General features: G+C 59.4%; 122 protein-coding genes, 1 other RNA gene, 1 pseudogene and 2 riboswitches (1 of these 126 cut by a window edge). Of the genes and pseudogenes, 25 read left to right on the forward strand and 99 right to left on the reverse strand.

Annotated elements, in window-relative coordinates:
* The first annotated feature begins 348 nt into the window (after positions 1-348).
* The gene (locus OKC43_RS02990; RefSeq protein WP_234920628.1) at positions 349-1,257 is read left to right on the forward strand and encodes a L,D-transpeptidase family protein; all 909 of its coding nucleotides are present in this window, start codon (positions 349-351) and stop codon (positions 1,255-1,257) included.
* A 39-nt stretch (positions 1,258-1,296) separates the two neighbouring features.
* On the forward strand, positions 1,297-2,283 hold the full coding sequence (locus OKC43_RS02995) for a DUF481 domain-containing protein (RefSeq protein WP_201957793.1): 987 nt from the start codon (positions 1,297-1,299) through the stop codon (positions 2,281-2,283).
* A gap of 116 nt (positions 2,284-2,399) precedes the next feature.
* On the opposite strand, the gene OKC43_RS03000 is transcribed toward OKC43_RS02995, so the two are convergent.
* From OKC43_RS03000 to OKC43_RS03015, 4 genes are all read right to left on the reverse strand, one after another.
* The gene (locus OKC43_RS03000) at positions 2,400-3,815 is read right to left on the reverse strand and encodes an SLC13 family permease (protein WP_270803846.1); all 1,416 of its coding nucleotides are present in this window, start codon (positions 3,813-3,815) and stop codon (positions 2,400-2,402) included.
* Positions 3,816-4,060: 245 nt separating this feature from the next.
* Positions 4,061-4,786: a MaoC family dehydratase gene (locus OKC43_RS03005; RefSeq protein ID WP_270803847.1), complete on the reverse strand. Its 726-nt coding sequence runs from the start codon at positions 4,784-4,786 to the stop codon at positions 4,061-4,063.
* 245 nt (positions 4,787-5,031) lie between these two features.
* On the reverse strand, positions 5,032-6,003 hold the full coding sequence (gene rlmF / locus OKC43_RS03010) for a 23S rRNA (adenine(1618)-N(6))-methyltransferase RlmF (RefSeq protein ID WP_270803848.1): 972 nt from the start codon (positions 6,001-6,003) through the stop codon (positions 5,032-5,034).
* Positions 6,004-6,151: 148 nt separating this feature from the next.
* Positions 6,152-6,640, reverse strand: coding sequence for a C40 family peptidase (locus OKC43_RS03015; protein ID WP_005334331.1), 489 nt, complete (start codon positions 6,638-6,640; stop codon positions 6,152-6,154).
* Positions 6,641-6,915: 275 nt separating this feature from the next.
* On the opposite strand from OKC43_RS03015, the gene OKC43_RS03020 reads away from it, so the two are divergent.
* A complete protein-coding gene (locus OKC43_RS03020) occupies positions 6,916-7,638 on the forward strand; it encodes a 4'-phosphopantetheinyl transferase family protein (RefSeq protein WP_058055846.1) in 723 nt (240 codons plus the stop codon).
* Entirely contained in the window at positions 7,635-8,483 is an 849-nt protein-coding gene (locus OKC43_RS03025) for a tetratricopeptide repeat protein (protein ID WP_270803849.1), read from the forward strand. The genes OKC43_RS03020 and OKC43_RS03025 overlap by 4 nt, the downstream gene beginning before the upstream one ends.
* Positions 8,484-8,630: 147 nt before the next feature.
* Here the strand turns inward: OKC43_RS03025 and OKC43_RS03030 are convergent, their stop codons facing one another.
* Positions 8,631-8,873: an Lpp/OprI family alanine-zipper lipoprotein gene (locus OKC43_RS03030; protein ID WP_005334342.1), complete on the reverse strand. Its 243-nt coding sequence runs from the start codon at positions 8,871-8,873 to the stop codon at positions 8,631-8,633.
* 225 nt (positions 8,874-9,098) lie between these two features.
* A complete protein-coding gene (gene ribB / locus OKC43_RS03035; RefSeq protein WP_270803850.1) occupies positions 9,099-9,752 on the reverse strand; it encodes a 3,4-dihydroxy-2-butanone-4-phosphate synthase in 654 nt (217 codons plus the stop codon).
* A gap of 104 nt (positions 9,753-9,856) precedes the next feature.
* Positions 9,857-10,013: riboswitch (FMN riboswitch) on the reverse strand.
* A gap of 259 nt (positions 10,014-10,272) precedes the next feature.
* On the opposite strand from ribB, the gene purU reads away from it, so the two are divergent.
* A complete protein-coding gene (gene purU / locus OKC43_RS03040; RefSeq protein ID WP_005361738.1) occupies positions 10,273-11,109 on the forward strand; it encodes a formyltetrahydrofolate deformylase in 837 nt (278 codons plus the stop codon).
* Positions 11,110-11,188: 79 nt separating this feature from the next.
* Here purU and OKC43_RS03045 read toward each other — a convergent pair whose 3' ends face one another.
* Together OKC43_RS03045 and cls are read right to left on the reverse strand one after the other, a co-directional pair.
* Positions 11,189-12,451, reverse strand: coding sequence for a DUF945 family protein (locus OKC43_RS03045; protein WP_270803851.1), 1,263 nt, complete (start codon positions 12,449-12,451; stop codon positions 11,189-11,191).
* Between the two features lie 107 nt (positions 12,452-12,558).
* Positions 12,559-14,040, reverse strand: a complete 1,482-nt coding sequence (gene cls / locus OKC43_RS03050; protein ID WP_270803852.1) for a cardiolipin synthase — start codon at positions 14,038-14,040, stop codon at positions 12,559-12,561.
* Positions 14,041-14,137: 97 nt separating this feature from the next.
* Between cls and OKC43_RS03055 the strand changes: the two genes are divergently transcribed.
* Positions 14,138-14,680 carry a DUF1439 domain-containing protein gene (locus OKC43_RS03055; RefSeq protein WP_005353308.1) on the forward strand — a complete coding sequence of 181 codons (543 nt, stop codon included), beginning with the start codon at positions 14,138-14,140 and terminating at the stop codon, positions 14,678-14,680.
* A 5-nt stretch (positions 14,681-14,685) separates the two neighbouring features.
* Here the strand turns inward: OKC43_RS03055 and OKC43_RS03060 are convergent, their stop codons facing one another.
* Positions 14,686-15,126: a GNAT family N-acetyltransferase gene (locus tag OKC43_RS03060; RefSeq protein WP_041980377.1), complete on the reverse strand. Its 441-nt coding sequence runs from the start codon at positions 15,124-15,126 to the stop codon at positions 14,686-14,688.
* A 328-nt stretch (positions 15,127-15,454) separates the two neighbouring features.
* Between OKC43_RS03060 and OKC43_RS03065 the strand changes: the two genes are divergently transcribed.
* Entirely contained in the window at positions 15,455-16,204 is a 750-nt protein-coding gene (locus tag OKC43_RS03065) for a lytic transglycosylase domain-containing protein (protein WP_372587234.1), read from the forward strand.
* A 92-nt stretch (positions 16,205-16,296) separates the two neighbouring features.
* On the opposite strand, the gene aqpZ is transcribed toward OKC43_RS03065, so the two are convergent.
* Positions 16,297-16,986: an aquaporin Z gene (gene aqpZ, locus OKC43_RS03070; protein WP_005361747.1), complete on the reverse strand. Its 690-nt coding sequence runs from the start codon at positions 16,984-16,986 to the stop codon at positions 16,297-16,299.
* Positions 16,987-17,256: 270 nt separating this feature from the next.
* Positions 17,257-17,469, reverse strand: a complete 213-nt coding sequence (locus tag OKC43_RS03075) for a DUF1653 domain-containing protein (RefSeq protein WP_005334366.1) — start codon at positions 17,467-17,469, stop codon at positions 17,257-17,259.
* Positions 17,470-17,850: 381 nt separating this feature from the next.
* On the opposite strand from OKC43_RS03075, the gene OKC43_RS03080 reads away from it, so the two are divergent.
* Positions 17,851-19,065 (forward strand): pyridoxal phosphate-dependent aminotransferase, encoded by a 1,215-nt coding sequence (locus tag OKC43_RS03080; protein WP_005334367.1) that lies wholly within the window; start codon positions 17,851-17,853, stop codon positions 19,063-19,065.
* Positions 19,066-19,128: 63 nt separating this feature from the next.
* Here OKC43_RS03080 and OKC43_RS03085 read toward each other — a convergent pair whose 3' ends face one another.
* The 7 genes from OKC43_RS03085 to OKC43_RS03115 all read right to left on the reverse strand — a co-directional run bounded on the left by OKC43_RS03085 (position 19,129) and on the right by OKC43_RS03115 (position 27,351).
* Complete coding sequence (locus tag OKC43_RS03085) at positions 19,129-20,604, reverse strand: YfcC family protein (protein WP_108613152.1); 1,476 nt, start codon at positions 20,602-20,604, stop codon at positions 19,129-19,131.
* Positions 20,605-20,766: 162 nt separating this feature from the next.
* On the reverse strand, positions 20,767-21,960 hold the full coding sequence (fabV, locus tag OKC43_RS03090) for an enoyl-ACP reductase FabV (protein ID WP_005361765.1): 1,194 nt from the start codon (positions 21,958-21,960) through the stop codon (positions 20,767-20,769).
* A gap of 287 nt (positions 21,961-22,247) precedes the next feature.
* The gene (locus OKC43_RS03095) at positions 22,248-23,873 is read right to left on the reverse strand and encodes a methyl-accepting chemotaxis protein (RefSeq protein ID WP_270803853.1); all 1,626 of its coding nucleotides are present in this window, start codon (positions 23,871-23,873) and stop codon (positions 22,248-22,250) included.
* 323 nt (positions 23,874-24,196) lie between these two features.
* On the reverse strand, positions 24,197-24,784 hold the full coding sequence (locus OKC43_RS03100; RefSeq protein ID WP_270803854.1) for a histidine phosphatase family protein: 588 nt from the start codon (positions 24,782-24,784) through the stop codon (positions 24,197-24,199).
* A 153-nt stretch (positions 24,785-24,937) separates the two neighbouring features.
* Complete coding sequence (locus OKC43_RS03105) at positions 24,938-25,591, reverse strand: helix-turn-helix transcriptional regulator (RefSeq protein ID WP_005334376.1); 654 nt, start codon at positions 25,589-25,591, stop codon at positions 24,938-24,940.
* Between the two features lie 64 nt (positions 25,592-25,655).
* Positions 25,656-26,945: an L-cysteine desulfidase family protein gene (locus OKC43_RS03110; protein ID WP_270803855.1), complete on the reverse strand. Its 1,290-nt coding sequence runs from the start codon at positions 26,943-26,945 to the stop codon at positions 25,656-25,658.
* 22 nt (positions 26,946-26,967) lie between these two features.
* The gene (locus tag OKC43_RS03115) at positions 26,968-27,351 is read right to left on the reverse strand and encodes a Rid family detoxifying hydrolase (protein WP_005344164.1); all 384 of its coding nucleotides are present in this window, start codon (positions 27,349-27,351) and stop codon (positions 26,968-26,970) included.
* A 251-nt stretch (positions 27,352-27,602) separates the two neighbouring features.
* On the opposite strand from OKC43_RS03115, the gene OKC43_RS03120 reads away from it, so the two are divergent.
* The 3 genes from OKC43_RS03120 to OKC43_RS03130 all read left to right on the forward strand — a co-directional run bounded on the left by OKC43_RS03120 (position 27,603) and on the right by OKC43_RS03130 (position 31,659).
* Entirely contained in the window at positions 27,603-28,898 is a 1,296-nt protein-coding gene (locus tag OKC43_RS03120) for a hypothetical protein (RefSeq protein ID WP_270803856.1), read from the forward strand.
* Positions 28,899-29,091: 193 nt separating this feature from the next.
* On the forward strand, positions 29,092-31,098 hold the full coding sequence (locus OKC43_RS03125) for a methyl-accepting chemotaxis protein (RefSeq protein ID WP_270803857.1): 2,007 nt from the start codon (positions 29,092-29,094) through the stop codon (positions 31,096-31,098).
* Positions 31,099-31,365: 267 nt separating this feature from the next.
* Entirely contained in the window at positions 31,366-31,659 is a 294-nt protein-coding gene (locus OKC43_RS03130) for a hypothetical protein (protein ID WP_042054618.1), read from the forward strand.
* Positions 31,660-31,733: 74 nt separating this feature from the next.
* Here the strand turns inward: OKC43_RS03130 and OKC43_RS03135 are convergent, their stop codons facing one another.
* Entirely contained in the window at positions 31,734-31,922 is a 189-nt protein-coding gene (locus tag OKC43_RS03135) for a hypothetical protein (RefSeq protein WP_005334402.1), read from the reverse strand.
* 236 nt (positions 31,923-32,158) lie between these two features.
* On the opposite strand from OKC43_RS03135, the gene OKC43_RS03140 reads away from it, so the two are divergent.
* Positions 32,159-34,156, forward strand: a complete 1,998-nt coding sequence (locus OKC43_RS03140; protein ID WP_270803858.1) for an alkyl/aryl-sulfatase — start codon at positions 32,159-32,161, stop codon at positions 34,154-34,156.
* Positions 34,153-34,677, forward strand: coding sequence for a hypothetical protein (locus OKC43_RS03145; RefSeq protein WP_236562065.1), 525 nt, complete (start codon positions 34,153-34,155; stop codon positions 34,675-34,677). The genes OKC43_RS03140 and OKC43_RS03145 overlap by 4 nt, the downstream gene beginning before the upstream one ends.
* A gap of 84 nt (positions 34,678-34,761) precedes the next feature.
* On the opposite strand, the gene speA is transcribed toward OKC43_RS03145, so the two are convergent.
* Positions 34,762-36,663 (reverse strand): biosynthetic arginine decarboxylase, encoded by a 1,902-nt coding sequence (gene speA, locus OKC43_RS03150; protein WP_270803859.1) that lies wholly within the window; start codon positions 36,661-36,663, stop codon positions 34,762-34,764.
* 1,014 nt (positions 36,664-37,677) lie between these two features.
* Between speA and pepT the strand changes: the two genes are divergently transcribed.
* Both pepT and OKC43_RS03160 read left to right on the forward strand, forming a co-directional pair.
* Positions 37,678-38,901 (forward strand): peptidase T, encoded by a 1,224-nt coding sequence (gene pepT, locus OKC43_RS03155; protein WP_270803860.1) that lies wholly within the window; start codon positions 37,678-37,680, stop codon positions 38,899-38,901.
* A 202-nt stretch (positions 38,902-39,103) separates the two neighbouring features.
* Entirely contained in the window at positions 39,104-40,813 is a 1,710-nt protein-coding gene (locus OKC43_RS03160; RefSeq protein WP_270803861.1) for a lysophospholipid acyltransferase family protein, read from the forward strand.
* Positions 40,814-40,927: 114 nt separating this feature from the next.
* Here OKC43_RS03160 and OKC43_RS03165 read toward each other — a convergent pair whose 3' ends face one another.
* The 4 genes from OKC43_RS03165 to OKC43_RS03180 all read right to left on the reverse strand — a co-directional run bounded on the left by OKC43_RS03165 (position 40,928) and on the right by OKC43_RS03180 (position 43,917).
* Positions 40,928-41,236 (reverse strand): SelT/SelW/SelH family protein, encoded by a 309-nt coding sequence (locus OKC43_RS03165; RefSeq protein WP_058055830.1) that lies wholly within the window; start codon positions 41,234-41,236, stop codon positions 40,928-40,930.
* A 76-nt stretch (positions 41,237-41,312) separates the two neighbouring features.
* On the reverse strand, positions 41,313-42,437 hold the full coding sequence (locus tag OKC43_RS03170) for an adenosylhomocysteinase (protein ID WP_005361782.1): 1,125 nt from the start codon (positions 42,435-42,437) through the stop codon (positions 41,313-41,315).
* Between the two features lie 182 nt (positions 42,438-42,619).
* On the reverse strand, positions 42,620-43,357 hold the full coding sequence (locus OKC43_RS03175) for a hypothetical protein (RefSeq protein WP_270803862.1): 738 nt from the start codon (positions 43,355-43,357) through the stop codon (positions 42,620-42,622).
* Positions 43,357-43,917: a YceI family protein gene (locus tag OKC43_RS03180; RefSeq protein WP_263085888.1), complete on the reverse strand. Its 561-nt coding sequence runs from the start codon at positions 43,915-43,917 to the stop codon at positions 43,357-43,359. Before OKC43_RS03180 ends, OKC43_RS03175 begins: the two co-directional genes overlap by 1 nt.
* A 109-nt stretch (positions 43,918-44,026) precedes the next feature.
* Here OKC43_RS03180 and OKC43_RS03185 point away from each other — a divergent pair, with 109 nt between their 5' ends.
* Positions 44,027-44,929, forward strand: coding sequence for a LysR family transcriptional regulator (locus OKC43_RS03185; RefSeq protein ID WP_270803863.1), 903 nt, complete (start codon positions 44,027-44,029; stop codon positions 44,927-44,929).
* 55 nt (positions 44,930-44,984) lie between these two features.
* Here OKC43_RS03185 and OKC43_RS03190 read toward each other — a convergent pair whose 3' ends face one another.
* The gene (locus OKC43_RS03190) at positions 44,985-45,401 is read right to left on the reverse strand and encodes a hypothetical protein (RefSeq protein WP_270803864.1); all 417 of its coding nucleotides are present in this window, start codon (positions 45,399-45,401) and stop codon (positions 44,985-44,987) included.
* A gap of 67 nt (positions 45,402-45,468) precedes the next feature.
* Between OKC43_RS03190 and OKC43_RS03195 the strand changes: the two genes are divergently transcribed.
* The gene (locus tag OKC43_RS03195) at positions 45,469-47,199 is read left to right on the forward strand and encodes a formate--tetrahydrofolate ligase (protein WP_270803865.1); all 1,731 of its coding nucleotides are present in this window, start codon (positions 45,469-45,471) and stop codon (positions 47,197-47,199) included.
* 72 nt (positions 47,200-47,271) lie between these two features.
* Here OKC43_RS03195 and OKC43_RS03200 read toward each other — a convergent pair whose 3' ends face one another.
* Both OKC43_RS03200 and folE read right to left on the reverse strand, forming a co-directional pair.
* Positions 47,272-48,927 carry a methyl-accepting chemotaxis protein gene (locus tag OKC43_RS03200; protein WP_144715194.1) on the reverse strand — a complete coding sequence of 552 codons (1,656 nt, stop codon included), beginning with the start codon at positions 48,925-48,927 and terminating at the stop codon, positions 47,272-47,274.
* A gap of 411 nt (positions 48,928-49,338) precedes the next feature.
* On the reverse strand, positions 49,339-49,995 hold the full coding sequence (gene folE, locus OKC43_RS03205) for a GTP cyclohydrolase I FolE (RefSeq protein ID WP_005334419.1): 657 nt from the start codon (positions 49,993-49,995) through the stop codon (positions 49,339-49,341).
* Between the two features lie 309 nt (positions 49,996-50,304).
* Here folE and moeA point away from each other — a divergent pair, with 309 nt between their 5' ends.
* Positions 50,305-51,531 (forward strand): molybdopterin molybdotransferase MoeA, encoded by a 1,227-nt coding sequence (gene moeA, locus OKC43_RS03210; RefSeq protein ID WP_270803991.1) that lies wholly within the window; start codon positions 50,305-50,307, stop codon positions 51,529-51,531.
* Positions 51,528-52,283 (forward strand): molybdopterin-synthase adenylyltransferase MoeB, encoded by a 756-nt coding sequence (gene moeB / locus OKC43_RS03215; protein ID WP_236340584.1) that lies wholly within the window; start codon positions 51,528-51,530, stop codon positions 52,281-52,283. The genes moeA and moeB overlap by 4 nt, the downstream gene beginning before the upstream one ends.
* A 70-nt stretch (positions 52,284-52,353) precedes the next feature.
* Here the strand turns inward: moeB and OKC43_RS03220 are convergent, their stop codons facing one another.
* The 16 genes from OKC43_RS03220 to moaA form a co-directional block, all read right to left on the reverse strand.
* Complete coding sequence (locus OKC43_RS03220) at positions 52,354-53,130, reverse strand: alpha/beta fold hydrolase (RefSeq protein ID WP_270803866.1); 777 nt, start codon at positions 53,128-53,130, stop codon at positions 52,354-52,356.
* 91 nt (positions 53,131-53,221) lie between these two features.
* Complete coding sequence (gene modC, locus OKC43_RS03225) at positions 53,222-54,322, reverse strand: molybdenum ABC transporter ATP-binding protein (RefSeq protein ID WP_270803867.1); 1,101 nt, start codon at positions 54,320-54,322, stop codon at positions 53,222-53,224.
* Positions 54,319-54,999: a molybdate ABC transporter permease subunit gene (gene modB / locus OKC43_RS03230; protein ID WP_005334429.1), complete on the reverse strand. Its 681-nt coding sequence runs from the start codon at positions 54,997-54,999 to the stop codon at positions 54,319-54,321. The genes modC and modB overlap by 4 nt, the downstream gene beginning before the upstream one ends.
* Before the next feature lie 111 nt (positions 55,000-55,110).
* Positions 55,111-55,839 (reverse strand): molybdate ABC transporter substrate-binding protein, encoded by a 729-nt coding sequence (gene modA / locus OKC43_RS03235; RefSeq protein WP_270803868.1) that lies wholly within the window; start codon positions 55,837-55,839, stop codon positions 55,111-55,113.
* Between the two features lie 87 nt (positions 55,840-55,926).
* On the reverse strand, positions 55,927-56,400 hold the full coding sequence (gene moaE / locus OKC43_RS03240; RefSeq protein ID WP_064340972.1) for a molybdopterin synthase catalytic subunit MoaE: 474 nt from the start codon (positions 56,398-56,400) through the stop codon (positions 55,927-55,929).
* Positions 56,401-56,402: 2 nt separating this feature from the next.
* A complete protein-coding gene (moaD, locus tag OKC43_RS03245; protein ID WP_005353453.1) occupies positions 56,403-56,648 on the reverse strand; it encodes a molybdopterin synthase sulfur carrier subunit in 246 nt (81 codons plus the stop codon).
* Entirely contained in the window at positions 56,645-57,169 is a 525-nt protein-coding gene (gene moaC / locus OKC43_RS03250; RefSeq protein WP_270803869.1) for a cyclic pyranopterin monophosphate synthase MoaC, read from the reverse strand. The genes moaD and moaC overlap by 4 nt, the downstream gene beginning before the upstream one ends.
* Before the next feature lie 9 nt (positions 57,170-57,178).
* Complete coding sequence (gene moaB / locus OKC43_RS03255; RefSeq protein ID WP_005344126.1) at positions 57,179-57,685, reverse strand: molybdenum cofactor biosynthesis protein B; 507 nt, start codon at positions 57,683-57,685, stop codon at positions 57,179-57,181.
* A 242-nt stretch (positions 57,686-57,927) separates the two neighbouring features.
* Entirely contained in the window at positions 57,928-58,518 is a 591-nt protein-coding gene (locus OKC43_RS03260; RefSeq protein ID WP_005353459.1) for a cytochrome c3 family protein, read from the reverse strand.
* An 11-nt stretch (positions 58,519-58,529) separates the two neighbouring features.
* Positions 58,530-58,985, reverse strand: a complete 456-nt coding sequence (locus OKC43_RS03265; protein ID WP_270803870.1) for a nitrate reductase cytochrome c-type subunit — start codon at positions 58,983-58,985, stop codon at positions 58,530-58,532.
* Positions 58,985-59,860 carry a quinol dehydrogenase ferredoxin subunit NapH gene (gene napH, locus OKC43_RS03270; protein WP_270803871.1) on the reverse strand — a complete coding sequence of 292 codons (876 nt, stop codon included), beginning with the start codon at positions 59,858-59,860 and terminating at the stop codon, positions 58,985-58,987. The genes OKC43_RS03265 and napH overlap by 1 nt, the downstream gene beginning before the upstream one ends.
* Positions 59,857-60,594, reverse strand: coding sequence for a ferredoxin-type protein NapG (gene napG, locus OKC43_RS03275; RefSeq protein ID WP_227096169.1), 738 nt, complete (start codon positions 60,592-60,594; stop codon positions 59,857-59,859). The genes napH and napG overlap by 4 nt, the downstream gene beginning before the upstream one ends.
* A gap of 16 nt (positions 60,595-60,610) precedes the next feature.
* Complete coding sequence (napA, locus tag OKC43_RS03280; protein ID WP_159157283.1) at positions 60,611-63,100, reverse strand: nitrate reductase catalytic subunit NapA; 2,490 nt, start codon at positions 63,098-63,100, stop codon at positions 60,611-60,613.
* Positions 63,101-63,201: 101 nt separating this feature from the next.
* Positions 63,202-63,456, reverse strand: a complete 255-nt coding sequence (locus tag OKC43_RS03285) for a chaperone NapD (RefSeq protein ID WP_139463832.1) — start codon at positions 63,454-63,456, stop codon at positions 63,202-63,204.
* A gap of 29 nt (positions 63,457-63,485) precedes the next feature.
* Positions 63,486-64,028: a ferredoxin-type protein NapF gene (gene napF / locus OKC43_RS03290; RefSeq protein ID WP_088869499.1), complete on the reverse strand. Its 543-nt coding sequence runs from the start codon at positions 64,026-64,028 to the stop codon at positions 63,486-63,488.
* 239 nt (positions 64,029-64,267) lie between these two features.
* Entirely contained in the window at positions 64,268-65,263 is a 996-nt protein-coding gene (moaA, locus tag OKC43_RS03295) for a GTP 3',8-cyclase MoaA (RefSeq protein WP_129503609.1), read from the reverse strand.
* Positions 65,251-65,391: riboswitch (molybdenum cofactor riboswitch) on the reverse strand. Its footprint overlaps the gene before it by 13 nt.
* Before the next feature lie 78 nt (positions 65,392-65,469).
* Between moaA and narQ the strand changes: the two genes are divergently transcribed.
* From narQ to OKC43_RS03310, 3 genes are all read left to right on the forward strand, one after another.
* Positions 65,470-67,182 carry a nitrate/nitrite two-component system sensor histidine kinase NarQ gene (narQ, locus tag OKC43_RS03300; RefSeq protein ID WP_139460373.1) on the forward strand — a complete coding sequence of 571 codons (1,713 nt, stop codon included), beginning with the start codon at positions 65,470-65,472 and terminating at the stop codon, positions 67,180-67,182.
* Positions 67,182-67,820 (forward strand): two-component system response regulator NarL, encoded by a 639-nt coding sequence (gene narL / locus OKC43_RS03305; protein ID WP_005334471.1) that lies wholly within the window; start codon positions 67,182-67,184, stop codon positions 67,818-67,820. Before narQ ends, narL begins: the two co-directional genes overlap by 1 nt.
* Before the next feature lie 103 nt (positions 67,821-67,923).
* Positions 67,924-68,499, forward strand: a complete 576-nt coding sequence (locus OKC43_RS03310) for an LON peptidase substrate-binding domain-containing protein (protein ID WP_005334473.1) — start codon at positions 67,924-67,926, stop codon at positions 68,497-68,499.
* Between the two features lie 249 nt (positions 68,500-68,748).
* Here the strand turns inward: OKC43_RS03310 and OKC43_RS03315 are convergent, their stop codons facing one another.
* Both OKC43_RS03315 and OKC43_RS03320 read right to left on the reverse strand, forming a co-directional pair.
* Positions 68,749-70,845, reverse strand: coding sequence for a hybrid sensor histidine kinase/response regulator (locus tag OKC43_RS03315; protein WP_270803872.1), 2,097 nt, complete (start codon positions 70,843-70,845; stop codon positions 68,749-68,751).
* Between the two features lie 31 nt (positions 70,846-70,876).
* Positions 70,877-72,061 carry an FIST signal transduction protein gene (locus OKC43_RS03320; RefSeq protein WP_270803873.1) on the reverse strand — a complete coding sequence of 395 codons (1,185 nt, stop codon included), beginning with the start codon at positions 72,059-72,061 and terminating at the stop codon, positions 70,877-70,879.
* A gap of 113 nt (positions 72,062-72,174) precedes the next feature.
* Between OKC43_RS03320 and OKC43_RS03325 the strand changes: the two genes are divergently transcribed.
* A complete protein-coding gene (locus OKC43_RS03325; protein WP_021229359.1) occupies positions 72,175-73,089 on the forward strand; it encodes a gluconeogenesis factor YvcK family protein in 915 nt (304 codons plus the stop codon).
* 39 nt (positions 73,090-73,128) lie between these two features.
* Here OKC43_RS03325 and OKC43_RS03330 read toward each other — a convergent pair whose 3' ends face one another.
* The 3 genes from OKC43_RS03330 to lpcA form a co-directional block, all read right to left on the reverse strand.
* Positions 73,129-73,464: an Hpt domain-containing protein gene (locus tag OKC43_RS03330; RefSeq protein WP_021229360.1), complete on the reverse strand. Its 336-nt coding sequence runs from the start codon at positions 73,462-73,464 to the stop codon at positions 73,129-73,131.
* A gap of 291 nt (positions 73,465-73,755) precedes the next feature.
* Positions 73,756-74,565 (reverse strand): class II glutamine amidotransferase, encoded by an 810-nt coding sequence (locus tag OKC43_RS03335; RefSeq protein WP_005353514.1) that lies wholly within the window; start codon positions 74,563-74,565, stop codon positions 73,756-73,758.
* A 164-nt stretch (positions 74,566-74,729) separates the two neighbouring features.
* A complete protein-coding gene (gene lpcA / locus OKC43_RS03340; protein WP_005334485.1) occupies positions 74,730-75,308 on the reverse strand; it encodes a D-sedoheptulose 7-phosphate isomerase in 579 nt (192 codons plus the stop codon).
* Positions 75,309-75,563: 255 nt separating this feature from the next.
* Here lpcA and fadE point away from each other — a divergent pair, with 255 nt between their 5' ends.
* On the forward strand, positions 75,564-78,020 hold the full coding sequence (gene fadE, locus OKC43_RS03345) for an acyl-CoA dehydrogenase FadE (RefSeq protein WP_270803874.1): 2,457 nt from the start codon (positions 75,564-75,566) through the stop codon (positions 78,018-78,020).
* A 179-nt stretch (positions 78,021-78,199) separates the two neighbouring features.
* Positions 78,200-78,580: pseudogene (locus tag OKC43_RS03350) on the forward strand (amidohydrolase); the annotation flags it as partial.
* Positions 78,581-78,722: 142 nt separating this feature from the next.
* On the opposite strand, the gene OKC43_RS03355 reads toward OKC43_RS03350, so the two are convergent.
* From OKC43_RS03355 to OKC43_RS03605, 51 genes are all read right to left on the reverse strand, one after another.
* On the reverse strand, positions 78,723-79,331 hold the full coding sequence (locus OKC43_RS03355) for a tail fiber assembly protein (RefSeq protein ID WP_270803875.1): 609 nt from the start codon (positions 79,329-79,331) through the stop codon (positions 78,723-78,725).
* On the reverse strand, positions 79,332-80,042 hold the full coding sequence (locus OKC43_RS03360) for a phage tail protein (protein WP_270803876.1): 711 nt from the start codon (positions 80,040-80,042) through the stop codon (positions 79,332-79,334).
* A 2-nt stretch (positions 80,043-80,044) separates the two neighbouring features.
* On the reverse strand, positions 80,045-80,626 hold the full coding sequence (locus OKC43_RS03365) for a YmfQ family protein (protein ID WP_270803877.1): 582 nt from the start codon (positions 80,624-80,626) through the stop codon (positions 80,045-80,047).
* Positions 80,611-81,678, reverse strand: coding sequence for a baseplate J/gp47 family protein (locus OKC43_RS03370; RefSeq protein ID WP_270803878.1), 1,068 nt, complete (start codon positions 81,676-81,678; stop codon positions 80,611-80,613). Before OKC43_RS03370 ends, OKC43_RS03365 begins: the two co-directional genes overlap by 16 nt.
* The gene (locus tag OKC43_RS03375) at positions 81,668-82,120 is read right to left on the reverse strand and encodes a phage GP46 family protein (protein ID WP_270803879.1); all 453 of its coding nucleotides are present in this window, start codon (positions 82,118-82,120) and stop codon (positions 81,668-81,670) included. The genes OKC43_RS03370 and OKC43_RS03375 overlap by 11 nt, the downstream gene beginning before the upstream one ends.
* A 6-nt stretch (positions 82,121-82,126) precedes the next feature.
* Positions 82,127-82,681 (reverse strand): phage baseplate assembly protein V, encoded by a 555-nt coding sequence (locus OKC43_RS03380; RefSeq protein WP_270803880.1) that lies wholly within the window; start codon positions 82,679-82,681, stop codon positions 82,127-82,129.
* Positions 82,675-83,754, reverse strand: a complete 1,080-nt coding sequence (locus OKC43_RS03385) for a phage baseplate assembly protein (RefSeq protein WP_270803881.1) — start codon at positions 83,752-83,754, stop codon at positions 82,675-82,677. The genes OKC43_RS03380 and OKC43_RS03385 overlap by 7 nt, the downstream gene beginning before the upstream one ends.
* Positions 83,747-85,153, reverse strand: a complete 1,407-nt coding sequence (locus OKC43_RS03390; protein WP_270803882.1) for a DNA circularization protein — start codon at positions 85,151-85,153, stop codon at positions 83,747-83,749. Before OKC43_RS03390 ends, OKC43_RS03385 begins: the two co-directional genes overlap by 8 nt.
* A 10-nt stretch (positions 85,154-85,163) precedes the next feature.
* Positions 85,164-86,909, reverse strand: coding sequence for a hypothetical protein (locus OKC43_RS03395; protein ID WP_270803883.1), 1,746 nt, complete (start codon positions 86,907-86,909; stop codon positions 85,164-85,166).
* A gap of 138 nt (positions 86,910-87,047) precedes the next feature.
* Positions 87,048-87,434 (reverse strand): phage tail assembly protein, encoded by a 387-nt coding sequence (locus OKC43_RS03400; protein WP_270803884.1) that lies wholly within the window; start codon positions 87,432-87,434, stop codon positions 87,048-87,050.
* 1 nt (position 87,435) lies between these two features.
* Positions 87,436-87,792: a phage tail tube protein gene (locus OKC43_RS03405; RefSeq protein ID WP_270803885.1), complete on the reverse strand. Its 357-nt coding sequence runs from the start codon at positions 87,790-87,792 to the stop codon at positions 87,436-87,438.
* 10 nt (positions 87,793-87,802) lie between these two features.
* Positions 87,803-89,296, reverse strand: coding sequence for a phage tail sheath subtilisin-like domain-containing protein (locus OKC43_RS03410; RefSeq protein WP_270803886.1), 1,494 nt, complete (start codon positions 89,294-89,296; stop codon positions 87,803-87,805).
* A gap of 2 nt (positions 89,297-89,298) precedes the next feature.
* Entirely contained in the window at positions 89,299-89,484 is a 186-nt protein-coding gene (locus OKC43_RS03415) for a DUF2635 domain-containing protein (protein WP_270803887.1), read from the reverse strand.
* A gap of 5 nt (positions 89,485-89,489) precedes the next feature.
* Entirely contained in the window at positions 89,490-90,104 is a 615-nt protein-coding gene (locus OKC43_RS03420; protein ID WP_270803888.1) for a hypothetical protein, read from the reverse strand.
* Complete coding sequence (locus OKC43_RS03425; RefSeq protein WP_270803889.1) at positions 90,101-90,658, reverse strand: phage virion morphogenesis protein; 558 nt, start codon at positions 90,656-90,658, stop codon at positions 90,101-90,103. Before OKC43_RS03425 ends, OKC43_RS03420 begins: the two co-directional genes overlap by 4 nt.
* On the reverse strand, positions 90,658-91,092 hold the full coding sequence (locus tag OKC43_RS03430; RefSeq protein WP_043849621.1) for a gp436 family protein: 435 nt from the start codon (positions 91,090-91,092) through the stop codon (positions 90,658-90,660). The genes OKC43_RS03425 and OKC43_RS03430 overlap by 1 nt, the downstream gene beginning before the upstream one ends.
* Positions 91,093-91,095: 3 nt before the next feature.
* Entirely contained in the window at positions 91,096-91,608 is a 513-nt protein-coding gene (locus tag OKC43_RS03435) for a hypothetical protein (protein WP_270803890.1), read from the reverse strand.
* Positions 91,609-91,634: 26 nt separating this feature from the next.
* The gene (locus OKC43_RS03440) at positions 91,635-92,195 is read right to left on the reverse strand and encodes a hypothetical protein (protein WP_270803891.1); all 561 of its coding nucleotides are present in this window, start codon (positions 92,193-92,195) and stop codon (positions 91,635-91,637) included.
* Positions 92,196-92,198: 3 nt separating this feature from the next.
* Positions 92,199-92,447: a hypothetical protein gene (locus OKC43_RS03445; protein WP_270803893.1), complete on the reverse strand. Its 249-nt coding sequence runs from the start codon at positions 92,445-92,447 to the stop codon at positions 92,199-92,201.
* 94 nt (positions 92,448-92,541) lie between these two features.
* A complete protein-coding gene (locus tag OKC43_RS03450) occupies positions 92,542-93,441 on the reverse strand; it encodes a Mu-like prophage major head subunit gpT family protein (RefSeq protein WP_270803894.1) in 900 nt (299 codons plus the stop codon).
* Between the two features lie 6 nt (positions 93,442-93,447).
* Entirely contained in the window at positions 93,448-94,404 is a 957-nt protein-coding gene (locus OKC43_RS03455; protein ID WP_270803895.1) for a phage protease, read from the reverse strand.
* Positions 94,405-94,786: 382 nt separating this feature from the next.
* The gene (locus OKC43_RS03460; RefSeq protein ID WP_270803896.1) at positions 94,787-95,578 is read right to left on the reverse strand and encodes a phage head morphogenesis protein; all 792 of its coding nucleotides are present in this window, start codon (positions 95,576-95,578) and stop codon (positions 94,787-94,789) included.
* The gene (locus tag OKC43_RS03465; RefSeq protein ID WP_270803897.1) at positions 95,571-97,139 is read right to left on the reverse strand and encodes a DUF935 domain-containing protein; all 1,569 of its coding nucleotides are present in this window, start codon (positions 97,137-97,139) and stop codon (positions 95,571-95,573) included. The genes OKC43_RS03460 and OKC43_RS03465 overlap by 8 nt, the downstream gene beginning before the upstream one ends.
* Entirely contained in the window at positions 97,136-98,725 is a 1,590-nt protein-coding gene (locus OKC43_RS03470) for a terminase large subunit domain-containing protein (RefSeq protein WP_270803898.1), read from the reverse strand. The genes OKC43_RS03465 and OKC43_RS03470 overlap by 4 nt, the downstream gene beginning before the upstream one ends.
* Positions 98,722-98,844 carry a hypothetical protein gene (locus OKC43_RS03475; protein ID WP_270803899.1) on the reverse strand — a complete coding sequence of 41 codons (123 nt, stop codon included), beginning with the start codon at positions 98,842-98,844 and terminating at the stop codon, positions 98,722-98,724. Before OKC43_RS03475 ends, OKC43_RS03470 begins: the two co-directional genes overlap by 4 nt.
* On the reverse strand, positions 98,844-99,425 hold the full coding sequence (locus OKC43_RS03480; RefSeq protein ID WP_270803900.1) for a DUF3486 family protein: 582 nt from the start codon (positions 99,423-99,425) through the stop codon (positions 98,844-98,846). Before OKC43_RS03480 ends, OKC43_RS03475 begins: the two co-directional genes overlap by 1 nt.
* A gap of 2 nt (positions 99,426-99,427) precedes the next feature.
* The gene (locus tag OKC43_RS03485; RefSeq protein WP_270803901.1) at positions 99,428-99,559 is read right to left on the reverse strand and encodes a hypothetical protein; all 132 of its coding nucleotides are present in this window, start codon (positions 99,557-99,559) and stop codon (positions 99,428-99,430) included.
* Entirely contained in the window at positions 99,556-99,807 is a 252-nt protein-coding gene (locus tag OKC43_RS03490; protein ID WP_270803902.1) for a hypothetical protein, read from the reverse strand. Before OKC43_RS03490 ends, OKC43_RS03485 begins: the two co-directional genes overlap by 4 nt.
* 5 nt (positions 99,808-99,812) lie before the next feature.
* Complete coding sequence (locus tag OKC43_RS03495) at positions 99,813-100,106, reverse strand: VpaChn25_0724 family phage protein (RefSeq protein WP_270803903.1); 294 nt, start codon at positions 100,104-100,106, stop codon at positions 99,813-99,815.
* Positions 100,107-100,117: 11 nt separating this feature from the next.
* On the reverse strand, positions 100,118-100,441 hold the full coding sequence (locus OKC43_RS03500; protein WP_270803904.1) for a DUF2730 family protein: 324 nt from the start codon (positions 100,439-100,441) through the stop codon (positions 100,118-100,120).
* A complete protein-coding gene (locus OKC43_RS03505) occupies positions 100,431-100,670 on the reverse strand; it encodes a TraR/DksA C4-type zinc finger protein (protein WP_270803905.1) in 240 nt (79 codons plus the stop codon). Before OKC43_RS03505 ends, OKC43_RS03500 begins: the two co-directional genes overlap by 11 nt.
* A complete protein-coding gene (locus OKC43_RS03510; RefSeq protein ID WP_270803906.1) occupies positions 100,667-101,278 on the reverse strand; it encodes a hypothetical protein in 612 nt (203 codons plus the stop codon). Before OKC43_RS03510 ends, OKC43_RS03505 begins: the two co-directional genes overlap by 4 nt.
* Positions 101,263-101,583: a hypothetical protein gene (locus OKC43_RS03515; RefSeq protein ID WP_270803907.1), complete on the reverse strand. Its 321-nt coding sequence runs from the start codon at positions 101,581-101,583 to the stop codon at positions 101,263-101,265. The genes OKC43_RS03510 and OKC43_RS03515 overlap by 16 nt, the downstream gene beginning before the upstream one ends.
* Before the next feature lies 1 nt (position 101,584).
* Entirely contained in the window at positions 101,585-102,055 is a 471-nt protein-coding gene (locus tag OKC43_RS03520) for a glycoside hydrolase family protein (RefSeq protein WP_270803908.1), read from the reverse strand.
* A gap of 136 nt (positions 102,056-102,191) precedes the next feature.
* Entirely contained in the window at positions 102,192-102,665 is a 474-nt protein-coding gene (locus OKC43_RS03525) for a Mor transcription activator family protein (protein WP_270803909.1), read from the reverse strand.
* A gap of 93 nt (positions 102,666-102,758) precedes the next feature.
* Positions 102,759-103,046 (reverse strand): hypothetical protein, encoded by a 288-nt coding sequence (locus OKC43_RS03530; protein WP_270803910.1) that lies wholly within the window; start codon positions 103,044-103,046, stop codon positions 102,759-102,761.
* A 191-nt stretch (positions 103,047-103,237) separates the two neighbouring features.
* Entirely contained in the window at positions 103,238-103,435 is a 198-nt protein-coding gene (locus OKC43_RS03535) for a hypothetical protein (RefSeq protein ID WP_270803911.1), read from the reverse strand.
* A gap of 12 nt (positions 103,436-103,447) precedes the next feature.
* Positions 103,448-104,062: a gp16 family protein gene (locus tag OKC43_RS03540; RefSeq protein WP_270803912.1), complete on the reverse strand. Its 615-nt coding sequence runs from the start codon at positions 104,060-104,062 to the stop codon at positions 103,448-103,450.
* The gene (locus tag OKC43_RS03545) at positions 104,052-104,591 is read right to left on the reverse strand and encodes a hypothetical protein (protein WP_270803913.1); all 540 of its coding nucleotides are present in this window, start codon (positions 104,589-104,591) and stop codon (positions 104,052-104,054) included. Before OKC43_RS03545 ends, OKC43_RS03540 begins: the two co-directional genes overlap by 11 nt.
* A 4-nt stretch (positions 104,592-104,595) precedes the next feature.
* Positions 104,596-104,829: a hypothetical protein gene (locus OKC43_RS03550; protein ID WP_270803914.1), complete on the reverse strand. Its 234-nt coding sequence runs from the start codon at positions 104,827-104,829 to the stop codon at positions 104,596-104,598.
* 219 nt (positions 104,830-105,048) lie between these two features.
* Positions 105,049-105,303, reverse strand: a complete 255-nt coding sequence (locus OKC43_RS03555) for a hypothetical protein (protein ID WP_270803915.1) — start codon at positions 105,301-105,303, stop codon at positions 105,049-105,051.
* A 39-nt stretch (positions 105,304-105,342) separates the two neighbouring features.
* An RNA gene (locus OKC43_RS03560) (hammerhead ribozyme type II) lies at positions 105,343-105,416 on the reverse strand.
* Positions 105,415-105,627 carry a hypothetical protein gene (locus OKC43_RS03565; RefSeq protein ID WP_270803916.1) on the reverse strand — a complete coding sequence of 71 codons (213 nt, stop codon included), beginning with the start codon at positions 105,625-105,627 and terminating at the stop codon, positions 105,415-105,417. Before OKC43_RS03565 ends, OKC43_RS03560 begins: the two co-directional genes overlap by 2 nt.
* A 110-nt stretch (positions 105,628-105,737) precedes the next feature.
* On the reverse strand, positions 105,738-105,968 hold the full coding sequence (locus OKC43_RS03570; RefSeq protein WP_270803917.1) for an ANR family transcriptional regulator: 231 nt from the start codon (positions 105,966-105,968) through the stop codon (positions 105,738-105,740).
* Complete coding sequence (locus OKC43_RS03575; protein ID WP_270803918.1) at positions 105,961-106,254, reverse strand: hypothetical protein; 294 nt, start codon at positions 106,252-106,254, stop codon at positions 105,961-105,963. Before OKC43_RS03575 ends, OKC43_RS03570 begins: the two co-directional genes overlap by 8 nt.
* The gene (locus tag OKC43_RS03580) at positions 106,255-106,875 is read right to left on the reverse strand and encodes a DUF3164 family protein (protein ID WP_270803919.1); all 621 of its coding nucleotides are present in this window, start codon (positions 106,873-106,875) and stop codon (positions 106,255-106,257) included.
* 15 nt (positions 106,876-106,890) lie between these two features.
* A complete protein-coding gene (locus OKC43_RS03585; protein WP_270803920.1) occupies positions 106,891-107,214 on the reverse strand; it encodes a hypothetical protein in 324 nt (107 codons plus the stop codon).
* On the reverse strand, positions 107,211-107,429 hold the full coding sequence (locus tag OKC43_RS03590) for a hypothetical protein (protein WP_270803921.1): 219 nt from the start codon (positions 107,427-107,429) through the stop codon (positions 107,211-107,213). The genes OKC43_RS03585 and OKC43_RS03590 overlap by 4 nt, the downstream gene beginning before the upstream one ends.
* On the reverse strand, positions 107,426-107,683 hold the full coding sequence (locus OKC43_RS03595; RefSeq protein ID WP_270803922.1) for a hypothetical protein: 258 nt from the start codon (positions 107,681-107,683) through the stop codon (positions 107,426-107,428). The genes OKC43_RS03590 and OKC43_RS03595 overlap by 4 nt, the downstream gene beginning before the upstream one ends.
* The gene (locus tag OKC43_RS03600; protein WP_270803923.1) at positions 107,683-108,615 is read right to left on the reverse strand and encodes an AAA family ATPase; all 933 of its coding nucleotides are present in this window, start codon (positions 108,613-108,615) and stop codon (positions 107,683-107,685) included. Before OKC43_RS03600 ends, OKC43_RS03595 begins: the two co-directional genes overlap by 1 nt.
* 57 nt (positions 108,616-108,672) lie before the next feature.
* On the reverse strand, positions 108,673-110,111 hold the 3' portion of the coding sequence (locus tag OKC43_RS03605) for a transposase domain-containing protein (RefSeq protein ID WP_270803924.1). The gene runs 580 nt beyond the window's last position; 1,439 of the gene's 2,019 nt are visible here — the last part of the coding sequence; the start codon falls outside the window, past its right edge; the stop codon is at positions 108,673-108,675.

Consider the following 110,111-nt stretch of genomic DNA (forward strand, 5'->3'; position numbering starts at 1 on the left):
CACAATGCGGCGCGTGCTGTTCGCGTTGCGAGGCCACTCTTGTATGGCCCTGTATCCACCCGCTCGCACACCCGGCCTTTATCCATATCGTGATATTCACCCATTGCCATGAGGCGTCTCTTTTTCCTGCTTGGCGCTCAAATTTATGGGTGATGCCGATTTTCGCAGGTTTCCTATGTATACCCACATCATTGCGAGTGCGCGGCAAGCTGGTAATCATGGGCTGATTGAGGAACAATCGCGCCATTCTGGCGGCTGTGTTGATGATGTTCCGCCCCGATTGAACTGATGGATCTTCTTATGCGATTGCCGAAACTCAAGCCCCTACCCTTAACGCCCGCCCTTTCCATGCTGCTGGCAGCGATCCTGCTCTGCGCGGCGCCGGCAGAGGCCAAACGCTACCCGCTGCCACCAGCCGGGAGTCGCCTCATCGGTGAGCTGGAGGATTACATCATCCAGCAGAATGAGCATCTGGAGCTGGTTGGCAAAAATACACAAATTGGATTTTTGGCGCTGCTTGAGGCAAATCCGGGTGTAGATCCCTATTTACCCAAGCCGGGTACCCGCTTAACGCTGCCCACCCAGATGCTGCTGCCTGATGTGCCTCGCGAAGGGATCGTCATCAATCTGCCCGAACTGCGCCTCTACTACTTCCCCAAAGGGAAGAACGAGGTCATCGTGCTGCCCATCGGGATTGGTGATATCGGCCGCGAGACTCCGGAGATGACCACCACCGTCATCGAGAAGAATCCCAACCCGACCTGGGTACCCGGTCCCATGGTGCGCAAATCCTGGCTGGAGCAAAAAGGGATCACCCTGCCCGCCGTGGTGCCCCCCGGCCCGGAGAATCCCCTTGGCAAGTTCGCCATGCGCCTTGGCTATGGCAAGCGCGACTACCTGATCCACGGCACCAACAAGGATTTTGGCGTTGGCCTGCGGGTAAGTGCAGGCTGCATCCGGCTGCGACCTGACGATATCGAGGCCCTGTTCAAGATTGTGCCGATCGGCACGCCGGTACGGGTCATCAATCAACCAGTCAAGGTAGCCATCGAACCGGATGGTCGCCGCTGGCTGGAGGTACACTCCCCGCTCTCCCGCACCGAAGAGGAGCTTGAAAATGGCGCCCCGCTGATGCTATCACCGGCCGTAGAGAGCTTTATCAGCGCACCTGATGTGATGCAGGATGAGGTGACGGCGGCGCTGGAGAGCAAAAATGGCCTGCCCCGCCCCATCAGCAGCCAACTTGTCAGTGGCTAAGTCACCAGCGCCCGAGTCGCACCGGAGTCACCTTACCTCATGAAATTCCTGCCCCTCCTACTCCTGTTGGCCTCTCACTCCTTGTGGGCCAAGGACATTCTCTGGATGAACAATGGCGATCGTCTGACCGGTACCATCGAAGAGATTGGCGATGAGTCGGTACGCATCTCTTTGCCCTATACCGGTGCCGTTACCGTCAAGCGGGATGCCATCAAGCGCTGGCGACTAGAGCATCAGGATAAACCCAAGGCGACCGCCAAAGGTGGATTCACCCTGTTCAAGGATGAGCAGGATGAACGCAAGGCCTGGCTCTGGACCGGTAGTGGCGATCTCAACATCAAGCTCAAACACAAGGACAAGCACACCAACAACGTCAACTTCAAGGGCAAGACCGAGTTGGCAAATCTGGACTGGCGCTACAGCTTCTCCGGAGAGTACTCCTACGAAACGTCTGACAGCGTCACCGATAACCACGACTACAAACTGAACCCGACCATTGACTACTTTTTCGATCAGCAGTGGTTTGTGCGCAGCTCGCTCAATGCCGAATATGACATGCTGGAAAGCAACTACCTCAGCCTCGACTATGGTACCGGGCCGGGTTACCGCTTCTGGAACGAGAAGCGCCGTCGGCTGGAGTTCGTGGCGCAAGGGGGTCTGCGCAAGGCCTACTTCAGAGAAGAGAGCGGGATTGGGTTGCTCTTCAAAGGCAACCGGATCATCGACTACCCCTTTGCCAGCATGAACTGGGATTATCGCCAACCCATCCCGATATGGCGGGAAAAACTGGAGCTGTTCAGTCAGGGGCGCTATCTGCTCTATCTGGATCAACCCTCACCCTATATCACTCTGAATCGAGATGTGACCGGCAGCGTGGGCCTGCGCTACTACTTCAACGACCACCTGCGCCTCTCCTGGTCGAGCGAGATGGAGTGGGAAGATGGCGAAGTGCATTTCGTCGGTCTCGAGCAAAAGTACAAAGAGACCGAATTCAGGCACCTGCTCAATCTGGGCGCCAGTTTCTGAGTCAACTGCAAACAGAAAGAGGAGCCAAGTTGGCTCCTCTTTCTGTTTTGGTCATCACCTGCCATGGCACTTCTCCGATGATGGAGCAGGCAACAGATGAGAAACCGGCCGTACGCTCAGATCAGTCCCCAAGCGGCAATCTGGTAGATCCATACCATCGCCAACAGGGTACCGACCAACCCCATGATGACGCCGATGCGCACCATCTGGTGACTCTCCACCAGACCGGTGGCGTGGGCAAGCGCATTGGGCGGGGTACTGATGGGCAGAGACATCCCGAGCGAGACCGAGATGGTAACCGCCAGGATCAGGGTATGACTGCCGCCCCACTCGGCCAGCTCCGGCATGCTGACCGCCAGTGCCGCCACCAGTGGCAGCAGCAGATTGGCGGTTGCGGTATTGGACATAAAATTGGCCATCACCACTGCCAGCAGACAGGCGCCGACCAGCACCGCCAGCGTGGAGTATTCGTGGAACGGAATATGGGTGATGAGCCGCTCGGCCAACCCGGAGTCCTCCAGCGCCAGCCCCAGCGCGATACCGCCCGAGACCAGCCAGAGCACGTCGAGGGAGATCTTGTGCAGATCGTCCTTGGTGATGATGCCGGTGGTCAGGAACACCGCCACCGGGATCATGGCGACCACGTAGGAGCTCATGCCGTGCAGATCCCCCAGCAGCCAGAGCACTATGGTGGTGATAAAGGTGAGGTAGACCACCCAGGCGCGAGGGGTCTGCATAAAGCGCCCCTCAATCTTGAGATCCATCCGCTTGAGGGGGCTCGGGAAGAAGCGCCCCAGCAGGAACCAGCCAAGCAGCAACAGCAATACCACAAAGGGCACCGCAAATCCCATCCACTGGCCGAACGAGATGGCATGCTCGCCGGTCAGGTATTTGAGGGCCACTGCGTTGGGCGGAGTGCCGATGGGAGTGCCGATCCCGCCGAGGTTGGCCGCCAGCGGAATGGCCAGCACAAAGCCGATTTTGGCCGGGTCCTTGTCGGGAAACGCCGCCAGCACCGGGGTAAGGATGGCCAGCATCATGGCGGTGGTGGCGGTATTGCTCATAAACATGGAGAAGGTGGCAGTGATCAGCATCAGCCCCAGCATGACGATCCGGGGATCCTGACCAAACGGGCGCAGCAACACCCGCGCCAGATTGACGTCCAGATGGTACTTGGTCGCCGCAATGGCGAGGAAAAAACCACCGAGAAACAGCATGATAACCGGCGAGGCAAAGGTCGCCATCACCTCGGTGGACTTGAGCAGCTCACCAAAGCCCGGTTCAGCCTTGTCGGCAGTCATGAACCAGAGCCCCTTGTCGGAGAGCAGCAGCAGCTCCAGCACGATGATCAGCACCGAGGTAGCAAAGATAGGGATGGGCTCCAGGATCCAGCAGAGGGCGGCCAGCACGAAAATGGCCACGACCCGCTGCTCGATGACGGTGATCCCCTCCAGCGGGATCCAGTGGGTCGGGATCTGCAGGATGGTGAGGCTCAGCAGCAGTGGCAGAATAATCTTGTTATTGATGGGCACTATTGTCTCCAGGATCGGGAGTAAGAAGCCAATAGTGGCATAACATGCTATCGCCTCACGCGGCCAACTCGCCAAAATGAGAGCTGGCTAACTGCACGGCGCACCGTTTTGTGAGTCATATCAAGCTGGGGTCGGCGCGCTATGGCTGACGCCTCAACCCTTGCAACAAACAGGCAAAAAAACGGGCCCGCTGTTCGTTGCACACGACAGCGGGCCCGTTTCACCATTCATGCCGATGAGGGGGCTCAGAAGTAGATGCGGGTCACCGACTCGATGACGCAACCCGGGCGGCGGATCCCTTCGATCTCAACCTTGATCTCTTTGAGCAACTCCAGCCCGCCCTTGATGGGGGTGACCCGGGCCAGCTTGGTGCGGGCACGGATGTTGCTACCAACCTTGATGGGGTACGGGAAACGTACCTGATCCAGCCCGAAGTTCACCACCATGCGGGCGGTCGGGAACTCGGGGGTGGCCTCATCGACCGAGCCGGTCATCTGTGGCAGCAGCGCCAGGGTCAGGAAGCCGTGGGCGATGGTGGTCTTGAAAGGCGACTCGGCGGCCGCACGCTCCGGATCGGTGTGGATCCACTGATGATCCCCGGTCACGGCAGCAAACTGATCGATCATCTGCTGGCTGACGTGCAGCCACTCGCCGACATGGGTCTCTTCACCAATGCGGGCCTGCAGGGCGGCATAGAGCTCGGCCGCCTCGGCCCCCAGCTCAACAGCGGGTTCCTGAGCCACGGCAGGCTGACCGTTGGCTACTTGTGCCACGATTGCTGCATCCTGTTGCTGCTCGCTCTGGGACTCGGCTTGCAAGTCCAGCACACGCCCCAGCAAAGGATGAAGATGTGCCTTTTGCTGAAACTCACGCCAGTAGTCGCGGATCGCCGGAGAGAGCCAATCCTTGAGCTCAAAGGGGTGCTGCGCCAGAATTTCGCGCTTGCGCTTCAGAAAATCGACAACTTTCATCTACCGATCCCTATTTGATTCAATGCCTGTAAAGAGGTCTAACCAGTCCTATTTTATTAAAGTTTCAGCTGTAAGTGCAAAAAAATCTCGGCGTACACCTGTACCAAGGCGGAAGTAACTACTTACACCATGTAAACCAGCACGATCTGCCAATGAGGAAATCGATTGCCAAATATGCCGCCAGCAGGGACAACTCGCGGGATTCATCATGAAAAAAGGCCCTCATCGGGCCTTGTTGTGGGGAGTCAGCGCGCGCTCGACCAGCCGCTACGCAATCCCTCCTCATCCAGAAAGGACCAGGTGAGGATCCGGCTCACCTTGTTGCCCTGCGCCATGTCGATCACCCGTACCTGACGCGCACCCACCCGGCTCAACGCCCTTTTCGCCCCCGGCAGGTTCTCTTTTTTCGACACCAGCGAGCTGAACCAGAGGCACTGAGTGGCAAACTCCTTGCTCTGGGCAATCATATTGGCCAGAAACGCCGCCTCGCCCCCTTCGCACCAGAGCTCGGCCTTCTGGCCGCCGAAGTTGAGCACAGGGGCACCTGTCACCTCCTTGCCCAGATTGCGCAGCTTGCGCTCCGTCCCCTTGCTCGCCTCTTCCAGCGACGCATGGAACGGCGGATTGCACAGCGTCAGAGCGAAGCGCTCCTTTGGCCCTATGATGCCGCGAAACACATGGTTGGGGTTACCCTGCAGACGACACTCAATCTGGTTGCCGAGTCCGTTGCTCCTGGCCAGCAGGGTGGCCGCCTTGACCGAGACCGGATCGATATCCGATCCCACAAAACGCCAGCCATATTCGCGGGCACCCAGCAGCGGATAGATGCAGTTTGCCCCCACCCCGATATCCAGCACCCTCACCCCCTTGCCGGTAGGGAGCTGGCCTGCGCTCTCGGCCAACAGGTCGGCCGCCCAGTGCAGGTAGTCCACCCGTCCCGGGATAGGCGGGCAGAGGTAACCGGCAGGCAAGTCCCAGTGGGCAATCCCGTAGTGATGGGCCAGCAGGGCGCGATTGAGGGTCTTCACTGCATCGGGATTGGCAAAATCGATGGTGCGGGTGCCGTAGTCATTGATAAAGACATGAGCGGCCAATTCGGGAGTTCGCAGGCAAAGCGCCTCAAAGTCGTAACCCGCCTGATGGCGATTACGGGAGTGAAGTCCGGATTTGCGGTCGCCCGACTTGGGGCCACCGGCTGATGGGATGCGGGGTTTCATGCTGAGCCTGCCGAAGAAAACGGGCCCACACTATAGTGATTTGACTCGGGAAAGTCTAAACGAGGGCAATAAAAAACCGGGCTATCGAGCCCGGTTCAAGTGAGGTTGGAAAAACAGTCCGTACAGCGAGCCGTTTGTCCAGCCTGACTCAGATATCGATCCGGCGAGCTTGCCAGAACTTGTTGCGCCAATATTGGCTATCCAACTTGGAGCGCGTCACACCGGCTCGAGTCGAGGCGTGGATGAATTCGCCATTGCCGACATAGATGCCAACGTGGTTGAGACGACGATTGATTTTGAAGAAGACCAGGTCACCCTCGACCAGATCCTGCTTGGAAACGCGCGTCCCTTCATGGACTTGGGAGCGGGTATCGCGGGGTAATTCGATACCGACGGCATTGCGGAACACTTCACGGGCAAAGGCGGAACAGTCGATACCCCGCTGGCTGCTGCCACCCATCCGGTACGGAACACCACGCCACTCTTTATATACAGTCAGGATTTCATTCACATCAGGTGTCTGGGAAGCTTCCGGTTCGATGACAGGTTCAACCATGGAAACTTCGATCTTGCTCGCGACCTCGGGTTGGGGTGCCGAGGCACAACCCACCATTCCGAGCGCGACCAGCAGTAGCATCAGGTGGCGCAATCCTTTATCCCCGCTAAATAGTAAATCTTGTTAAAATACGGCCCCAAAGGGCAATTTATAAGGCAACAGCACCCGACTATATCCAAGAATTCTATCGAGGCAAGTGAAAATCCCTATCAAGCTCACATTTTTGCAAGGAAATGCACGATTTTTCATAATTAATGTGATCATGCCCAAACAATATACAATCGCAAAAAGAGCCTTGGGCCTCATAGATAACTGGCTTTTATCCCTGCTTCAGCACCTTTTTAAAGTGAAAAATCATGATCGAAACCGATCTTTTTTTGTTAAAACCGGCCAGGGTATGCCAGGAACTGCTTGCTCAATTGCCTGAATGGCTGTCAACCGATGAGCAGCATATCTGGCAAGCCATGACCCATCCTGAACGGCGTCAGGAATATCTGGTGAGCCGCTCCCTGCTGCGCCAGCTATTGGCCGAGCGGCTGCAACAACCCGCCGCCAATCTGCAATTTTGCAACGGCCCCCACGGCAAGCCCCGACTGCATGATGATGCTTGGCAGTTCAATCTGAGCCACAGTGGCAGCTGGCTGGTGCTGGCGCTCTGCCCACAGGGACCGCTTGGGGTGGATATCGAACTGGGCAAACGGCGGCATCATCCCCTCCCCCTGGCCCGCCGGTTTTATGCACAGAGTGAATATGAGTGGCTCTGCGCACAGCCTGCTCAAGAGCAGGAGAGCGCCTTCTACCGGCTCTGGTCGCGCAAGGAGGCGGTACTGAAAGCCCACGGTGGCGGCATAGCGGCGGGGCTGGAGAAGGTACGATTTATCCCGGAGGAAGGATGGCGACTCGACAACCTGCTCGATGACACCCCTTATCAGGTACAGGACTGGCCCTTTGCCAGCGGCTGGCTCAGTCTCGCGGCAACGGCAGCCCCCGTGACCTTTTACCGGCTGGATGAGCGCTTGAATTGCCACTCGCTTAACCCCATGTTACTTAACACCCTTTCTGAAGAGTCCAACTCATGATCGTCGACATTACTCCCCAGAATTTTCACGCTGAACTTATCGATGCGTCCATGAAGAAGCCGGTCATCATCTATTTCCATGCTCCGCAGATGCCGGAGTGCCAGGGGATGACACCGCTGATCGAATCACTGGTTGGGCCCGCCAATGAGCAGGTCACCCTGGCCAAGGTGGATATGAACGATCCCCAGTTGCAACCGCTGGCCAGCCAGCTCGGCCTGCGCGCCCTGCCCGCATTGGTGCTGTTCCATCAGGGTCGCCCTGACGAACAGGGGATCATCGAAGGACCGCAGGATGAAGCCACCCTGCGCCAGTATTTCTCCGCCTTCGCCCCCAAAGAAGAGGAAGAGTTGCTGGCCAAGGGACAACAAGCACTGGCTGACGAGCAGCCCAGCATCGCCTATGCCCATCTGACCAAGGCACACCAGCTGGCTCCTGAACGTCACGACATCAGCCTGTGGCTCATTCAAGCTGCGCTCGACCTCAACCTGCTGGATGAAGCGCAGGAGCGCCTCGGCACCATCCCGATGGCGGCGCAGGATGGCCACTTCCATACCCTGAGCTCACGACTGGCGCTGGCCCTGCAAGCGGCAGACAGCCCGGAGCTGCGCGCGCTGGAAGCCCGCCATGCAGAACAGCCTGATGATTTTGCCCTGGCTCAGGAGCTGGCGGTGCAATACAACCAGGCTGGTCGTCAGGAAGAGGCATTGGGACTGCTGCTGGAGATCCTCAAGCGGGATTTGGCATTCGGCGATGCCAGAAAGACCTATCTCGATATTCTGGCGACCATGGGCAGCACACCGGCGGCGCAGAGCTACCGTCGCAAACTCTATAGTCTGCTCTACTGATCGGAATCGAACTGGCTGGTAATGATGGGGGAGTGCCGGGAGACCGGCATGACCTCATGGGTCAAGTACAAAGAAGGGGCTGTGGGGATTCGGTGAATTTCAGGCAAAAAAAAATGGCGCAAAACTGCGCCATTTTTTTCGCATGGATTACTTCTTGTAGGAAGTAGCCATGTTGTCGATGCGCTGGTTAGCACGCATAGCTTCTTGCTTGGCTTCGGCAACATCAGCAGCGATTTTGGACTGATCAGCACGAACTGCGCTAACATCTTGAGCCAGTTGGTCAACTTTGTTAGACAGATTCTGAACGGAAGTTTCCAGTTCGCTGGTGTTTGCACAACCGCCCAGCAGAGCGGACAGACCAACAACACCTACCAACAACAATTTTTTCATTTTTAAAGCTCCCTTGAACTCGCCAGACGTTTAGCAAGCGGCGTGATTATGGCACAAAAAAATCCTACTTTGCATAGTCCCCACCACAGATAAATGCATTAAAACCCTCATTTTTTTTTGAATGAACAGTTTTTGTCCAGATTCGTCTAAAAAATGAGTGCCGTGTGGTGGGGGCACGGACAAAGGTTAACCAAATTTTTGCCTTATTACAATTTCGTATGAGGCTCAGGCTGTACGTTCTGACAACAATTGACGATATTGCACCAGATCCTCGATGGTCAGCACCGGCATCTGGTGCTTGCGACCGAACGCAACCAGGTCTGGCAGACGCGCCATCGAGCCATCTTCTTTGGTCAATTCACACAACACACCAAACGGTTTGAGACCAGCCAGCTGCATCAGATCGACCGTCGCTTCGGTATGACCCCGGCGGGTAAGCACCCCACCGGTTCGCGCCCGCAGCGGGAAAACATGACCCGGGCGATGCAGATCGCCCGGTTTGGCGCCGTCAGCGATGGCTGCGCGGATGGTGGTGATGCGATCAGCCGCCGAGACACCGGTCGTGACCCCCTGCGCCGCTTCGATGGTCACGGTAAAGGCGGTCTGGTAGTGGCTGGAGTTGGCCTCCACCATCATCGGCAGTTCGAGCTGGCGAACCCGCTCGTCGGGCAGGCAGAGGCAGACGATGCCGGAGCACTCGCGGATCATCAGCGCCATCTGTTCATTGGTCATGGATTCGGCGGCGAAAATGAGGTCGCCCTCGTTCTCCCGATCTTCATCGTCGGCCACCAGCACGCCGCCTCCGGCACGCAAGGCAGACAGCGCCGCTTCGACACGGACAACGGGATCACCGAATTCACTGAGTAGAGACTGATTCATGGTAAAACTCCTAAACAAGACAAGGACCAGAATCAGGGCATGGAAAGGCAGACAGAGACGGGCATGCAGCGGCCAGCCCACAAGGGCGAACACGGCAAGGTCTGTCTTATCCTCTTTCATCCGGACTATGACCGTCGGCTCCGGCATCTCACCGGATCTGCTGACCCCGACCCGGCAATCAGCCAAGTCGAGCGCTCGCGGGCTCCCCGAGTCAATCGGGATACCGCCGGTGGGGAATTGCACCCCGCCCTGAGAATAAGCGCAGACAGCCTAAAGAAAAACGGTTGCAGATACCAGCCAAAATACCCCGCAGGCTGAAAAGCGTTTCAACATTGCGCCCGGGATCCCGCTCTGCGGCCCGCTCGCCAGCGCGAAAGACCATGACTGGCGAATTTCTTTATGGCGCGGATCGGTTTATGGCATAGTTCCCGAAACCAAAAAACAGGGCCCGAAAAGAGAGCCTGAACAACGCTGCCGGCGCAGACAGCAGCGCCAACACCACAAACGGAAAATGACAGAGATGGAAAAGAAAATACTGCTCACGGATTGCCCGGATGCCAAAGGGCTCATCGCCAAGATCACCAACATCTGCTATAAGCACCAGCTCAACATCATCAAGAACGATGAGTTTGTGGATCACGAGAATGGTCGCTTCTTTATGCGTACCGAGCTGGAGGGCCGCTTCAACGACGAGACCCTGCTGGCCGACCTCGATGATGCCCTGCCCACCGGCGCCCAGCGCCGTCTGGTCAAGGCGGGCAAGAAGCGCATCGTCATCCTTGTGACCAAAGAGACTCACTGCCTCGGCGATATTCTGATGAAGAACTACGCGGGCGCGCTGGATATGGATATCGTCGCGGTGATCGGCAACTACGACACCTTGGCCGAGCTCACCGGCAAGTTCGATATCCCGTTCCACACCGTCAGTCACGAGGATCTGAGCCGGACCGAACATGAAGAGCAGGTACGCGCCATCATCGACAGCTATGAGCCTGACTATGTGATCCTGGCCAAGTACATGCGGGTGCTGACCCCGAGCTTCGTCGAGGCCTATCCGCGCAAGATCCTCAACATCCACCACTCCTTCCTGCCCGCCTTCATCGGTGCCCGCCCCTACCGACAGGCGTTTGATCGCGGCGTCAAGTTGATCGGTGCCACCGCCCACTTCGTGACCGACGACCTGGATGAAGGCCCCATTGTCGAACAGGACGTGATCCACGTCGGTCACGCCTTCAGTGCGGACGACATGGCCAAGGCGGGTCGGGATGTGGAGAAATCGGTGCTGAGCCGCGCGCTGGAGCTGGTACTGAACGAGCGGGTGTTCGTCTACGGCAACAAGACGGTGGTCTTCAAGTAATCCGCCCACATGGCTCGTATGCAAACGCCAGAAACAACAACGGCTCCTGCGGGAGCCGTTGTTGTTTCTGCGCCGAGTGTCAGAGCGGCAGATCGTTTACCGTCACCGCGCCCTTCTCCAACTTCAGCTCGGAGGTCAGCGCTTGCTTGTCGGCCTTCAGATAACCCATCAGGGTCAGCTGCTCGAGCATGGGGGCCAGTTGCGGCACAGCCTTGCCCAGCTTGTCGCTGAGGTTGGCATGCAGCACGCCGGAGAGGGCCTGCATTCCCGCGTCGCTGTTGAACAGCTGCTCCAGCGAGGTGGAGGCCAGCTTCACGTCCCCCTTCATGGTCACCGCCTCACCATTGAGCTTGGCGCTGAGATCGGCCAGTTCAAGGGTCGCGCCACGTTTGAGCATCTTGTCCAGCGCCTGCTGGATAGCGGCATCTTCAACTCCCTTGCCACCGGCGGCCTGCAGCCCCTGATACCCTTCCAGATCCAGACCGTTGAGGTTGAGCGCCAACTTGCTGTCGGTCACCGCCAGGGTGTCGGTCTCGTTCTCCAGCTCCAGCTTGGCAATTTTCATCTGATAGCTGCTGGAGAGGGTCTGGGCATCATCACCAGTCAGCTGAGTCTCGGTAGTCATCCCCTGCAGGGCGACCTTGACGCTGTCAGGCAGTTGTACCGTGAGGGCCGAGAGGGTCATCTCGCTCTGGGGCGAGAGGAGCACACCGCTGATCTCGGCAATGTCGGCACTCCCTTTCAGGTCGGCCAGCACCAAGTCCATCTTGCTCTGCTCTTCATGGACCGTCATCCCCTGCCAGGTCATGGTGAGGTGACCATTCCCCTCCAGATTGCCGTGGAACTCACCGCTCAGGGGCAGGAAGCTGAACTCGTCCAGCCCCTGTTTGATCTTGAATTCATTGGCCCAGAAACGGCTGCTGTTACCCTGGGTCCAGAGACTGGTGACCGACTCCAGACCGAGTTCCCACTGCTCCATGCCCAGTGCGGTGAAAACCGGCGCCAGAGTGCCATTATGGGTATCGAGCAGGAAGTGGCTCTTGATGTAGAGCGGCAGGATCTGGCTCTTGACCACCAGCTGCAACTCGATGGGCTGACTTCCCTCCAGCTCGCTGTCGATGGCAGCCAGCTCCTCCGGCGTCACCACGACCTTCAGGATCCCGTCACGGGTGAAGAGGTTGCTGCTACCCGGCAGCCACTGCATGTCGAGCCCGCTCTCTTTCTCCACCTTGGCGATCTGCTCCGCCATGATGTTGTCGAAGCTGTTGCCCGTGTACCAGCACGCAGCCAGACCACCACCTACCAGTGCCGCACCCACGGCGAGGGCCACTATCTTTTTCATATATCCATGTGTCTCCAGGGAGTTGTCACTGCACTCTACGGGGCGGACTCGGGGCTAGGCAAGTCCAATCAGATGGCGAGTCCACTTTCTTGCGGCTCGCCACAACATCACAGCAAGGGGCTGAAGAGATAGAAGATGTTCTCCATCGCCTTCTTGTACCAGGGGCGGGCCTGCCATTGGGACAGGGTCATCGGGGTGGCTTCCGCCATATAGCCCTGTACCAGCCGGGTCATCTGGGCCACGAACGAGGGGTTGTCCACCAACAGGGTCACCTCGAAGTTGAGCCAGAGGCTGCGCCGATCCAGATTGACCGTCCCCACCAGAGCGAAGTCATCATCCACCAGCACGCTCTTGGTATGGAGCAGACCGGCATCGTAGCGGTAGATCTCCACCCCGGCCGCCAGCAGCTCCTCCATAAAGGCGTTGCAGGCGTAATTGGCCATGATGGAGTCGTTGCGTGCCGGCAACACCAGCTGCACCTGTACCCCGCGCGCCGCTGCCGAACTGAGTGCGGCCGCCAGCGGATCGTCGGGCACGAAGTAAGGGGTCGTCAGCACCAGATGACTGCGCGCCTGATAGATAGCCAGCAACAGGCTCTGCTGGATGCAGTCGCCGCCGACGAAGGGGCCGGACGGGATCAGCTGGGCGCGGTAGTTGGTCTGGGGCCAGGCCTCCGGCTCATGCTGCAGACTGTCGAGAAGCCGCTCGCCGGTCTCCATCTCCCAGTCCCAGACGAAGATCGACCACATCAGCGGCACCATGGGCCCCTGCACCCGGATCATGATGTCGACCCACTGGCCGACACCGGCATCCTGCTTGAAGAAACGGGGATCCACCATGTTCATGGAGCCGGTGTAACCCACCCTGTCATCGATCACCACCAACTTGCGGTGCATCCGCAGATCCTGACGCTGGAACAGAATGCGCCAGGCGCCGACCGGCAGCACCTCCACCAGCTTGACCCCCGCCTTGCGCAGCTTTTTGGGCCAGTGGGAGCGGAAGAACTGCTTGCTGCCCACCGAATCGAGCAGCAAGCGACAATCCACGCCGCGTTGCGCCACTTCAATCAGCGCCTCGCACACCTCGTCGGCATCGCCGCCTGGATGCCAGATGTAGAACTCCAGATAGCAGGAGAGCGTCGAGCGACGGATATCCTGGGCAATCTCGCGCAAGATCCAGTCCGGCTTGTTGAGCAAGGTCATGCGGTTGCCGGAGAGCATCGGCATGGCGAGCCGTCCCTGGATCAGATCGTGCAGCGGCTGTGCCTTGGCGCCCACTTCGCAGCAGTGCTGCGGGAACAGACGGGCCAGTTGACGGATCCAGATGGAATAAGGGCGATACATGGCCTGGGCGCGCTCGGCACGGCGGCGCCCCAGCTTTATTTCACCAAACAGCACATAGAAGCCCACCCCGGCAAACGGAATGGCATAGATCAGCGCCAGCCAGGCCAGCGACACCCCGATGGGACGGCGTTTCATCACCACCCGAAACGACACACCGGTGACAATCACGGTATGAAAAAGCAGTAGCAGCCAACCCAGAAAACGGGAAAACAGCAGTTGAAGATCGTGTTCCAGACCGTTAAACAACGGGGACTCCTTCTAATCGACAAACAGCGCGGTGGGCAGACCCCAACCGGCCGGGATGGTATGCTGTAAGGCAAATCCATTCTATCAGGTCGCACGCATGATCCTGCAATCTATGCTGCTCAGCCTGGCCATGCTAGGCCAAGGCTCATATGACATCAATGAGCAACAGATAAACCAGTACCTGCAATCTCAGGTGCAAGTCGACAAACAGCTGGAGCTGCCGGGCATCATCAAGGCCCATGTGACGCTTGAGCAGAGCGACGTCCAAATCGGTCGCCAACGCCCCGATACCGCCCGGGTCTATGGCAAGGGCAAGCTCAAAATCGCCCTGCCAGACAATACCGAATATGACGCCCGCCTGCAGATGACCTATGAGGCGAGACCCCGCTATGACAAGAGCCAGAGCGCGCTGTTTCTCGATAACATGAAGCTGGTGGAGTACAAGCTGGAGCCGGAGGCGGCCGAGAAGAAGTTCGGGCTGATGCTCAACATGCTGCTGCAGAGCATGGAGAAGCGGCTCGAGACCAAACCGGTCTACAAACTCAATGACAAGGATCCGGATCAGGCGTGGCTGAAGGAGAATCTGCTGGGGCTGGAGCTGTCACCGGGCAAGATCCACCTGCTGACCAAACCCCGCTAAACCGCTCAATTCAGGAGGGGCTGGGTGGTATCCCGTACCAGCAGCTCCACCTGATAACCCTGCTGCTGCTGCCGCTCGTAGAGGGAGAAAAGCGACCCGCTCAATTGATTGAGGGGCATATCGGCAAACCCGGCCTTGAGATAGAAAGGCTTCTCGAAGGGCAGCGCCTGACAGACCACAGGTTTGTCCAACAGACCGTGACAGGCGTGCTGCAGCAGCCGTGACCCCAATCCCAGCGACTGGTAGTGGGGCAACAGGCGAAAGCCGCACAGATGGTAAAACTCCTCCTCGTCCCGCAACCGTACCGCCCCCACCAGCCAGTGAGCATCACGCACGACAAAGATCCGCTCGGCCAGATCCGGCACATAGTGGGAAAACGTCGTCTCGTAATAGTCCCTGATAAGGGAGAGGTCGGCGTCGCAGTACTCTTCGAAAGTGAGTTCCATCGCCAGCTTGCTTGTCACAGACAAATCCTTTGATAATCAGTTATTAGTGCCAGATACGGTGCGCTAATCCGACCACATGACGCCAGCACGATAGCATGCCTTTCGTCAACAAAAAAGCGGACGTCGTGGGCAGCTTGCTTACCCGGTGGAAGAGGCCATGACCCACCGCACGACTGCCAAAACCGTGCTTTATGATGACAATCCTTTATTGCGGCGGATACTTTGATCCCGGTCACCGAATCGGATCATTTGCCCCCTGTTGGCCGCTTGTTCTGCCCTCGTCATGATGCTTTACTCAACATGGTCATCACAAGAAGGAGTATCAGGGTTGAAAGCATGGATGCTGGCAGGCCATATGTTGTTGATCCCCCTGAGCGGATGGAGCCAGACTCCCCCTCCCGCGGAGGTGATCTTCCTGACCGCCGCTCCCTCCCCCTTGCGTCCGGTCAAAGATTCAACTCCCGTCCCACAACCCGACACAGCTCAAACAGCGGCAGTCGCCACCAACGGCAAGAAGCAGATCCAGGTCTATAAATCGGTGCAACAAAACGGGGTGGTTCGCTACTCCGACATGGCGCCCGAACAGGGCCATTACGAGCTGCTGCTGTTCAATGACTGCTTCGCCTGCGACCCCAAATCCAGCGTCAACTGGCAGACCACAGGGCTGTTTCTCTATGACTATGCCAGCACCATCAAGGCAGCCGCCAAAACCTATCAGGTTGAGCCTGCGCTGATCCGGGCGCTGATCCATGCGGAATCGGCTTTCAATCCGCTGGCGGTCTCCCGCAAGGGGGCGATGGGTCTGACCCAGCTGATGCCCGCCACAGCGCGGGAGTTGGGGGTCGGCAATGCCTTGCTGGCGGAGCAGAATATCTTCGGCGGGGTGAAATACCTGGCGGGACTGCTCAAGCAGTATGATGGCAACGTGGCGCTGGCGACCGCGGCCTACAACGCCGGCGCGGGCGCCGTACAAAAACATGGCGGTATCCCTCCCTATGCGGAAACCCGTGCCTATGTGGAGCGCGTCCAGCTCCTCCACCTGCGCTACAAAGAGATGCTGCAGGCCAAAGGGCTCTGAGGTTAGCCTCGGTTAATGCTCTTTTCTTGCCCCTACAGAAACAAAAAACACGCCCGCAGGCGTGTCGATACCACACTTTGTTTCGCAAATGATTACTTCTGCTCAGTCGCCACCAGGCGATAAGCCAGCGCACCCAGAATGGCACCGACAATCGGGGCAACCCAGAACAGCCACAGCTGGCTGATAGCCCAGTCACCGACAAACAGCGCAACACCGGTACTGCGGGCCGGGTTGACCGAGGTATTGGTCACCGGAATGCTGACGAGGTGGATCAGGGTCAGGCACAGACCGATGGCGATCGGCGCGAAACCGGCAGGCGCACGGCTATCAGTGGCGCCCATGATGACGAACAGGAAGAAACCGGTCATCACCACTTCACACACCAGTGCGGCAGTCAGGCTATAACCACCCGGAGAGTGCTCACCGTAGCCGTTGGAAGCAAAACCGGCAGAGAGATCAAACCCGGCCTGACCGCTGGCAATCACGTAAAGCACGGCAGCGGCGGCAATGCCACCCAACACTTGCGCCACGATATAAGGCAGTACACCGGATGCCGGAAAACGACCACCCGCCCACAAGCCGACAGTCACGGCCGGATTGAGGTGGCAACCGGAGATATGGCCGATGGCAAACGCCATGGTCAGCACGGTCAGACCGAAAGCCAGCGAGACCCCCAGCAGACCAATCCCGACGTGAGGGAAGGCTGCAGCCAGCACGGCACTGCCGCACCCGCCCAATACCAGCCAGAAAGTGCCCATAAACTCAGCAGCAACAGGTTTCACATTATTTCTCCCATTTGAGATAACACCGAACAAGACCCGAGAAGGGCCCATGCTTGAACAAGCGCAGCATTATGGGAGTGTGAGTCCAGATTGCGAACCCGGCAGGCAGAGCTCATTGAATGTGATATTCGTCACAATTTGTTGATTAGATAAGGGATTTATCATTAAGACAGCCGGCTGCACATCTCATACCCAAGGGCGTCATGCGACAACTTGTGACACAGTTTAGCTCGAGTGCTCATCCCTTGAGCGATAAAAACGGAGGCGTGGTCAGTCTCCTGCCGGGGCAAAACGGCTGACAACCTGCCCCTGATGCTCAATCCATTCCATAAACATGGCGACGGGACGGGCATAGACCTGACCATCCTGCTCGGATTGATAAATGACCAGCTGCTCCTGGGTTTCGGTATGCAAAGCCAGGGCAAGCACTTGATAGTAACCCCCCTTGAAGTGGCGATAGCGGCCTGGAACGGGTGCTTGCATGGGAAAACCTCGCAGAAGTGAACACCGATGAGCGAACCACATAAAGATGACACCATGAGTGCCAGTCAACTCATCGAAAAGGGGGACGAAGACGATTTTTTACACAAGCCAATCGTGCCACAGGATCCGGATATTGCAACACAGTCAGGCAGCTTTGTTAATTCGTTCCCCATGTTTCACTAGTTAACCTTGGTTAGCACCAAAGATCGTGCTGAATTTAACGTTCTAGCAACCCTGTTTTAGGGCTAAAAATCAGGGAATTCTTCTAAAAAGAGGATTGTTCTAGCATTCAATTCTGTGAAGAATAGGGGAAAAGAAATTTGATACTAAAAATCGCCTTTTTCGCCAACGCGTCCCTGTGGGGAAGGAATCACACTCACCATGTTCACAATCGACAAGTCGCACAAGCTCGACGATGTCTGCTATGACATCCGCGGCCCGGTGCATAAAGAGGCTCGCCGTCTCGAAGACGAAGGCCACCGCATTCTCAAGCTCAACATCGGCAACCCGGCCCCGTTCGGCTTTGATGCGCCGGAAGAGATCATCAAGGATGTGATCCTCAACATGCCGCTGAGCCAGGGCTACTGCGACTCTAAGGGGCTCTTCTCTGCCCGTAAAGCGGTGATGCAGTACTACCAGCAAAAAGGGATGCGCAAGGTCGATATCGACGACATCTACATCGGCAATGGCGCCAGCGAGCTGATCGTGATGGCGATGCAGGCGCTGCTCAACAATGGCGACGAGATGCTGGTGCCCTCCCCTGACTATCCGCTCTGGACCGCCGCCGTCACTCTCTCCGGTGGCCATGCGGTGCACTACCGCTGCGACGAAGGGGCTGACTGGTATCCGGATCTCGACGATATCCGCGCCCGCATTACCCCGCGCACCCGCGGCCTGGTGCTGATCAACCCCAACAACCCGACCGGCGCCGTCTACGGCAGCGAGTTCCTGCTGGAAGTGATCGAGATTGCCCGCCAGCACAACCTCATCATCTTCGCCGACGAGATCTACGACAAGATCCTCTACGACGATATCTCCCACACCAGCGTCTGCACCCTGTGTGACGATGTGATGGTGGTGACCTTCAACGGCCTCTCCAAGGCCTACCGTGCCTGCGGCTTCCGTCAGGGCTGGATGGTCATCACCGGTCCAAAAGGCCGTGCCCGCGGTTACATTGAAGGGCTGGAGATGCTGGCCTCCATGCGACTGTGCGCCAACGTGCCGATGCAGCACGCCATCCAGACTGCGCTTGGCGGCTACCAGAGCATCAACGAGCTGATCCTGCCGGGCGGCCGCCTGCGCAAGCAGCGGGACAAGGCGTGGGAGCTCTTGAACGAGATCCCCGGGGTCTCCTGCGTCAAACCCAAGGGAGCGCTCTACATGTTCCCGCGCCTCGACCCCAAGGTGTATGACATCCGCGACGATCAGAAGATGGTGTTCGACCTGCTGCAACAGGAGAAGCTGCTGCTGGTACAGGGCACCGGCTTCAACTGGCCGGCGCCGGATCACTTCCGGCTGGTGTTTCTGCCCCGCGAAGAGGAGCTGGAGGATGCCATCGGCCGCCTCGCCCGCTTCCTCAAGGGCTACAAGCAGTAAGCAAGGCTCATGAAAAAGGCTCCCGCGGGAGCCTTTTTGTTATCTGTGGTTTTATTCGTGCCATCAGCCGTGCAGCAGGGCACCGGCTACCAGCACCGCCATGGTGATGAGGGCTACGCCGATGATAAAGGGCAGCACCCAGCGCACAAAGCGATCGTAGGGGATCTTGGCGAGCGCCAGACCGGCCACCAGATGGGCGGCGGTGGGGGCGAACAGGTTGATCCAGCCGGAGGCGGACTGATAGGCGGTGATCACCAGATCCCGCGAAATACCGGAGAAGTCCGCCAGCGGCCCCATCAGCGGCATGGAGACAGTCGCCAGCCCCGAGGTGGAGGGGATAAAGAAGCTCAGGATGATGTGCACCAGATAGGCCATCAGGATGAAGACCGACGAGGAGAGTCCGCTCACCAGCCCTTCAGCCCAATGCAGAATGGTGTCGATGATGACGCCCTGCTCCATCACCACATAGATGCCGCGCGCCACCGCTACCACCAGCGCCACCCCGATGAGATCCCGAGCGCCGCTCAGGAAAGTCGCCACATAGTTGGACTCCGGCATCCGGTTGATCAGCGCGATCAGGATGGAGGCGCTGAAGAACAGGGTGGAGAGCTCGTCAAACCACCAGCCAAAGGTGGGCAGCACATCAATCCCCAAATCCGACCAGGGCACCACCGCATAGATCATCAGCAGGAAGGTGCCGAAGAATACCAGCATGGTGAGCTTCTGCTTGCCGGTGAAGGCGAGGTTGCCGCTCTTCATCTGGGAGAACTCGTCGTCATAGGTGATGTCGGCCAGCACGGAGCGGGATTTGTCCTGTTGCACCTGCTTGGCGTAGCGCATCACGAACCAGGAGGCGAAGATCACCAGCAGCAGCCACTGGATGACCCGCAGGCCAATCCCCTCACCGATGGGGATACCGGCAAAACCGGAGGCGATGCCGGTGGCAAACGGGTTGACGGTGGAGGCGAGCACCCCGACCCCGGAGCCAAGCAGGATAATGCCCGCCGCCACCATGCGATCGAAGCCAGCCGCCATCATCACCGGCACGATCAGCGCCCAGAAGGCCACCGTCTCCTCTGCCATGCCGAAGGTGGAGCCGCCGAGAGCAAACAGGGCGATCAACACCGGGATAAGCAACCGCTCACGCCCGGCAAAGCCGCGCACAATGGCCCCCACCCCGGCATCGAGCGCACCGCTTTGCATGGTCACCGCGAGAAAACCACCGATGATGAGCACGAACAGCGCCACGTCGGCCGCCTTGTGAAAGCCCTGAATGGGGGCCTTGAGCACCTCGAACACTCCTTGCGGGTGGGCGGGTAACTCGGTGTAGCTGCCGGGCACCGGCAACAGCCGCTCGTCGCCGCTGTAATCGGCCACGGCCGCTGCCGCCACCGGCTGCTGGGTCTTGGCGGTGACATAGTCATATTTGCCCGCTGGCAGCACCCAGGTGAGGGCGGCCATCAGGGCGATGATAATGAAAAGCAGGGTATAAACAGTGGGGAGTTGGCGCTTCTTGGGCGCCTCGTTTGGAGTGGTCATAGCTTCCGTACCTCGGCAATGCCGTCTGTGATCCGATCAGCGCAAGACTAGCGGGTTTGATATGGGAAAAAGGTGATCGCTGATAATAAAATTCCGCAAATTAGCGGAATGTTTGCCAAAAAAACAGGGCCCCGCGGGGCCCTGTTTTCACTTGAGTCAGACTCAGAGCTCGACCACGTCGAATTTCACGTCCGGATTCACATCCGCATCGTAATCGACCTCATCCAGACCGAAACCGAACAGGCGCAGGAACTCCTGCTTATAACCGGTGTAATCGGTCAATTCGGAGAGGTTTTCGCTGGTGATGGATGGCCACAGGTCGCGGCAGGTCTGCTGCACATCTTCACGCAGTTCCCAGTCATCCATGCGGATGCGAGCCTGATCGTCCAGCGCCATGTCGGACGCGTAGAGACGGGTGCGCATCATGCGGTCCACCTGCTCCATGCAACCCTCGTGAATGCCCTTCTCCTTCATGATCTTGAAGGCCATGGAGATATAGAGCGGCATCACCGGAATGGCGGAAGAGGCCTGGGTCACCACGGATTTCAGCACGGCCACGTGAGCGGTGCCGCCCTTGGCAGCCAGATCGCCACGGATGGCTGCAGCGGCGCGGTCCAGATCTTCCTTGGCGCGGCCCAGAGTGCCATGCCAGTAGATTGGCCAGGTCAGATCGGTACCGATGTAGGAGTAGGCCACGGACTTGGCGCCGTCAGCCAGCACGCCAGCATCACGCAGGGCAGCCATCCACAGCTCCCAATCCTGACCGCCCATCACTGTGATGGTGTTCTGGATCTCTTCCTCGTTCGCCGGCTCGACGGTGGCGGTGATGATCTGGTCCTTGTTGGTATCGATGGCGGTGGTGGTGTAGACCTCGCCGATCGGTTTGAGGGCAGAGCGCACAACTTCGCCGGTTTCCGGCATCTTGCGCACCGGAGAGGCCAGGGAGTAGACAACCAGATCAATCTGACCCAGATCCTGCTTGATAAGCTCGATCACCTTGGCGCGGCACTCGTTGGAGAAGGCATCGCCGTTGACGCTCTTGGCGTAGAGACCCGCCTCTTTGGCGGCCTTGTCGAAGGCGGCAGAGTTGTACCAGCCAGCGGTACCGGTCTTGGACTCGGTGCCCGCTTTTTCAAAGAAGACGCCGAGGGTGGCGGCGCCGCTACCGAAGGCAGCCGCAATCCGGGAGGCCAGGCCATAACCGGTGGAAGCGCCGATCACCAGCACCTTCTTGGGACCATTCTCGATGGTGCCCTTGGCCTTGGTATAAGCGATCTGGCGACGAACATTGGCTTCACAACCGACCGGATGAGTGGTGGTGCAGATAAAGCCGCGAACCTTGGGTTTGATGATCATATGGGGTCTCGGATCCGTTTAATGGATGAAATCGGGGCATAAGATACCTCATCTTGCCGCGATAAGGTGCTCTGATGTGTTGAACTGCGGCAAAAATGGCCATTCAGGGTGACGGCTGCCGTCAAAAATGCACAATTTTTCGGAAAGCGTCACTTCATCAGTCCGGTAATTAATCTCCCCATATCTATGGAAACCTATGACATGTTTCAACGCAGGTGCAGTACGACCAACATGATACAAAAAGGCCCCGAACTCTCGGGGCCTGGGGGTAATGTCATCGAATTATATCAAGCGGCATGTGAGCGCCATTTAAAATGATTAATCTGTGTTCTCATTGACTTGGCCATCTCATCAAGACGCTGACACTTGGCCGATACATGGGCTGCCGAATCCGAGGTATGTACTGCGATATCGGCAATATTGACCATGCTGCGCGTCATCTCTTCGGTGACTTTGCTTTGCTCTTCGGCTGCAGCAGCGACTTGCACATTGAGATTATTCAGATCATCCACCGCACTCACAATTTCTTCCAAAGAGACGCCGCAGGTCAGCATCAGGGTGTTCGTCTTCTCCACTTCAGATAATCCGATATTCATACTATCAACAGCCATAGTTGCATTCTGTTGCAGGCGATTGACGGTATTCTGGATTTCTCCGGTAGAATTTTGGGTGCGCTGAGCAAGTACCCGGACTTCATCAGCAACCACCGCGAAACCGCGCCCCTGCTCACCAGCTCTGGCGGCTTCAATTGCCGCATTCAGTGCCAGTAAATTGGTTTGTTCGGCAATCGAGCGAATAACCCCCATCACTTGGGTAATGTTATTGCTTTCGATGGCCAGGTTTTGCAGCACAGTGGATGTATTTTGCAATTGACCAGAGACCAGAGCCATATTCCCAATGGTCTCTTTGACAACCGCTTGCCCCTCTTCTGCCTTGTTTTCAGCCTGACGGGCGGCAATTGCAGCACTATTTGTATTTTGGGCGATTTCGTTAACCGTTGCGCTCATCTCATTCATCGCCGCAGCGCTCTGATCTGTCTCCAGACGCTGCTGGGCCATTTGTTCAGCACTGGTTAGCCCCAGCTCGTTCAGTGCATCGGCGCCTGTCGATAACTGTTCAGCCACGTCATCCATTTCGCCAATCAATCTGCGGAAATGGCTAACCATATCATTCAGCGCCCGAGCGACTTGCCCCAATTCATCTTCCCGAATGACGGGGACGGTGACGGTCAAATCCTGCTCATGCTGCAATTTGTAAAGTGCTCTGCGCAAAGCGGTGAGCGGTTGACTGATCCCGCGAAAAATCCAGATCCCCAGCACGGATAAAGCGAACAGGGCAATCCCGGTGATGGAGAGGAAGGCAAATGAAAAATCAACGGCCAGACTTTCCAGGGTACCAACATGCTCATCTGCAAATCTCAGTTGGAGTTCAACCAGCTTGCCCAGCGCCTCATTAAAAGGATCAACCGTGCTGTATAACTGATGAATTGCCTTATCAAGAGGAGCTTTTAATGAAAGATCACTCTTAATACCATCCAGTGTAATGTCGGCTTTGTTCATCAATACCTGGGCAGACTCCGCAATCGCCCGCTCCTCCGCAGACATCTTCTGGGCCATGTAACGCTTCCATTCCGTTGCTGCTTTTAACTGCGCTTCAGTAACGGAACGTTTTGCTTCTTCACGGGTGATTAATCCAACATGCGCTTTATTGATCGCATCAACGACACTGACCGCATATAAGTCTGAAATCAGCTTCAGTTCGGATAACTGCTGCACCTCCTCTTCATTCACCTGATGGGCAGCCTGATTCATCAGGCGCATCCCCCAAAGGGAGAGAGTGCACAGCAAAATCATACAAAACAGCGGTACCACAACCAGCATCAATAATTTGCTACGAACCGAGATCCCTTTCATGGTGTCGTCCTCATACTCAGGCCACTGGTCGTTTAATATGCAATTGATACACCAAGCATCACGCGACCACTCATTTCAATACAATCACCCGCTTACCTCATTAAAAAGCGCGGTCTGTGCACCATAGTGCAATGCAAGTTGCAACCTGTTCGCAAAACCAGACCTTAAACACATCACCGCAGGAGAAGGGCTAATGCCCTTATTGATAATGCGCTTTTTGAGTCTATTCATCATTTCGTTGATGTCTAATCTTCGCAAAGCAAAATCCGTAGCGCGTTGCAGCCTGCGTCATCCATGCACTGATGGCGGCAACGTCCACGAAACTAGCAGGCAATGCGGGTGATGTGGCCATCCTGCAGCTTATAGAAGGCATCTTGTGGCAACTCCTGTGACCAGGTCGCCTTATAGTCGAGATCGGCATAGACGCCGCGCAACATGGCACCGAGCAGACCGTGGGAGATAACAATGGCCCGCTCGGCGATGGCGGGATCCTGCAACCACTGGTGTGCCCGGCGCTGAATGCTCTCGAAGCTCTCGGCCCCCGGTGCCAGCAGATACCAGTCCCCCTTGCCGGTATCGAGTTCGGGGTGGGCAAGGCGCAGCGCCGGTATCTGGCAGCTCTCCCACTCCCCCATGCCCAGCTCCATCAAGCGATCGTCCCAGACGATGCGATCCGCCGCCAGCCCCAACTGCTCGCACACCAGCAGCGCAGTCTGACGGGCACGCCCGAGCGGGCTGGCATAGACGGTCCAGCGGGCGGGATCCGCCAGTTCGGCGGCAAGGCGCCGCCCCATGGCGATGGCTTGCGCCTCCCCCTTGTCGGTCAGATCGGAGTTGCAACGCCCCTGCAGACGCTGCTCGGCATTGAAGCGGGTCTGGCCATGGCGCAGCAGATAGATGAGTCGAGACATGATTTCTCCAGCACGTTCAGAGAGATAGAAAAATAAAGGGGGAGATGATAGCAGATGAGCCAGAAGGATGGCCCAAACAGAGAGGCTAAAGCGGGCGTAAAAAACGGGTCAAGGCTGACCCGTTTGCTGCCAATTTGGCCAGAGTGTATCGGCTCAGCCCTTCTTGATCTCCCGCAGATAGCGGTAGATGGAGTGGACCGAAATGCCGAGCTGGCGCGCCGCAATCTGGGCACTGTCTTTTAACTCGAAGATCCCCATGTCGTGCAGCTGGTTGACGATAACCCGAGTCTTCTGGGACGGAGGCACCGCCTCGTTGCCACGCACCTCGGCACTGACGGTGTCGATGGTGCTGTTGAGCGCTTCGTCGATGTTGCGGGCAAACACCTCCGGGGTGGCATGGCTCTCGTGGGGATGCATGCACTCCGGCATCATGGTGCGCAGCACAGATTGCAACGGGGCATCCATGTCGCTGTTGATACAGAGCAACCCGATGGCCCTGTGCTCCCCGTTGCGGATCACGGTCGTGATGGAGCGCAGGGTCTTGCCGGTGGCACACTTGGTCATGTAGGGGCTGGAGATATCCTGCCCGCTCTTGAGCTTCATCATCGCCAGGTTGGTGATGGGGGCGCCGACACTGCGGCCGGTGATATGGCCGTTGGCAATCTTGACGATCGAGGGATTGCGCGCATCCAGACTGTGGAGCAGCACTTCGGTGTGCTGACCATACATGGCGGCGATGCCATCCACTATGTTCTCCATCGACTTGAGGATCTCAAAATCGCTCGGACTCAACTCTTGCAGCTTCACAATGGGACCTTCTTGCAAGGGTTGCTGCCGGACAATGGGCGCCGAGCAGCAACCGACAGGGACATCAGGCGGACATGATATCAATAATGGTGCTGTCTGTGGCAGACATGCCCTCCTTCACCATCTGGCCGACGTTGCGGATGGTCTGATCCACGTCGCCGGCGACGATCCCCTGCCCCGACACCGAGTGGCTGTTGAGGGCCATCAGGAAACCGCGCACCGCCGCGCCGGAGGAGGTACTCACCTTCATGGCGCAGGAGGCCTTAGCCCCGTCGCACACCATGCCGGCACTGTCGCTCAGCACATTCTGGATGGCGAAGCAGGATTGCTCGAAGCTGCCGCCCGCCAGATAGACCATGGCCATGGAGGCGGCCGCGCTGGTCACGGTATTGCCACAGAAGGCCGACAGCGGCGGATAGTGGGACTTGATATAGATGGCACCCAGATGGCTCATGATGAGGGCGCGAGCCAGCTGCTCTTCGCTGGCTGCAAAGCGCTCGGCAATCACCATCACCGGAATGGTGGCGGCAATGCCCTGGTTGCCGCTGCCGAAGTTGCTCATGGCTGGCAGGGTCGCGCCCCCCATGCGGGCATCGGAGGCGGCCGCCGTCATCATCACGATGCGGTTCATAACATCCTCGCCGATAAGACCGGCATTGATGTTCTGCTGCATGGTGCGCCCAATCTCGAGGCCATAGGGGTTGTTCATCCCCTCGGCGGAGAGCTTGCCGTTGAGCTCCGAGGCTTTGAGGATGAACCTGATCTGCTCGAACTTCACCTGGGTGGCGAACTCGTAGATGGCGGCGATGCTGATATCTACCCCGTCGCAGATGGAGCCGGTGGCACCGCCCTGGCTCTGATCGGCGGTGAAGGTCACCTCGCCATCGCGGCGCTGCTCGACGATGCGGGTATGACCGCCGCACAGGGTCACTTCGGCGCTGTGTTCTTCACCCTTGTCATCAGTGCCATAAACGGTCACGCGGCAGAAGATAAACTCGGGGGCGGCGGTGCGGCTCACCTGCACCTTGCCGGCATCGATCAGCTGCTGGGCACGATCCACCTGTGCTGGCTGGATCGCGGCCAGCACCTCCAGCCCGGCATCGGCGTTGCCACCGATGGCACCGGCCGCGGCCGCAATGGCCAGACCGATCTTGCCGGTCCCCGGCACATAAACACCCATCGAGTTTTTATAGAGATTGTCTGACACCGCAACCTCGAGGCGACCGGGCTCACACCCCAGTTGCCGGGTGGCGACCGCTGCGGCATAGGCGGCGGCGATTGGCTCGGTACAACCCAGCGCTGGTTTGACAACCTGTTGAATAATCTGCAGATACTGCTGCCACGCTTGTTTCATCACTTGAACCTTTTTATCAGCATTAACGAGCGATATGGGCGATCGCTTCCACTTCAACCTTGACGCCCATCGGCAGATCCTTCACTGCGAAGCAGCTGCGCGCCGGACAATCTTTCTGGAAATAGGCTTTATAGACCTCGTTGAACGCGGCAAAATCGCTGATCTCGGCGAGGTAGCAGGTGGTTTTGAGCACGGTATCCAGCGAGCCGCCAGCGGCTTCCAGCACGGATTTCAGGTTTTCCAGTGACTGGCGGGTCTGGGCGGCAATCCCCCCTTCCACCACACCACCCTGCTGCTTGCAGACCGGCAACTGACCGGAGGTAAAGATAAGGTCGCCATAGGCAGTGCCGTGGCTGTAGGGACCGATAGCGTCAGGTGCCGCTGCTGCTGTGATGATGCGTTTCATATAGCCACTCCTGTTTGTGCAATTTTTTTTGCAATCATGAATCTCATTCCGTTCAACATTATTTGCTTTTTATTTTATCCATTCAACAAAAAGATACAAAAATGGCGTTTAAAGGCACCTTTCGGCCTCAATATAAACCGTGATCACCATCCTGATTTGAACAAAAGTACTCTTATGGGCATTGTTTATGACAGTTTCATTCAACTATATTTGCGCCGCTTTCCCACATCCCTACAAAAAAGAAGGTTTTAATGGACGCGCATAGCACTACACTCGCCAGCCCCGTGATGGGCACGCTGGAATGGAAAGAAGCGGTTCGCTTCGACAGCACCGACTGGGGCTGGATCATCATGAGCATCGGCATGGCCATCGGCGCAGGGATCGTCTTCCTGCCGGTACAGGTGGGTCTGATGGGCTTGTGGGTCTTTCTGCTCTCGGCGGTGATCGGCTACCCCGCCATGTACATGTTCCAGCGCCTCTTTATCAACACCCTGGCCACTTCGCCGGAGTGCAAGGATTACCCCAGCGTCATCACCGGCTACCTTGGCAAGAACTGGGGTGTGCTGCTCGGCGCACTCTACTTCGTGATGCTGGTGATCTGGGTCTTCGTCTACTCCACCGCCATCACCAATGACAGCGCCTCCTTCCTGCAGAGCTTCGGCGTTACCGACGGCCTGCTCTCCGAAAACCCGCTCTACGGTCTGGTGCTGATCTGCGGTCTGGTGGCACTGGCGTCGCGCGGCGAGAACCTGCTGTTCAAGATCTCCACCTTTATGGTGCTGACCAAGATCAGCGTGGTGGCAGTGCTCGGCCTGATGATGGTGGACAAATGGGATGCGGCCAACATCACCGCCATGCCCGCTGCCGGTGACTGGATGAAGGATGCCATCATCATGCTGCCCTTTACCCTCACCTCCATCCTCTTTATCCAGAGCCTGAGCCCCATGGTGATCTCCTACCGCTCGCGGGAAAAGTCGCTGGAAGTAGCCCGCTTTAAGGCGATGCGCGCCATGAATATCGCCTTCGGCATCCTGTTTGTGGTGGTGTTCTTCTACGCGGTCTCCTTCACTCTGGCCATGGGCCACGATCAGGCGGTCAAAGCCTCTGAAGAGAATATCTCCGCACTGGCGATGGTAGCCCAGGGGATGCCCGGCCAGACCCTCAAGCTCCTGAGCCTCACCCTCAACATCTTTGCGGTAATGACCGCCTACTTCGGCGTTTACCTCGGTTTCCGTGAAGCCTGTCAGGGTCTGGCGATGAACCTGTTGCACCGAGTGCTGCCGGAAAACCGCATCAATAAAGGATTGGTAGGCAAAGGGATCATGGTCTTTACCGTCATGCTCTCCTGGGGTGCCATCGTGCTCAACGCACCGGTACTGAGCTTCACCTCCATCTGCAGCCCCATCTTCGGCATGGTGGGTTGCCTCATCCCGGCCTATCTGGTCTATCAGGTACCGGCGCTGCACAAGTACAAGGGCACTTCCCTCTACATCATCATCGTCACCGGCCTGCTGCTCTGCGTCTCGCCCTTCCTGGCGTTCAACTGATCGGTTTCCCCTTATCGACCGCGGGTCACCTTCGGGTGGCCCGTTTTCTATTGGTGCGGCTGACCGCGCCTCCGCCCGGAAGTAAAAAGCCAAGGGGATCACAACTTGCAACCGGCCATCACCCAAGGGAGGCCGCTCGGAGTACTATTCAGGCAACACGACTCACGCCCGCACTCAGGTATCGAGGCCTAATATGAAATGGATTTTCAACCCCGCCATCCGGCTGGGCAATCAGCTCTCCTTCAAATACAAATTCCTGCTCTGGTCCTGCCTGATGCTGCTGCCACTGGCCTACAGCATGACCAATCTGCTGGGGCGGCTGCAGGATGACAACGCGCAGGCCAACCGCGAGCTGGCGGGAGTGGTCAATCTCACCCCCGTGCCCGCTATCGAGCAAGCCCTGCTCACCCATCGCAATCTCGTAACCCGTCACGCCTATGAAGTGGATCCGGTCGGTGATGATCAGGTCAAGGCAGCCGCACAAACAGTTGCTCAGAGCCTGCAAGCCTTTGCCAACACCCGCCAGAACAACCCCTCCTTTGAGGTGATCCAGCAGGGCTGGGCCGCCCTGCAGAGTGAAGCGGGCAAGCTGGAAGTGGAGCAGAGCAACCTGCGCCACGACAAGCTGTTGACCGAGGTGCGCCACCTCTACAAGCACATTACCGCCAGTAGCAGCCTGATCCAGGATCCGGCGCTCGGTACCTACTACATGGTGATCCTCGCCAGTGAGCGGTTGCCGCAACTGCGCGACCTGCTGGCTCAGGTGCGGGATCGCGCCGCCACCATCGCCGATTTCGGCCTGTTTCAGGCCGAGGGCTACAGCGGCCTGCGTTTTCGTCTTGACCTGATCAGCGCCACTCTGCAAGAGCTGGAGGCCGACCTGACCCTGCTCTACCGGATTGAACCGGCCTACCGCGCCGAGCTGGGTCAGCAGACCGATGCTCTGATACAGCTGGTGCGTCAGGGGGTCGAGACCATGGAAAACAAGATGATGAAGGATCAGCTGGTGCAACTCCCCACCAAGGAGGTGCAAGCGCTGGGGGATAAGATGGACGAGGCCATCACCGCACTGGCAGGCCAGGTACGCCAGCGGCTGGAGGCCGACTTACATCAGCGGCTGGCCGCCAACCAACGCCACTTCTGGTGGGTCACCGCGCCGCTGACCGTCAGCTTGCTGCTCTACCTCTACCTGATGATCGGTGCCTATCTCTCCCTGCGCGACACCGTAGGGCGGGTGCGTGATATTGCTGCCCGGGTCAACGCCCAGGATCTCAGCCAGCATATCGAGATCGTCGGTCAGGACGAGCTGGCCGCCATCAGCCGGGATTACAATGTGACCCTGGAGACCCTGCGTACCCTGATGCTGCGAGTGCGGGAAAATGGCGTCACCGTGGTGGAGAGCGCCACCGAGATCGAAGCGCGCACCTGCCGCTCGCAGGAGGTCATTGCCGATCAGCAAGGGGAGACCCATCAGGTCGCTACCGCCATCAAGGAGCTGGCCGCCACCTCACAAGACATGGCGGGCAACGCCCTGCAAGCCGCCCGCATGACCCAGGAGGCGCAGGACGTGGTCGGTCAGGGCGAGGATGTGGTGGAACGCACCATCAAGGCCATCGACCATATCAACCGCGAGGTGCTGCGTACCGCCGACACCATAGGCCAACTGGAGCAGCAGTGCAGCCAGATTGGCGGCGTCATCAGCGTGATCCGCGGCATCGCCGAACAGACCAACCTGCTGGCCCTCAACGCCGCCATCGAAGCGGCCCGGGCCGGTGAGCAGGGTCGCGGCTTTGCAGTGGTGGCCGACGAGGTGCGATCTCTTGCCAACCGCACCCAGGGGGCTACCGTCGAGATCCAGCAGATGATTGAACAGCTGCAATCCGGCGCCCGCGCCTCGGTCACCGCCATGTCGGCGGCCAGCCATGAAGCGCAGGAGGGGGTCGGGCTGGCGCAGGAGGCAAAACAGGCTTTCGGCGCCATAACCGAGAAGGTGGATCGAATGGTCGATACCAACGCCATCATCGCCAGCGCCATCGAGCAGCAGGGCGCCGTGGTCAACGAGATCGAACGCAACGTGGTGCGCATCTCCGATGGCAGCGACGAGGCGCTGCAAGTAGCCAACGCCGCCCGCGATGCCGCACGCCAGATCCACCAGCTCACCGAACAGCTGCGCGCCATGGTACAGAGCTTCGTGCTGTAACAGAGCGCTGACAAGCCGGGCTCAACGTGAGCCCGGCATTATCTCGGTCTCGCCCCTGCCCACAACATCTCGGTTGCGCGGATCATCCAGAAAATCTCTGCGACCCACTTGCCGGGCAAACGCCAACAAAGTAGTCTCGAACGAAAACAAAATGCGGCATTCCCGACACGCACTGTCTGCGACGTCGAGGCAAGCAAGCCGCCTGCGAGCCACAGATTAAACCCAGCGTCACGTCATTTATCACCCGCTTCAAGCGAGGATTTACCCATGGCCAGATACCAGTTTTTTACCATTCCGGCGTCCAATCGGCAGCAATACACCTTTATCGACATGGCATCTCCGACTTTTCTGAGTGAAAAGGCGGCACTGCTGACCCAAGGATTCGAGGTGGAGGAGGACTTTATTGACGCAACCAGTCCACGGGAGGCCGTCGAGAAGTACCAATCCAATTTTCTCTATGTGGCGGATGAGATAGGCAAGTCCGATAGCAGCTACGCCGCAGCCGTCGCCATGCTGGAGATTGGCAAGGGGTTATTGGGTAATAAAACCCGCCGAGATTAGGTGCAGCGGTAAAGAGTGGTGGCCATCGTGGCAACACGCCCGATGGCCATATGGCAAGATATCAATTCGGTAAGTCAGAAGCGCCCCAGCTGCTGGAGCATCTCGATCAGCTCCTCTTCGCTGCTCGGCTCATAGGCCAGCTGAAGGCTCGGCGCAGCGCCCCCCATCAGCATGTAGACGTTGGTGCTGCAGTGGTCGTAGTGATACCACTTACCGTCGATACAGACGTCGGTATAGCATCTCGGGTCCCTTTTCAGTTCCATATGCACATCCTTTTGTTACATCCCATCAACATCACTCCTGACCGTAAGACAACCCGCTGCGACCTATCTTGATACAGATCAAGATGTGCAACGGCTGTGCTCCTGCAGGCGCAATTCCTGCAGTTTTCCTCCCGGATGGCGTTGTGTAACACAAGTCCCCCCTTTCTTCTCTTCCCTGACTTGAGCCTGACTACACTTAGCCCTGTCGACCCACACCACCATCTGGAGTCATACCGATGAAACCGAGGCTTTCCACCACCACGATTTTCTCGCTCTTGCTCTGTAGCGCACTGCTTTTGCAGCCTGCTCTTGCGCAGTCGGCCAAGGCCGCCATCGACCCCAAGCCAGCCAGCGAATTTACCATCAAGGCAAACCAGCAGGTGCTCAATACCCTGCCCTTCAATGACAAGCAGGATTTCGAGGATGCCCAGCGTGGCTTTATCGCCAAGCCGGAGACCCTAACCATCAAGGATGACAAGGGCAACGTGGTGTGGGATCTGGAGCAGTACAAGAGCTACATCGGCCTCGACAAGGCCGCGCCAGACAGCGTCAACCCCAGCCTGTGGCGCAATGCCCAGCTCAACATGCAGTACGGCTTGTTCAAGGTCACCGACAAGATTTACCAAATTCGCGGCTTTGATCTCTCCAACATCACCTTTATCGAAGGCAACAAGGGATGGGTGGTGTTCGATCCGCTGATCTCCCCGCAAACCGCCAAGGCGGCGCTGGCCTTCATCAACAAGACCCAAGGGGAGCGCCCGGTCACCGCGGTGGTCTACAGCCACTCCCACGTGGATCACTACGGCGGTGCCGCCGGTCTGTTCAACTCGCTGGACGAGGTGAAAAAGAACGGCGTCGAGATCATCGCGCCGGAAGGATTTACCGAACACGCGGTATCGGAGAACGTCATCGCCGGCAACGCCATGGCTCGCCGCGCCGTCTACATGTACGGCGCCCTGCTGCCGCGCAACCCGCAGGGGGGCGTCAACGGCGGTCTGGGGCAAACCACCTCCACCGGCGTGCCCTCGCTGCTGCTGCCGACCCGCTTTATCACCAAAACCGGTGAAACGCTGACGGTCGATGGCGTCAAGATGGTCTTCCAGATGACCCCGGGCACTGAAGCCCCGGCCGAGATGAACACCTGGTTCCCGGACAGCAAAGCATTGTGGATGGCCGAAAACTCCACCAACACCATGCACAACATCCTCACCCTGCGCGGCGCCCAGGTGCGCGATGCGCTGAAGTGGGCCAGCTTTCTCAACGAGACCATCGAAACCTGGGGTGATCAGGCCGAGGTCAAGTTCCAGAGTCACCACTGGCCACGCTGGGGCAATGCCAATACCGTCGACTACTTCAAGAAGCAGCGTGACCTCTACAAATACATCCACGACCAGTCGGTGCGCCTGATGAACATGGGCTACACCGGTGAGGAGATCTCCGAACAGATCACCCTCCCCCCCGAGCTCAACGACTTCTGGCCGAACCGCGGTTATTACGGCACCCTGCGCCACAACAGCCGCGCCATCTATCAGCGCTATATGGGCTGGTACTCCGGCAACCCCTCCGATCTCGACAACCTGCCCCCAGAAATGGTCGGCCCCAAATATATCGAGTTCATGGGGGGCGAGCAGGAGGTACTGAAAAAAGCCAAGGCCTCGTTCGACAAGGGGGAATATCGCTGGGTCGCAGAAGTGCTCAAACATCTGGTGTTTGCCAACCCGAACAACACAGAGGGCAAGCTGCTGCTGGCAGATGCACTGGAGCAGCTGGGCTATCAGGCTGAATCCGGCCCGTGGCGCTCCGTCTATCTGCAAGGCGCCTATGAGCTGCGCAATGGCGTTCCTAATGTTGGCGGAACAGTCACCGCCTCACCGGACACCATCCGGGCCATGAGCCCCAGCATGCTGTTTGACTATCTCTCGGTGCGCATTAATCCCGAGAAAGCGGCGGGCAAGAAGATGGTCATCAACATGGCGTTCACCGACATCGGGGAGAAACATACCCTGAGTCTGGAGAACTCGGTGCTCAACCACACAACCCGCTATGCCGCCAAGCCTGATGTGACCATTACCCTGAGCAAGAAGACGCTGGATGATATCCAGCTCGGTCAGGGCACCATGGAGCAGAAGATCGCCAACGGCGAGATCAAGATCGAAGGTGATCAGCAGAAGTTCAGCGACTTCATCAGCCTGCTCGACAAGTTCAACTTCTGGTTCAACATAGTGACGCCATGATGCAACGCACCTTGCGCGCATGCATGATCCTCCTCTGCCTCATCCCCGGGATGGGGCAGAGCTGTGGTTATGATGCCCTTTATCCCAATCCGTTCGAACAGAGCTGGCCCGGCACGGTCAATATTGCCATGGCCACGGCGACTGCGGTGAGCCGTGAGCAGTTACCCCCCTTGGCAGCCCTGACAGGAGAAGCCGGCTTCTCCCGTAGCCAGGCATGGCTCCAAACCCTCAAAAGTCGACTCCAGCAGGCAGGGGTAGGCGGCGGGATCTCCATCCTGCTTATCGACTCAGGACTCTGGTCCAGAGTACGAGGCAAGGAGTCCCTACTGCTCCAGTTGCACACCAGCGGCCCAAACCCCAAAGACCGGGTGATGCTGCTGAGTGAAGCTGCCATCAACGCCATGTTGAATGGGTCGCTCACCATCGAGCAGGGACTGCAATTGGGTATTGTGGAGCTGCAAAGAGACGACAATCAGCAGTTGCAGCGGGATCTGCACAAGGCGCTGAGCTCGCAGACCTGACCGCCACGGGAGAAACAGATAGAACAAAGGGAGGCAAATGCCTCCCTTTTTTATGCCTTCACGGCGAACGTCAAGCGCGGGCGCTTATTCGTCTTCCAGATAGGCGTAGCCTTGCAGGCCCAGCTCCAGCTCGTCGAGTAGGGCTTTGCGAGTGGCATCGTCCAGCGCCGGGTGAGCGGCGATCTGCTGGTAGTTTTCGCGGATGACGGACGGGTCGATGTTGACGTAACGCAGCAGCTGGTCGACGGTGTCGCCGCGCACCACGTTGCGAATGTCCATCTTGCCCTCTTCGTCCAGCCACACTTCCGCGCAGTGGGTGTCACCGAACAGGTTGTGCAGATCGCCGAGGATCTCCTGATAGGCACCGACCAGGAAGAAGCCGACGTGGCACTCTTCGTTCTCGCCGTAGACCGGCATTGGCAGGGTGCTTTCGACCCCCAGACCGTCGACATAGTGCTCGACCTGACCGTCGGAGTCACAGGTAATATCCATCAGGATACCGCGACGGCTAAGCGGACGATCGAGACCGGCCAGCGGCATCACCGGGAATACCTGACCGATACCCCAGGCATCCGGCAGGGACTGGAACAGGGAGAAGTTGGCAAAGCACTTGTCCGCCAGCTTTTCACTCAGCTCGTCAGCCAGCGCACGGTGGTTGCGGTTGACCGGGTTGAGCATCTCTTTGAGCGCCAGACAGGTGTTCTGGTGCAGCATCTCGGCCCAGGCACGCTGTTCAAGGTTCAAGAGGCCCATGGTGTACTGGGTATTCACGTCACCCAAATCTGCCACCGAGTCATGGAAGATCTCCAGCAGGGAGGGATCTTCGCTGCGCAGATCCAGCCAGCCTTTCCACATGTTCTGCAGAATGGTCGGTGCATCTTCGTCCGGCGCGCTGATGTCGTTCATCTCCACCCCTTCGGCACCAATGATATTGGTAACCAGCACGGCGTGGTGAGCGGTCAGGGCACGGCCGGACTCGCTGATGATGGTCGGGTGCGGCAGGTCGAACTCGCGGCAGACATCGCCGATACCCCATACCACGTTGTTGGCGTACTCGGAGAGGCTGTAGTTGGCGGAGCAGTGGCTCTGGGAACGGGTTCCCTCGTAGTCCACACCCAGGCCGCCACCGACGTCCACGACTTCGATGTTGGCACCAAGGCGACGCAGTTCGGCGTAGAAACGGCCGCATTCGCGGATGCCGCCCTGAATGTCGCGGATATTGGCGATCTGGGAACCCAGATGGAAGTGCAGCAGTTGCAGACAATCCAGCTTGCCCAGCCCGCGCAGACGCTCGATCAGCGCCAGGATCTGGGAGGCGGAGAGACCAAATTTGGACATGGAGCCACCGCTCGATTCCCACATGCCGGAGCCGGTGGAAGCGAGCTTGGCACGCACCCCAATGTTGGGCTTGATGTTGAGACGAGCTGACTCGTCCAGCACCATTTCCAGTTCGGAGGGCTTCTCCACCACGATGTAGACCTTGTGGCCCATCAGGTTGCCCAGGAGGGCGTGGCGGATATATTCGCGGTCTTTGTAACCGTTGCAGACGATCACCGAGCCTTGCTCATGGTGATGGGACAGCACGGCCAGCAGTTCCGGTTTGGAACCAGCTTCCAGGCCAAGCCGGGGCTTGTCGCTGTAGGACTGGCTGATGGTCTCGATGACACGACGCTGCTGGTTTACCTTGATCGGGTAAACGCAGAGGTAGTCCCCTTCATAGCCTGACTTCTCGATGGCCTGACCAAAGGCGTTGAACAGCGCATCGACCCGACTCTTGAGAATGTCGGGGAAGCGCAGCAACACGGGGGTGGTCAGCCCGGACTGACGCAACTGTTCGATGGCGTCAGAGAGCACAATATGCGCGTCAGGGCGTGATTTGTCGGGGGCGACGGTCACATGACCGGCGTCATTGATATTGAAAAAACCCGCACCCCAGTAGGGAACGTTGTAGACCTTCAAGGAGTCCTTGCTGGACCAGTTAGTCATGGGCTATGCCTCGCAAATGAGCGACCCAAAGTCGCCTTCGTTACCCTCAATCACATCCAGACCATCTAGTGCAGAGTACGGCGAGCGCTGCCATCACGAGACGCAGCCACCCAAACCAACGCTTTGCACATCGCGGCAAGCCAGAGGCTGCCTGGTGGATCTTGGGGAAGTAACGAGTCTTGATGTGGGGCTGGTGGCTTTACATCAAGCTCAACGGTATGCGGTGCCACTATGCCGTAGCGCCGCGGTACTTTGATGACAGACGACATCAGCCACGCCGTCAGTTCATCATTCGGCAGCGATCCCGACAGAAGGAGAGGGTTCCAAGGAAGAGAAGCGAAGGCGCCAGCACGCATGCGTGTTGATAGACGACAACAACCACAGCCCACCTCACCGTCAGTGACCGCCCATGACAAGGGAAGATGATGAGCCGGTGGCCCACTCGGTCAAATGAAGGATGAGAGTCTGTTGTTCTCCCTGATACCGGAGCCTAACCGGTATTAAAGAAACCATTCCCCAGCAGTGTCTGTCGTTTCTGCGTGCCTCGCCCTATAGGCGTATGATCGGTCGGGTTTCTGGCGGCTCTGCCTGCTTCAGGGTTGCCCTTGGATCGGCGCGGAGTGTACACACTTACCGCGGGCAGTGACAATAAAAAATAGTGTTCAAAATCCCCTTTTAATAAGTCGATCAAATCTTGCTGGCGAGCAGGCGGGCTCTGGGATGGCGCAGGTTATGCGACAGCCCGATTCCCCCTTGAAAAGTGTGCGAAAACGCCATGGTTGGGCTGACGCCTTGCTGTGCGGTGGCTGAGGGGAATTTGGTCGCCACCGCCAGCGCCTAAATATCGTAATAAATGCCACATTTATGCGATCTCCCTCCCGGACGTTGCCCTGCGCGCCGCACATTCGCCGCTCTTCCCTTGCGTCAAAAAATGTGAAAAACCTGCGCTGACGCAATGAGTGCCCCGCACGGATTGGCCACAATGACCGCTCACAATCGGTTAGAGGCTGACTAATGGATACCCTGCTTGAGCGTTTTCTGCGTTACGTAACTTTTCATACCCGCTCCGATGAGACCAATCCAGCCTGCCCCAGCAGCGAAGGCCAGCTGATCTTTGCCCGCGCCCTGCAAGAAGAGATGAAGGTGCTGGGGCTGAGCCAGGTCACCCTGGATGAAAACGGCTACCTCACCGGCTGCCTGCCGGGCAACCAGCCGGACGCCCCCGCCATCGGCCTGATTGCCCACATGGACACCGCCGACTACGAGGCGGAGCACGTAGTACCGCAAATCATCGAAAACTATCAGGGCGGCGACATCTGCCTTGGCAAGGGTGACGAGGTGCTCGCCATCCGTGACTACCGCTTCCTGAAAAACTACTTGGGTCAGGATCTCATCACCACCGACGGCACCACACTGCTTGGCGCCGACGACAAGGCGGGTATCGCCGAGATCCTCACTGCCATCGACCACCTGCAGGCCCACCCCGAGATCCCACGTGGCGATATTTGGGTCGGCTTTACTCCGGATGAGGAGATCGGCCGCGGCGCCAACCTGTTCCCGCTGGACAGATTCCCGGCCAAGTGGGCCTACACCGTGGATGGCGGCGAACTGGGCGAGCTGGAGTATGAAAATTTCAACGCCGCCAGCGCCACGGTTCATTTTATCGGCAATAACGTCCACCCCGGCACCGCCAAGGGCAGCATGATCAACAGCCAGACCCTGGCCGCCCGCTTCCACGCCGCCATGCCTGCCGAGCAGACCCCGGAGTGCACCGATGGGTATGAGGGCTTCTTCCATCTGGCCCAGATGAGCGGCACCGTGGAGGAGAGCACCCTGCACTACATCATCCGTGACTTCGACGACGAGCACTTCGCCGCACGCAAAGCCGAGATGCAGAGCCGGGTCGCCGCCCTGCAGGCCGAGTATCCGAAGGCCCGCATCGAGCTGACCCTGACCGACAGCTATCGCAACATGCGCAGCCAGATTGAGCCGCACATGCATATCGTCGAGCTGGCCAAGGCCGCCATGGAGGCCGCCGACGTGGTGCCGAAGATCAAGCCCATTCGCGGCGGTACCGATGGCGCCCGCCTCTCCTTTATGGGTCTGCCCTGCCCCAACCTCTTCACCGGTGGCCACAACTTCCACGGCAAGCACGAGTTCATCCCGCTGCAATCCATGGAGAAATCGGTCGCCACCCTGGTGGAGCTGGTGCGCCTCACCGCAGCCTGGGGCGGTTAATCGATTACCATGACAACCAAGGGGGAAGCCGGTTAACCGGCTCCCCCCTTGCTATCTGGCCATCACCCATCAACAAAGGGAAACCGGGGAGGGTCGCTCAGGAGCAACTGGCTGCCACTGCCATCAAACTGTCATCCCGCTGACATGTCGCGGGAACAGTGTCACATCATGCTGGGAGCAACGGATCGCCGGAGCCCTCCAGATGTTCACTATCGATACCCTGCTGACCCAGCACTTCCCCCGCCTGCTTGGCTACCCCCTGCTCACCCCGTTGTTCAAGCGGCTGCTGGGCTGGCTGCTCAACGAACGTGCCTTTGCCGACTTTGCCGCCCGCTACCCGCACCTGCGCGGCCTCGACTTTGTCGAGCAGGCGCTGACCCAGCTCGATTTCGACTATCGGGTCAGCGAGGCGCAACTCGAGCATATTCCCGCCAGCGGCCGGGTCATTCTTGTTGCCAACCATCCCATCGGCTCGCTGGACGGACTGGCGCTGCTGCAACTGCTCGGTCGCATCCGCCCCGATGTGAAGATCGTCGCCAACCAGCTGCTGGCACAACTCGCGCCGCTGCGCCCTTTGCTATTGCCGGTAGACAATATGGAGGGCAAGACCGATCGACAGGCCATCCTCGCCATGAACGAGCACCTAGCCCATGAAGGGGCACTGGTGATCTTCCCCGCAGGCGAAGTCTCGCGGCTTGGCCTCAAGGGGGTGAAAGATGGCCCCTGGCAGGCAGGCTTTATCAAGCTGGCCCAGCGCACCCGCACCCCGCTGGTGCCCATCCATCTGGGGGGACGCAATAGCCTCTGGTTCTATCTCGCCTCCTGGCTCAACAAGCCCGCCTCCGCCCTGTTGCTGGTACGCCAGCTGTTTCGCCAGCAGGGGCAGACCCTGCCGGTGACCATAGGAGCGCGCATTCCGCTCGACAGTTTTCAGGAGCTGCCAGCCAAGACGGCGGCGCGGCTGGTGCGCAACCACCTCTACCGGATTGGCCGTGGCAAGGCGGGACGGCTGCAGACCGAGGCCCCCATCGCCCTGCCGGAGGATCGCCGCCAGCTCAAACAAGCCATCGAAAGCTGCGAACAACTCGGCACCACCCCGGATGGTCAGGGGATCTACCTCTACCGCCGCCACGAACTAAGCCACTCGGTGATCCTGCGCGAGCTGGGACGACTGCGAGAGATCGCCTTTCGCGCAGTGGGGGAAGGATCCGGCAAAAGGCGGGATCTCGATGGCTTTGACAACGACTATCACCACCTGATCCTCTGGGATCCGGCCCGGCTCGACATTATCGGCGCCTACCGCTTTGCCCCGGTGGCAGAGCTGCTGGCCAGCAAGGGGAAGGATGGCCTCTACAGCCACACCCTGTTCGGCTTTGAGGATAAGCTGCTGCCCCGGCTGGAGCAGGCCATCGAGCTTGGCCGCAGCTTTATCCAGCCCGCCTACTGGGGCAAGCGGGGGCTCGATTATCTCTGGTTCGGCATCGGTGCCTATCTGGCCCGCTATCCCCGCTACCGCTACCTGTTTGGCCCGGTGTCGCTCTCCGGCAGCCTGCCGCCGGCGGCCAAGGATCTGCTGGTGAGCTTCTACCGCCAACACTTTGCCCCCGAGCTGGCGCTGGCCCCCTCCCGCCGTCCCTACCCCGAGACGCAACCTCTGTTCGAGGGGGTGGATTACGGTGCCGATCTCCAAGCACTCAAGGCCCGCCTCGACAATTTGGGCTGCGCAATCCCTACCCTCTACAAGCAGTATTCCGAGCTGTGCGAGCCGGGCGGCGTCCAGTTTATGGATTTTGGCATCGACCCCGACTTCAACCACTGCATCGACGGGCTGGTGTGGGTCGATGTGAGCCGCATCAAGTCCCACAAGCGTGCCCGCTATATCGGCAGCCATCTGGCCGAGCCGCGCTCATAGCCCTGCAGGCGCCAGGCAAATAGCCAAAGGCAAAAAAGGAGAGAGAGGCCATCGCCTCCCTCTCCTTTCGCTCTCATGCTCAGCACCTTTTCGAGGCGCTCGGCCCATCAGGCGTTACTCGGCCGCCTTGCGATCCGAGTGGCCGAGATCCCGCTCAGGGGCGATGACGTCACGCACCCGCTGCTTGATCTCCTTGGCCTCGGGGAAGCCGTCATCGACCACCCGATCCCACACCTGCACCCCGCTCACCAGAATGCGGAACTCCCCCTTGCTGGCCGGCACCAGCGCCACCTCCCCCAGATCGCTGTCGAAGGTGGAGAGCAGCTCCTGCGCCAGCCAGGCGGCGCGCAGCATCCAGCGACAGAGGGTGCAGTAGCGGATTTCTATGCGGGGTTTGCTGATCAGGGTTTCAGACTCGATCATGAGTGACTCCATAAAAAAGCGACAATGGCGGGAAGTGGCGTACTGCCGCCCAATGGCCGATCCCGGTTTGGTCAAATCAGTGCTGATCAACCCCATGAAAATCGGCCAGCCAATGGCGGGCAATGGTACGCATCGCCGATTCTGGCAGCTCGAACAGGCCGGGAGCAAGAGGGCCTGCCGCCAGCATCCGGATCCCTTCCATGATCTCCGCCAGCACCAGATAGACATATTCACCTATCACGGCGCCATGGACGAAGTTGACCGCCTCGCCCCGGTTGAGCAGGTAGATCTGGGTGCCATCCGGCCGGTTGAGGGCCAGCACATGGGGGCACACCTCTTCGCTCGGCCACGGCAACTGGGCCAGCGAGAAGGCAAACTCGTCGTCGGCCGAGGTGACCGAGGCCACCATGGTGCCGGGGCGCAGCGCCTGCAGATCCGCCAAATCCAGCGAGCCGTTGCCGGTAGAGCAGATCACCAGCTCGGCGCGGCTCAACGCCTCGGCCTTGGTGATCAAGCGAAAACCGTGAGAGAGCGCTTCGACCTGTCGCAGCACATCGGTCTCCACCAGCCCGAGATGGAGGTTGCGACAGCGCAGGTCGCGGGCGATGCTGCGTCCCACCTTGCCATAGCCAAACAGCACGGCTTCGCAGACGTTGAAAGTACGGTTGAGGTTACGAGCCAGCGACTCCGCGGAGTAGACCACGCTCAAACCAATCTGGATATCCTCGGCCTGCTTGAGGGGGCTGCGTGCCACCGACACCACAGGGGTCGCCAGCACCTCCTGCTCATAGCGCTGATGGCCGTTCTCGGTCATCTCCACCACCCCGAGGAAACGGGGGCCGAAGTACTCGCTCAAGATCACCTGAGTTTTGGCAAAGTAACCGCCTATATCGAGGATCAGCAACCGCTCGTGGGGGGCCACCAGCGGTGCAATCTGCTGGATGATGCTGTCGGGTTCATTGGTCCAGCGCCGGTTGAGGGGCAGCACCGGATAGTGCTGGGATACCCACTCCAGGGTCGGACCATGTACCGATTTCGGTTTGGGCAAAATGGCGCCAATCCGTCCAATCTGACCGAGAGCGTCGATAAAACGGGGGCGATCGGGAAGCAGGTGAGTGACCAGCAGAATGCAGAGACCATCGATACGTCCCTGTCCGGTGAAATGGCGAAAAAACAGATGCTCAGATCCTTGACTGCGCAACTGTGGCCTCCTTATGTGCCGCAAAGCAGGCAAACAGAACCCGGCGCGGCCGGGTTCTGTGTGTGTCCAAATAAAATGAAAATCCTTTTTATCTGAAACACATATGGGGCTCAATCATTATCTGCCAAGAGTATGAGCGAGTATGCAAAAATGACTGTAATTGCCTGTTTTTCATGCAAAAATCAGTACAAAGAAGCAGCAGGCCACACCCACCATAGGCTGAGCCCGGTTCCCGCCGCGGCGAGCAAGATCAGCCCACCCCAACGCACTGGCAACGGTTTGTCACGCAACGCCCACTCCAGCAGCGGCAGCAACCAGACCGGCAGCAACACCACCAGCGGCACCTCCACATATTGCCAGGCCAGCATCTGGACGAAGGCGAGGGCCAGCGCCAGACCGGCGGGGGCTACCTTGGTGCCAACAAAGGTGGCAAGCAGGGCGCGAAAACCGGCGAAAGCGGCCAGCGCACCGGCCAGCTGGGCAATCAGCAAGCTGCCATCAATGCCGATCACCAGCGCCAGCCAGATAAAACCGAGGGCAAACCCGAGCCCCTCGCGGCTATCACAGTGCAAGGTGCTCCAGCCAAACCAGAGGATGGCGGGCAGTAGCGCCAGCCAGATCCCGGGTTCGCTCGCCAATACCGATGCCAATCCCTGCCACCACACCAGCGCGCTGAACACGGCAAAGAGCAGCAGCGAGCCGCGCAGATCGTTCACCTGAGCCGCAATGGCGGGGACCAGCAGGGTTAGCGGCAGCCACTGCCACGCCTTGGCCGGAATACCATAGAGACCGCCAAGCCAGGAGCCCACCAGCCAGAGCGCCAGCGCGCCCCACAGATACCCCAGTCGCGGCCAGCGCCACGATAGCAAAGCGGCTCCCAGAGGAGCCGCCAGGGTTTGCAGCAGAAGTTCCGCGCCCATTACTTGCGCACGCCTTCGACAAACAGGTTGATGCTCATCTCGTCCGGGATGCCGGGCAGCATGTAGCTCACGCCAAAGTCACTGCGCTTGATGGTGGTGGAGGCGTTAAAACCGCTGCGGTAACCGCCCCAGGGATCCTTGCCTTCGCCAATTTTGACCAGATCGAAGGCCACTTCCTTGGAGACGCCGTGCAGGGTCAGGGTCCCTTTCAGCACGCCTTTATCCTTGGTGCCCTCGTAAGCGGAGCTGACGAAGGTCATCTTGGGATACTGCTTCACGTCGAGGAAGTCAGGGCTGCGCAGGTGCTTGTCGCGGGCCTCGTGGTTGGAGTCGACGCTGGCGGCATCCACTTCAAAGCTCGCCTTGGCCGCCGCCGGGTTGGCGTCATCCATGCTGAAGGTGCCACTGAAGGTGTTGAAGCGACCCACCAGCTCGGAGAAGCCCAGGTGACCCACCTTGAACTGCACTGTGGTGTGCGCCGCATCCACATCGTAATCCGCCGCCATCAGAGGGGTAGCCATAAACAGGCAGGAGGCCAGCAGAGCCTTGGTCATTTTCATCCGTTCGTTCCTTCATCTTGGGGTTCACATCAGTGGTTAAAATGCTAACCTCGTTCTGAAGATGAATAATCAGTGATTTATTAAATTCATTATTTACTGAGGATGGAAAATGGACCAGATCGCCGCCATGCGTACCTTTATCAAGGTGGTGGAGTGCCAGAGCTTTACCAAGGCCGCCAACCAGCTCGGCATCTCGGTCGCCATGGCCTCCAAGCTAATGCAGCAGCTGGAGGAGTCCCTCGCCACCCGGCTGCTGTCGCGCACTACCCGCCAGGTCAATCCCACCGAGGCGGGCCAGTTCTACTACCAGCGATCCCTCGCCCTGCTGGCGGAGCTGGAAGAGACCCACAGCCAGCTGACCCACCACAACCAGCAGCCGAACGGCACCCTCAAGCTCTCGGTGCCGATGGATTTTGGCTATCTGCACCTCTCCCCCGCCCTGCCGCTGTTTCGCCAGCGCTTTCCCGATCTCAAGCTCGATATCGAGTACAGCGACCGGCGGGTAGCGCTGGTGGAAGAGGGGTTCGATCTGGCGCTGCGGATCGGCCACCTCAGCGACTCCTCGCTGGTGGCGCGCCAGCTTGCCACCATTCGGGTCGAGCTTTGCGCTAGCCCCGACTATCTTGCACGCAAGGGCAGACCGGAAAAACCCGAGGATCTCAAACAGCACGACTGTCTGATCTACACCCTGACCCAGCCGGAGTGGCACTTCAAACGGGGAAACGAGCAGCAGAGCATCCGGCCACAGGGACCGCTGCGGGCCAACAACGGGGTGGCGCTGACCCGCGCCGCTTGTGATGATCAGGGCATCATATTGCAGCCCACCTTTATCGTGGGGGAGGCCCTGCGGTCAGGGCAGCTGGTCAGCCTGCTGCCAGAGTGGGACAAGGGAGATGTGGGACTTTATGCGGTCTATCCGCACCGCCGCTTCGTCTCGGCCAAGGTGCGCTGCTTTATCGAGTTCGTGCAGGAGCGCTATCTCGCCCCGCAACAGTGGGATGCGCCGACCTGATGGTCAACGCTGACGGTTTGCTCTGACTTTCCGGCCTGCTGGCCCGGCAGACAACCTAACGTTGGCTGGGGGCCGCTGCGGGGGCGAGCGTTGCCAGCAGACGCGCCTGCTCGGGGTGCAACTGCCAGCGTGGCAAACGGGTGCGTATCACCGACAACTGCTGCTCACTGAGGGCATAGGGGAGCGCCACTTCGATCTCGGGGCAGTCAAACATGGCGGCCAGCTGCAGGATCAAAATGAGGTTTGCCTCGTCGGCCTTGTGCTTGTTGACCCGTTTGCGGATCTCGTGGCGCAGCTGGGTTTCGGGGTCCTGGGTCATCGCCTGCCAGCCGAAACCGAACAACGGCACCAGCGCGCTGACAATCCCCAGCGCCGTCATCGGCTGCTTGGGAGGATGATAGAGTGCGTTGAGATCCAGCCGAACAGGATTCTGACGAACCTCACCCTCACCAAATAAAATCGTTTTCGTCATTGGATTACCCGTTATATTCCACTAGACTGCGCCGCATATTTTACCCCGATATGCCAACGAGGTGCTGATGCTAAGCGATATCGAGATCTCCCGCCAGTCCCCCCGTCTCTCAATCCACGCGCTGGCCGAACGCCTCGCCATCCCCCAGCACCTGCTCAGCCCTCATGGCCACTACAAAGGCAAACTCAGCCTCGACCTGCTCACGTCTCAACCCAAGCAGAGCGGCAAGCTGGTACTGGTGAGCGCCATCACCCCGACCCCGCTCGGTGAAGGGAAGACGGTGACTACCCTTGGCCTCTCCATGGGGCTCAACCATATCGGCCAGCCCAGCATCGCAACCATCCGCCAACCGAGCCTCGGGCCGGTATTCGGGGTCAAGGGGGGCGCAGCCGGTGGCGGCCACGCCCAGGTGGTGCCGATGGAGGAGATGAACCTCCACCTCACCGGCGATTTTCACGCCCTGACAGCGGCCCACAATCTGGCGGCGGCAGCCCTCGATGCCCGCCTGTTCCATGAGCGTAAACTCGGCGACCAGTTCAGCGCCAAAACCGGCCTGCCGCGGCTCGATATCGATGTTGACAACATTCTCTGGCCACGCACCCTCGACATGAATGACCGCGCCCTGCGCCACCTCACGATTGGACAGGGGGGCGCTGCCGATGGTGTGGAGCGCAGCGATCGCTTCGTCATCACCGCCGCCTCCGAGCTGATGGCCATTCTGGCGCTGGCGAGCGATCTGAAAGACCTGCGCCAGCGCATCGGTCGCATCCAGCTGGCCCGCGATATCCACGGCAAGCCCATCACAGCCGAACAGTTGGAAGTAGCGGGCGCCATGACGGTGCTGCTCAAGGACGCGCTGCAACCGACCCTGATGCAGACCACCGAGCAGACGCCGGTGCTGGTGCACGCCGGCCCCTTTGCCAATATCGCCCACGGCAACTCCTCGGTGATCGCCGATCGCATCGCCCTTGGCCTGACCGACTATGTGGTGACCGAGGCGGGTTTTGGCTCCGACATGGGGCTGGAGAAGTTCTTCAACATCAAGAGCCGCCAATCCGGTATTACCCCCGCCTGCGTGGTGCTGGTGGCCACGGTGCGCGGCCTCAAGGCCAACAGCGGCCTGCTCGATATCCGCCCGGGCCAGCCGCTGCCAGCCAGCCTGCAGGGGGAAGATCTGCCAACCCTCAAGCAGGGCTGCGCCAACCTCGCCTGGCATATCCGGAACGCCCGTCGCTACGGGGTGCCGGTGGTGGTCGCCATCAACCGCTTCCCCACCGACAGCGAGGCCGAGCTGGCGCTGTTGGCCCATGAAGCGCAGCAAGCCGGTGCCTGTGGCGCAGCCATCTCCAACGCCTTCACCCAGGGTGGTGCCGGTGCCAGCGAGCTGGCCCGCGCCGTGGTCGCCGCCTGCGAGCAACCCGGCAAGGTGAAACTGCTCTACCCCGACGAGGCGAGCCTCGACGCCAAACTGGCGACCCTGGTGGAGTGCGGCTACGGCGGCCGCGGAGTGCAGCTCTCCGACAGAGCGCGCCAGCAGCTGGCCCAGCTCTCCGCCGAAGGGTGGGATCACTTGCCCATCTGCGTAGCCAAGACGCCGCTCTCCATCAGCCACGACCCTGCCCTCAAAGGGGTGCCGACCGATTTCGAGGTGCCCATCGACGAGGTGAAGCTCTGCGCCGGTGCCGGATTCGTCTATGCGCTGGCGGGCCCCATCATGACCATGCCGGGGCTGGGCAGTCTGCCTGCCTATCGCCATATCGATATCGATGAGAACGGCGAGATAGTCGGCCTGAGCTGAGCCCTTCCACAACCCCAGAAACAACAAGGCCCCGCCAATTGGCGGGGCCTTCTGTTATCCATGCATCAACCCTTAGAGGGTGAAGCGCTGGGTCATATGGTGCAGGGTGTTGGCCAGCTTGCTCAGCTCGACGCAAGCCTGGGCGATCTGATGAGCGCCCTGGGCATTCTCGTCAGCGGCATTATGAATGTTGACGATGCTGCGGTTGAGCTCTTCGGTCACCGCATTCTGCTCTTCGGTAGCGGTGGCGATCAGAGTGTTCATGTCGGTGATGCGCACCACGGCACCATTGATGGTCTCGATACTGGTACCGGCATCCCGTGCCAGACCGACACTCTCCTGCATCTGGTGACGACTCAGCTGCATGGCGTTGCCCGCCTCGGCGGCGCGGCTCTGCAGCAGCTCGATCATCTTGCTGATCTCGGCGGTGGAGTCCTGGGTACGCTGGGCCAATGAACGTACTTCATCCGCAACGACCGCAAAACCACGACCCTGCTCACCGGCACGGGCCGCTTCGATGGCCGCGTTAAGGGCCAGCAGGTTGGTCTGACCGGCGATATCGCGGATCACATCCAGCACCACGCTGATGTTGGCGCTGTCGGCCTCCAGCTGCTGCACTACTGTGCCCGCCTGCTCAATCTTGACCGACACCTCTTCGATGCTGGCAATGGAGCTGCGAACCACTTCGCTGCCAGCAGCAGAGGTGCGGGAGGCATCCTTGGCGGCGCTCATGGCATCCGTGGTGTTGCGGGCCACTTCATTGACGGTGGACTGCATCTCGTTCATGGCGGTCGCCACCTGGGAGACTTCGTTCTGCTGGATGGCCATGCCGCTGGCAGACTGGCTGGAGATGGCGCTCACCTCCTCCACTGCGCTGCTGAGTTGGCTCACGGAGCCGGCGATCTCGCTCACCAGATCGGAGAGGGAACCCTGCATCCGGTTGATGGCGGAACCCAGCTGGCCCAGTTCATCGCGGTTGAAGCGGCTGTCACGGATCCACTGCTGCAGTTCGCCCTGACCCAGATCGCCATTGGCAATACGCTGGGCCTGACGGGCCAGCATGATCAGCGGGTCGCGGATCTGGCGGGTCAATACCACGGAGAGCACCACCACAAGGATCAAACCGACCACCAGCGCGATGGTGACACTCAGATTGGCGGATTGATAAGAGTCGACAATGTCGCTGCGGGATTCAGACGCATAACCATGGTTAATCTGGATAAGGGAGGCCACTGACTTGCTCAGCGCGGTGTAAAGGGGAACCCCCTCCTCAAGGAAGATGCGTTGGGCTTCGGCAAGCTGATCGCTGTCTTGCAGCTGTTTGACTCGCTGGTGCAAGGCGACGTAACGATCCCAGTCAGATTTCACCGTATCGAATGTACGGCGCTCCGCCACATCCTCAGGCCAGATCGTCTTGTCATGGGCAATCAGCTGCTGCGCGATCGAGTTAAGCTGTTGACTGGCAATACTCCGATATTCAGCCCTTTTCAGCGGCTCGGCAGCCACCACGAAATAACCCAGCTCATAACGACGCAACTCACCGAGAGAATCCCCGATCGCACTTGTGCGATTGACCGCAGGCAGGATGCTGTCGGTAAACCGGATGGCAACATCATTCATGTTGCCAAACTGGACAAGGGAAAAACCGCCGATAAAGGCGACCATCAAACCGAGCACGGCAAAGCCGGCGGTGAGTTTTTTGCCTATGGTCATGGTACTGGTATTCATGGGATATCCTGGTGGTCGTTAAATTCGTAGCACTCGTCCGGTTCACGCCCTCTTGGCATGAACTATCTGGCCACCTGTTCAGTGGCGCACCATCCAACCTTGATGAATATCTCTGAATTCCATGAGCGGCAGCGAGAGCCGTGAGGGGGCGCTAGAGTAACCGGATTGTGATGGTTCGGAAAGAGTCTGTCCGGTTACTTTTTGTAAGGTGAATACGAGGGATTTATCGTGCTCGATTAAATATACCGCTCAGATGAATAAATCGAAAAAATGCATAACGTTTGCATAAGGCAAGCCGCACGGGTCAAGCCGTTGCAGGCCGCCACTCTCATCCGGGACCAATGAAAAACGCCAGCAATGGCTGCTGGCGTCTCGGTTATTCAGCGTGGCGGTTACAAAACAACCGCTATCTTATCCGCGCAGGCCGCCCAGAAATTCGGCCCGGGTATCGGGCTGGGTCTTGAACACCCCGCCGAGGGAGGTGGTAGTGGTATAGGAAGTCGAATCCATCACCCCGCGCGCCTTGACGCAGTAGTGGGTCGCCTTGATGCTGATGGCCACATCCTTGGTACCGAGCAGGGTCTGCAGCGCCAGCAGGATCTGCTGGGTCAGCCGCTCCTGCACCTGGGGACGGCGAGCGAAAAACTGCACGATGCGGTTGATCTTCGACAGGCCAATCACCTTGCCACGAGGGATATAGGCCACATGGGCCATGCCGTCGATGGTGACGAAGTGGTGTTCGCAGGTGCTGGTGAGGCTGATGTCCCGCACCATGATCATCTCGTCCACCTGCATCTTGTTCTCGATCACCGTCACCTTGGGGAAGGTGGAATAGTCGAGGCCTGAGAAGATCTCGTTGACGTACATCTTGGCGATGCGATGCGGCGTCTCGGCCAGACTGTCATCGGTCAGATCCAGCCCCAGCGTCTCCATGATGGAGCGCATATGGCCTTCGATCTTCTCCCGCTTCTGCTGGCTGTTCAGCTCGTTGGTGACCAGGGGGGTTTCCAGTCCCTGGGCTTCGAGGGCAGCCCTGACCAGCAAGGCTTCCGGACTTAAGGTTGTCATTATCTTCTCTCCCACGCTCAGGGACTGTGAGGGCAGCTCAAGGAGCAACCCCTTATGTTATGGCTGCGTACAGGGCCGACGGTATCGCTGTAATGGTCGCCACACAGGATGTGACAGCCATCTGTTATGGCGGCATAGTAAACGGCCATTGCCGCCAAGATTCAAGTCAACTTGTGCGTCACCTCATACTTTATGGCCATCAACCCCCGTTTCAGCGCCGATTACCCCGAGATTCCCTTGAGATAACCTGCCCATCCCCGGGGATTTTTGTGATAATCCCGCCTTCAATCATAGAAAGAGGTCATGACGATGGGATTTGATACCAGCGGACTACTCCCCTTAAGCGATGCCCTGCAAGGGATGCTGGAACAACTCGCCTGCTGCTGCGACAGCGAGCAGCAGCCCCTGCCAGAGGCCCTTGGCCGGGTTCTTGCCAGCGACATCGCCTCTCCCCTCGCCGTGCCCCCCTTCGACAACTCCGCTATGGACGGTTACGCTGTGCGCCTTTCGGATCTCGCCAGCGGCACCCCGCTCATCATGGCGGGCAAGGCGTTTGCCGGTCAGCCCTATCAGGGCGAGTGGCCCGCCGGCCACTGCGTGCGGATCATGACCGGCGCCCCGGTTCCCGCAGGCACCGATGCGGTGGTGATGCAGGAAGAAACGCAGGCCGACGGCGATCGGATCACTTTTCTGGCACAACCCGAACCGGGCCAGAATATCCGCCGCGCCGGCAGCGATATCGGCAAGGGCGCCTGCGTGCTGCCAGCCGATACTCGCCTCACCCCGCGCGAAATGCCACTGCTGGCCTCCCTCGGCGTGGCTACCGTCACGGTGCGTCGCCCGCTGAAAGTGGCTATTTTCAGCACAGGTGACGAGCTCAAGCCGATTGGCACCCCGCTCGCCCACGGCGACATCTACGACTCCAACCGCTACGGCGTGCGGGCCATGCTGGCGCGGCTGGGCTGCGACTGCCTCGACCTTGGCATCATCCCGGATGATCCCGCCCAGCTGCGTGCCGCCTTTATCCGCGCCGATGAAGAGGCCGATGTGCTCATCACCACCGGCGGCGTTTCGGTAGGGGAAGCGGACTTCACCAAACAGCTGCTGGACGAGCTAGGCGAGATCGGCTTCTGGAAGCTGGCCATCAAGCCGGGCAAGCCATTTGCCTTCGGCCGCCTGCCCCGCGCCTGGTTCTTCGGCCTGCCGGGCAACCCGGTCTCCGCCATGGTCACCTTCGATCAGCTGGTGCAACCGGCGCTGGCCAAGCTGGCGGGCCAACGCTTCGAACGCCCGCTTCAGCTGCAGGCCGTCACCACCGAGCCGCTCAAGAAGAGCCCGGGCCGACTCGACTTCCAGCGCGGCATCCTGAGTCAGGGTCCAAATGGCCTCGAGGTACGCAGTACCGGCTCGCAGGACTCCGCCGTGTTCAGCTCCCTGTCGCGGGCCAACTGCTACATCATTCTTGAGCGCGAACGTGGGCGCGTCACTGCGGGCGAAACCGTCACCGTCGAACCGTTCGGGGGATTGCTGCTGTGAGCGAGATCCTGAGCGACGCCGAACTGCTGCGCTACAACCGCCAGATCATCCTCAAATCCTTCGACTTCGAGGGACAGGAGGCGCTCAAGCAGGCCCGTGTGCTGGTGATCGGCGCCGGTGGCCTTGGTTGCGCCGCCAGCCAGTATCTGGCGGTGGCCGGGGTTGGCCAGCTCACCCTGGTCGATTTCGACAAGGTGGAGCTCTCCAACCTGCAGCGTCAGGTGCTACACAACGATGAGCGAATTGGCCACTACAAAGTAGACTCAGCAGCGCAGTCGCTTCGTGCCCTCAATCCCTGGCTCAACGTGGAGACCCACGCGGCCGTGGCCGATGAGGCGCTGCTCGATACCCTGTTGCCCCAACACCAGCTGGTATTGGATTGCACTGACAACCTGGCCATTCGCAACCTGCTGAATCAAAAGGCACGCCGACACAGGGTTCCGCTGGTCAGTGGCGCCGCCATCCGGCTGGAGGGGCAGCTCTGCAGCTTTACCTGGCAGGAAGATGAACCCTGCTACGCCTGCCTCAGCGCCCTGTTCGGCGAGCAGGCCCTCACCTGCGTCGAGGCGGGAGTGCTCGCCCCCGTGGTGGGATTGGTGGGCAGCCTGCAAGCACTGGAAGCTATCAAGCTTTTGGCAGGCATGGGCAAAAGCTACAGCGGCCGCCTGCTGATGATCGACGGCCTGAGTGGCACCTTCCGCGAGATGAAGCTGCCCAAGCGCCCCGACTGCCCGGTCTGCTCCCATCCTTGACGCAAACGGGATCAAAAAAGCCGAACCCTGTGGTTCGGCTTTTTGGTACCTGCACCTAACAACCCCTTCCTCAATGGGTCGTGAGGATCCGTTGCAACAGGTGATTAAAGCCCGAGGGATCTTCCGCGGGCCAGGCGTGGTGGCCGTTGGGAGTGTGGATGGTGGCGTTGGGCAAGGCGGCAAACTGCTCTACCCGTTTGGCCAGCGGCAGGTAGTCGTGAGTGGTGGAGATGATGGCCACCGGCTGCCAGATAGCGCCGAGCCGGGCCCGTACCGACCAGCCCGGTAACGCCTCCAGCAGCGCCTTGTAGGTTTTCTTTTTATTGCGCACGAAACGCAGTCGGAAGGTGTGGCGTACCTGTGCCAGCTCCGGGCCCGGGAAGAGCTCGCGTCCCAGCCACCAGGCGAGGGGGCGCATGCCAAACCAGCGCAGCAATTTGAGGCGCTGGGCGTAACGCTCCTGCTCTTTGGGTGTTTCCAGCAGAAACTCGCTAAAACCGTTGACCAGCACCAGTCCCTGCACCTTGTGGGGGAGTTGCAGCGCCAGCTCCAGCGCCACCATGGCCCCGAGCGACAATCCCACCACCCAGGCGGGCTCCGGCTGCTCGTCGAGCCAGTTCACCACATCGGCTGCCAGGGTCGCCACATCGAACGGCCCCTCCTGCATGCTCTGGCCGTGGCCGCGCAAGTCCAGCGCCACCACCCGGTAGTGTTCGGAAAACCGTTCGATCTGCGCCTGCCAGTCGAGGCTGGAGGAGCCCAGCCCATGCAGCAGCAACAGCAAGGGGCCCTCCCCCGCACTGCGCAGGGCAAGACCGTTGAATTTCATCACCTGATTGCGGCGCATCAGTGTATTGCCTCTCGACTCATCACCTGAACCATCTCTTGTTGTTATGTTGCCCGTGGCCATCCTGCCACGTTATCAGCACGGCGCCCAATCAGCCTTCGCTGACCAGACTCACCGCCTTGATATAAGCGTAGATCTGCTGCTCCGGCGCCAGCGCCAGCCGCTTGGCGGAGCGGCTGGTGATCCGGGCCAGCAGTATCTGCTCACCCAGCGCCAACTGCAACAGGGTCTGGCCGGGGCGCACCTCGCGCACCGCCAGCAGACGGGTGACGAGACAGTTGGAGAGGCTGGAGTGCTCGATGGGGGCCGTGGCGATCACCACATCGCGCCCCGCCACCTTGATCTGCAAGGGGCCGCTCTCATCCGGCACCTGGGTCATTGTGACCCGCAGTTGCTGCTCACCAAGCTGCAGGGTCGCCATCTGCTCCTCTTCATCGTAGTGAGAGAGGGTCGCCGCCAGCATCACCCCGGCATCGTCACGGCTGGCGAGTGACAGGTCCGTACGGGCGAAAATCTCGCTCGGCCGGCCTTGCGCCTCCACTCTGCCACCTTCCAGCAGCACCAGCTGATCGCAGAGCAGGCTCACCTCCTCCATGGCGTGGCTGACGAAGATCATCGGGATGCTGCTCTCCTGCTGCAAGCCCTTTAGCACATGGGCCTGATGGATGCGGCTACGCCGATCGAGCGCAGAAAAAGGCTCATCGAGCAGCAGCAGATCAGGCTCGGCCAGCAGCGCCCGCCCCAGCGCTACCCGCTGGCGTTGGCCGCCAGAGAGGGCATGGGCAGGCTGCCCCAGCAGATCGACAAAACCGAGCCGAGCCGCCAGCGCTTCGGGCTGCCAGCGCCCTCGCCCCTTGCGGGCCGCCAGTTGCAGATTGCCGAGCACCGTCAGATGGGGGAAGAGGCGCGAGTCCTGAAACACCAGTCCGATCCGGCGCGCTTCGGGCAGAAGTTGAGCATACTCCCGATCGCGCCACCGCAAGCGATCCCCGCTTTGGCGATCGAGCCCGGCGATGATGCGCAGCAGGGTGCTCTTGCCGCAGCCTGAGGGGCCAAACAGGCCGAGGATCCCCCCCAGCTCGAGGGTCAGTGCACAATCGAGGGTAAAGGGGCCAAACTCGCGCCGGGCATGGAGGTTCAAGGCATGGCGGTGCGGCACGTTCACAGGCGGCATAGTAGCGGGCTGGTTCATCCAAACACTCTCCGCTGTCGGCGCTGCAACACCCCGTAGACCAGCACCAGCATCACCAGCGAGAAGGCCATCAGGCCGCCCGCCAGATAGTGGGCTTGTCGGTAATCCATCGCCTCCACATGATCAAACAGGGCGATGGAGAGCACCTGGGTTTCGCCAGGGATATTGCCGCCAATCATCAGCACCACGCCAAACTCCCCCAATGTATGGGCAAAGCCGAGGGCCGCAGCCATCACAAAGCTGGGCAGAGTCATCGGCAAGATGATGTGGAAGAAGCGCTCCAGCGGGCCGAGCCCCAAGGTAGCGGCAGCCTCCAGCTCCTTGTTACCCATGTTGACGAAGGCGGAGGTGAGCGGCTGCACTACGAACGGCAGCGAATAGAGGATGGAGGCGAACAGCAGGCCGAGAAAGCTGAAGGCAAGCGGGGCACCAAAGGTGTCGCGCCACCAGGCGCCGAAGCCATATTCAGGGGAGAAGGCGAGCAGCAGATAAAAGCCCAGCACAGTGGGGGGGAGCACCAGCGGTAGCGCCACCAGCGCCTCAACCAGCGGCCGCAGCCGGTTCTGACTGCGCGACAGCCACCAGGCCAGCGGCGGTGCCAGCAACAGCAAAATCGCTGTGGTGCAGGCCGCAAGCTTCAGGGTGAGCCAGACCGCCAGCAGATCCCCTTCACTCATTGCCGACCTCCCGGTTGATAAATGCCCCCAACGGCATGGTATCGCTCCTTATTGCAAAGAGTGGCCGACCCGAAGGCCGACCACTCAGGGTATCGCATCAGGCCCATCCCCTTATTGGGGCAAGGCATAACCAGCAGCCTTGATCTGCGCCTGACCCGGCCCCTTGAGCCAGGCCACCAGCGCCTCGACCGCGGCGCCTTTCTTCAATATCAGCCCCTGCTGCTCGATGGGGGGATAGAAGCTCGCAGGCACTGCCCAGGCTTCACCAGTCTTGCCCGCTTCCACCAGATTGGCCCAGGCGACAAAGCCCAGTTCGGCATTGCCTGTGTCGACAAATTGCCAGGTCTGGCCGATGTTGGCACCGGTCAGCAACCGGTACTGCTTGGGATCGATCTTGAGATGGGTGAGGGTCGCCATGGCGGCAGCACCATAGGGAGCTGTGCGGGCATTGGCGATGGCGAGGTTGCCTTTCCAGCTGCGCAGGGTCGCCTCGTCAGGGGCCGGCCCCCCCTTCTTCCACAGCCCCAGCTGGCCGATGGCGTAGGTGAAGCGATCGCTCCCCTTGCCCTCTTTTTCCAGCTTCTCGGGGGTCGCCGCATCGGCGGAGAGGAAGAGATCGAACTGTGCGCCGTGACTGATCTGGGTGTAGAGCACCCCGGTGGCGGCAGACGAGATGGCCAGGGTGTGGCCGGTCTTGGCGGTGAACTCCTTACCGATACGCTCGATGGTTCCCTTGAAGTTGGCGGCCACGGCCACTTTCACTTCATCAGCCTGCACTGCACCGGTATGCAAGGTGGTGGCGCAGACGCCGGCGATGACAACAGATAACAGCGGTTTCATTCCCTTTCTCCTGATGGGGCCCGCACATCCGCGCCCCTTGGCGGGGCCGTGGTTCCCGTTGAACCTGCGCCCCTCGTGATGAACAGGTCAGGCTTGCCAGCGGGCAGCGGCGGCGTTGTCGCTCTCCTTGGCCTCGACCCAGCGTTGCACACCCTCGGCGGTCAGCTCTTTTTTCCAGAACGGCGCCCGGGTTTTCAAGAAATCCATGATGAAGTGACAGGCGTCAAAGGCGGCGTCGCGGTGGGCACTGCTCACCGCCACCAGCACGATTTGATCGCCAAGCCACAACTCGCCGATACGATGAATGAGGGTACACTCCTGCAGCGGCCAGCGGCGACGGGCCTCCTGCACGATATCCGCCAGCGCCTTTTCCGTCATGCCGGGGTAGTGCTCGAGGGCCAGCCCCTTCACCTCCTCCCCCTGATTGAAGTCGCGCACCTTGCCAACGAAAGTGACGATGGCGCCACTGTCGGGGCGGGTGGCGAGGCGGGCATATTCGTCCGCCAGCGAGAAATCCTCCCGCTGCACCAGAATGCGATCGGTCATGGTTGCCTCGCTCATCCTTAACCTCCGGTCACCGGTGGGAAGAAGGCCACCTCATCGCCATCATTGATGGGGGTATCGAGGGGCACCAAGGTCTGATTGACCGCGACCAAGAGCTTGCCTGCTTCCAGCGCCAGCGCCCACTTGTCGCCGCGTTCACAGAGCGCCGCGCGCAGTTGTTCGGCGGTGGCGTAGTCGCACGGCAGGCTCAACTCGTCGCAGGCCACCAGCTCTCTTACTTGCGCAAAAAACAGTACCTTGATCATGCTTGCTCCCCGCTATTTGCCCCAAACTGAAAATGGCCGGACTTGCCGCCCTTTTTCTCTACCAGTCGCACCTGTTCGATCACCATGTCCTTTTGCACCGCCTTGCACATGTCGTAGATGGTCAGCGCCGCTACCGACGCTGCGGTCAGCGCCTCCATCTCGACACCAGTCTTGCCGGAGAGCTTGCAGAGGGTGCGGATATGCACCTTTTGCTGCTCGGGCAGCGGCACTATCTCCACCTCTACTCGGGTCAAGGCCAGCGGATGGCAGAGTGGGATCAGATCAGAGGTCTTCTTGGCGGCCATGATACCGGCGATGCGGGCGGTGGCGAACACGTCACCCTTGTGATGCTGGCCACTCAGGATCAACGTCAGCGTCTCGGGGGCCATGGCAACAAACGCCTCGGCACGGGCTTCGCGCTCGGTCACCTGCTTGTCGGTCACATCCACCATATGGGCTTCGCCGCTCTGATTCAGATGCGTCAGGTTGGGCTGGGTCTGCTTGGTATCGGTCTGGTTCATCACTTGCTCTCAGAGGTGGGAGACAAAGTTGCACGGCTTGGTGCGGGCATCGAGCTGATCGCGGATCAGTTGCTCCCAACCCAGCTGACATGCGCCGGTGGAGCCCGGCAGACAGCAGATCAGGGTGCGATTGGCGAGTCCCGCCAGCGCACGGCTCTGCATGGCGGAGCCTTTAATCTCGGCAAAAGAGAGTTGACGGAACATCTCGCCAAAACCCTGTACGGTGCGCTCGAACAGCACACCGACCGCTTCCGGTACCCGGTTCTGTTCATTGAATCCGGTACCGCCGTTAATCAGTACCACCTGCACCCCCTCATCGGCGATCCACTCGCTCACCCGTGCGCGGATGCGAAACAGGTTGTCCGGGCAGAGCGCCCGATCGGCCAGCTGATGGCCCGCGTCGGTAAGGGCCGAGACCAGATAGTCGCCCGAGCTGTCATCGGCGGCAGTGCGGCTGTCGGAAACCGTCAGCACGGCGATCTTGAGGGGAATAAATGCGTTGTGTTTCTGTCCCATCGGGCAGCTCCTTGTGGCTATGGGCCGTCAACGAGGCAGGAAGAGAAGGGGTATGAGAGGCCAGCTGTCAGGGCGCAAAAACGGACGCAGACAGGGGTGACCAACTTGCTCAAGCGTGTGACGGCGGGCTGATTCTATCAAAGGTTTCACGAGATATGGGATTTAAAAGACACACAAATCTGATGCTTGTCCCATATATGAACAAAACGCAGGCCGGGCAAACCCGGCCTGTCGTCGCAGGATCAGAATCCTTTCACCCCGGTCATGTCGGGCAGCTGGTGCGCAATCCCCTTGTGACAATCGATGCAGGTACTTTCACCACTGGCCAGATTGGTAGAGTGCATCTTGGCAGCACGCTGCCCCTGCAGGGAGAAGTCCATGTACTCGAAGTTGTGGCAGTTGCGGCACTCGCGCGAATCGGTCTCTTTCATCCGCTGCCACTCCCGCTCCGCCATCTCGCGTCGGTGCGACTCGAACTTCTCGCGGGTATCCACCTTGCCGGTGATCATGCCCCACAGCTCCTTGGAAGCCTGCACCTTGCGGATGATCTTGTAGGTCCACTCGTGGGGCACGTGGCAATCCGGGCAGCTGGCCCGCACGCCGGAGCGGTTGGCGTAGTGGATGGTGTCGCGGTACTCCTCGAACACGTTGTCCTTCATCTCGTGACAGCTGGTGCAGAAGGCCTCGGTGTTGGATGCTTCCATGGCGGTGTTGAAGCCACCCCAGAAAATCACGCCACCAAAGAAGCCCATCAGCAAGATGACCCAGAGAGCCGCCTTCGATGGTGACTTGAAGGTGGTCCACAGACGCTGGATAAAGCCGGGTAATTTCATCTATGGATTCCTCAGTTCAGCGCTTCAACCGGTTTAAAGGTATTTTCCACCAGCGGCTTGGCATCCGCTTGCGGCACATGGCACTGCAGGCAGAAGTAGCGACGTGGCGACACTTCACCCAGGGTCAGGCCGTCGCGGGTCTCGAAGTGAGTCGGACTGATCTTGGGGGCCTTCATGGCGCTGGCATTCTTGAAGCTGTGGCAAGCCAGGCACTTGTTGACCTTGGTGTCCACCTCATAGTTGCGAATGTCGTGGGGGATCAGCGGCGGCTGATGCATGTACTGGCGATCGTAGGGCGCGCCATCCTTGCGGAAGTTTTTCAGGGGCGCGGCGGTGGCATCAGTCACCAGATCGGTGGCGCCACGCTCGGACTTGAGGCCACCGGTACTGTTGGTGATCTCGGGGGCCGCTGCCATCAAGGATCCCGCCATCAGGCAGGCCAGCATTGCTCCAATCAGCTTTTCCATTATTTGTTCTCCGACGTTTTTTCTGCCTTGACGGCAAAACCTACAGTGATTTCAAAAACTTGTTCCGCGCAGACATCGATGCAGCGGCCACAGTTGGTGCACTCCTGAGCCGCAATCAAGGGCCCGTGACCGCGCTTGGCACCGTGAACAGGCCCGCGCAGGATGGGACGCTCCGGGCAAACCGCATAACAATCCATGCAGTTGTTGCACCGCTCGCGCCCCTTGGCAGAAATCTTGATAAACCCGACCCGGTTGACCAGGGCATAGAAGGCCCCCACCGGACAGAGATGACCGCACCAGCCCCGCTCAACTACGAAGAGATCGAACAGGAACAGCGCTGCAAGCAGGGCCCAGCCCGCCCCCATGCCAAACAGCAGACCGCGCATGGCGAGCGACACCGGATTGACCAGCTCCCACGCCATCACGCCGACCACAGCAGGCACCACCAGCACCATGGCCAGCAGCCAGTAGCGGGTCGCTCGGCTGAACTGGCCATTGCCCTTGAGGCCAAGGCGCCCCCTGAGCCAGGCCGCCGCATCCGTGATGAGGTTGACCGGACAGACCCAGGAGCAGAACACCCGCCCCCCGGCCAGCCAGTAACCGGCCAGCACAATGGCAGCCCCCAGCCAGAGAGTGGTGATGGGCCAGTGACCCGCCGCCAGCGACTGCAACAGCGTGAGGGGATCGGTCAGCGGCACCGTCTCCAGCAACAGCGAGCTGGAGAGGTTGCCCTTGAGGATCCAGATACCCGCCAACGGCCCCAGCAAAAACAGCCCGAGCACGCTGAACTGACTCAGCCGACGCAGCAGCAGGAAGCGATGGGAACGCCACCACCCCAGCTTGATGCGCGCCTCTTCCCCCGGATAACGACTCATAACCCCTCCGGTTTGCGGGTGGGCAGAGTGAGCCTGTCGCCGATGAGCGACTTGTTCCCCGCCTTGGCCTTCTCTTCCCAGCCGAGCCGGTAGTGATGACCCAGCTCACCTTTGGCGAGCTGGCGTGGCACCACCTTGATGGCAGCTTCCTCCAGCACGCAGGCATGCTCACACTTGCCACAGCCGGTACAGATATCGCTGTGTACCGTGGGCAGGAACATGGCGTGTTTGCCGGTACGCTGGTTATGCTGCAGCTCAAGAGTGATCGCCTTGTCAATCAGCGGGCAGACCCGATAGCAGACATCACAGCGCAGCCCCAGATAGTTGAGGCAGGTCTCGTGATCGATGAGCACTGCCACCCCCATCCGGGCCTGATCGATGTCGGTCATCTGCTGATCCAGCGCACCGCTCGGACAGACCACCACGCAAGGAATGTCATCACACATCTCGCAGGGCACGGCACGCGCCTTGAAGTAGGGGGTACCAGTGGTCACCGGGTCAAACAGCCGGGCCAACTTGAGCGTGTCGTAGGGGCACGCCTCGACGCAGAGTCCGCAGCGCACGCAGGCGCTGAGGAACTCTGTTTCATCGAGAGCGGCGGGCGGACGCAGCGCCTGAGCAGGCACAGCTTGCGCCTGCTGGCGGGCCACGCCACCGAGCCCCACGCCAAGCAGGCCCACACCGCAGGCCCCCTTGGCCATGTCGGCCAGAAACTGGCGACGACTACGACTCATCTCGCACTCCCCCGCCTTAAGCCTTCATCACCTTGACGGCGCACTTCTTGTAATCGGTCTCTTTGGAGAGCGGATCGGTGGCGTCCAGGGTCAGCTTGTTAACCAGCTGGCTGGCGTCAAAGAAGGGCATGAAGACCAGTCCTTTCGGCGGACGGTTGCGACCACGGGTCTCGACCCGGGTCTTCACCTCGCCACGGCGGGAGGAGACGATCACCTCTTCGCCACGACGCACGCCGCGAGCCTTGGCATCGTCCGGGTGCATGAAGAGCACCGCATCCGGGAAGGCGCGATAAAGCTCGGGCACGCGGCGGGTCATGGTGCCGGTGTGCCAGTGTTCCAGCACGCGACCGGTAGAGAGCCACAGGTCGTACTCTTTATCGGGCGACTCGGCGGCGGGCTCAAACGGCAGGGCGAAGATGACCGCCTTGCCATCGGGCTTGCCATAGAAGCGCACCCCCTCACCCGCTTTCACATAGGGGTCGAACCCTTCACGGTAGCGCCACAGGGTCTCTTTGCCATCTACCACAGGCCAGCGCAGACCACGGGCTTCGTGGTACTGATCGAACGGTGCCAGATCGTGGCCGTGACCGCGACCGAAGGTGGCGTACTCCTCGAACAAGCCCTTCTGGACGTAGAAACCGAAGTGCTCGGCTTCATCGTTCAGCATCCCCTTGCTCTGCTCTTTCGGGAACTGGTTGACCTGACCGTTGGCATAGAGCACATCGAACAGGGTTTTGCCCTTCACTTCCGGCATCTTGGCAATCAGCTCAGCCGGCCAGACTTCCTCAACCTTGAAGCGCTTGGAGAACTCCATCAGCTGCCACAAGTCGGACTTGGCCCCTTCCGGCGCTTTCACCTGCTGGTGCCAGAACTGGGTGCGGCGCTCGGCGTTGCCATAGGCCCCCTCTTTCTCCACCCACATGGCGGTGGGGAGGATGAGGTCAGCGGCCTGGGCAGTGACGGTCGGGTACGGGTCGGAGACCACGATGAAGTTGCGCGGATCGCGATAGCCAGGCAGGCGATCGGTATTCATGTTGGGGCCGGCCTGCATGTTGTTGTTACACATCACCCAGTAAGCGTTGAGCTTGCCATCTTTGAGCATGCGATCCTGCAGCACGGCGTGGAAACCCACCTTGTCGGGAATGGTCCCTTCCGGCAGTTTCCAGATCTGCTCGGCAATGGCGCGGTGTTTGGGCTCGGTCACCACCATGTCGGCAGGCAGACGGTGGGCAAAGGTACCCACTTCACGCGCAGTGCCACAGGCAGAGGGCTGGCCGGTCAGTGAGAAAGGACCATTACCCGGCTCGGAGATCTTGCCGGTCAGCAGGTGGATGTTGTAGCAGAGGTTGTTGGCCCAGACGCCACGGGTATGCTGGTTGAAACCCATGGTCCAGTAGGAGACCACCTTCTTGCCCGGGTCGGCATAGAGCTTGGCCAGCTTTTCCAGCTTCTCTTTGGAGACGCCGGAGAGCTTGGAGACCGACTCCACATCGTAATCCGCCACGAACTTGGCAAACTCCTCGAAGGTCATCGGCGTGGCATCGCCGCTGTCCGGGTTCTTCGCTTTCTGCTGCAGCGGATCGGTCGGGCGCAGGCCGTAACCGATATCGGTGACCCCCTTCTTGAACACGGTGTGCTTGTTGACGAAGTCCCAGTTCACCTTGTCGTTCTGGATGATGTAGTTGGCGACATAGTTGAGGATCGCCAGGTCGGTCTGCGGGGTAAACACCATGCCGTTGTCCGCCAGCTCGAAGCTGCGGTGCTCGAAGGTCGAGAGCACATGCACCTGCACATCCGGGTTGGAGAGACGGCGATCGGACATCCGCGACCAGAGGATGGGGTGCATCTCGGCCATGTTGGAGCCCCACAGCACGAACGCATCGGCCTGCTCGATATCGTCATAGCAGCCCATCGGTTCGTCCATGCCGAAGGTACGCATGAAGCCGACGACCGCAGAGGCCATGCAGTGACGGGCATTGGGGTCGATGTTGTTGGAGCGGAAACCGGCCTTCATCAGCTTGGCGGCAGCATAGCCTTCCCAGACGGTCCACTGGCCGGAGCCGAACATGCCGACGGCGGTCGGCCCCTTCTCTTTCAGGGTCGCCTTGAACTTCTCGGCCATGATGTCGAACGCCTGATCCCAGCTGATGGGGGCGAAGTCGCCATCCTTGTCGAACTGGCCGTTCTTCATCCGCAGCATCGGCTGGGTGAGGCGATCCTGGCCGTACATGATCTTGGAGAGGAAGTAGCCCTTGATGCAGTTGAGGCCACGGTTGACCGGTGCATCGGGGTCGCCCTGAGTCGCCACGACCCGACCATCCTGAGAGCCCACCAGCACGGAGCAGCCGGTACCGCAGAAGCGGCAGGGAGCCTTATCCCAATGGATGGCCGTCTTGTCGGTACTGGTGATGAGATTGGCTGCCAGCGTGGGGGCACTGACACCGGCCACGGCAGCGGCAGCTGCCACCGCGTTGGCCTTCATAAAGTCGCGTCGACTCAGCTTCATGGCATATCCTCACATTGCTTATCGCGTAATAGTTGTCGAATCTGTCGAACGGGAGCCAGCCATCAGCGGCAGAGGGCACGCCCGGCATCCCATCACTCTTTTCAGTGACCGCCCAGTTCATCGAACTGGTGGTAAATCAGGGCGGCGGAGAGCACGCCCGGCATCGCCTGTATCGCATCAATGGCCGCCATGATCGGCCGCTGGCTCGGACCTTCCAGGGTCACGACCAGCTTCCCCTCGTCACTGACGGCGTGGATCTCGGCCCCTTCAAGGGCGCCAATCTGCTCGGCGAGCTGATGGCGCAAAGGGGGCTGGGCCAGCACCACCAGACTCGATACATGGAACTCCTGATCCATTGTGGCTTCTGTGTCACACGGCTTCTGACTCATTCTGACTCCTGCTTGAGGGTGGGCTGGCTCGCACCACCGGATGGGGCGGCTCGCCCGTCGACCTTGATGCTGCCAACCGGACAATCCTGCACACAGGCGCCGCAGCCATTACAGCGATCCGGCTCGACCGTCGGGGTGGGCACACGCCCCAGCACCGGAATAAAACGAATGGCATTGGGCTCGCAGCTGTCCTGACAGCGCTGGCAGAACACCTGACCATTGGCCAGACAGTTGGCCTCGATATGGGCCTTGTAGTGCCAGGGGGACTCGCTGGTCGGGCGAAACACAGGCGCCTTGCAGACCGTGGCGCACTCGGTGCAGAAGGTGCATTCGCCACGCTGGAAATCGACCACCGGAAAACCGCCCTCGCCATTCACCAGGATCTGCTCCGGACAGGCCGCCAGACAGTCCCCGCAGCGGGTGCAGTCGGCGACAAATGCCGACCAGTTGACTGACCAGGGCAACTGCACCGGCGGTTCGGCAGTTCTCAGCCGCCCCCGGAACAGGCCGCGGCGGGCAAGATCGATCTCATCCGGCATGTTGACTCCTGTTCTGGTGAAAAAGGGGACAGTGCGAGTCCATGATTGGCATTCTTGATACCAATTATAAGAGTGGGTGTATATTGCGGCCCTGACAAGGTAAGGGATATACCACCAGGGAGATAAACAGGGGGGATTCTTGCGCCAGATCAAAGCCTTGCAGCGCAATAAAAATGGAGGTATCGGTTAAAATACCTCCATGTGAGGATTGCTATTTAATCGTTGGCGATTTTTTACGGTTATCCGCCGATCGAGGCGAGATGAGGGGTGATGCCGGCATTGCCCTCATGGAGACGATGGGTGGCACTCTTGCCCGCCAGTGCCGCGCGAATGCGCTGTTGCAGCTCATCGGATTGTGCATCTGCGCCGAGCAGATCCCGCAGGTCGATGCCGTTGTCACCAAACAGGCACAGATGCAGCTTCCCCAGCGAGGAGACCCGCAGCCGGTTGCAACCGGCACAGAAATCCTTGCTGTAGGGCATGATGAGCCCCACCCCACCTTGCGAATCGGGGTGCATAAAGACCTGCGCCGGACCGTCATCCGTGCCCCGCAACTGCTGCACCCAGCCGCTCTCCAGCAAGCGCTGTTTGATCTGTTCGCCGCTGACATGGTGGTCACGAAACAGGGTATCCATCTCGCCGGTCTGCATCAGCTCGATAAAGCGCAGCTCGATAGGCTTGTGCCTGATCCAGCCCAGAAAGGCATCGAGCTGGTAGTCGTTGAGCCCCTTGAGCAGCACCGCATTGATCTTCACAGATTTGAAACCGGCGGCCAGTGCTGCTTCGATCCCCTCCATCACCTCGGCCAGCTTGTTCTCTCCGGTGATCTGGTGAAACTGGCGCGGGTCGAGACTGTCGACACTGACATTCAGCGCGTTGAGTCCGGCATCAAACCACTCCTGAGCCCGCTCCTTGAGGCGATAGCCGTTGGTGGTCATGGCGACCTTCTCGATACCCGGGGTGGAGGCAATCACCTTGACGATCTCGGTGAAATCGCGGCGCAGGGAGGGCTCGCCCCCCGTGATGCGCACCTTGCGGGTGCCCATGGCGGCAAAACCGCTGACCACGCGGCGGATCTCGTCAATCGAGAGAAAGGGTTGACGCCCCGCTTTGTGACCTTCGGGGGGACGATAACCGTCAGGCAGGCAATAGGTGCAACGGAAATTGCACACATCGGTCACTGACAGACGCAAATAGTAAAAACGACGGGAAAAACCATCTTCAAGTGGCAACATAAACACCTTTCCAAATACGGGAGGCCAGGGCATTTCTTTCCTGACCCTTACAGCTCGAACGTCGGCTGACGGCTGGTTTCCCCCTATCGCTAGGACTTAGGCAAAACCGCTCGGAGTTCATCTAGTTTTTCGATGCTAACACAAGTTGGAGTACACTCCCACGCATCTTGCGGGGTCCTTATCACTATTCAGAGGTGCGCATCAGTATGGGAAAACGGTTCAGGGTCCATTCGGTCAGCAGTGCCATCGGCCGTGCCATGGTGTTGATCCTCTTCATGGCCAGCCTGATCGCGCTGGTCGCCATGGTCACCCTCTTCTACTCGGTACCCGATGCCAAGGCGATCAACCTCTCCGGTTCGCTGCGGATGCAGGCCTACCGGATGGCCTACGAAATCGAGCGGGGCGACAGCGTGCTGGGGCGCCTATCCCAGTTTGAAGAGACCCTGCACGCCGAAGAGCTGCAGGAGACCCAGCGCTGGATCACTCCTGCCTCCCTGCGTCGCACCTATGGCGAGGTGCTCGGCCAGTGGCAGGTGATGCGCCAGCACATCGAGGATCGCACCCCCAGACGGTACACCGATAACACCGAGCAGTTTGTGGCGGCCATCGACAATTTCGTCAATCAGATGCAGTACCACGTGGAATTCAAGGTGCGGATGCTGGCACTGGCGGAGGGGCTCGGCCTGCTGGCCATCATCACCATCGCCTGGTTCACGGTGCGCTTCACCCGCCAGCAGGTGGTCGCCCCCCTCAACCAGCTGGTCTACTGTGCCCGCCAGATCCAGCGGCAGGATTTCGATCTTAAGCTGCCCGCCCACGGCGAAAACGAGCTGGGGGAGCTGTCGCGCGCCTTCGTCACCATGGCCGACGAGCTGGGCAAGCTCTATCGGGAGCTGGAAAACAAGGTGGAAGAGAAAACAGCCAAGCTGCAACAGGCCAACGACACACTCTCGTTTCTCTACTCGACCGCCCAGAAGCTGCACGCTGCCCCGCTCAGTACCCGTACCCTCATCAAACTGCTGGACCGCGCCGCCGCCCACCAGCATATCGACCATATCCGGCTGACCCGCTTCGAGCACAATGCCATGCCGGTCTATATATCGGGGCGCACCGGCTGGCCCGGCGATCTCGATGCGGTCGCCAGCTTCTATCTGCAGATGGATGAGCAGGAGTTCGGTCGCCTCGACATCATCAGCCAACACCCCATCGATGAGCGGTTGATCAAGAACTTCACCATGCTGCTGGCTCAGGTGCTGCACAAAGACCAGACCCTGCTGCAACAACAGCGACTGCTGCTGATGGAGGAGCGGGCGGTGATCGCCCGGGAGCTGCACGACTCGCTGGCGCAGGCCCTCTCCTATCTCAAGATCCAGTCCACCCTGCTCAAGCGCTCTTACGCCAAGGGGCAGCATGAAAAGGCGCAGGAGGCGATGCAGCAGATCGACGAGGGGCTTAGCAATGCCTATACCCAGTTGCGCGAACTGCTCGGTACCTTCCGTCTCACCATTGGCGATGCCAATCTTGGGGAAGCAATCCGGGTTATGCTCGATCAGCTGCAACCTCAGACCCAGGCCGAAATCCGGTTCCATTACGGACTGGCCGACAACGACCTGGAGGCGGGCCAGCATATCCACATTTTGCAGTTGATCCGTGAGGCAGTGCTCAATGCCATCAAACATGCCAACGCGCAAGTGATTGATGTTAGCTGTGAGACCCTCGCCAGTGGTAACATTGAGGTTCAGATTTCAGATGACGGTGTCGGGATCGGACTCGCCAGCTCGGCGATCAACCATTACGGTTTGAGCATCATGAACGAGCGCGCCAGCAAACTGCACGGTCTGCTGACCATCAACGAGCAGCAACCACAAGGCACCTGCGTGCATCTGACCTTTCCCACCAGTCTAGCGAGAGACGCCTGATGGACGAGATGAAATACACAGTTCTGGTCGTAGATGACCATCCCCTCATGCGCAAAGGGATTGTGCAGTTGCTGGCTCTGGAAGAGAACATGGAGGTGACCGGTGAAGCCTCCAACGGCACAGATGCCGTGGCGCTGGCCAAAGAGTCCGAGCCGGATCTGATCCTGCTCGACCTCAATATGAAGGGGCTCTCCGGCCTCGATACCCTCAAGGCGCTGCGGGCCGAAGAGATCACCTCCCGGGTGGTGATCCTCACCGTCTCCGATGCCCGTCAGGATGTGGTTGCTTTGCTCAAGGCCGGTGCCGACGGCTACCTGCTCAAGGATACCGAGCCTGATCTGCTGCTGGCCCAGCTGGCCGACGTGATGACCGGCAAGCAGATCCTGAGCGAACCGCTGCGCCCCTATCTCGAAAACATCTACGAGCTGGATCACCTGCAGCAGAAGCTGGAAAGCTTAACGCGTCGCGAAATGCAAATCCTGCGCGAAATTGCAAAAGGCCTCTCCAACAAACAGGTCGCCTCGGTACTCCATATCTCCGAGGGAACGGTCAAGGTTCACGTGAAGAGCCTGCTGAAGAAACTCGAGGCGCAAAGCCGCGTGGAAGCGGCTGTCATGTATCTGGAGCAGCGCAACTAAGCGCTCTCAACCGCCCGAAAAGCCACCCTCCGGTGGCTTTTTTCATTCTCTGGCACAGTCGCTGCATTGTCATATTCAGCAACTACTCAATGGAGGATGGAACATGAAACTACAACCTTTGGCACTGTTCCCCTTGCCTTCCCACATACTGCCGGGCGGCAAGCTTCCTCTGCGTCTGTTCGAGCCACGCCACCTGCAGATGCTCAAGGAGTCATTCATCAACGATCAGGGCTTTGGCATCGTGATGGAAGAGTCGACCACCTCGGGACAATCCGGCCGCATTCTGCCGGTGGGCACCCGGGTCAAGGTGACCGACTTCTACACCCTCAATGATGGCCTGCTGGGGGTGACGGTGCTGGGACTGGAGCGCTTCTGTATCCACGAGATGGAAACAGACGAGATGGGCCTGCGCCGGGCCAAGGTGGAGATGCTGCCCAACTGGCCGAGCACCCACTCAGATTTCAACGACAAGCTGCTGGTCAATCGCCTGCGGGAAGTGTTCGAGCAGTATCCGGAGCTTGATGAGCTCTATCCGGACAAGCGCTTTGAAGATGCCGCCTGGCTCTGCCAACGCTGGCTCGAGATATTGCCGATGCCGATTTATGAAAAGCAGATGCTGATTGCCAAACAAAACAGCGAAGCGGCCCGTAAATTTCTGCATCGCCTGATTTCACAATGACAAAAACAGCGTTGCAAAATGCAATTATTCCAACAATGAAAATGTGAAATTCGCATTTTGCGAGTAAGTAGGAACGCAAAACACCATAACAAGAGAGAGCCGCTGCGCTAAACGGCCAAAATTGAACACAAAAGAGTCCCTAAAAAGTTGGCACAGATTTTTCATATAGATTGATACAACCCGATTTATCCCGTGCTCTCTTCAGTATTTGCTGAAGAACTGGTCAACCCACAAAGTTGACCATTTTTTTTATCCGCGCGTCGGCAACCGCTGACCAAAGTGACGCTGCAAACACTCTCTCAGCCGTGACAAGGTGATCGGTTTGGCGAGAAAGTCATCCATTCCCTGCGCCAGACAGCACGCCTTGTCCTCCGCCATCGCATTGGCCGTCAGGGCAACGATTGGCATGGTGCATCCCAACTCACGCAAGCGCCGGGTCGCTTCCAGTCCGTCCATCAGGGGCATCCGCATATCCATCAGGATCAGATCCGGGAGCTGCTCATCCACCTGCGCCAGCGCCTCCAGACCATTGGCAGCCAGCCGTACCTTGCCCACCAGTTTTTGCAGCATCAGCGATACCACCAGCTGATTTACCGGGCTGTCCTCTACCACCAGCACATCCAGTGGCAGCAGTGCCGAAGCCCCCTCCTCCCGCTGCGGCTGGCTATGGCAAGGCAACGCCATGCCAGGCAGTTCGAACCAGAAACAGCTTCCCTTGCCCGGCTCGCTCTTCAGGTGGATCTCTCCCCCCATAAGCGTCACCAGACGCTTGCTGATGGCAAGACCGAGGCCGGTACCGGAAAAACGCCGGGTGGCCGAGTTGTCGACCTGGGAGAAGGGTTCAAACAGCAGCGCCTGATCCGCATCAGCGATCCCGATCCCGGTGTCGGAGACCGAGATAAGCAGCTTCTCATCCTGCCAACCCAGGTGCAGTGTCACCTGCCCCTGTTCGGTAAATTTGAGGGCGTTGTCCAGCAGATTGCCCATCACCTGTGACAAACGCATCGGATCCCCCTGCAACTCCCGGGGGACCGACTCATCGACCCGATAAACCAGCGCGATCCCCTTGGCGGTCGCGCGAGCTTGCAGCGGCTCGACCAGAGATTGGCAAAGCTGGACGGGTTGCAGGGTCTCGCAGTGAAACACCAGGGTTTGCGACTCGATTTTCGAAAAATCGAGCACGTCGTCGATGATTGTTTGCAGCAATCTGGCCGAGTGGGTGGCATGGCGCAGCAGGCTCTGTTGCTCCGGCGCCAGCTCGGCATGCTGCACCAGATCGAGCATCCCCAACACCGCATTCATGGGCGAACGGATCTCGTGGGTCATCATGGCGAGAAACTGGGACTTGGCACGGTTAGCCGCTTCGGCCTCATCCCGTGCCCGCGCCAGCTCCTCTTCCCTACGGATCTGGTTGCTGATATCCCGGGCAGTGCCGCGATAACCGATAAACAGGCCATCATGGTCAAAGCAGGGCTCGGCGCTCACCTCCATCCAGCAGGGGCCGTGTTGCAGCGCAACCTGCATCCGCACCCCTCGCACCGGCTGGCGCAGCGCCAAAAGCTGCAGGTATTTCTGGGCATCGCAGCTCTGCTTGTTGCAGACGTAGTCATAGAGGGTCGGCCGGGTCGCCTGCGGGGTCATCTCATCCAGATAACCCGGCTCAGAGGCATAACTGAGGCGATGCTCGGCATCTGTCTCCCAGAACCAGTCAGAGGCCATGGCGGCGAAGCTGCGAAAACGGCGTTCGCTGGCCTGCAGCGCCTCGGTTTTTACCGCGACCTGCTCCTGCAAGCGGGCCCGATAGGTGATGTTGACCAGCGCTTGGGCGATAAGCGGGCGGCAACGCTCCATGGCGGCCTTGCTGGTGAGATCGAAGGTGCCCGCCCGAGCGTGGCGGCAGATGAGGGTGGCGGTAAAACCGGGGGCCTGCAGCCCGGTCAGCATCACGCTGGCCCAGCCCGGCTCGCTCGCCAGCGGCGCCAGTTCAGGCAACTGGGAAGGGTCGTAGATCACCAGGGTTTCACCGGCGATGGCGCGGGCAAAGGCCGGGGTCATGTGCCAGCTGCGGGCTGATAGCATCGGCTCGGTACTGAGGTGGGTACTCCCCTGCTCCCCTTCCCAGGCCACTACATCCGCGTGTTCAAAGCCGATAAAGGGTTTGAGCACCTGGATAAGGCTCTCCAGCACCTGCTCCAGCGTCTTGGCATCGGCGAGGGTGGCAACCCCGCCCAGCAGGGTCTGGGACTCGTGACGATACTTGGCCTCGCGCTCGCGGCAACGCATAAGGTCGACCAGCGTGGTCTGCAATTTGTCGCCGAGGGCTTCCAGTTCACTGTTGCCAATCATCTTGTTGCCTGCTCTGTTATGTTCTGCCGACTCAACGGGTCAGGAAAATCACGCTCGATACCATCAGGTTGCCGTGGGCCAGCTCGCCATTGGGCAGCCGCCCCTGCTCGCCGAAGGTAAAGGGGGTGATAAAGGGGATCTTGCCGAGGCGAGCCTGGCTCTGCTCGACAAATTGGCACAACATATCACCTAGCGCCAAACGGCAACCAGCACAAAAGATGATGAGAGCGCCGATAGGCTGCAATTCCACATCGACCCCATATCCTAGCTCGATGCGCATGGCATTGAGGCTGCGCTGCAACAACCCTTCCTGACTGCTGTACATCAACAACAGACGCTCCCCTTGCACCACATCGGTAAAGAGCCGCAGCCCGCCCTGTTCAGTCACCGCTTCGGGGTGGGAGAGTTTGTAGTAAGGAATGCCATCCAGCGCTCCCACCTGACGAGCCAGCGGGGTGAGCGTGGTCTCCCGCAAAATCGCCCCCACCGGCCAGGGCTGCTCGCGCCCGCACCAGCGGGCATAGACCTCGGCAGCAGGCTGGTGATCGATGGTGAGTACCTCCCGCCCGTTGCAGGCGGTGATCTCGCCGCTGAATTCGGCAGGCACATAACCGGAGTGAAACTGAAAAGCCAGCTGGCAATCGGGATAGAGCACCGCCAGACCGATGCCATCCTGGGCCACCGCCTCATCCCAGCAGAGTTGCCAGTCACCGCTGACGCTGCTATCAGCCGCAGATCCACCGACCACCGGCACCGAGGCACCGAGTTCGGCCTCGATACCGGCCAGCAGCCCCTCTTCCTTACCGGGACTGGCATGAAACAGGATCAGCTGGGGCAGCTCGCCCGGCCGACCACAGTCGCTCATGGCTCGGCGCAGCAACTGCCGCACATCCACCCCGTCACCGCTGGCACCGGCTACCCCGAATGCCCCTTTCTCATCGTACAGAGCAGCAACGGCCAGCCCATATCCGTCTCGGGCGTGGTGTCCCATCTCGGTCATGACACCACCGCAAGAGCTGCACCCAAGCAGGCGGGTCGTCGGGAACTGGCGTTTGAGCACGTCGCGCAGTATCGCCCCCTCATGGGCTTGGGTAAAATAGAGTAACAGCAGGGAGGGGGCCTGATCGGCATGGTGGCGCAGCTGCGCGCAGATATCTTGGGCCGCCAGCGATGAATTCTGGGCGAGGGAGTGAACGGTCAGAAATTTCAACACCATCTCCTTGTTTTATCGAATGGCTGCCTCAAGCAAAAATCATACCTTTATCAAACAATTATCTCGCTTCGCTTGCTAACATAGCGGTCAACTGAGACCAATAACAGGACGCCCATATGTGGCAAAAAAACATCAATGACTTCGATCGGGTCGTTGCCATCGGTGGTGGCCATGGCATGGGACGAGTGCTTTCGTCCCTCTCGTTTCTCGGTCAACGGCTCACCGGCATCGTCGCCACCACAGATGATGGTGGCTCGACCGGACGCCTGCGCAAGAGTCAGGAGTGCATCGCCTGGGGCGATCTGCGCAACTGCCTGAACCAGCTGGTGACCGATCCCAGCATCGGCAGCCTGTTGTTCGAGTACCGCTTCGCCGGCAAAGGCGAGCTGGCGGGCCACAACCTTGGCAACTTGATGCTGCTGGCGCTCGATAATCTCTGTGTCCGTCCTCTTGATGCTATCAAGCTGATCAGTGACATGCTCAAAATCGAGTCACAATTGCTACCCATGTCTGAATTTCCCACCGATCTCTGCGCCCATATGGAGTGTGGCACCCAGATCCTGGGAGAGGTATCCATCGATCAACTGGCAACACCGCCCCTCTCCCTCGGCCTGATGCCGGAGGTGCAAGCGACCCGGGAAGCGGTGCTGGCATTGCAGCAGGCGGACATGATCATTCTGGGGCCGGGCAGTTTTCTCACTTCCATCATGCCACCACTGCTGCTGGCCGAGATCGCCCAGGCCATCAACGAGAGCAGCGCCATGCTGGTTTTCATCTGCAATCTGGTGGCGGAAAACGGCCCTGCCAGTCAGCTGGATCTGATGAGTCAGTGTCGCTGGCTGGAATCCCGGGTCGGTCAGGGTCGGCTGGATGCCATCCTGGCCCCACAAGGCGCGGGTGATGCGGGGGACTGGCAAGGGCGAGTGATCGAAGCCGAGCTGGGCGAGCTTGAGCTGCCCCATCGGCACGATCGGTTGAAGCTGAAACTGGCGCTGGACCGGATCATCCAGCAACTGCTCAACCAGCGTTAGGCAACGGTCACGGCGCCCCGGCATCCCTGCATGGCGCCATTAATGATAATCGGCAAGAAACGCGAGCACCTGGGGCAAGGAGGCCTCCAGCAGTTGCAACTGGCGCTCCGCCTCGGCCACATCGGCCTGCTTGCTGGCCATCTCCAGCGCCATCACCTGCTGATAACTCGGTATGGCGCCGTAGCTGCCACAGGATGATTTCATGCTGTGTGCCACCCGAGCCAGCGCCTCCCACTCTCCCTGTTCATAGAGGGGTCTGAGCTGACTCAGCTGCTCGCCCACCTCTTCAATAAAAACTGCGATGACCACGGGCAGCATATCCGGACCGATATCCTCTGCCAGCTGCTGCAACACCTTGCGATCCACCCACTCCATGCGAGGCTCCTCCAGAACGGTATTCAAACAGACCATACTATAGATAGTTTTCGATGTCGTGGCTCACGACCAGGCTGTGATGAAGCACCCGATTGGATGGCTCAGGGAATAAAGTGGCAAAAAATGTGATCAGTATCGAAATAGCGATGCTGAAACGCCCCTCAACACAACAAGTTGATTGCCACTAATTAACAATTGATCAACACTCAATGCCGTCAGAGTGATGATGCTCAGCAACACCTCTCATCCCTTTTGCCTTTTATGGCTGCTGCGAAGAACCAGGGTAGGTATCTACCCTGGTATTTTTTTATCTTGCTCAAGCGCGACCTGGTTGGTCGCCACCCGCTCCCCCATGCGAAACAGATTGAATTCGCCGGGCGCCATTTTGACCCAGTTCTCATTGCCGGTCAGCGGACGGGTGGTGATCAGGGTGACCACATCGTTGGGGGTGGTCTCCCTTTGAAAGTCGATCACCACCTCCTCATCCAGCAGGCTCGCCTCGCCAAAGGGCGCACAGCGAGTCAGCCAGTGCAGGTTGTTGCTGCAGTAGCTCATCACATACTCCCCGTCCGAGAGCAGCATGTTGAACACCCCGAATGCTCTGAGCTCGTCACACAGGGTAGCGAGATAGCGAAACATGGCGGGAAAGTTGGCCGGACGCTTGGGATATTTTTGCTCCAGCCGATCGAGCAGCCAGCAGAAGGCGTGCTCGCTGTCGGTATCCCCCACCGGCCGGTGGCGGCCGGTTGGCAGCTTCTTGTAGCCAGTCAACTGACCGTTGTGGGCGAAGGTCCAGTAACGGCCCCACAGCTCACGGGTAAAGGGGTGGGTATTTTCCAGTGACACGCAGCCACGGTTGGCTTGCCGAATGTGGCTGACCACGGCGCAGCTCTTGATGGGCAGCGCCTGTACCAGTCTGGCGATGGGAGATTGGGCGCTGGGCTCGGGATCCTTGAAGGTGCGAAAGCCCTTCCCCTCGTAGAAGGTGATCCCCCAGCCATCCTTGTGGGGCCCGGTCTTGCCGCCGCGCAGCATCAACCCGGTAAAGCTGAAGCAGATATCGGTCGGCACATTGGCACTCATGCCGAGCAGTTCGCACATATCCGGCAGACTCCTTTCATGATTTGGCTTGTGTCATGTTCGACCAGCACGCTGGTTCGACAGACAGCAGGGGAAGGCGCAATCCCTTCCCCTGTGACTGGCAACAACCGGCAGATGGCGAACCATGCTACCGGCGCAGCCCTTATCTGGTAGTTATGGCCTGATTACTTGGCCATCTCTTTTTCGACCAGCTGGATCAGGATGTGGATGACCTTGATGTGCACTTCCTGAATACGGTCGGCATAGCCAAAGTGCGGCACGCGGATCTCGACATCCGCCAGACCTGCCATCTTGCCGCCATCCTTGCCGGTCAGGGCGATCACTTTCATCCCTTTGGCGCGGGCAGCCTCGATGGCTTTCAAGATATTGCCGGAGTTGCCGCTGGTGGAGATGCCAAGCAGCACGTCGCCACGGCGGCCGACCGCTTCTACGTAGCGGGAGAATACATAGTCATAGCCAAAGTCGTTGGAGACGCAGGAGAGGTGGCTCGGATCAGAGATGGCGATACCGGCATAACCCGGGCGGTTCTCGCGGTAACGACCGGTCAGCTCTTCGGCGAAGTGCATGGCGTCACAGTGGGAGCCACCGTTGCCACAGGAGAGCACCTTGCCCTCTTCCTTGAAAGAGTCGGCCAGCAGTTTGGCGGCCGCTTCGATGTTTTTCAGGTTCTGCTCATCAGCCAGGAAGGCCTGCAGCACGCTGGCAGCTTCGGTCAGTTCATTGCGGATCAATTCTTGGTACATGATGTCTCTTCCACTGTTTTTAGTGTGCGTGTAGATCGCGGCTATTCTCGCACAAGCGAATCGCACAGTCGCCCCCCTGCGAGCCACAGCGCTGGCGACGCGTGAGCGTTATGGGGATCACAGAGGGAAGGTAATGAAGATGTAAACAGCTTGATAACTTTGTGCGTATGAATTACAACAGGGGCCATATCCAACAGGTCAGACCTCTGGATCAGTTACGCCACGTTGGCAACCTAACCACGCAAGGAGCAAGCAATGACGACGACCCTCACTCTGCTCGGGGTGATCCTGGTTATCGGAGCCCTGGCCTATCGCCGGGCATCCCTGTTCATCTCCACCCTGGTCACCGGCGCCGCCCTGGTGCTTGGCACCCTCTATGGTCATGTGTCCTTGCTGGTATGGGCGCTGTTCGCGGTGATTGCCATCCCGCTCAATCTGGTGGAATTTCGCCGCAATCAAATAACCAAGCCGCTGTTCAAGATCTACAAATCGATCATGCCGGAGATGTCCCGCACTGAGAAAGAGGCGATTGAAGCGGGGACCACCTGGTGGGAAGCCGATCTGTTCGCGGGCAACCCGGACTGGAAAAAGCTGCACGCCATCCCGGTCAGCACCCTCTCTGCCGAAGAGCAGGCCTTTATGGATGGTCCGGTCGAGGAAGTGTGCCGCATGGTGAGTGACTGGGAAGTGACCCACGAGCGCGCGGACCTCTCCCCCGAGGTGTGGCAATACCTGAAGGACCACAAGTTCTTCGCCATGATCATCAAGAAGAAATATGGCGGTCTGGAGTTCTCGGCCTACGCCCAGTCCTGCGTCCTGCAAAAACTGTGCGGTGCCAGCGCCGTGCTCGCCTCCACCGTCGGCGTGCCCAACTCGCTGGGCCCGGGCGAACTGCTGCAACACTATGGCACTGACGAGCAGAAGGATTACTACCTGCCCCGCCTGGCGGTAGGCAAAGAGATCCCCTGCTTCGCCCTGACCAGCCCGGAGGCGGGTTCTGACGCCGGCTCCATCCCCGACTTCGGTGTCGTCTGCAAGGGCGAGTGGGAAGGAAAAGAGGTGCTCGGTATGCGCCTCACCTGGAACAAGCGCTACATCACGCTCGCCCCTATTGCTACCGTGCTGGGTCTCGCCTTCAAACTGCGTGATCCGGAACACCTGCTGGGTGAAGAGGAAGAGCTCGGCATCACCTGCGCCCTCATTCCCACTCACATCAAGGGGGTCGGCATCGGCCGTCGCCACTTCCCGCTCAACGTGCCGTTCCAGAACGGCCCGACCCAGGGCAAGGATGTGTTCGTCCCGCTCGATTTCATCATCGGTGGCCCGGCCATGGCCGGTCAGGGCTGGCGCATGCTGGTCGAGTGTCTGTCGGTCGGTCGCGGCATCACCTTGCCCTCCAACAGCACTGGCGGCGTCAAGATGCTGGCCCTGGCGAGCGGCGCCTACAGCCGCATCCGTCGCCAGTTCAAGCTGCCCATCGGCAAGATGGAAGGGATTGAAGAGCCGCTGGCCCGCATCGGCGGCAACGCCTACATCATGGGCGCCGCAGCCAACCTGACCGTGACCGGTATCGACCTTGGCGAGAAGCCCTCGGTCATCTCCGCCATCGTCAAATACCACCTCACCGACCGTGCCCAGAAGTGCATCATCGATGCCATGGACATCCACGGCGGCAAGGCCATCTGCATGGGCCCCAACAACTATCTGGCCCGTGGCTATCAGGGTGCCCCCATCGCCGTTACGGTGGAAGGGGCCAACATCCTGACCCGCAGCATGATAATCTACGGTCAGGGCGCTATCCGCTGCCACCCGTATGTACTGCCGGAGATGCTGGCCGCCAGCCATCCCGACAAGGAGCAGGCGCTGAAGGATTTCGACAAGGCGGTATTCAGCCACGTCGGCTTTGCCATCAGCAACCTGGTGCGCAGTTTCTGGCTCGGTATCACCGGTGCACGCTTTGCCGCTTCACCGTACAAGGATCAGACCAAGGGCTACTACCAGCAGCTCTCCCGCCTCTCGGCCAACCTGGCGTTCCTGTCAGACATGGCGATGGGTACCCTGGGTGGCGAGCTCAAGCGCAAGGAGCGGGTCTCCGCCCGTCTTGGCGACGTGCTGAGCCAGCTTTATCTGGCTTCCAGCGCCCTCAAGCGCTATCAGGATGAGGGACGCCAGCAGGCCGACCTGCCGCTGCTGCACTGGGCACTGCAAGATGCCATGTTCAAGGCACAAGAGGCGATCGACGAGCTGCTGCGCAACTTCCCGAACCGCTGGATTGGTCTTGCCCTGCGCGCCGTGGTGCTGCCGCTGGGTCGAGACCTGAACCGTCCATGCGACAAGCTGGACCAACAAGTGGCCCGTCTGCTGCAAACCCCGAGCGAGACTCGCAGCCGCCTGGCCAAGGGCCAATACCTGACTCGCGAAGAGGGCAACCCCTTCGGCCTGCTGGAGCAGGCGCTCGATGACGTGCTGGCCGCCGAGCCGCTGTTCGAGAAAGTCTGCAAGAGCGATGGTATCAAGCGTCCCTTCATGGCGCTGGACAAGGTGGCCGACATGGGCCTCGCGGCTGGCGTACTGACCCAGAGCGAAGCCGAGCTACTGCGCCGCGCCGAAGTAAGTCGCCTGCGCACCATCAACGTCGATGATTTTGACCCCATCGATCTGGTGGCCAACAAGACGCTGTTTGAAGCCTCCGCTTACCATCACGCGGCCTGATAACCAGCTATCGACAACGCCTCCCTTGTGGAGGCGTTTTTTATGGGCGCTCGCCACTATTCACGGCCCTCACAGCCACCACTCGCACGCACAGCTCCCCCGACCAGCTGCAGGCCCCGTGTGGTCAGCCGGGAAAAAAGGCACAATAGCCGACAAATCGAATCACCAAGGAAGCCAAGATGACCCTTGAGCACCTGATCCTGTGGCGCCGCGACCTGCACCGCCTGCCGGAAGCCGCCTGGAAAGAGTTTCGCACCACCAGCCTGATTGCCCACCACCTGAGCGAGCTCGGTTATCGCATCGTGCTCGGCGATAAACTGCTGGCCAGCAATCTGATGATGGGGCGCGATGTCGATGTGGCGGCCGAGAAGGCTCGCGCCCGCCGTCAGGGAGCCCATCCCGACTGGCTGGAGCGGATCGGCGATGTCACTGGCCTGATGGGAGAGCTGGATACCGGCCGTCCCGGTCCGACCCTGGCCTTTCGCTTCGATATCGACGCGGTGGAAGTAGAAGAGTCCGACGCTGAACAACACCAGCCGCAGCAGGAGGGTTTTGCCTCCCATGTAGCCGCGCGGGTAGAATGATCACTAGAAGCTAGTGAATTGATCACTAAGAAGAGTGATCAATTCACTAGGAATTAAGCATGTAAGAGATAACAAAGGGGCCTATTAGCCCCTTGTGAATAGTGAGATTGAACTGAGTTTAAACCGGCTTTGCAGGCCACTGAACAGGGTGAACAGAGCAGTCAATGACGGCAAGAGCCGCTCGGTACTGTTTCCATTCAAGCAGCTTGGCTTGCACGGCATCACTGGGGTCAGATATGACTGCGGGGTCAAGAGCGTCGAGTAAGGCGGAAATCTCGTTGCTGGCTTCACCAAGCAATGCGCTGCGCATGTAAGTGGCTTGCTGTGTCAGCCAGTCAAGCTCAGCCTGATTATCTTTAACCCAACTGCCATACTCTTCGCTCCATACATCAAATTGAGACTTAGGAGAAATAATAGTCAGTTCAGATGGCAAAGAACCAAGCATGGTGATCACTTCGGATTGCTTAGTCTGTTTGTTATATGCAGTTGTGCCACGCAAATCATCGACAAAAGCCCATGCTCCATTTTGACGAACGATAGCTTTACCATCCTCTGCTTGAGGTGGTGAGTCCAAAAAAGCGCCTGCAGGAAGCCCGGTGCCCACCACAACCCAAACATCTTGGGAATAAAATAGCTCGCCTGTTGATTGGTTGATGCAATGAGCAAACGCCCATCCACTTTCTGAGGCAAAACCATCTTCACCCCAAACAACGCGCGGTTCGTTCATTTATGCAGCCCTCACTATAAAATTAAACGCAACGTTTTTTGGCCTGTTTTCTGCCGCCACCGGAACACCAGAGGCAGCGGCTGAAAAGGAAATTGTTCTTGGGTAGTTGTCTAAAGAGCCAGCGCTAGTGGTAAGTGTGGCAAATTTACGCAGTTCAGACGGGACAAATGCTCCAGTAGCGCCTTGACCTGGCCCCTCAAATAGAGACGCGTCAGATACAGTACGGAGAGACCCGGAAATCTCTCTTATCGCATCACCTTGCAATGTAAGTATGGCTCGCCCGACATCTATACCTTTTCCGCTATCCAGGCCTCGAATAAACTGGGCCCGCATGTCAGGCAAAACTCCACCTGGGTAAGCCATCGCAAGTTTTGGATAAGTTGAAGGATTGAATGACTGACCAGTCATTACCAAAAAACCAGATGGCGGAACAGTAGTAGGCCAAGGGATCGGTGAGCCAACTGGGTAAGCGCTGAATGCAATGGACTGGATCGCTTTGGCTACCTGATTCAGGTCTGATTTGTCAGGGGTAATGCCTGCCAACGTCAGAACTCCAAGCAGCTCCTCTTGAACCATGTTGAACCAGAAATCTTCAGGAATGCTCGGCGGCTCCCCAACGCCACCATTAGAAAAAAACTTCTTGGTTAGCGAGACAACCGCAGGAGTAGTGGGCATGGTCGAGATACCGCTATTGTTATCAAGCCAGTACATAGTCAGACCTCATAGACAAATTCATAGGTGAATCCGCCCAGCTTGTAGCGGGACAGAGTACATTCCAGCAGCAGTGCCGTCTGGGTTTTAAGTGGGGTGATCACGGTGTCGGTCACCCGAAAACGCCCATCAGGCAGACCGAACACCACCACTTCCAAGGTGTAACGCCAGCGGTTTGGCCAGATGGGGTACGTCACTGGGCGCAGAACGTGATGGGGGAAGTGCTCGCGCACCTCGACGGTAAAGCCAAGGGCGAGCGCCAGCGCTTCGATCTGCCAAGTTTGCAGGCCGCCTTTACGGTGGTACTTCTCGATGACTGCATTGCGGCGGCTTTCGAATGTCTGGTTCGGTACCGCGCACTCAGGCAAGCCAAGATACTCTTCCCAATCAGGCAGCAGCTGCACGGTAGTTTCTGGTCGCATCTCAAGATAAAGCTGGTCTGCGCTGACCTCGCAATCGACCAGGCGCTTGGCAAAGCCGAGTACGTACTTTGACGTGTTCGACTCAGGATCACGTGGCCATGCCCGACCACGCGGCATCTGCTGCAGCAATACCTCATGCCATTGCTCTACAGCGTGGGCCATGTGATGGCTCCTATGACATTCAGCTGGTTACTTGTTGCTGGCACATCTGCCGATAAATTCAAGGTGTAGTTTTCCACTCCAGCAGCCGAACCAATGGCTGTGCGAATGCGCGATAGCAACATGGTTTGACCGGGTTCGAGCGTGCTTTGATAGCCATTCAGGTTAGCGAAAATCGCAGCGCGAATATCGGCACTGTCAGGGGTCGGGGTGATGGTGAGCGGCGTGGCTTTCAACGTCAGGCCGATATCAACCGGCTCGATGCCACCTGTGCGGCCAACCAGCACACCAGTGGCAGGGTCAGGATGGCGGAACAGCCATTGCTGCATGTTCTCCTTGTCGGTCACGGTGGGCAGGATATCGGTCCGGTCATCATAAACCCATGCAATTCCGACGGTGCTGCCACCCTGCCACGCATCAAAGCACCATGCGCGGGTAACTCCTGCCACCTCACGCATCCATGCCACGTAATCATGCACAGCGCCGCCCAGTGGCGGGTTGCGCTTGCGGAATAGCAGGCGCTCCAGCAGTTGGTTAATGGGCTCGATATCGGCACCGCCGCTGATGTCTTCGCTGACGCCGTTGGATTGCAGACCGGGAACGGGCGTTACCAGTGCCAGCGGTTGGCCTGCGGCAAGGTTGCCTGCTGCGCCCGCCTCTGTAGCCTGAACCTGCACAGCAACAACGCCACCACTCGGGCTGGCGCTACTTGTGACGGTGTATTGACGGCCGTCGCTGTGCTGCAGCACGGTGCCAACAGGCGCTGGCACGGTACCCTGCAGCGTGGCGGGGCCAGCTGCATAGGTAGCCTGCTTGCGGATCACCCCTTCAAACTGGGCGACCTCGATGATGGTCTGGTCATCCGATTCGCTGGTCGGGATGATCTGACGGACGATCCACATCTGATGATCGTAAAGGTCGCGCTGGCCAGCTGAAACGGCAGCATTGAGCGCCTGCTCGATGCCGAACTTGGGCAGCACGGTGTCAAGGCTTGACTCGATATCGAGCAGGCCGCTGGCAGTGATTTGGCGCAGGGTGGGGACGTTATACGGCATTGGATTGCGCCTCCCACCGCTTGTTGATGGTCATGGGGATGTTGGTTCCGTTAGGGCGGGTGATGGCGATGTTAAGCTGCAGCATCTGAAACTGGGGAATGGAGCCGGTCACCACGATATTGCTGGCGTAATCAGGCTTTAAATGGGCATCAAGGGCGGTTTGTGCGTAGGTCACGGCCTTGTTGCGCACGTCGGTGGTGAGCTTTTCTCTGTCAAGCAGCCAGAGCTTGCTGCCCCAAGGCTGGTCGGCAAAGGTGTCGCCAATCCAGCCGCGCTTATCTCCGGTACCGTCTGGCAGCACATCGGAGTCATCGGCACGGGCATCGGTGAACAGCACCTGCAGCACCAGCGTTTCGAGGCCATCATCCTGACGCAAACCGGCCGAGGTGATTTCGATATCGCCCCGGCCGGTCTCGTTGTTCCAAATGATGGCTGTGGTCATCGCCCCTCACACGGGGGCGGATGTCTGCCCCCCACCTGATTGATTATGTTTGTGGCCCTTGAGCGAAATGGATCCGGTCTTCACATCCGTATCGGAAGTGATTTGACCGGTGACATGCAGCGGGCCTTGAATTTCGTTATCAGTGGATATGATGGTGAGTTTTTCAGTGGCGCGGATAATGACGCTTTTCGCGGTTAGCTCCGCGACGCCATCCTCGCGCAAGGTGAGGTTATGACCCTCCAGATGGTATAGGCAACTATCCCCCGCCTCCAAGCCTTTCGGGCGAAATCCCTTATGTTCGACGGCAATGGCTACCAGTCCGGCACGGGCGCCACCCAGCCCCAGCACGATAGCCTCAGACCCTTCTGGCGGCACGCTGGTGTGGCCGTAGTTCTGGAAGCGCTCGACATCATCCGCCCCTTCGTCGGCCAGCACTTTGAGTTGCAGGTTCTGGCGCTGCAGGGCGTCATTGACCAGGGTAACGATGGCACGATCGGCAATCAGGCGCAGGCGACGCTGCAGCGGGGCCATCAGCTTCTGCACATCACGAATGCTTACCATGTGGTCACCTCTTTGGTCTGTTTCTTGGTTACTTCTGCGGGGATCAGCATCGTCTCGCGCGGGGTCAGGTTGATGATGGCCTCGCGGCCTGCCTGGTCATCTTCCATCAGGGTCACCGAGACGATCAGCCAGTTCACATCCAGCCCCTGGATCTCGTCCTTCACCGGGCACATGCGGTTGATGCGCCAGAGCGGGCCGCTGTCGCCTTCCATCCCTTGGGTGCGCCAGCCAGCGACGGTGATCTCGGTCTGGGTACCTTCGCCGATGCTGCGCTGTTTTTGCCACTGGCCGCGTTTGCTGGCACCGGCCACTGTGGTGACATCTTCGGCGATGATGATGCGGGGGCGATAGCGCGGCACATCCGGATCGCTGATGGTCGCCTTCTGGCCGCCGATTGTAGTGGTCGGGGTGTTATCCCACGTTGAGCCGCCGCCGTAGCTGCTGCCCTTGACGATCCATTCTGATGCCCGATCGCGCATGCTGAAGTTGCCACGGGCGGCAAGAATGTTCTTGCCCAGGATAAGGCTGGCGCCCATCTCCTGTTCGCTGGCCTGCGTCAGCACCAGCTGGCCCTTCTCGTTGGTGGTGAGCAGCACGGCCCGCTGCTTGGCCAAGCGATCGAGCAGTTCGAAACAGGTCTCGCCCTGCTCGATGGCCACGCGGGGGAAGGCCGCGCCAAGATCGCACTCGACCACCACCTCGATACCGAACGGCTTGCAGATATCGCGGGCCACCTTGTCGAGGGTGACGTTCTGCCATTGGCCGCTCTTGTAGATGGCTGAGCAGTCCACCAGATCGCTGGTCTTGCTGCGGCCGCTCACCACCCAGCTCACCTCTTTGGCGTCATAGCTTGGGGTGAAGTCGTCCACGTAGCCGGTCAACACCAGATCGTTGCCGATATGCACGGTGCAGGCGCTGCCTTCGCGGATGGCCATCGCCTTGGCATCATCCCATTTGCGGGTCAGGTGCAGCTCGAAATCACCTGCAATATCGCGCAGGCTGCGGGTGACGCGCACCTTCTGCCAGCCGCTATAGAGCTGACTATCGACGCGCAGGGTGATGGGTTCAGCCATTGGTCACCTCGTCAATCACCTGAATGGTCGTGCTCGGGGTGATGAATGCCGGGTCGCGCAGCTTGTTGCCCATCACCAGCCGATCGCGGTATTCGGCATTGCCATACTGCTGCCACGCCAGCAGGGCAGACGGGGTGGTAGTGGTCATGGTGATCTGACGGCGGCGCGGCAGCTTGGCGCCCCGTTCGCGGCTGTCATTGAGCAGGGCAAGGCGCAGATCGCGCAGGGCACGCCAGACATCGCTCTGCTCGGCCTCTACCGCATCCATGGCCAGCTCGGCAAGACGATTGGCCCAGTAGTTGGCCAGCTGCTCCAGATCGTCTGCGGTGAGCAGCAGGTTGCGATCTGCCCCCACTACGCCATCCATGGTGACCGGGCGACTGATCTGGTTGTTGACCTGATCGCCGGTCAGCGACTGGCCGATGGTCACCTGACCGGTCTGGTCTGGGGTAAAGTCGCGGGTGGTACCGAGATCCGCACTGGCAATGGCACTGGCCGCCGCCGTAGCGGTGGCACGGTCAATCAGCGCGGTGAAGGCCTTGCCATTATCGAGCGCGGCATTCAGCTCGGTGGGGGTGTCAATGGTAGGTACCGACGAGGCAACGCCGGTGGTCACATCGCTGTTGATGCTGGTCGGCAGTCCGCCTGTGATGGCCAGCTCGGCGCGCATCCCTTCCCAACGGCGGCTCACCTGGTCATAGACAGAGAGCGCTCGGATGGGGTCAGTCACCACGCCTTTGACATCCTCCACGATGCCGGTCACCTCGCGGGCCAGTTCGCCCGGGTAGGCCAGCAGCGCGCCGACGCTATCCTTGGTGCGCATCAGGCGATCGGTCCACTCGCGGAACTGGTCAGGCAGGGATGGCAGGCCACGGGTCAACTCGTCCAGATCGTCGAGGAAGGTATCGACCATCACGCCCATGTTATCGATGCCTGTGACGAAGGAATCGAGGAATGATTGCTCGCTGGCACCCTGCGCCGCGTCGGCGGCATTACCCAATGTGGTGGCGGTATCGATGGCAGCAGAGGGGAACAGGTTCTTGCCCGCTTCCCAGACCGTGAAGGTCACATAGGCAACGCCATCCTCTTCGTTATCAAGGCGGTGGCTGACGTCGCCTACCTGCACGGTGCGCACGCCCCACCACGGGTGGATCATCTCGCCGGTTCCGGGCTGGTTCAGGGCATCGAGCAGGGCGCGCAGCTGGGATAGATAGTCTTTACCAACCAGCTTGCCGGTGATCTGCTCGTTGGTGATCGCCGCGCCGTTGTCTTCAGTCCAGCTGCTTTCGCGCTTGGGGTATTCGCGGGGGATGGCACGGCGGCCGCCTTTGCCTTCCACGGTATTCAGCAGGAATGGAACGCCCCGGATCGAGGCGGTCAAACGCTCTTCAAAGCTCATTCAAACCCCCTTAAGGCATCAATGAAGGGCCGTTATCCACGCGCACCTGCAGCCCGGGAGCGGCGTCGCGGGCGCGAACGGTGATGCGGTCATCGCTGACCTTGATATCGAGAGAGCCCATCACCTGCTCGCGGCTTCTCGGGGTCACCCCTTCACGGCTAAGCATGTTCCAGGCATCGCTGCCCAAATCGCCGAGGGTGGTGCTCTTGGCCCACTGGGCGAACTTGGTATCACCGAACAGCGACTCAGCGGCATAGTCCACAGCAGGGTAAAGCATGGTGCCGGCCAGCACGTTGGCAAACGCCGACTTGGCTTTACCACCCTTGCTGCCACCGCCGCCACCAGGGAGATCAGCAGCACCGCCCATCCCGCCCATGCCACCACCCGGCATATTGACCACATAGACAGGGGTCGCGCCCAGATCGGCCATGGCACCGCCAAGGCCACCGGCGCCACCCTTGCTCGGCTTGGCAGCATCCCATACGCCTTTCGTCCATTTGATGGCGTCGATCCCTTTCTTGACGGCTACCAGACCACCGACAACCAGGGCGATGTTCTTGCCGGTCTCCAGCCAGTTCTGCACCGCATCCGGATCCAGGCTGTTAATGGCATCGGCCAGTTCAGCAATAGGCGCGGCCAGCTGCTGGTTGGCAAACTGGTTCCAGCTATTGCTGACCAGCTGCAGGCTGGCGGCAAAGTCGCTGGCGGCCACGGCAGCATCTTTCAGGGTGGTGGCGCCATCGCCAGATAGCTTGAGGAACTGGTCAAACGCCTTGACATCACCAGTCTGGACGAACTCGGCGATCACCGGTTTTAGCGCCTGCTTGGCTTCATCGGTCAGAGCCAGCGGGGCGAGGTTGGTAGATAACCCTTTCGACTTGGTGACGATCTCTTCAATCAGCACCGGCAAGCTGCGCATCACCTCTTTACCCTGCTTGAGCTGCTCCGGGTCGAACACATCGATATTGCCAAGCTGCTTGAGCTTTTTGACGGTCTCCGGGCGGGTGATATCGCGGATGATGGATTCGAACGCCGTCACAGCCTCGGAATCAGATCCGACACCCTGACGGATGATCTGCAGCGCCGCGCCAAGCTCGGTGACTGCCTCGGCACCCTGACGGCCGGTGGCCGCATAGGCGGCAAAAATCTTGGGGCCCTCTTTGGCCATATTGCCCAGGGTAAATGCGCCCTGCTTACCCTGCAGGTTGAGGGTATCGATCGCTTTCATCGCTGCTTCGCTGGAGTCGATGGCCAGCTTTTTGAACTCGGTGAAGATACCGCCGACCTCAAGGCCACCTGCGCCGGTAGCCTGGATAACGGCGGCGATATTGGGCAGGTTGTTGATGGCGTAATTAAGATCGCCGGTCTTGGTCAGGATTTCTTCGACTGCTGCTGTCGCTTCGTTGGGGTCGATGCGAATTCCCTTGGTGTTGCTGACGGCGTTGATCTCGTCCTTCAGCTCCTTGGCCTTATCGCGGCTGATGTCGGCGGCGATGGCGATGCGGGAGATCCGGCGATCGAGCTGGGCATAGCCACGAACGGCGGCACCGCCCACCATGGCGGTACCCAATGCTACGTAACGATTGCCCAGGGAGTCGATGCCACGGGATGCGGCATCGGTAGACATGCGCAGCAAGCCCATAGCGCGCTGATTGCTGGCAGCAAACTGGCTCATGCTCTGGCCATATTGCCGTGATTTGGCGGCCAAGTTGCCAGCGAGGTTAATAACGATATCGGTGACAAGTTGCTTGGCCATGATATTTACCTTTATTTATTCGGCGTCAGCGCCTTTTTTAATTTATCGAAACGAATAGATAGATGGCGCAATGGCAAATTATCCAGCTCGGAAGGTGGCATATATTTGCTCATGGCAAACTTTAGCCCCATTGCCCAATCAACCAGCTGAATCAGATCGCCCCCGCGCTTCTATCCTGTTTGCCAACTCTTCCGCCAATGCCTGATCAAGTTCTTGCGCCTTGCTCTGAATAAGAGCGAAATCTTCCGGTTTAAGCTTTCGAATCTCCTTGATATCGATAGGACCCGGCAACTCACCTATATATGAAATTTGGCGGCGCAATAATTCCAATCCATAAAGCACATCACTGGTATAAGCAACGGCCTTACCATTGGCATGGACTACCACTTTTTCAGCGGCCAATTGAGCATCGATAAGATCAGGCGTGGTCAGCTCACGCAAGCCAACTTCACGATAAAGGAGCGACTCTCCGTCGCTCCCCTCCGCCTTCAATCCGTGCTCAAGTTCGAAGGTAATAATAGCCATATTATATTTTCACCACTTTGCTGCCAAAGAAGGTGGCATCTATATCGCCACTCTCTTCACGCAGAGTTGCCGGGTCATTTGTGCTGGAGTTTTTCATCATATATCTGACTCCGTTATCACCATCCCAAGTGAGGGTTGCGTCTTCGATGGCATTGATCTCCATCACATCAACATCCTCATCGGCCGCAATAACCATTTGGATGCTTGGGCCAACATACTTGCGGCTTTTACCCCAAGTTTTTCCAGGGCCAGGGTGCTGAGTACGGGTATAGCCGCCCGGGTTAAGAACGGCCCCCCCCTTGGTTTTCAATTCCTTGCCATTTGCGCGAATGGTCACTTCACCGAGGATTTGTCCCATGGTGTCCCCCTTAGAGTTTGAACTGGATCAGTTCCGCGAAGATGCGGAATTGGTTGACGATATCCGGATGGCTAAGCGCATCCAGACGATTGCGATCGCCAGATGGACGAACCACGCTCAATGTCTCTTTGAACAGGTCGAAGTTCTCCATCAGGCCAGCCGCAACCCAGTCGAGCGCCACTTCCAGCAAAGCCTCTTCCATCAGCTTCGGTGAAACAACGGGCTGACCTGGATCAATCAGCGGCAACGCTTCATCGTTAACCAGCTTGTGGCGCGGGAAGCGGTTGGTAACCATTACCCGCACGTCGTACCGCATCTTGCCCAGGGTGGCCGGGGTGGTGATATCGAGGTAAGAGGGATCAGGGTCGCCGTAGGCGTTCTTCTGATACATCGACACTTCGCGCTCGATGGCTACCACGTCACCGGGCTGCACCTGATAGGTGGCGATACCGGATTTGAGCAGGTTGTTGCGCTCTGGTAGTGCAGGGAATCTGTCTGCCTTGACCGGAGGAAGAATGCCGGGAAGAACCAGCGTCTGCAGCGGGCGCGCCGGGTCGATGGCAAGATGATAGGACGCGATACCACAATAACTGGCCGCCCACTCCCACGGCGCATGGGGTGACTTGCTGGTCCCCATGCAGGAGAGCAGGAAGTCGTTGCGTGCTTCGCCGAAGGTGATGGTCTCGCCGTAGGTACCACGGAAGGCGGTATAGGCGATCGCCTCAGACATCTTGAGCGGGCCCCAGCGGGTCAGCAGTTCATCGCGCAGGGTGTTCAGGCTGGCGGTGTCGTTGAACGGCGTCATGATGTGGTTGTACCACTCGTCCGGCATGGCGGCGATCAGCGCGGCCATATCGGGGGCGCCGGAACCGTTGGCCATGCCGGTATAGGTAATGGTGACACCGGGCGGAAGCTGCTCGCCTGCGTAGTAGTTGTAACGCAGGTCGATATCGTTGCCGGTCAGTCCCTTCCACTTGGCGGTGACGTTGACGCGGGCGGTATCTGTGCCATCCACGGCAGCGGTAACCGGCAGGTTCTTGTTGGCGTTGATGGCGGACGCTGCCTTGGTAGCGATGCTGGCTGCGGTATCGGCGGCGATCACGCCAACCTGCACCGACTGACCGGCGATCAGCAGATAGACGGTACCGGCCTGAGTAGCAGGGCCGCCGAAGATATAGGAGCCTGACGCTGACGCTCCGACAGTCAGGTTGCCGCTGGCGATGGCAAAGGTGCGGGTGTAGCTGTTGGCCTTGCGATAACGCTTGGCAGCCAGCGCCATCATGGAGCCTTGACCAAACAGGGCATCAATGGCCGATTCGCTGACCGGGATCTCGACCACGGTCTCCGGATCTGCGGTACCGGCACCGGTACCCGATTCGATCATCTGACCGAACAGCAGCACGTTCTGATCCTGGGCGATGTTGCCGCTCAGGGCCTGCGAGTTGTCGATCTCGATATAGACGAGCGGCACGCGCACATCACTGGGGATAGTTCCGAGAGTCATGGTCACTCCTTCGCTTGCGGTTTCTTGGTGGCCTTGGCGGCCGGTTTAACTTCGTTCACATCACCATCGGCCAGCCGTTTCAGCCAGAAGCTGGTGCGCGGTACCTTCTCGCCATCGGCGGCCAGCTTGCTGCCATCCGGCTTTTTGATGACCAGCCCGGGGGCCGGTTTCAGATGCAGTTCCATCATTGCTCCTAAGGTGTTGGGCCTGGCACGGTGATATCTGCCTCGCAGACCGGTGAGCCATCGCCCTGCTCGGCGCGCCAGTTCATACGCAAGAAGTCATCGAGCGTGGCGGGGTCGATGGGGTTATCCAGCGGCCAGTCTTGCCGCCATGTCACCGACCAGATCGCCAGCCCCAGCTTGTCGATGCCGGTGGTGTAGAGGTTGTCCATCCGCACGCCTTCAGGCGCCTTGCTGGCACCGGTACCACGCCAGCCGCCTGTCAACATCAGGGCGGTGGCCAGCCGACCGGCAATCACCTCGGCACGCTGGTCTTTGGCATAGCCGAACTGGTCAGCGCAGAACACGAAGGCGACAAACTCGATAGTGCCTATCAGGCTGCCTTCACGGCGCATCGATACCACCCGCTGGGCGCAGATACGGATGCCGCCATCGCGGTTACCCATCCAGTACTTGATATCGTCCGGCTCGTTGAAGCGGCCGATGTGGCGCTCCACGGTTTGCACCCGGTCAATCAACCGATCCGCGCCGGGGCCGGTTGCCTCCAGATAGGGCTTGAGGTAGTTCACCACCCCTTCGCAGGCGCTGACGGTGCTGCCGATGGTGCCAAAATCAGGGCGGCTCATAGGCCTGCCTCCTTCATCACGTCTTGCCAGAAGTCGCCAATCACGGCGAGCAACTCGTTCTGGTTATCGCTGGAGAGGCCCAGAAACTCGCGCTGGGGGATCTCCATCATGCGGGTAAAGCTGCCGACCGACTGATAGACCGGGAACTTGAGCGCCTTGCCAAACGCCTGACTGATGCGGCGAACGTGGGCAGGCACCTGCACCGAGCCGCTGAATCCGTCCTGATGCACTCCGGCATAGGCCAGCGGCGAACCGACCCGCACGCTGTTGCGCTGCACCTGAAACTCGATGCTGTCATACAGATCACCAGAGCCCTGCAGCAGGCTTTGATCGCCGTAGCGAGTCTTGGCGTAGGCATCTGACCAGGGCGCCCATGGCGTACCATCCGGCGCGGTCTTCCCGTCACTAATGCGGCGGCGGGTCTGGCTTTCGACCACGGCGCCGATGCTTTCCAGCAGCTCGGCCTTGTAGTCGTTGCGGCCCAGGGTATCGAGCAGGCGCTGATAGCGCGCCAGCTCTTCGCCCCGGGTTGAGACCTGCACCGAGATCGCCATCACAGCACCCCTTTCAGGCTGTTGCGGGTGAACAGGCGCTCGTTCTCTTGCACCAACTCCACCTTGCCGACGCTGCCCTCTGGCGGCATATCCGGCGTGGGCAGGCCCAAGTCAATCTTGCCCGCCGCAATCTCTTTGATTTTGGCGATGGCGCGGTCATAGCGTTCACGCAGCAGGTCGGTGGCCTGATTATCGCGGTCGGCCAGCCAGTAGAAGGCGATCACGATGGCGTTGCGCTTGAGCAGGTCCGGCACGGTCGGCAGCGGAAGCACAAAGCGACGACTCAGGTAGCCATTGATTTCGTCATCGGCGGTGGCCAGTGCCTCATCAATCCAGACATCGTTCAGGGTGTCGGTGCTGCGGTCGAGCGCGAAGTTGTAGAGCATCGAGCCGTCGCGGTCTTCCAGATCCTGCTTCGTCGCGTAGATGGCCATGGCTTAGTCCTTGATCACTTCGCTATCGATAAGCACGGTCAGCCACTGTTCGCCATAGACGCGCTTGGCTTCTTCCTGCGTCAAGTAGCAGCACGGGATCTCGCAGCTGTGGTCGTGCGGCACATCAGCCTTGGATGTGACCACAAAGACGCGGGTCGCGCTGGAGTGCAGGAACTGGATGCCACAGCGCCAGAAACCGGCCGGTGACTTGGCCTTGACGTCGAACTGACCGAGCAGCCAGTCAGGCTGATGCTCTTCAACAGCCATCACCAGCGCGGCATCGCTGATATCCACTTCCTCTTCGAGCGGCTGCTCGGCTGCCAACATCTCTGCTTGCTTGGCGGCTTGCTCAGCAACCAGATCCACACCCTGCGCTTCTGCTGATTGCTCCAGCGCTACGGATTGCAACGGTTCGGCTTGCGCCTGAACCAGCTCGGCACTTTGATCCACTGCTGCAGCTGCCAGCTGCGGGCTTTTGTCGTCACCGGGCGGGGTAATTTTCTTTTTCGTGGCCATTTCAATGCTCCTTTAAATGGGCTTTATCAGGGCTTTATGCCCCAGAAACTCATGACCGCCGCCGAGCTGCTCGGCAACGATGCGGTGGCAGCCTGGGCAATCAGAGATACCTGACGGCTGGCCTGATTGGTGAAGTGGCGGAAACGGAACTTTTGACCCGCCGCGAGGCTGACCGAGAAGGTCAGATCAATAAACCGTTCAACGTTGGTGTCGGCACTGGGCAGCGTCAGCGGGCGCAGCGAACCCGGCACCGCTGACCAGGTTGATGTTGCCGCGTTGAACACTTCGATAAACAACCCCCAGCGAGTCGTTGAACCGCCGCTGTTCTCGCGCAGGATGCTGCAACTGATGCTGGCCATCCCCACGAAATCCTTGGCAGTTGTCAGCTCGCCGGTCACCAGATCCACGGTGAGATCGGCATCGGCCAGCGACAGGGTGTTAAACAGCACGGTCTGCGCCACGTTGTCGGTGGTCAGGGTTTGCTTGAGCGTGCCAGTCGTCGCCAGATAACTGGCTCTGAGCAGCAGCACATCTGTCGGCAGCGGTGACGGGCCAGCCTGAATAATCGGTGGGGCGCTGAAGAACATGGCTTAGCCCTCGGTCACAATCAGCGTGGCAGTGCCATCAATGGTTCTGGCATAGATGTTCTCTGCGGTTTGCCGAGACCAGCCGCGAAATTCACCATCAGTCAGCAGATGCCCCATATCGTCAGTGGCAGCAGGCACAGCCGTCGCCGTGCGAAACTTGATCGCCTGCGGGCCCTGATTCTCCATAAAGCCGGATGCAGCGGCAGAGACCAGCGTCCAGGCAGAAGTGATCGATTTCTTGGCTGTTGGCATTGCGGCATCCTCTTTGGCATGGGCTTCGACGCGTTAAAGCTCCACCCATGCCGTGTTGAAAGAGGCCCCGGGAGTGCCGGGGCGGTCGATTCGGTTAGACCAGATACGGGCTGACCACGATCTCGACGTTGTTGTAGTAGATGTTGCTCTGACCGTTATCGAGGAACTCGCGCTTGATCAGCTTGCGGGCTGCCGCTTCGTTGCTCGGGCCGACGACCAGAATGCGCGCCATGGTACCGATGGGGGTGCCGTTGGACTTCTTCATGTTGGCCAGCTTGGTCTTGGCCGCTTCGAAGTTGGCTTCATCCAGCGCAGCCTTGGAGCCGATAGCGGTCTGCGGGAAGCCGAAGCCATAGCCATGGCGACCGTCAACACCCGCCGCGAACTTGTTGTTGAACCAGGTGTATTCGCTGGTTGCGTTCATGGTCTGGAAGTCGAACGGGCGACGTTCCTGGAACACGATGGGCTTGACCACCTGCATATCGTCGATGACGAACCACGGGGCACCGGTATCGGTAGCCGGATCGCCCACCACGTTGGAGAAGGTGGTGGCCGGAGTGGTATCGAGCGGGTGGTCAGTATCGAAGAAGTTCTGACCGTCATAGCAGAGGGTGGTGAACCCAGCAGCCAGCAGGCCATAGACGTTCTTGTCCGGGAACAGCGCCGCTTCACGGCCGAAGTTCTCGGAGATGACCGAATACTTGCCGATCTGGTCGTCTTCCACGTCTTCGCGCTTGATGACGATGGAGGATTCGAAGGTCTTGTTGAGGATCTGATAGCCATGGCTACCCACCTCAACCAGCTGGCGAGTGGTCAGCCACTCCTTGATTGCTGGCAGGTCTTTCAGCCAGCCGTAGAAGTTGGAGCTGCCAGCGCTCGGTACCTGAGTGGCCACGCGGTTCCACTGCGGGGAGATCGCACCCAGACCTTTGGTATAGGCGGCGGACATGGAGACGGTCAGCGCCTCCAGAATTTGCGCTTCGGTAAATGCCATGATGGATTACTCCCCTTGTTTGGCTTTCATGGCTTGCTTGGCAGCCAGGAACTCTTCGGGCTTTTGGCCCATCTTGCGGCACAGGGCCAGTTCGTCAGCGCTCAGCGCCCCACCCTGTGCCGGTTTGTTGGCTGGTGCGTTGGCATCGGCAATCACCGGAGCGGTCTGCACAAATGCCTTGAACTGCTCCACACCACCTTCAGCGCGGCACATGCCCAGGAACATCTCTTTGTTGGCAGGGGCGATCTTGCCAGCGGTGATGGCTTCATCGACCAGCGCGGCCAGCTTGGCCTCTTCGGTCTCTTTCACCTTGGCTTCTGCGGTGGTGGCACGGTTCAGGGCCAGTTCGTAAGTCTCTTTCGGGACAAACTTGTTCAGGTCAGGGCCAGCGTTGGCGCGGTTCATGGCCAGTTGGTGATCGGCCTTGAGGGTATTGATGGCGGTGAGCGCGGAAGCAGTATCCGCATCAGCGCCCAGACCCAGTGCCTGGGTCAGTTCAACGGGCAATGGCATTTGAGTTTCCTCACGGTTCAGGGCAGGGAGTTGGTGCAAGTTGGGTTCGTTGGTCAAGCCGACACTGGCAATGCTTTGCACCGTACCGGCCTCGTCATAGAGAAATGCGGGGGAATAGAAGGCGTACTCCTTCTTCTCCAGCATCTCGCGCCCTTCGCTGTTCCAGTCAACCATCCCCCACACTTCGCCGCCGATGTTTTGCAGCGCAAGGATCCAGCCGATAGCCGGGGCCTTGTCGCCCTTCGGGCCTTTGAGGTGGGTGGAGTGCTCGACGTCAAACGGGCGCTTGCGGGTAAAGGCGGCGACCACGGCGTCGGGGTTGCTGTTGGTCCAGCTGCGGCCATCATTGCCAGCGAAAGAGCCAGCCGGGATCAACGGCAGCCAGACTTTCTCGTCACGGACTTCCTGACGGGAAAGGTCAAAGCAAAGGGCTAGTGATGTCTTGGGCATGATCGCTCCGTTACATAACAACCTCCTGCCGGGTGGCGCTTGGTTGAATTAACAAATGTTTGGGTGAACAAATGTTTGGACGAATCGATAATGGGCCAGCTGGGGGGCTGGCCTGTAATGACGCTTTTCGCGCTATTGAGAGGGGGAGTAGATGGGGTGACGCTGTGATGACCGGTCATCACAGGATACAGATGGCGGGTCAGCTTGCCAATGTGATCGGGGCTATCTGGTCGCCGTGGTGATGATCACCGCTGGCGGGTGGATGGTGGCGCAGGCCTAAAACAGCACCTTCGACACCACCACACACCATCTTTAAAACCGATTTAAATCGCCTCAGATTCAAAAGCTGGGTAATTGTTCGTGCGCTGGTAGCCAAAAACGCTCACAGAGGCTTAGAGAGCGTTTGGCGCAATGTTTGCTCCTTGGCTTTCAGGTCAGCTTGCAAGGCCTGCTCGCGCCGCTTGCCCGGGTTGTAATCCCACCCCGGCTCGATCCCCTTCGGCAGGGTCTCGACTTCACCTGTTCGCTTGTTCACCCACTCGCTTGTGCCATCGTTTGGCGCGGCAAACTTGAACCCGCTATCGCCCTGCAGCTTGGCGTATTCGAACTTGCTGATCTGGCGCACCCCGCAATGGCAGCCCCAGCCGTTGGGCGGCATATGGGTTTGCCACCAGGGATCATCCACCGGCAGGGTAATCCCGCGCCAGCTCAAGTGCAGGGCGCGGTGCTCCCGCGCTGGGCCGATAGTGTAGGTCAGGTATGGCATCGCCCGTTTGGTGCGCTCGATGCGCTGCCACTGGCCAGCGGCGCGGGCGGTGCGCATATTGGTGCGGTAAATGATCTTTATCCGCCCTTCACTGCCCAGTTGTACCGGCTTGGTTTCGCCGGTCAGCGGGTCGTCAAGCTCCTGCACGCCCCACCATCCAGACTTGACCAGTAGCGGCTTGAGCACGGCAGCGAACTGCTGATAGGTCTGGCCCTGCTCCAGCGCCTGCTCGACCATGGCGCGCACCTCGACCAGCAGATCGGCGTTGAGCATCTTGGCGACGGTGAAGGCGTTGCTGTGCTCCTCCTTCCACACGTCGCGATAATCAAATCCGGGCTGCAGCCCCTTTTTCTTGAACCAGTCGAGCGCCTCTTTTGGCGGAAAGGCGGACGCTTTCGGCTCAGGCATCTTGCACATCCCCCATGCCACGCATCCGGAACAGGTAATCGGCCAGCTGCGGGGTGAACTGCTCGGCGGTCAGGTTCTCCTGCAGCTTGAGCAGGCCATCGTTAAACTCTTCGAAGGTGGTGGCCTTGGCCGCCAATTCGAGGATCGGGTTCATAAAGTCTTCGCCGCCAACCTCTATCCAGTCGCTCATCGCCTCATCAGTCAGCTGCTCGATGGCCTGTTCGCTCGGCTGCAGGATCCGGTTGATGGCCAAACGCTGCGGCTGCTGGCGGTTCATAGCAAGCGGCTGCGCGGCGGCGACCTCCATCGCGCTGAGCGGTTGCAGCACTGCCTCATCGTCTTTCGGGTCAGCCAGCCCGAACTTGTCACGCACTTCGCTCTCGCTCACCTTCATGCCGCGATCAACCAGCGGCATCAGGCTATCGACCAGAATCTTGAGGTCTTCCGGCTCCGGCACGCGGATGCAGACGCGGGGGTAAGCCTTCTGTTTGCCCCAGTTCAGGATGATGAAGGGCTTGACCAGGTACTCGTTGATGGTCGATTCGAGCTGGCGGGCATCCCACTTGGCGATATCCAGCCGCACCTCGTTATGCACCGTGGCTTGCGCCCGGCTGCTGCCATCGTCGGTGGTCATGGTCTGGCCGAGCACAGCCTTGCTGGTCTGCTCGTCGGCCCAGCGGGCCATGTTCTCGAACAGGGTATCTCCGCCGTTGCCCTTCGCGGTCTCGACCAGCTCGACCATCATGCTATCCGGGATGATAGCCCCGGCATCGCTGGCGATGGTGGCGATGGCGTTCTTGAGGGTGGCAATCTGCTCGGGGGTGGCATTCGGCCCGTACTTGCCCACGCGAATGGGAATGCCGAACACTTCGGCAAACGCCCACCAGTCGCGAACGGTGAAGCTCTTGAGCATATACATCACGGCGCACAGGCGCGTTAGGCCGTTGCGCCAGATGCTGCCAGACTTGGTGCGCGGCAGATGCACGATGAATTTGTACGGCTCCAGCGGTTTGCCCTGGGGCGCATCGTCGCTGATAAGCAGGATCTCGCTCAGGGTGTCTGCATCCGGCCGCAGATAGCGGGGGTCAACCCACTTGTAATCCTTCGGCACCCATGGGGTGACGGTGGTATCCCACAGGATCTGACAGACCCCCATTCCCTTGCCAAGGCCATCGAGCAGGTCGAAGAACAGCTCGGGGATCTGGTCGCTCTCCATCAGCTTGCGCACTTCATCGGCCAGCCGCACATCAGCAGCGTCGTCACTCGCGGCCTCGACACTTGGCGGCAGCGCGGCCACCGCCAGCTTGCGGGTGCGCAGCACGGAGGCGTAATGGAGATCGCGCTCTTCGATCTCCTCGGCCAGCGTCATGTAGTCCTGCGGGTTGTTGCCATCCACCACCGACCGCAGCAGGCCAGCCAGCCGCAGCGGGGTGATGGTACTGGCCACGCTGTTGGGGCGCGGGTTGCGCACGCTGGTTGTGTGGGCCAGCGCGATATCTTCGCTCAGTTTCGGCTTGTCGGGTTTGATGGGGTTGCCCCGGCTATCGAGAATATTGGTCACAGTAATCCGCCTCCGCTACGCAGGCCACGGGTCATGTTCATTTGCCGCTGGCTGTCGTTGTCTTTTGCTGGCGCACCCACCTTGGCGATGCGGTGCAGTTCGTAAATCTGGTTTTCTGCCCGGCTGGCGAGATAGGCCAAGAAGATGGCCACCGCCGAGTCGCCGTGTCGCTTGTTTCCATCGCTGCCTTGCGTGCGGCTGTCGTCGATGCCGGGGGTGCCACGGTAGATCTGGATTTGCCCCAGATCGGTGATGATGTCTTCGTGGCGCGGCAGCTCCAGCTCGTCATCTTCAAACGCCGCCTTGAAGCGCGGCATGTTCTCGCGGTAGAAGCCGACCGACAGCATCACCTGCACCACCTCTTGGCCGTAGCGATAGGCAGCCTGTTCGGCCAGATACTGGCCGTTGCCACGGGCATCGAGCCAGATGCCATCGCGGCGCGGCAGGCGATCGCAGATGAAATAAAGGGCCTGTTCCTGCTGCTTGAACGGGGTGTTCTTGAGCTCGACGGTGAACGGTACCCGGCGGCGGGTATCCGGCAACACCTCAATGGGTGAGAACACCGTCAGGTCACCAGAACGGGCGAAGTCTTCGCCCAGGGCATGGCGATGGCTGCGATCCAGCTTCATCAGCTCTGGGAAGACTTCGGCCTCCAGCCATTCCTGCATCTCTGCATTGCGCTCCGATTCGCTGGAGCCGTTGAAGGCGGCCGAGCCGGTAAAGCGCAGCACAGGGCCATCGACCCGGCAGGCCCGTTCGCGCAGGCCACGGGGCAGATAGGCACCGCCGCCGCTCTTTGGCTCGCAGTAATACTCTTCCCGCGCATCCTCTTCGGTGGCGGTGTCTTTGAGCAGGTTGCGCAGCCACTCGTCTTGCAGCTCTTGGCTCCACTCCTGTTTCGTGACCTGCCGAATGCGGCGGAACAGCCCCTCGTTGATGGCCGTCTCGATATCGATGCGATGCACGCTGTAACGCTTCTTGCCAGCGCGGCTATCTATGATCAGGGTGTTGAACAGGTTCTCGATACCGTTATGGGTCGAGATGATGCGCACCTTGCTGCCCCACATGGTCAGCGCCAACGCGGCCTTGAGGATGGCGGCAAGGTCTTTATGGAAGGCCCCTTCATCGATCACCACGTTGCCCTGCATACCCCGCAAGTTGCTGGGGTTCGAGCTGAGCGCCTTGATTTTGAAGCCGCTGGCGAAGTTGATGACATAGACCAGGATGTCTTTGTCTTCGTTCTCCAGCGCCTCTTCGCTCACCTCGCTGGCGGCGCAGTTGTATGCGCGGGCCCACATGGCGCAGGCGTCAATAAACTCGCGGGCCATGTCCTTGGTGGTGCCGACATAGAAGGTATCGCTGCCACCGGCTGCCGCCGACATGGAGCCGGTCAGGGCAGCATCGGCCGCCTCTGCCCAGGTCAAACCGGTTCGCCGTGACTTCTCGGCGATCTTGAGCGGTGAGGTATCCGCTATCCAGCGCTTCTGATAGGGCAGCAGCACCTCATCAGGATTGAACTGGCCGCCGATAATGGCGGCCGCTGACTGGTTGCGAAGCTGGTTTTCTGCTTGGGTAAGATGGTTCATGACAACTCAATCCACGCCATAAGAAGAACGATCACAAAGGCCACACCCGAAGGTGCAATAAGCCAAAGTGGATGAACCGGTTTAATCATCCAGCTGGCAAGTGATTTCAGTTTGTTCATCACGCAATCCCCAAGATCTGCTGTTTAATCTGGGCGGCGGTCTCGGCCGTCAGCCCTGCCGACTTAACAATCTTCTCGGCAGCGGTGGCGGCCTCGGCGGCGAACGCGGCGCGGATCTCTTTCTCGACCTTGTGGCTGGTCATGGCTGCCTGCTCCACCCGCTGGATAACCAGCGCCAGCTGGCCCAGCGATTTCGGGTCAATCATCTTGCCCTCTTCGCCGTCGCTGGCGTCCATCATCTTCATGGAGGTCTCAAACGCCATAGTGCGCACGAACTCCTGCAGCAGCTTGCCCACTTCAGAGGTGGGGGCCTGCCCGAGCTTTGAGGTCCAGACGGCGGCCACTTCGCGGGCCTGCTCCATGCGGCTGCCTGCTTCTGCCATCCGCTTCGAGAAACGGTTAAGGCCGGTGCGACTGATCTGCTCTTCCGGCGGCAGGCCGGATTCCACAATCAGCTTGTTCACCTCGGCCAGAATATCCTTCTGTGACATGGAGCCAGATCGCAGCATCGCGGCCAGCTGGCTGCGGATGTCGTCCGGCAGCTGCTGGATCTTGCTCTTGGTGTTCTTCTTGGTGGCCATGATTACTCCAGCAGCTTATCAATCAGCGGGGCGGTGCAGCCCCACAGTGCAGAGACGGGATCGCCCAGCAGGACCAGCGCCAGCAGATAGCCGGTCACCATCATGGCGGAAATATCCAGCAGGCGGCTTTTCATGCGTGGCCAAGCCTGCGAGCACGGCGCTGTGCCCGTACCACTTTGGCCTGACGGTTGGCACGCTTTACCGAAGGCTGGCGGCCGTTGAAGGCTGGGCGGTAACGGCTGGCACGCCGCACCTCTCGAACGTGACGCTCGATCGCCTCATCCAGCGATGCCGGGCCAGACCAGTTACGGAGCATCAATGGGCTAAAACCACCAAAGCCACCAAGCAGCAAGCCCACCAGGGCGCTTTTCATCTTGTTCATGGTCATCACTCCGGACGCGGTTTCTTGACACCCGGCACGGTGGCGTCGCCTTTGGCGACATCGAAGCCACGGCTGGTCAGTTTGGCGATCAGGTACTCGCCCATGGTGCGGGTGGTGACCAGGTTCTGCTCTTCCAGCCAGCAGATCTGGGTGCGCACCGCGTCGCGGCTGATACGATGGCCCCAGCTTTCGAGCACCACATCCAGAATGGAATCGTTGGTCTCATAGCCGTTCTGGTCTTTCAGTTCCCGCAGGATGATCAGGCGCTGGTCTTCCAGCACAAACTCTTTACCACTCATACAACCCCCGTTTATTTCTCGTTTAAACGCTGCTCAAGCAGCAATTGAATCAGGTGATTAGTCGGTTTCAGCTGGGCGGTCAGGGCTTTCATGTCACCCCGCAACTCCTCAAGCTGAATACTCAACTCATTGAACTGCTCTTGTGTTGGCAAACGTTCAACACGTCCTTCGAGGCTGGTAACGCGGTTGGTCAGTTCATCCATACTCGTGCTCACTTCCTTAAGCTCCTCGCGGCGCACGAACGTCTTGCTCAGCCATAACAGAGCGACGGTGGCCAGCACCGCTACGGCCGTGGTAATCACCCCCCACCACTTGGGGATCCAGTCAAACTCCATAGCGATGTCTCCCCGCTTTCTCATTACGGCTCTGGCATGGCACACAGCGCACCGCTGCCTGTTCTGCCTGCAGTCGCTCGGCGGCGATCTGCTCCCCACACATCAGGCAAAAGCGATTCCCGTGCTCGTCCTGATCTGGCTGTTCCTGCGGATGGCGCCGTGCCTGGGCAATGGCGCGCTCGCGAAACTCTTGTTCTTGTTGTTGTGCCCGGTAGAAAAGGTCGGTCATTTGGCCCTCGTCATCAGCTTGGTGACTGCGCCAGTGATGGCCGCGCCGACCTTCTGGCCGCTGGCCTTGGGATGCGGGGCGAAGCCGTCCAGGGTGCGCAGGCCCATATAGGCCCAAGCCGGGGTGAGCATCAGCATGGCCATTTCGAAGTCGGGGCCGTCGCCATAGCCAAAGGCGCGCAGCACGGTGAACAGCACGATATAGATCGCCCCTGCTTGCCAGCTCTGGCGCGCCATCAGCGGGCGGGTGTGGCGCACGTATTCATCCTTTGCGCCATCCCCCTCTCGGATGGTCTGCTGGGTGGTTGCCTGCTCGGCCTGCTGGTCGGCCAGCTCCAGCTCGCGGCGGCGGGTCTGCTCCTTCTCCATCTCGTTCTTGAGCTTTTGCAGTTCGACCAGCACGGCAGGATCAGTGATGCGGTTGAGCTGTTCTTCAATAGCCGCCCGCTGCTGTGATGCAGTCAGGCCGATGGCGGATACCTGCTCGACCATATCGGCGACCTTGTTCGCGGTTTCGCTGCCGCCAAACAGGCTGGCAATACCCCGGATCATGGCTGGGCCCTGCTCCACCGCCAGCGCGGCCAGTGCGGGGATTAACGGGAGTGGCATGGTGGTTCATCCTTCTTGACTTCACTTGAGAAGAGCGCACGCAGCCTGGCGCAGTGCTCTGCGGCCTTGCCGTTGCAGGTGGTGAGGATATTGAAGCGGTGACGGTTGCGGGCGTCGTAGACCTCGGATGGCGTCACGGAACACCATCCCTTTTTGAACTGGCTTTGCATGGTTCCGTCACGGCTATGGAGCGGCACGCGGCGATCAACATCGCACTCGGCAATGCCCTGTTCGGCCGCCTCGCGCTCCCGTTTCAGCCGCTGCTCGCGGCCATGGTTAAAACTCCACTCCCAGTTTCGGCCCATGTCAGCCCCCGTACACGCTGGCCCAGCGGCCAGTACGCATCTGTTCGGCATGGCGCTGGGCGCGCTTTGGGGTCTGCTTGGCCCAGCGGCTATCGAGCATACCGGCGGCGGCTTTGTCCCAGTTGCCACGGGCCACGGCGGCAAGGGTGTTCTTGAAGTTGCCAAGCCCATTGACGCCCAGCTGATAAGCCATGGAGTAGAGCACGGCAGTACGGGCGGGAGATGTGGCGCAGGTATCGAGCGCATCGGCCAGATGCGGGATGGTGCGCATCTCGCGTTCCATCTTCGCCAGATATTCATCTAGCCACGCTTCGCCAGCGGCCAGCGGCAAGGTGAATTGATAGAGTTTTATATCCGCGCCTTGCGGGCCGATGCGAAAGCCAAAGCCGACAGTGGGATAACGCTCGCTACAGAGATAGGGCTTTGGCTCCCAACCCTCTTCGTATTTGATAAGCGCATGAATGGAAGACATGACACACCTGAGAAATAATGAATTTCGTTGAGTGTGCTTTTTATATGCTCGGGTAGTGTATTGACGGATATCGTATGAAGCGCAGACAAAATAAAAGCGGCCATTTGGCCGCCTTTATTTGCTATCGAATTGTCGCTTAATAAGCCCGACCATTACGCCGTCCATTTCCATCAGCCACCGGATCCAGTCCTGTGAACATATCAGGCTGCACTTTTCGCAATTCGCTGCGTCGCATCCGTGCCAGCACAAATTGAATTTCCCGCACCGATACCCCGAATTTGCGGGACAACTCAAACTGATTCTTGCCGTTGAACTCTTTCCAGATCTGGATGGAGCGCAGCACCGTGGTCAGCGTCTTGCCGTTCGGCACGTAGAAGGGGGCCCCGCCGAAGGTGCGGCAGAACTCTGAGAGCATGACGAACGACAGCATGGGCGAGTCGCGATGCGCTGCGACCACATGCTCGATGGTGTCGAACATGGCGCGCAGCTGTTCGCTCCAGCCCGGGGCGGTTTCATCACTCAGCATGCGGTAGGTTTCCGGATCGATGGCATTCAGGTCAACCCCTACGCCAAACAGATCAACAGTGCTCAGGTCGGTCTCGTCTTTCATATGGCCCCCAAACGGCGTGCAAACTGCAGATAAAGCAACACCCGGACTAAGCCGGGTGTTTGTATGATAACGCAGTGGATCTGGGTGCCCAATTCAACCGCTGGTGAGATAGACCAGCCCGCCAATCTGGATCAGCGGCATGATGATGCACACTGGCCACGGCATGCCACCTTTCACCCTGATCACCCCAACCATAAACAGAGTTACAAAGCTGAATAGCGACAGCGACAGGCGTCCCCATTCATAGATTGGTGCGCCACCTTCCAGCACGTGATAGAGCAAGAACAGCGGCCCCATAATCACCAGCAGGCTGACAAAGGTTGCTACCAGCGCCACGCCACGCGCCACATAGAGATCCAGTTGTTCAGTTTGGTTGTTCATCGTGTTGCTCCTTTTTCCCTTAACTGTTTTCGATCGGAGAGGATGGCATCGGCAGCCACTTAACAGGGATGCAGTAATGCTCCCCCCAGCTGTCGCCTTGCAAAAAAATCCCCCTTAAATCACCAACGTTATCGCTTGGCCGTTTGCTTGCCTCCTTAACGATATAGAGAACCCCCTCACCAACTCGACCATCACTGCCGGCCAAAATTACTGGGGGTATCTGTTGGGGCAGAATCAATCTCCAGCCACTCAGCAGACACCTGTCTCGCCTGCTTGGCTAGGTCTATCAGCTCCTTAACTTCTCCGATGGTGTTTGTTGCGCGAACGCTAGGGCCAAACTTTCTTAGCAGCCCATTTACCATTTCCTCGACCGAATCAAGATCAATCATCCCGTTTTTCCTCTAACTATTAGCTGGCTTGCTGCCATCGATCACCATTATCTGCGCTGGCCGCCAGCCCGGTTTTTCATAGGCTTCGCGGATCAGGTCGTAACCCGGCATCGCATCAATCTGGTGGCCGCGTGAGGCGGGGACGATATCCCCGCGCTCGATAATGGCGGCGGTCATCAGGCGGATATGCCATTTCTTCAACGCCTCCAGCACCCGCTCGGCCTGCGCCGAGGTGAGCCACTCCGGCCTTGCGATACCCGCGCCGCCGTTGGCATTGGCGGTCATCCGCTTGATGTAGCTGCCCAGCGCATCGTCTGACCCATCGCGCACGAAGCCGTCATTGTACATGGTGATCCAGATGGCGCGCACCTTGCGCACCTCCGGAGCCTGCACCTTGGCAGAACTTGGCGGGGAGCGGCGCCCGTTTACCTGGGCGCCCCCTTTGACCTTGAACCCCAGCCCCTTCATGGCGGTAATGACCGCTTCGAGCTTGGCCGCGCTCAGCCCCTTGGCCGAGCGGGCGCCGGTCACGGATTCCAGCAGGGCGCGGTAGTCTTCTTCATCCAGCCCCAGTTCGCGGCGGCCGACCTGCACAATCTTGAGCAGGCGCTTGGCATCAGGCTGCATGGCGACCCCCGTTCATCTGGCAGATGTTGACGAACTGGGCGAGGTGGTCAGGGTCAACCTTGGACAGCGGGATATAACGCAGCGTTTTGCTGGCTTTTCCCATCTTGGATAACTGATCAACCTGCTCGCCATGGATGCGGCTCTCATTATGGATCGGGAACCCAGCCTTCTTGCAGGTGGCGATTAACTCACGCAGTTTGCAGCGCCTTGCCGATTTTGTTGAAACGCTGTTGGCGCCCAGCACCTTCTTCACCAGATTGTCGATATGGCAATTTGTTTGCGGATTATCCAGCAGCTTATTCAGATGGTGGTAACGGGTGATTTGCAGCAGGCTCAACGGGCTGGCCTGTTCAATCTCTCCCCGGGCGCGCAGGGTCGCCATGGCCCCGTAAAGGTAGCGACCAGACAACCCCATTGCTTTGCCAAGTTCATCCGCGCTCATATGATTCCAGAGCGGAACAGCGATTATCTCAGCCTTGATGCTGGCCAGTCTTTTTTCTGTCAACTTGCAGTTCGCTTTAACAATCATCGTCTTATTCCTCGTCGTCTTTGCTGACAGTCACAATCACTTTGTTGGTCTTGGGTGGCTGGCCTTCGCGCCAGCGCGGTACCGTTTTGTCTAACCAGGCCATGGCGACGCCATCGGCCTGTTCATCCACTTCACGCAGCTCGGCTTTGGTCATGCCCTTGTGGCGGCGCTTTGCGTAGCACGGCATATTGGCTTTGACGTAATTCACCATCTTGCGCTGGTAGCGGGTCAGGGTCATGGCGGTATTTCCTCTTTCGCTCGGCATTGCCTTCTGATTCGCAGGCCTTGCAGTAGTGCTGCAGGCCGTCTGGCGCGTTGGGATGGTTGCGCACAGACCAGAAGGCGGTGTCTTGTGGCCAGTAGTCGTTGCATCCAGTGCAGAACTTCTCCAGCCCCATATCGGGGTCGATGCGGGCTTTGCCGCTCTCGAGCCGCTTTTGCAGCAGCCCCGTTTTCATCAGTGGCGTGTATTCACCGTGCATACGGCCCCCTTGCCATTCACCAGCTGCAGGCGCTCGGCCTCCAGTTCCGCCAGCAGTTGCTCCGCTTCGCGCAGGGCGTCACCGGCGATATCGTGGGCGCGGTACTTTCTGGCGCCCCGCGCCAGGGCGATAAAGCGGCGCTGCAGCACCACTTTCTCTTTCCAGTTCAGCGCTATGGCCATCTCGCCATAGAGCCGGTTTAACAGGTTGTTCAGCACATTTCGGGTCATAGCTTCCTCGCTTATCGTGAGTGGGTTATGACCGGGCCCGGTCGGCTGCTCATCAGTGCCCAGCCACCACGCTGGGCAGACCATACCGAGCACTGCCCGGCATGGTTTCGCTTACTTGTTCAGGCGTTTACGCGCCTTGTTGACGATGGTGGTCAGCATGGCCAACCGCGATTTGTGGTGCTCTGCCTCGCCCTGGTCGTTAATAAAGTCGATGGCCAGCTGGGCCTCTTGCTGCGCCTGCGCCGGGTTGTGCTCCATGATGCAATCGAAGGTCGATTTGGCATCGGCGACGCTGGTGTTCAGCAGGTTGATAACGCGTTCCATGGCGTGCTCCTATGCGCTCTTGACGAAGTGGACGGCGCCGACAACCAGCACGGCCCATACCAATCCCCACACTACGGCGAGGATGCGAAAGGTGCGGCGGCTGATTTTCATCACGCTGCCCTCTTGCCAAAGCGGGTGATGCAGGTGTGGCACAGCTCTGCACGATTGAGTGCCCACTGGTAATTGATGGGGTTCTTGGCTGCTTTGGCGGCCATCTTCCACAGGTCGAGCGTGGTGATATAACGGCTTTCACGCTCCAGCTCTGCTGCGCGGGTAGCCAGCGCCAGATATCCGTTGGGATTGCGGGCGATCTCGTCGCCCTTCAACACTGCATTAGCCATGGTGTAACTCCTGTTCAAATCTGCTTTTTTGACATTGATGCTTGTCGTACACGGTGACGATGGAGCCGTTTTTCAGGATGAAATAGGCATCGTCACATTCGAGGATCCGGCGCGGGCTCCATCCCGCCTCGCGCTGCCGGATCCGCCGCAGCTGGCGTTTGCTTGGGCGCCATGCCCGTGACAGGGCGCCCAGCATTTCCAGTTCGCTGCGGCCGGTACGTTGCACCCAGCGCTCGAAGGCGTGGCGGGTGACGTACAGCGGGCCATAGCGGGTTTCAAACTCCATTCACAACTTTGCCCAGTCGAGTGGGATGGCCACGTACTTGCCAGACGGATCGCGCTGGTAAAGGCGGATGTATTCCTTCTTGCTGACAGTGGTGATGGCGTCGGCGATGGAATCCATAGCGGCTTTCCACTCGGCATCTTCGATGGCCAGATTACGCAGGCTGAGCACCTGATTGACGTCGATCTTGCCCTGCTTGTTGACGCGGAAAGCGTGGTCAACCAGAGCGACAATCTTGTCGTTTGAACCTTCTGACCAGCGCTCGATGCAAGCATCGATTTGCGCCTTGGCAGCCTGGATCCGTTCATCAAAAACACGATGCTCGCCGATAGACCGCTCGACCTTCATGGAGCCATCAAACGAGGTGAGGGTGATGTTGCCCTTGGCGCCGCCGTAGGTGACGCCGTACTCGCTGGCGCTGAGATCCAGATAGTCTGAAAGCTCCTGCTGCATCTGGATTTTGGTGGCCGCCATGTGCAGCTTGAGCTCCAGCGCGATGGCAATCTGCTTGCGCACCACTTCATCGCGCAGCAGGTCGATTGGCTTGATCAGGCTTTCCGGCACCATATGGCCTTGGGCGTTGCGGTGCAGAGTTTCGGTCTTGTTTTCGGTGGTAGTAGTCATTGCTTGTTGCTCCTGTTAAGCGGGGAAACCGGCGGCCCGATAGGCCATGTATTCGCTGGCAGACATCTCTGCGGTGCGCTCGAACTCGTCACGGGTGGCCGCTTCACGCCAGTGGACGATACAGCCGTTCATGCGGGCGGCGTAGGCGCGGCGGCGCAGGCCATCAACCTGTTCGATGATCTCGACGGCCTTCTCACGCAGCTCGTCTGTCGGATAGGTAATCTCGATCATCGGGCGGCGCGGGGTGCTTTTGATGGCCAGCACTTGGCAACCGAACTTGCGCAGGCGGCAGGCGACGCGCTGGGCCTTGATACCGATGGTGGTGGTCTGGATGTTCATGCTTGCTCTCCTTGTGATTCACTGTTCAGCGGCGCCCAGCTCAGGTGCAGGCGGTCTTCGTCATAGCTCTGGCGTTGCAGCTTTTCGTCTTCCATCACCACTTCTCCATCGCTCTGCTCCACCACGCGGCCCTTGCGACCGCTGAGCAGGTTGATGTACGTCCATGGCGCGGTCTTGACGCCGTAGAAGCTGGCTTGTTCCTTGGGTGCGTTCATTGCTCGTCACCTTTCCAGTTGAGGATTTCGTCTATCCGTTGCAGCTTCGCTTCCGCAATCGCCACCACCCGGCTGTTGTTGACCACCTTGTTGTTGTGGATGGTCAGCTCGATGTCTTTTCTCAGCTCGATCAGCAGGTCTTTGGCCTTGTCGATAAGGAGTTCTTGCTCATCGCATTGGCGTTTTAGTTGAGAAAAGCTTTTGAAATCACCCTGAAAATGAGCATTCCAAAGCTCTTGTTGTGTTATCAGCATCACTCTCCCTCCAGCTCGTTAAAGGCGTACCGCAGCACCTGCTCGGTCAGCGGCTCGCCGCCAGAGCAGGCCACGGCCAATTTCAGGTTCTTGCTGACCAGACGCAGGGCGCCGGGACGTTCGCTGATCTGCACCAGCAAGCTGCGCTCGGCATCGCCGTCGATGTTCCAGGCGCTGGCGACGGCCATCACGTCGGCCTTCTTGGCCTTGGTCAGGGCGCGCTTCTTGGCCACGCGGGAGTAAAGACGGGCGAAATCTTCGCTGCGCTGGCCGCCGGTCAGCTGGGTGTAAACGCGGGAGTTGCCGACCAGCACCATGCCGATCCCCACTTCCTCAACCAGGATGCGCAGCTCTTCGAGGGTGGGGCGGTCGAGGTGATCCGCTTCATCCACCACAATCAGCCCTTTGGTGTTGAGCAGACGGCGGCGCAGGGCGCGGGCCAGCGGGCCACGCAGGCGCGGGGCGTTCTCCATCCCCAGCTCCATGGCCAGCTCATACATGCATTCGGTCATGGTGCTGCGGCTCGGGGAGGTGGTGATCACCCACACGTTGTTGTTGGTGCGCTGGAACTCGCGCAGGGCGGTGGTTTTGCCAACGCCAGAGATGCCGTGGATGATGACGATGCTCTCTGTCGCCAACGCATAGTTCATATCCGCGATGATCTGTTTGGCGGTCTCGGTCATCACAAAGCCGGGATCGCGGGGGGCATCGGCGCGCTGGTCGCGGGCGGTCAGCCAGTTGGCCAGCTTTTGCATCATCGGCGCCGGGTCGGCCTTGTAGTTGCCGTTCAGCAGCTGGTTGACGGTGGATGGGCTCACGCCGATCTCTTTGGCGATCTGCGCCTGGGTGACGATGCTCTGTTCCAGCAGTGCCTTGATGCGGGTGATGGCATCGGTATTGCCGGTTTGGTCGAGTGCGACTACATTGGTCATTGAATTACTCCTTTCAGGCGGCCCGTATGGCCGCTTTTTTTGTGGTTTAAATGCCGGTTAAATCCGGTTTTTCTGTTTTGCAGCCATGGCTGCGGCGGCCTGTTGAAAACGGGCTTCAAAGTCGATTGCGGGTTCTGCTTCGCTGCGCGGTGTGGCGACCGGCTGGGTCATCGGCTGGATAGCCACGGCGGCATTGCCAACGCTGACCGGGCGCACCATCTCGACCACCTTGGCTTCTGGCGCCTCTTCGTCGCTGATGCTGGGCAGCAGCGCGGCGGCCTCCATTGCCGACATTCCCTTCTGAGCCAGTGCTGCGGCCTTGTTGGCCTTGACGAACTGGGTGCGGGCGCGCTTGTGCTCGCGGGCTTGCTGGGTGTCGCCAAAAGCAACCTTCTCCAGACACGCCGCTTCGCAGATATGCAGGCCGTTGAGGGTGGTGACGATCACCGCCTCGTGCAGGCGCTGCGGGTCGAACCGCGCCACTACCTTCTGGCCCTGATAGGCAGCCAGCTCTTCGTGGTAATAACGGTTGCTGCGGTTGCGGATGGTGCCGCCAGATTCCAGCTTGATGGTGCCGTGCTTGCTGACGCGGCAGGCTTCTGACTGCAGCATCATCATGGTCAGCTGTTCGCTGGTCGCCTTGCGCACGGTTGCCTGGGCATAGCTCTGCTCGAATGCCTGGTCGAAGCTCATGACGCCGTGGCAGGCCTCGGTATTGCGGCCCAGCTTGGCGTTGAACATGGCCACGCCTTCGGCAACCATGCGCAGGAAATCCTCGGCATCCACCGCCCGTTCACCATAATTGTCTGGCTTGGCCATCGGGTTAGGGCCGGTGTAAGTGCCTTCCAGCGCTGTTGTCTTGTCGATGTACTCTTCCAGCCCGCCATTACCGAAGGCACGCTCGATCGGCTTGGCCTGACCGTGGCCCTTGCCCAGCAGCACGCTGGACCAGTGCAGCTTGATGCCGAGCATGGGGATCATGCCGAGCGGGTCATCTTCCTTGACCTTGAAGCGGTAGCGATTCGGCACGCCGCCGGTCATCCATTTGTTGGCTGCTGCCCGGGTGTTATCGATGGTGATTTCACGCGGGATGCCGTATTTGCTGCACACATCCATCAGAGACAGGCGGATCGAGTCGGTGTTTTCACTGATATCGGTGCGCCAGCCGATGATTTTGCGGCTGTAGATGTCCTGCCAGAACCATGTTTTCGGGCGCAATATTTCGCCGTTGAACCAGCGCACGAACACGTTGTGCAGGTAGCCATCGCCGTTAATCCAGCTCATGGCATCCAGCCCTTCGATGGTGCGCTCCTGCGGCGGGTAGAGCTGCATCATGGCGTGCTCACCTTCGCGCAGCATGACCTGCTGGGCGTGCGGCACTTCCAGATCCATGCGGCGCATCAGGCTGTTGAGGCTCGGCACCACCCAGCTCTGATCGCGGGCGGCCAGTTTCAGGCGCTCGTAACAGCTGGCGGCGTTCGGGCGCTCGTTGCGCA

The sequence above is a fragment of the Aeromonas sp. Y289-2 genome (assembly GCF_027705925.1).
Lineage (GTDB): Bacteria > Pseudomonadota > Gammaproteobacteria > Enterobacterales > Aeromonadaceae > Aeromonas > Aeromonas veronii.

Excerpts from the sequence above, each read along its gene's own strand:
- OKC43_RS03565 (WP_270803916.1), bottom strand. The coding sequence starts at position 105,627 with ATGGAACGCGTTATCAACCTGCTGAACACCAGCGTCGCCGATGCCAAA.
- OKC43_RS03585 (WP_270803920.1), bottom strand. The coding sequence starts at position 107,214 with ATGAACATCCAGACCACCACCATCGGTATCAAGGCCCAGCGCGTCGCC.
- OKC43_RS03575 (WP_270803918.1), bottom strand. The coding sequence starts at position 106,254 with ATGGAGTTTGAAACCCGCTATGGCCCGCTGTACGTCACCCGCCACGCC.
- OKC43_RS03475 (WP_270803899.1), bottom strand. The coding sequence starts at position 98,844 with ATGAACAAACTGAAATCACTTGCCAGCTGGATGATTAAACCGGTTCAT.
- OKC43_RS03045 (WP_270803851.1), bottom strand. The coding sequence starts at position 12,451 with ATGAAAAAGATAGTGGCCCTCGCCGTGGGTGCGGCACTGGTAGGTGGT.
- moaB (WP_005344126.1), bottom strand. The coding sequence starts at position 57,685 with ATGGGACAGAAACACAACGCATTTATTCCCCTCAAGATCGCCGTGCTG.
- OKC43_RS03025 (WP_270803849.1), top strand. The coding sequence starts at position 7,635 with ATGATCGTCGACATTACTCCCCAGAATTTTCACGCTGAACTTATCGAT.
- OKC43_RS03005 (WP_270803847.1), bottom strand. The coding sequence starts at position 4,786 with ATGAAAGTTGTCGATTTTCTGAAGCGCAAGCGCGAAATTCTGGCGCAG.
- OKC43_RS03015 (WP_005334331.1), bottom strand. The coding sequence starts at position 6,640 with ATGCTACTGCTGGTCGCGCTCGGAATGGTGGGTTGTGCCTCGGCACCC.
- OKC43_RS03545 (WP_270803913.1), bottom strand. The coding sequence starts at position 104,591 with ATGATTGTTAAAGCGAACTGCAAGTTGACAGAAAAAAGACTGGCCAGC.
- OKC43_RS03530 (WP_270803910.1), bottom strand. The coding sequence starts at position 103,046 with ATGAACAACCAAACTGAACAACTGGATCTCTATGTGGCGCGTGGCGTG.
- OKC43_RS03075 (WP_005334366.1), bottom strand. The coding sequence starts at position 17,469 with ATGCAAGCACCCGTTCCAGGCCGCTATCGCCACTTCAAGGGGGGTTAC.
- OKC43_RS03385 (WP_270803881.1), bottom strand. The coding sequence starts at position 83,754 with ATGGCTGAACCCATCACCCTGCGCGTCGATAGTCAGCTCTATAGCGGC.
- OKC43_RS03525 (WP_270803909.1), bottom strand. The coding sequence starts at position 102,665 with ATGAAAGACGAGACCGACCTGAGCACTGTTGATCTGTTTGGCGTAGGG.
- OKC43_RS03390 (WP_270803882.1), bottom strand. The coding sequence starts at position 85,153 with ATGAGCTTTGAAGAGCGTTTGACCGCCTCGATCCGGGGCGTTCCATTC.
- OKC43_RS03355 (WP_270803875.1), bottom strand. The coding sequence starts at position 79,331 with ATGAACGAACCGCGCGTTGTTTGGGGTGAAGATGGTTTTGCCTCAGAA.
- OKC43_RS03370 (WP_270803878.1), bottom strand. The coding sequence starts at position 81,678 with ATGCCGTATAACGTCCCCACCCTGCGCCAAATCACTGCCAGCGGCCTG.
- OKC43_RS03375 (WP_270803879.1), bottom strand. The coding sequence starts at position 82,120 with ATGACCACAGCCATCATTTGGAACAACGAGACCGGCCGGGGCGATATC.
- OKC43_RS03450 (WP_270803894.1), bottom strand. The coding sequence starts at position 93,441 with ATGGCATTTACCGAAGCGCAAATTCTGGAGGCGCTGACCGTCTCCATG.
- OKC43_RS03145 (WP_236562065.1), top strand. The coding sequence starts at position 34,153 with ATGATGCAACGCACCTTGCGCGCATGCATGATCCTCCTCTGCCTCATC.
- OKC43_RS03445 (WP_270803893.1), bottom strand. The coding sequence starts at position 92,447 with ATGCCAACAGCCAAGAAATCGATCACTTCTGCCTGGACGCTGGTCTCT.
- OKC43_RS03325 (WP_021229359.1), top strand. The coding sequence starts at position 72,175 with ATGTGGCAAAAAAACATCAATGACTTCGATCGGGTCGTTGCCATCGGT.
- OKC43_RS03490 (WP_270803902.1), bottom strand. The coding sequence starts at position 99,807 with ATGAACAAGATGAAAAGCGCCCTGGTGGGCTTGCTGCTTGGTGGCTTT.
- OKC43_RS03395 (WP_270803883.1), bottom strand. The coding sequence starts at position 86,909 with ATGGCCAAGCAACTTGTCACCGATATCGTTATTAACCTCGCTGGCAAC.
- OKC43_RS03200 (WP_144715194.1), bottom strand. The coding sequence starts at position 48,927 with ATGAATACCAGTACCATGACCATAGGCAAAAAACTCACCGCCGGCTTT.
- OKC43_RS03080 (WP_005334367.1), top strand. The coding sequence starts at position 17,851 with ATGTTCACAATCGACAAGTCGCACAAGCTCGACGATGTCTGCTATGAC.
- OKC43_RS02995 (WP_201957793.1), top strand. The coding sequence starts at position 1,297 with ATGAAATTCCTGCCCCTCCTACTCCTGTTGGCCTCTCACTCCTTGTGG.
- moaE (WP_064340972.1), bottom strand. The coding sequence starts at position 56,400 with ATGAGCGAGGCAACCATGACCGATCGCATTCTGGTGCAGCGGGAGGAT.
- OKC43_RS03055 (WP_005353308.1), top strand. The coding sequence starts at position 14,138 with ATGATCCTGCAATCTATGCTGCTCAGCCTGGCCATGCTAGGCCAAGGC.
- OKC43_RS03060 (WP_041980377.1), bottom strand. The coding sequence starts at position 15,126 with ATGGAACTCACTTTCGAAGAGTACTGCGACGCCGACCTCTCCCTTATC.
- OKC43_RS03315 (WP_270803872.1), bottom strand. The coding sequence starts at position 70,845 with ATGATTGGCAACAGTGAACTGGAAGCCCTCGGCGACAAATTGCAGACC.
- modB (WP_005334429.1), bottom strand. The coding sequence starts at position 54,999 with ATGAGTGAAGGGGATCTGCTGGCGGTCTGGCTCACCCTGAAGCTTGCG.
- OKC43_RS03030 (WP_005334342.1), bottom strand. The coding sequence starts at position 8,873 with ATGAAAAAATTGTTGTTGGTAGGTGTTGTTGGTCTGTCCGCTCTGCTG.
- OKC43_RS03285 (WP_139463832.1), bottom strand. The coding sequence starts at position 63,456 with ATGGATCAGGAGTTCCATGTATCGAGTCTGGTGGTGCTGGCCCAGCCC.
- OKC43_RS03435 (WP_270803890.1), bottom strand. The coding sequence starts at position 91,608 with ATGGCCACGAAAAAGAAAATTACCCCGCCCGGTGACGACAAAAGCCCG.
- OKC43_RS03160 (WP_270803861.1), top strand. The coding sequence starts at position 39,104 with ATGTTCACTATCGATACCCTGCTGACCCAGCACTTCCCCCGCCTGCTT.
- OKC43_RS03100 (WP_270803854.1), bottom strand. The coding sequence starts at position 24,784 with ATGTCTCGACTCATCTATCTGCTGCGCCATGGCCAGACCCGCTTCAAT.
- OKC43_RS03330 (WP_021229360.1), bottom strand. The coding sequence starts at position 73,464 with ATGGAGTGGGTGGATCGCAAGGTGTTGCAGCAGCTGGCAGAGGATATC.
- OKC43_RS03260 (WP_005353459.1), bottom strand. The coding sequence starts at position 58,518 with ATGAAATTACCCGGCTTTATCCAGCGTCTGTGGACCACCTTCAAGTCA.
- OKC43_RS03335 (WP_005353514.1), bottom strand. The coding sequence starts at position 74,565 with ATGTGCGAACTGCTCGGCATGAGTGCCAATGTGCCGACCGATATCTGC.
- speA (WP_270803859.1), bottom strand. The coding sequence starts at position 36,663 with ATGACTAACTGGTCCAGCAAGGACTCCTTGAAGGTCTACAACGTTCCC.
- OKC43_RS03480 (WP_270803900.1), bottom strand. The coding sequence starts at position 99,425 with ATGGCCACCAAGAAGAACACCAAGAGCAAGATCCAGCAGCTGCCGGAC.
- napG (WP_227096169.1), bottom strand. The coding sequence starts at position 60,594 with ATGAGTCGTAGTCGTCGCCAGTTTCTGGCCGACATGGCCAAGGGGGCC.
- fadE (WP_270803874.1), top strand. The coding sequence starts at position 75,564 with ATGACGACGACCCTCACTCTGCTCGGGGTGATCCTGGTTATCGGAGCC.
- OKC43_RS03420 (WP_270803888.1), bottom strand. The coding sequence starts at position 90,104 with ATGAGCCGCCCTGATTTTGGCACCATCGGCAGCACCGTCAGCGCCTGC.
- OKC43_RS03505 (WP_270803905.1), bottom strand. The coding sequence starts at position 100,670 with ATGACCGACCTTTTCTACCGGGCACAACAACAAGAACAAGAGTTTCGC.
- OKC43_RS03130 (WP_042054618.1), top strand. The coding sequence starts at position 31,366 with ATGGCCAGATACCAGTTTTTTACCATTCCGGCGTCCAATCGGCAGCAA.
- OKC43_RS03595 (WP_270803922.1), bottom strand. The coding sequence starts at position 107,683 with ATGCTGATAACACAACAAGAGCTTTGGAATGCTCATTTTCAGGGTGAT.
- moaD (WP_005353453.1), bottom strand. The coding sequence starts at position 56,648 with ATGATCAAGGTACTGTTTTTTGCGCAAGTAAGAGAGCTGGTGGCCTGC.
- OKC43_RS03500 (WP_270803904.1), bottom strand. The coding sequence starts at position 100,441 with ATGGAGTTTGACTGGATCCCCAAGTGGTGGGGGGTGATTACCACGGCC.
- OKC43_RS03590 (WP_270803921.1), bottom strand. The coding sequence starts at position 107,429 with ATGAACGCACCCAAGGAACAAGCCAGCTTCTACGGCGTCAAGACCGCG.
- OKC43_RS03405 (WP_270803885.1), bottom strand. The coding sequence starts at position 87,792 with ATGGGACAAATCCTCGGTGAAGTGACCATTCGCGCAAATGGCAAGGAA.
- OKC43_RS02990 (WP_234920628.1), top strand. The coding sequence starts at position 349 with ATGCTGCTGGCAGCGATCCTGCTCTGCGCGGCGCCGGCAGAGGCCAAA.
- OKC43_RS03365 (WP_270803877.1), bottom strand. The coding sequence starts at position 80,626 with ATGGCCCACGCTGTAGAGCAATGGCATGAGGTATTGCTGCAGCAGATG.
- OKC43_RS03485 (WP_270803901.1), bottom strand. The coding sequence starts at position 99,559 with ATGAAAAGCCGCCTGCTGGATATTTCCGCCATGATGGTGACCGGCTAT.
- OKC43_RS03125 (WP_270803857.1), top strand. The coding sequence starts at position 29,092 with ATGAAATGGATTTTCAACCCCGCCATCCGGCTGGGCAATCAGCTCTCC.
- purU (WP_005361738.1), top strand. The coding sequence starts at position 10,273 with ATGGAAAAGAAAATACTGCTCACGGATTGCCCGGATGCCAAAGGGCTC.
- OKC43_RS03110 (WP_270803855.1), bottom strand. The coding sequence starts at position 26,945 with ATGAAACAAGCGTGGCAGCAGTATCTGCAGATTATTCAACAGGTTGTC.
- OKC43_RS03555 (WP_270803915.1), bottom strand. The coding sequence starts at position 105,303 with ATGACCCGAAATGTGCTGAACAACCTGTTAAACCGGCTCTATGGCGAG.
- OKC43_RS03540 (WP_270803912.1), bottom strand. The coding sequence starts at position 104,062 with ATGCAGCCTGATGCCAAGCGCCTGCTCAAGATTGTGCAGGTCGGCCGC.
- OKC43_RS03320 (WP_270803873.1), bottom strand. The coding sequence starts at position 72,061 with ATGGTGTTGAAATTTCTGACCGTTCACTCCCTCGCCCAGAATTCATCG.
- OKC43_RS03520 (WP_270803908.1), bottom strand. The coding sequence starts at position 102,055 with ATGTCTTCCATTCATGCGCTTATCAAATACGAAGAGGGTTGGGAGCCA.
- OKC43_RS03085 (WP_108613152.1), bottom strand. The coding sequence starts at position 20,604 with ATGACCACTCCAAACGAGGCGCCCAAGAAGCGCCAACTCCCCACTGTT.
- OKC43_RS03430 (WP_043849621.1), bottom strand. The coding sequence starts at position 91,092 with ATGGCCATCTACGCGACGAAGCAGGATCTGGAAGACCGCGACGGCTCG.
- OKC43_RS03095 (WP_270803853.1), bottom strand. The coding sequence starts at position 23,873 with ATGAAAGGGATCTCGGTTCGTAGCAAATTATTGATGCTGGTTGTGGTA.
- OKC43_RS03570 (WP_270803917.1), bottom strand. The coding sequence starts at position 105,968 with ATGGCTAATGCAGTGTTGAAGGGCGACGAGATCGCCCGCAATCCCAAC.
- pepT (WP_270803860.1), top strand. The coding sequence starts at position 37,678 with ATGGATACCCTGCTTGAGCGTTTTCTGCGTTACGTAACTTTTCATACC.
- OKC43_RS03510 (WP_270803906.1), bottom strand. The coding sequence starts at position 101,278 with ATGCCACTCCCGTTAATCCCCGCACTGGCCGCGCTGGCGGTGGAGCAG.
- lpcA (WP_005334485.1), bottom strand. The coding sequence starts at position 75,308 with ATGTACCAAGAATTGATCCGCAATGAACTGACCGAAGCTGCCAGCGTG.
- OKC43_RS03185 (WP_270803863.1), top strand. The coding sequence starts at position 44,027 with ATGGACCAGATCGCCGCCATGCGTACCTTTATCAAGGTGGTGGAGTGC.
- folE (WP_005334419.1), bottom strand. The coding sequence starts at position 49,995 with ATGACAACCTTAAGTCCGGAAGCCTTGCTGGTCAGGGCTGCCCTCGAA.
- OKC43_RS03400 (WP_270803884.1), bottom strand. The coding sequence starts at position 87,434 with ATGGCTATTATTACCTTCGAACTTGAGCACGGATTGAAGGCGGAGGGG.
- OKC43_RS03140 (WP_270803858.1), top strand. The coding sequence starts at position 32,159 with ATGAAACCGAGGCTTTCCACCACCACGATTTTCTCGCTCTTGCTCTGT.
- OKC43_RS03020 (WP_058055846.1), top strand. The coding sequence starts at position 6,916 with ATGATCGAAACCGATCTTTTTTTGTTAAAACCGGCCAGGGTATGCCAG.
- OKC43_RS03495 (WP_270803903.1), bottom strand. The coding sequence starts at position 100,106 with ATGAGTGGTAAAGAGTTTGTGCTGGAAGACCAGCGCCTGATCATCCTG.
- OKC43_RS03515 (WP_270803907.1), bottom strand. The coding sequence starts at position 101,583 with ATGGGCCGAAACTGGGAGTGGAGTTTTAACCATGGCCGCGAGCAGCGG.
- OKC43_RS03550 (WP_270803914.1), bottom strand. The coding sequence starts at position 104,829 with ATGACCCTGACCCGCTACCAGCGCAAGATGGTGAATTACGTCAAAGCC.
- fabV (WP_005361765.1), bottom strand. The coding sequence starts at position 21,960 with ATGATCATCAAACCCAAGGTTCGCGGCTTTATCTGCACCACCACTCAT.
- OKC43_RS03195 (WP_270803865.1), top strand. The coding sequence starts at position 45,469 with ATGCTAAGCGATATCGAGATCTCCCGCCAGTCCCCCCGTCTCTCAATC.
- OKC43_RS03180 (WP_263085888.1), bottom strand. The coding sequence starts at position 43,917 with ATGAAAATGACCAAGGCTCTGCTGGCCTCCTGCCTGTTTATGGCTACC.
- OKC43_RS03175 (WP_270803862.1), bottom strand. The coding sequence starts at position 43,357 with ATGGGCGCGGAACTTCTGCTGCAAACCCTGGCGGCTCCTCTGGGAGCC.
- OKC43_RS03600 (WP_270803923.1), bottom strand. The coding sequence starts at position 108,615 with ATGACCAATGTAGTCGCACTCGACCAAACCGGCAATACCGATGCCATC.
- OKC43_RS03135 (WP_005334402.1), bottom strand. The coding sequence starts at position 31,922 with ATGGAACTGAAAAGGGACCCGAGATGCTATACCGACGTCTGTATCGAC.
- OKC43_RS03425 (WP_270803889.1), bottom strand. The coding sequence starts at position 90,658 with ATGGCGATCTCGGTGCAGGTCTCAACCCGGGGCGAAGAGCTGGCGCGC.
- OKC43_RS03415 (WP_270803887.1), bottom strand. The coding sequence starts at position 89,484 with ATGATGGAACTGCATCTGAAACCGGCCCCCGGGCTGGTCATCAAAAAG.
- OKC43_RS03190 (WP_270803864.1), bottom strand. The coding sequence starts at position 45,401 with ATGACGAAAACGATTTTATTTGGTGAGGGTGAGGTTCGTCAGAATCCT.
- napH (WP_270803871.1), bottom strand. The coding sequence starts at position 59,860 with ATGAGTCGTTATCCGGGGGAAGAGGCGCGCATCAAGCTGGGGTGGTGG.
- OKC43_RS03220 (WP_270803866.1), bottom strand. The coding sequence starts at position 53,130 with ATGCGCCGCAATCAGGTGATGAAATTCAACGGTCTTGCCCTGCGCAGT.
- OKC43_RS03115 (WP_005344164.1), bottom strand. The coding sequence starts at position 27,351 with ATGAAACGCATCATCACAGCAGCAGCGGCACCTGACGCTATCGGTCCC.
- OKC43_RS03440 (WP_270803891.1), bottom strand. The coding sequence starts at position 92,195 with ATGTTCTTCAGCGCCCCACCGATTATTCAGGCTGGCCCGTCACCGCTG.
- OKC43_RS03380 (WP_270803880.1), bottom strand. The coding sequence starts at position 82,681 with ATGGTAAGCATTCGTGATGTGCAGAAGCTGATGGCCCCGCTGCAGCGT.
- OKC43_RS03265 (WP_270803870.1), bottom strand. The coding sequence starts at position 58,985 with ATGGAAAAGCTGATTGGAGCAATGCTGGCCTGCCTGATGGCGGGATCC.
- moaC (WP_270803869.1), bottom strand. The coding sequence starts at position 57,169 with ATGAACCAGACCGATACCAAGCAGACCCAGCCCAACCTGACGCATCTG.
- modA (WP_270803868.1), bottom strand. The coding sequence starts at position 55,839 with ATGAAACCGCTGTTATCTGTTGTCATCGCCGGCGTCTGCGCCACCACC.
- OKC43_RS03470 (WP_270803898.1), bottom strand. The coding sequence starts at position 98,725 with ATGAACCATCTTACCCAAGCAGAAAACCAGCTTCGCAACCAGTCAGCG.
- napA (WP_159157283.1), bottom strand. The coding sequence starts at position 63,100 with ATGAAGCTGAGTCGACGCGACTTTATGAAGGCCAACGCGGTGGCAGCT.
- OKC43_RS03410 (WP_270803886.1), bottom strand. The coding sequence starts at position 89,296 with ATGACTCTCGGAACTATCCCCAGTGATGTGCGCGTGCCGCTCGTCTAT.
- OKC43_RS03455 (WP_270803895.1), bottom strand. The coding sequence starts at position 94,404 with ATGCCCAAGACATCACTAGCCCTTTGCTTTGACCTTTCCCGTCAGGAA.
- napF (WP_088869499.1), bottom strand. The coding sequence starts at position 64,028 with ATGCCGGATGAGATCGATCTTGCCCGCCGCGGCCTGTTCCGGGGGCGG.
- OKC43_RS03360 (WP_270803876.1), bottom strand. The coding sequence starts at position 80,042 with ATGTACTGGCTTGATAACAATAGCGGTATCTCGACCATGCCCACTACT.
- narQ (WP_139460373.1), top strand. The coding sequence starts at position 65,470 with ATGGGAAAACGGTTCAGGGTCCATTCGGTCAGCAGTGCCATCGGCCGT.
- modC (WP_270803867.1), bottom strand. The coding sequence starts at position 54,322 with ATGAACCAGCCCGCTACTATGCCGCCTGTGAACGTGCCGCACCGCCAT.
- ribB (WP_270803850.1), bottom strand. The coding sequence starts at position 9,752 with ATGAATCAGTCTCTACTCAGTGAATTCGGTGATCCCGTTGTCCGTGTC.
- OKC43_RS03580 (WP_270803919.1), bottom strand. The coding sequence starts at position 106,875 with ATGACTACTACCACCGAAAACAAGACCGAAACTCTGCACCGCAACGCC.
- moaA (WP_129503609.1), bottom strand. The coding sequence starts at position 65,263 with ATGTTGCCACTTGAAGATGGTTTTTCCCGTCGTTTTTACTATTTGCGT.
- narL (WP_005334471.1), top strand. The coding sequence starts at position 67,182 with ATGGACGAGATGAAATACACAGTTCTGGTCGTAGATGACCATCCCCTC.
- OKC43_RS03310 (WP_005334473.1), top strand. The coding sequence starts at position 67,924 with ATGAAACTACAACCTTTGGCACTGTTCCCCTTGCCTTCCCACATACTG.
- OKC43_RS03120 (WP_270803856.1), top strand. The coding sequence starts at position 27,603 with ATGGACGCGCATAGCACTACACTCGCCAGCCCCGTGATGGGCACGCTG.
- OKC43_RS03535 (WP_270803911.1), bottom strand. The coding sequence starts at position 103,435 with ATGATTGATCTTGATTCGGTCGAGGAAATGGTAAATGGGCTGCTAAGA.
- OKC43_RS03165 (WP_058055830.1), bottom strand. The coding sequence starts at position 41,236 with ATGATCGAGTCTGAAACCCTGATCAGCAAACCCCGCATAGAAATCCGC.
- moeA (WP_270803991.1), top strand. The coding sequence starts at position 50,305 with ATGGGATTTGATACCAGCGGACTACTCCCCTTAAGCGATGCCCTGCAA.
- rlmF (WP_270803848.1), bottom strand. The coding sequence starts at position 6,003 with ATGAAACCCCGCATCCCATCAGCCGGTGGCCCCAAGTCGGGCGACCGC.
- OKC43_RS03460 (WP_270803896.1), bottom strand. The coding sequence starts at position 95,578 with ATGCCTGAGCCGAAAGCGTCCGCCTTTCCGCCAAAAGAGGCGCTCGAC.